Annotated in this window: 107 protein-coding genes and 7 pseudogenes (1 of these 114 running past the window's edge); 56 read left to right on the top strand and 58 right to left on the bottom strand. The window is 61.5% G+C overall.

Annotated features, from left to right (window positions below; genetic code table 11):
• From M1L53_RS33670 to M1L53_RS33660, 3 genes are all read left to right on the top strand, one after another.
• Window positions 1-498: the 3' portion of an SOS response-associated peptidase gene (locus M1L53_RS33670; RefSeq protein WP_003944653.1), read on the top strand. The gene continues 225 nt to the left of window position 1, outside the view; only the last 498 of its 723 coding nucleotides appear in the window; the start codon falls outside the window, past its left edge; the stop codon is at window positions 496-498.
• 94 nt (window positions 499-592) lie between these two features.
• Window positions 593-1396 carry a hypothetical protein gene (locus M1L53_RS33665; RefSeq protein ID WP_003944658.1) on the top strand — a complete coding sequence of 268 codons (804 nt, stop codon included), beginning with the start codon at window positions 593-595 and terminating at the stop codon, window positions 1394-1396.
• On the top strand, window positions 1393-1653 hold the full coding sequence (locus M1L53_RS33660; RefSeq protein WP_003944643.1) for a hypothetical protein: 261 nt from the start codon (window positions 1393-1395) through the stop codon (window positions 1651-1653). Before M1L53_RS33665 ends, M1L53_RS33660 begins: the two co-directional genes overlap by 4 nt.
• Before the next feature lie 81 nt (window positions 1654-1734).
• On the opposite strand, the gene M1L53_RS33655 is transcribed toward M1L53_RS33660, so the two are convergent.
• Genes M1L53_RS33655 through M1L53_RS33645 form a run of 3 tightly spaced genes read right to left on the bottom strand, consistent with a single transcriptional unit; the run spans window position 1735 to window position 5390 of the window.
• Window positions 1735-2775, bottom strand: a complete 1041-nt coding sequence (locus M1L53_RS33655; RefSeq protein WP_003944645.1) for an NAD(P)/FAD-dependent oxidoreductase — start codon at window positions 2773-2775, stop codon at window positions 1735-1737.
• 16 nt (window positions 2776-2791) lie between these two features.
• Window positions 2792-4027 (bottom strand): MFS transporter, encoded by a 1236-nt coding sequence (locus M1L53_RS33650; RefSeq protein ID WP_011331649.1) that lies wholly within the window; start codon window positions 4025-4027, stop codon window positions 2792-2794.
• Window positions 4028-4037: 10 nt separating this feature from the next.
• The gene (locus M1L53_RS33645; protein ID WP_003944612.1) at window positions 4038-5390 is read right to left on the bottom strand and encodes an NAD(P)-binding domain-containing protein; all 1353 of its coding nucleotides are present in this window, start codon (window positions 5388-5390) and stop codon (window positions 4038-4040) included.
• Between the two features lie 99 nt (window positions 5391-5489).
• On the opposite strand from M1L53_RS33645, the gene M1L53_RS33640 reads away from it, so the two are divergent.
• Entirely contained in the window at window positions 5490-6371 is an 882-nt protein-coding gene (locus M1L53_RS33640) for a metalloregulator ArsR/SmtB family transcription factor (RefSeq protein ID WP_037131630.1), read from the top strand.
• 443 nt (window positions 6372-6814) lie between these two features.
• Here the strand turns inward: M1L53_RS33640 and M1L53_RS33635 are convergent, their stop codons facing one another.
• From M1L53_RS33635 to M1L53_RS33610, 6 genes are all read right to left on the bottom strand, one after another.
• Window positions 6815-7531 carry a TIGR02206 family membrane protein gene (locus tag M1L53_RS33635; RefSeq protein WP_003944610.1) on the bottom strand — a complete coding sequence of 239 codons (717 nt, stop codon included), beginning with the start codon at window positions 7529-7531 and terminating at the stop codon, window positions 6815-6817.
• Window positions 7532-7620: 89 nt separating this feature from the next.
• On the bottom strand, window positions 7621-8040 hold the full coding sequence (locus M1L53_RS33630; protein WP_011331647.1) for a ubiquinol-cytochrome c reductase iron-sulfur subunit: 420 nt from the start codon (window positions 8038-8040) through the stop codon (window positions 7621-7623).
• Window positions 8037-9299 (bottom strand): ZIP family metal transporter, encoded by a 1263-nt coding sequence (locus tag M1L53_RS33625; RefSeq protein WP_011331646.1) that lies wholly within the window; start codon window positions 9297-9299, stop codon window positions 8037-8039. Before M1L53_RS33625 ends, M1L53_RS33630 begins: the two co-directional genes overlap by 4 nt.
• Entirely contained in the window at window positions 9296-10357 is a 1062-nt protein-coding gene (locus M1L53_RS33620) for a multicopper oxidase domain-containing protein (protein WP_011331645.1), read from the bottom strand. Before M1L53_RS33620 ends, M1L53_RS33625 begins: the two co-directional genes overlap by 4 nt.
• Before the next feature lie 244 nt (window positions 10358-10601).
• Window positions 10602-11129 carry a signal peptidase II gene (gene lspA / locus M1L53_RS33615; protein WP_011331644.1) on the bottom strand — a complete coding sequence of 176 codons (528 nt, stop codon included), beginning with the start codon at window positions 11127-11129 and terminating at the stop codon, window positions 10602-10604.
• Window positions 11126-12046 (bottom strand): cation diffusion facilitator family transporter, encoded by a 921-nt coding sequence (locus M1L53_RS33610; protein ID WP_003944635.1) that lies wholly within the window; start codon window positions 12044-12046, stop codon window positions 11126-11128. The genes lspA (M1L53_RS33615) and M1L53_RS33610 overlap by 4 nt, the downstream gene beginning before the upstream one ends.
• A 179-nt stretch (window positions 12047-12225) precedes the next feature.
• Between M1L53_RS33610 and M1L53_RS33605 the strand changes: the two genes are divergently transcribed.
• The 6 genes from M1L53_RS33605 to M1L53_RS33580 all read left to right on the top strand — a co-directional run bounded on the left by M1L53_RS33605 (window position 12226) and on the right by M1L53_RS33580 (window position 18958).
• On the top strand, window positions 12226-14157 hold the full coding sequence (locus M1L53_RS33605; RefSeq protein ID WP_047270589.1) for a bifunctional copper resistance protein CopD/cytochrome c oxidase assembly protein: 1932 nt from the start codon (window positions 12226-12228) through the stop codon (window positions 14155-14157).
• 139 nt (window positions 14158-14296) lie between these two features.
• A complete protein-coding gene (locus tag M1L53_RS33600; protein WP_230691701.1) occupies window positions 14297-15175 on the top strand; it encodes a M23 family metallopeptidase in 879 nt (292 codons plus the stop codon).
• Window positions 15176-15207: 32 nt separating this feature from the next.
• The gene (locus tag M1L53_RS33595) at window positions 15208-15567 is read left to right on the top strand and encodes a BlaI/MecI/CopY family transcriptional regulator (RefSeq protein ID WP_003944627.1); all 360 of its coding nucleotides are present in this window, start codon (window positions 15208-15210) and stop codon (window positions 15565-15567) included.
• Window positions 15568-16518, top strand: a complete 951-nt coding sequence (locus tag M1L53_RS33590; RefSeq protein ID WP_047270591.1) for a M56 family metallopeptidase — start codon at window positions 15568-15570, stop codon at window positions 16516-16518.
• Between the two features lie 117 nt (window positions 16519-16635).
• Window positions 16636-18393 carry a cytochrome c oxidase subunit I gene (gene ctaD / locus M1L53_RS33585; RefSeq protein ID WP_047270592.1) on the top strand — a complete coding sequence of 586 codons (1758 nt, stop codon included), beginning with the start codon at window positions 16636-16638 and terminating at the stop codon, window positions 18391-18393.
• A 28-nt stretch (window positions 18394-18421) separates the two neighbouring features.
• Window positions 18422-18958, top strand: coding sequence for a hypothetical protein (locus M1L53_RS33580; RefSeq protein WP_223304456.1), 537 nt, complete (start codon window positions 18422-18424; stop codon window positions 18956-18958).
• Between the two features lie 131 nt (window positions 18959-19089).
• On the opposite strand, the gene M1L53_RS33575 is transcribed toward M1L53_RS33580, so the two are convergent.
• From M1L53_RS33575 to M1L53_RS33565, 3 genes are all read right to left on the bottom strand, one after another.
• Window positions 19090-19281 carry an antitoxin gene (locus M1L53_RS33575; protein WP_047270593.1) on the bottom strand — a complete coding sequence of 64 codons (192 nt, stop codon included), beginning with the start codon at window positions 19279-19281 and terminating at the stop codon, window positions 19090-19092.
• A gap of 148 nt (window positions 19282-19429) precedes the next feature.
• Window positions 19430-20080 (bottom strand): vitamin K epoxide reductase family protein, encoded by a 651-nt coding sequence (locus M1L53_RS33570; RefSeq protein WP_052959927.1) that lies wholly within the window; start codon window positions 20078-20080, stop codon window positions 19430-19432.
• Window positions 20077-20733: a DsbA family protein gene (locus M1L53_RS33565; RefSeq protein WP_047270652.1), complete on the bottom strand. Its 657-nt coding sequence runs from the start codon at window positions 20731-20733 to the stop codon at window positions 20077-20079. The genes M1L53_RS33570 and M1L53_RS33565 overlap by 4 nt, the downstream gene beginning before the upstream one ends.
• Window positions 20734-20916: 183 nt before the next feature.
• Here M1L53_RS33565 and M1L53_RS33560 point away from each other — a divergent pair, with 183 nt between their 5' ends.
• Complete coding sequence (locus M1L53_RS33560) at window positions 20917-21459, top strand: copper resistance CopC family protein (RefSeq protein ID WP_223304457.1); 543 nt, start codon at window positions 20917-20919, stop codon at window positions 21457-21459.
• Window positions 21460-21501: 42 nt separating this feature from the next.
• The gene (locus M1L53_RS33555; protein WP_054827426.1) at window positions 21502-22437 is read left to right on the top strand and encodes a cytochrome c oxidase assembly protein; all 936 of its coding nucleotides are present in this window, start codon (window positions 21502-21504) and stop codon (window positions 22435-22437) included.
• A 59-nt stretch (window positions 22438-22496) separates the two neighbouring features.
• On the opposite strand, the gene M1L53_RS33550 is transcribed toward M1L53_RS33555, so the two are convergent.
• Genes M1L53_RS33550 through M1L53_RS33520 form a run of 7 tightly spaced genes read right to left on the bottom strand, consistent with a single transcriptional unit; the run spans window position 22497 to window position 29408 of the window.
• The gene (locus tag M1L53_RS33550) at window positions 22497-23240 is read right to left on the bottom strand and encodes a DUF305 domain-containing protein (protein WP_047270597.1); all 744 of its coding nucleotides are present in this window, start codon (window positions 23238-23240) and stop codon (window positions 22497-22499) included.
• Window positions 23233-24033, bottom strand: coding sequence for a DUF3105 domain-containing protein (locus tag M1L53_RS33545; protein ID WP_047270598.1), 801 nt, complete (start codon window positions 24031-24033; stop codon window positions 23233-23235). The genes M1L53_RS33550 and M1L53_RS33545 overlap by 8 nt, the downstream gene beginning before the upstream one ends.
• Window positions 24034-24093: 60 nt before the next feature.
• Window positions 24094-25695, bottom strand: coding sequence for an apolipoprotein N-acyltransferase (lnt, locus tag M1L53_RS33540; RefSeq protein WP_054827437.1), 1602 nt, complete (start codon window positions 25693-25695; stop codon window positions 24094-24096).
• Window positions 25692-27323, bottom strand: coding sequence for a cytochrome c biogenesis protein ResB (locus M1L53_RS33535; RefSeq protein WP_054827427.1), 1632 nt, complete (start codon window positions 27321-27323; stop codon window positions 25692-25694). Before M1L53_RS33535 ends, lnt (M1L53_RS33540) begins: the two co-directional genes overlap by 4 nt.
• Complete coding sequence (locus M1L53_RS33530) at window positions 27320-28129, bottom strand: cytochrome c biogenesis CcdA family protein (RefSeq protein ID WP_058228108.1); 810 nt, start codon at window positions 28127-28129, stop codon at window positions 27320-27322. The genes M1L53_RS33535 and M1L53_RS33530 overlap by 4 nt, the downstream gene beginning before the upstream one ends.
• Window positions 28126-28740: a TlpA disulfide reductase family protein gene (locus tag M1L53_RS33525; protein ID WP_047270604.1), complete on the bottom strand. Its 615-nt coding sequence runs from the start codon at window positions 28738-28740 to the stop codon at window positions 28126-28128. Before M1L53_RS33525 ends, M1L53_RS33530 begins: the two co-directional genes overlap by 4 nt.
• Window positions 28741-28766: 26 nt before the next feature.
• Window positions 28767-29408, bottom strand: a complete 642-nt coding sequence (locus M1L53_RS33520) for a TlpA disulfide reductase family protein (protein WP_047270605.1) — start codon at window positions 29406-29408, stop codon at window positions 28767-28769.
• Between the two features lie 230 nt (window positions 29409-29638).
• Here M1L53_RS33520 and M1L53_RS33515 point away from each other — a divergent pair, with 230 nt between their 5' ends.
• Window positions 29639-29902 carry a DUF4229 domain-containing protein gene (locus M1L53_RS33515; RefSeq protein WP_080961187.1) on the top strand — a complete coding sequence of 88 codons (264 nt, stop codon included), beginning with the start codon at window positions 29639-29641 and terminating at the stop codon, window positions 29900-29902.
• Between the two features lie 136 nt (window positions 29903-30038).
• On the opposite strand, the gene M1L53_RS33510 is transcribed toward M1L53_RS33515, so the two are convergent.
• The 3 genes from M1L53_RS33510 to M1L53_RS34825 all read right to left on the bottom strand — a co-directional run bounded on the left by M1L53_RS33510 (window position 30039) and on the right by M1L53_RS34825 (window position 30755).
• Window positions 30039-30347 carry a hypothetical protein gene (locus M1L53_RS33510; RefSeq protein ID WP_047270607.1) on the bottom strand — a complete coding sequence of 103 codons (309 nt, stop codon included), beginning with the start codon at window positions 30345-30347 and terminating at the stop codon, window positions 30039-30041.
• Window positions 30344-30562: a MerR family DNA-binding protein gene (locus M1L53_RS34830; RefSeq protein WP_261949286.1), complete on the bottom strand. Its 219-nt coding sequence runs from the start codon at window positions 30560-30562 to the stop codon at window positions 30344-30346. The genes M1L53_RS33510 and M1L53_RS34830 overlap by 4 nt, the downstream gene beginning before the upstream one ends.
• 61 nt (window positions 30563-30623) lie before the next feature.
• Window positions 30624-30755 carry a MerR family DNA-binding transcriptional regulator gene (locus tag M1L53_RS34825; RefSeq protein WP_223304459.1) on the bottom strand — a complete coding sequence of 44 codons (132 nt, stop codon included), beginning with the start codon at window positions 30753-30755 and terminating at the stop codon, window positions 30624-30626.
• Window positions 30756-30956: 201 nt separating this feature from the next.
• Here M1L53_RS34825 and M1L53_RS33500 point away from each other — a divergent pair.
• Window positions 30957-31220 (top strand): annotated as a pseudogene (locus M1L53_RS33500) (cytochrome b); the annotation flags it as partial.
• A 63-nt stretch (window positions 31221-31283) separates the two neighbouring features.
• On the opposite strand, the gene M1L53_RS33495 reads toward M1L53_RS33500, so the two are convergent.
• Together M1L53_RS33495 and M1L53_RS33490 are read right to left on the bottom strand one after the other, a co-directional pair.
• Window positions 31284-32906 carry an Nramp family divalent metal transporter gene (locus M1L53_RS33495; protein WP_047270656.1) on the bottom strand — a complete coding sequence of 541 codons (1623 nt, stop codon included), beginning with the start codon at window positions 32904-32906 and terminating at the stop codon, window positions 31284-31286.
• A 43-nt stretch (window positions 32907-32949) separates the two neighbouring features.
• Window positions 32950-34293, bottom strand: coding sequence for a magnesium transporter MgtE N-terminal domain-containing protein (locus M1L53_RS33490; protein ID WP_047270613.1), 1344 nt, complete (start codon window positions 34291-34293; stop codon window positions 32950-32952).
• Window positions 34294-35224: 931 nt separating this feature from the next.
• Between M1L53_RS33490 and ccsB the strand changes: the two genes are divergently transcribed.
• The 5 genes from ccsB to phoU all read left to right on the top strand — a co-directional run bounded on the left by ccsB (window position 35225) and on the right by phoU (window position 39659).
• Window positions 35225-36211, top strand: a complete 987-nt coding sequence (gene ccsB, locus M1L53_RS33485) for a c-type cytochrome biogenesis protein CcsB (protein WP_047270614.1) — start codon at window positions 35225-35227, stop codon at window positions 36209-36211.
• A 270-nt stretch (window positions 36212-36481) separates the two neighbouring features.
• Window positions 36482-36751: a WhiB family transcriptional regulator gene (locus M1L53_RS34975; protein WP_052959928.1), complete on the top strand. Its 270-nt coding sequence runs from the start codon at window positions 36482-36484 to the stop codon at window positions 36749-36751.
• Window positions 36748-37077 (top strand): hypothetical protein, encoded by a 330-nt coding sequence (locus M1L53_RS33480; protein ID WP_054827429.1) that lies wholly within the window; start codon window positions 36748-36750, stop codon window positions 37075-37077. Before M1L53_RS34975 ends, M1L53_RS33480 begins: the two co-directional genes overlap by 4 nt.
• Window positions 37078-38583: 1506 nt before the next feature.
• Window positions 38584-38760 (top strand): ANTAR domain-containing protein, encoded by a 177-nt coding sequence (locus tag M1L53_RS33475; protein WP_232354283.1) that lies wholly within the window; start codon window positions 38584-38586, stop codon window positions 38758-38760.
• Between the two features lie 233 nt (window positions 38761-38993).
• Window positions 38994-39659, top strand: coding sequence for a phosphate signaling complex protein PhoU (phoU, locus tag M1L53_RS33470; protein WP_047270619.1), 666 nt, complete (start codon window positions 38994-38996; stop codon window positions 39657-39659).
• Window positions 39660-39931: 272 nt separating this feature from the next.
• On the opposite strand, the gene M1L53_RS33465 is transcribed toward phoU, so the two are convergent.
• Both M1L53_RS33465 and M1L53_RS33460 read right to left on the bottom strand, forming a co-directional pair.
• Entirely contained in the window at window positions 39932-40099 is a 168-nt protein-coding gene (locus M1L53_RS33465; RefSeq protein WP_155419211.1) for a hypothetical protein, read from the bottom strand.
• A 195-nt stretch (window positions 40100-40294) separates the two neighbouring features.
• Window positions 40295-42310, bottom strand: coding sequence for a heavy metal translocating P-type ATPase (locus M1L53_RS33460; RefSeq protein WP_047270622.1), 2016 nt, complete (start codon window positions 42308-42310; stop codon window positions 40295-40297).
• Between the two features lie 101 nt (window positions 42311-42411).
• On the opposite strand from M1L53_RS33460, the gene M1L53_RS33455 reads away from it, so the two are divergent.
• From M1L53_RS33455 to ccsA, 7 genes and pseudogenes are all read left to right on the top strand, one after another.
• Window positions 42412-42774, top strand: a complete 363-nt coding sequence (locus M1L53_RS33455) for a helix-turn-helix transcriptional regulator (protein ID WP_047270658.1) — start codon at window positions 42412-42414, stop codon at window positions 42772-42774.
• A gap of 250 nt (window positions 42775-43024) precedes the next feature.
• A complete protein-coding gene (locus M1L53_RS33450; RefSeq protein WP_052959930.1) occupies window positions 43025-43876 on the top strand; it encodes a hypothetical protein in 852 nt (283 codons plus the stop codon).
• 255 nt (window positions 43877-44131) lie between these two features.
• Window positions 44132-45754: an NlpC/P60 family protein gene (locus M1L53_RS33445; RefSeq protein WP_081377629.1), complete on the top strand. Its 1623-nt coding sequence runs from the start codon at window positions 44132-44134 to the stop codon at window positions 45752-45754.
• Window positions 45755-45886: 132 nt separating this feature from the next.
• Window positions 45887-46575 (top strand): annotated as a pseudogene (locus M1L53_RS33440) (cbb3-type cytochrome c oxidase subunit I); the annotation flags it as partial.
• Window positions 46576-46780: 205 nt separating this feature from the next.
• Window positions 46781-47957: pseudogene (locus tag M1L53_RS33435) on the top strand (IS3 family transposase).
• 314 nt (window positions 47958-48271) lie between these two features.
• Window positions 48272-48748, top strand: coding sequence for a hypothetical protein (locus tag M1L53_RS33430; protein ID WP_047270626.1), 477 nt, complete (start codon window positions 48272-48274; stop codon window positions 48746-48748).
• Window positions 48749-48863: 115 nt separating this feature from the next.
• Window positions 48864-49040 (top strand): annotated as a pseudogene (gene ccsA, locus M1L53_RS33425) (cytochrome c biogenesis protein CcsA); the annotation flags it as partial.
• Between the two features lie 755 nt (window positions 49041-49795).
• Here the strand turns inward: ccsA and M1L53_RS33420 are convergent.
• From M1L53_RS33420 to M1L53_RS33395, 6 genes are all read right to left on the bottom strand, one after another.
• Complete coding sequence (locus M1L53_RS33420) at window positions 49796-50482, bottom strand: DUF305 domain-containing protein (protein ID WP_047270628.1); 687 nt, start codon at window positions 50480-50482, stop codon at window positions 49796-49798.
• A 38-nt stretch (window positions 50483-50520) separates the two neighbouring features.
• The gene (locus M1L53_RS33415; RefSeq protein WP_058228111.1) at window positions 50521-52983 is read right to left on the bottom strand and encodes a cation-translocating P-type ATPase; all 2463 of its coding nucleotides are present in this window, start codon (window positions 52981-52983) and stop codon (window positions 50521-50523) included.
• Window positions 52984-53346: 363 nt separating this feature from the next.
• The gene (locus tag M1L53_RS33410; protein WP_047270630.1) at window positions 53347-55650 is read right to left on the bottom strand and encodes a cation-translocating P-type ATPase; all 2304 of its coding nucleotides are present in this window, start codon (window positions 55648-55650) and stop codon (window positions 53347-53349) included.
• A gap of 48 nt (window positions 55651-55698) precedes the next feature.
• On the bottom strand, window positions 55699-55926 hold the full coding sequence (locus M1L53_RS33405) for a heavy-metal-associated domain-containing protein (protein WP_030537788.1): 228 nt from the start codon (window positions 55924-55926) through the stop codon (window positions 55699-55701).
• 514 nt (window positions 55927-56440) lie between these two features.
• Window positions 56441-58024 (bottom strand): multicopper oxidase family protein, encoded by a 1584-nt coding sequence (locus M1L53_RS33400; RefSeq protein WP_030537787.1) that lies wholly within the window; start codon window positions 58022-58024, stop codon window positions 56441-56443.
• Between the two features lie 81 nt (window positions 58025-58105).
• A complete protein-coding gene (locus tag M1L53_RS33395; RefSeq protein ID WP_030537786.1) occupies window positions 58106-58375 on the bottom strand; it encodes an SHOCT domain-containing protein in 270 nt (89 codons plus the stop codon).
• A 140-nt stretch (window positions 58376-58515) separates the two neighbouring features.
• On the opposite strand from M1L53_RS33395, the gene M1L53_RS33390 reads away from it, so the two are divergent.
• Together M1L53_RS33390 and M1L53_RS33385 are read left to right on the top strand one after the other, a co-directional pair.
• On the top strand, window positions 58516-59274 hold the full coding sequence (locus M1L53_RS33390; RefSeq protein WP_030537785.1) for a response regulator transcription factor: 759 nt from the start codon (window positions 58516-58518) through the stop codon (window positions 59272-59274).
• Window positions 59271-60452: an ATP-binding protein gene (locus M1L53_RS33385; protein ID WP_030537784.1), complete on the top strand. Its 1182-nt coding sequence runs from the start codon at window positions 59271-59273 to the stop codon at window positions 60450-60452. The genes M1L53_RS33390 and M1L53_RS33385 overlap by 4 nt, the downstream gene beginning before the upstream one ends.
• Window positions 60453-60601: 149 nt before the next feature.
• Here M1L53_RS33385 and M1L53_RS33380 read toward each other — a convergent pair whose 3' ends face one another.
• Window positions 60602-61366: an acyl-[acyl-carrier-protein] thioesterase gene (locus M1L53_RS33380; protein ID WP_030537783.1), complete on the bottom strand. Its 765-nt coding sequence runs from the start codon at window positions 61364-61366 to the stop codon at window positions 60602-60604.
• Between the two features lie 586 nt (window positions 61367-61952).
• Here M1L53_RS33380 and M1L53_RS33375 point away from each other — a divergent pair.
• Window positions 61953-63182: a prolipoprotein diacylglyceryl transferase family protein gene (locus M1L53_RS33375; protein WP_051720982.1), complete on the top strand. Its 1230-nt coding sequence runs from the start codon at window positions 61953-61955 to the stop codon at window positions 63180-63182.
• A gap of 239 nt (window positions 63183-63421) precedes the next feature.
• Here the strand turns inward: M1L53_RS33375 and M1L53_RS33370 are convergent, their stop codons facing one another.
• The 6 genes from M1L53_RS33370 to M1L53_RS33345 form a co-directional block, all read right to left on the bottom strand.
• Entirely contained in the window at window positions 63422-64369 is a 948-nt protein-coding gene (locus M1L53_RS33370; protein WP_019747376.1) for a M56 family metallopeptidase, read from the bottom strand.
• Entirely contained in the window at window positions 64366-64725 is a 360-nt protein-coding gene (locus M1L53_RS33365; RefSeq protein ID WP_019747377.1) for a BlaI/MecI/CopY family transcriptional regulator, read from the bottom strand. The genes M1L53_RS33370 and M1L53_RS33365 overlap by 4 nt, the downstream gene beginning before the upstream one ends.
• 399 nt (window positions 64726-65124) lie before the next feature.
• Window positions 65125-66351: an Ig-like domain-containing protein gene (locus M1L53_RS33360; RefSeq protein WP_037127158.1), complete on the bottom strand. Its 1227-nt coding sequence runs from the start codon at window positions 66349-66351 to the stop codon at window positions 65125-65127.
• Between the two features lie 143 nt (window positions 66352-66494).
• Complete coding sequence (locus tag M1L53_RS33355) at window positions 66495-67166, bottom strand: DUF305 domain-containing protein (RefSeq protein ID WP_223304577.1); 672 nt, start codon at window positions 67164-67166, stop codon at window positions 66495-66497.
• A gap of 519 nt (window positions 67167-67685) precedes the next feature.
• Complete coding sequence (locus M1L53_RS33350; RefSeq protein ID WP_030537779.1) at window positions 67686-69611, bottom strand: copper resistance protein CopC; 1926 nt, start codon at window positions 69609-69611, stop codon at window positions 67686-67688.
• A gap of 7 nt (window positions 69612-69618) precedes the next feature.
• Window positions 69619-70461 (bottom strand): F510_1955 family glycosylhydrolase, encoded by an 843-nt coding sequence (locus M1L53_RS33345; protein WP_030537778.1) that lies wholly within the window; start codon window positions 70459-70461, stop codon window positions 69619-69621.
• 521 nt (window positions 70462-70982) lie between these two features.
• Here M1L53_RS33345 and M1L53_RS33340 point away from each other — a divergent pair.
• Window positions 70983-71309, top strand: a complete 327-nt coding sequence (locus M1L53_RS33340; protein ID WP_051720984.1) for a metal-sensitive transcriptional regulator — start codon at window positions 70983-70985, stop codon at window positions 71307-71309.
• A gap of 294 nt (window positions 71310-71603) precedes the next feature.
• Here the strand turns inward: M1L53_RS33340 and M1L53_RS33335 are convergent, their stop codons facing one another.
• The 6 genes from M1L53_RS33335 to M1L53_RS33310 form a co-directional block, all read right to left on the bottom strand.
• Window positions 71604-71825, bottom strand: coding sequence for a PASTA domain-containing protein (locus M1L53_RS33335; protein WP_261949285.1), 222 nt, complete (start codon window positions 71823-71825; stop codon window positions 71604-71606).
• Window positions 71826-72038: 213 nt separating this feature from the next.
• Window positions 72039-73547: an apolipoprotein N-acyltransferase gene (gene lnt / locus M1L53_RS33330; RefSeq protein ID WP_231917504.1), complete on the bottom strand. Its 1509-nt coding sequence runs from the start codon at window positions 73545-73547 to the stop codon at window positions 72039-72041.
• An 89-nt stretch (window positions 73548-73636) separates the two neighbouring features.
• Window positions 73637-75268, bottom strand: coding sequence for a cytochrome c biogenesis protein ResB (locus M1L53_RS33325; protein WP_058228113.1), 1632 nt, complete (start codon window positions 75266-75268; stop codon window positions 73637-73639).
• Entirely contained in the window at window positions 75265-76071 is an 807-nt protein-coding gene (locus M1L53_RS33320; protein ID WP_261949283.1) for a cytochrome c biogenesis CcdA family protein, read from the bottom strand. The genes M1L53_RS33325 and M1L53_RS33320 overlap by 4 nt, the downstream gene beginning before the upstream one ends.
• Entirely contained in the window at window positions 76068-76712 is a 645-nt protein-coding gene (locus M1L53_RS33315) for a TlpA disulfide reductase family protein (protein WP_261949282.1), read from the bottom strand. Before M1L53_RS33315 ends, M1L53_RS33320 begins: the two co-directional genes overlap by 4 nt.
• Entirely contained in the window at window positions 76709-77347 is a 639-nt protein-coding gene (locus tag M1L53_RS33310) for a TlpA disulfide reductase family protein (RefSeq protein ID WP_003944602.1), read from the bottom strand. Before M1L53_RS33310 ends, M1L53_RS33315 begins: the two co-directional genes overlap by 4 nt.
• A gap of 128 nt (window positions 77348-77475) precedes the next feature.
• Here M1L53_RS33310 and M1L53_RS33305 point away from each other — a divergent pair, with 128 nt between their 5' ends.
• Complete coding sequence (locus M1L53_RS33305) at window positions 77476-77841, top strand: DUF4229 domain-containing protein (RefSeq protein ID WP_019747393.1); 366 nt, start codon at window positions 77476-77478, stop codon at window positions 77839-77841.
• 364 nt (window positions 77842-78205) lie between these two features.
• On the opposite strand, the gene M1L53_RS33300 is transcribed toward M1L53_RS33305, so the two are convergent.
• The 3 genes and pseudogenes from M1L53_RS33300 to M1L53_RS33290 form a co-directional block, all read right to left on the bottom strand.
• Entirely contained in the window at window positions 78206-78544 is a 339-nt protein-coding gene (locus M1L53_RS33300) for a hypothetical protein (protein ID WP_003944633.1), read from the bottom strand.
• A 91-nt stretch (window positions 78545-78635) separates the two neighbouring features.
• Window positions 78636-78956, bottom strand: a pseudogene (locus M1L53_RS33295) (DUF3703 domain-containing protein); the annotation flags it as partial.
• Between the two features lie 56 nt (window positions 78957-79012).
• Window positions 79013-79399, bottom strand: a pseudogene (locus tag M1L53_RS33290) (HAD-IC family P-type ATPase); the annotation flags it as partial.
• A 544-nt stretch (window positions 79400-79943) separates the two neighbouring features.
• On the opposite strand from M1L53_RS33290, the gene M1L53_RS33285 reads away from it, so the two are divergent.
• The 6 genes from M1L53_RS33285 to M1L53_RS33260 all read left to right on the top strand — a co-directional run bounded on the left by M1L53_RS33285 (window position 79944) and on the right by M1L53_RS33260 (window position 85381).
• Entirely contained in the window at window positions 79944-82100 is a 2157-nt protein-coding gene (locus M1L53_RS33285; protein WP_019747395.1) for an MMPL family transporter, read from the top strand.
• Window positions 82101-82126: 26 nt separating this feature from the next.
• Window positions 82127-82378, top strand: coding sequence for a YgaP-like transmembrane domain (locus tag M1L53_RS33280; RefSeq protein WP_003944652.1), 252 nt, complete (start codon window positions 82127-82129; stop codon window positions 82376-82378).
• A 44-nt stretch (window positions 82379-82422) separates the two neighbouring features.
• Window positions 82423-82839 carry a DUF302 domain-containing protein gene (locus M1L53_RS33275; protein ID WP_011133463.1) on the top strand — a complete coding sequence of 139 codons (417 nt, stop codon included), beginning with the start codon at window positions 82423-82425 and terminating at the stop codon, window positions 82837-82839.
• Window positions 82839-83612 (top strand): sulfite exporter TauE/SafE family protein, encoded by a 774-nt coding sequence (locus M1L53_RS33270; RefSeq protein ID WP_003944622.1) that lies wholly within the window; start codon window positions 82839-82841, stop codon window positions 83610-83612. Before M1L53_RS33275 ends, M1L53_RS33270 begins: the two co-directional genes overlap by 1 nt.
• 78 nt (window positions 83613-83690) lie before the next feature.
• On the top strand, window positions 83691-83960 hold the full coding sequence (locus tag M1L53_RS33265; RefSeq protein WP_003944639.1) for a metal-sensitive transcriptional regulator: 270 nt from the start codon (window positions 83691-83693) through the stop codon (window positions 83958-83960).
• Window positions 83961-84013: 53 nt separating this feature from the next.
• A complete protein-coding gene (locus M1L53_RS33260) occupies window positions 84014-85381 on the top strand; it encodes a rhodanese-like domain-containing protein (RefSeq protein WP_003944677.1) in 1368 nt (455 codons plus the stop codon).
• 362 nt (window positions 85382-85743) lie between these two features.
• On the opposite strand, the gene M1L53_RS33255 is transcribed toward M1L53_RS33260, so the two are convergent.
• From M1L53_RS33255 to M1L53_RS33240, 4 genes are read right to left on the bottom strand one after another with little or no spacing between them, the layout of a single operon-like run.
• Window positions 85744-86346, bottom strand: a complete 603-nt coding sequence (locus M1L53_RS33255) for a cadmium resistance transporter (protein WP_020971550.1) — start codon at window positions 86344-86346, stop codon at window positions 85744-85746.
• Between the two features lie 49 nt (window positions 86347-86395).
• On the bottom strand, window positions 86396-86920 hold the full coding sequence (gene lspA / locus M1L53_RS33250; protein WP_011133466.1) for a signal peptidase II: 525 nt from the start codon (window positions 86918-86920) through the stop codon (window positions 86396-86398).
• On the bottom strand, window positions 86917-88869 hold the full coding sequence (locus M1L53_RS33245) for a cation-translocating P-type ATPase (protein WP_020971549.1): 1953 nt from the start codon (window positions 88867-88869) through the stop codon (window positions 86917-86919). Before M1L53_RS33245 ends, lspA (M1L53_RS33250) begins: the two co-directional genes overlap by 4 nt.
• Window positions 88862-89242 (bottom strand): helix-turn-helix transcriptional regulator, encoded by a 381-nt coding sequence (locus M1L53_RS33240; RefSeq protein ID WP_011133468.1) that lies wholly within the window; start codon window positions 89240-89242, stop codon window positions 88862-88864. The genes M1L53_RS33245 and M1L53_RS33240 overlap by 8 nt, the downstream gene beginning before the upstream one ends.
• 305 nt (window positions 89243-89547) lie before the next feature.
• On the opposite strand from M1L53_RS33240, the gene M1L53_RS33235 reads away from it, so the two are divergent.
• Entirely contained in the window at window positions 89548-90006 is a 459-nt protein-coding gene (locus M1L53_RS33235; RefSeq protein WP_011133469.1) for a heavy metal-responsive transcriptional regulator, read from the top strand.
• A gap of 102 nt (window positions 90007-90108) precedes the next feature.
• Here the strand turns inward: M1L53_RS33235 and M1L53_RS33230 are convergent, their stop codons facing one another.
• Window positions 90109-90447 (bottom strand): hypothetical protein, encoded by a 339-nt coding sequence (locus tag M1L53_RS33230; RefSeq protein WP_020971548.1) that lies wholly within the window; start codon window positions 90445-90447, stop codon window positions 90109-90111.
• Window positions 90444-90848, bottom strand: a complete 405-nt coding sequence (locus M1L53_RS33225) for a MerR family transcriptional regulator (protein ID WP_011133470.1) — start codon at window positions 90846-90848, stop codon at window positions 90444-90446. The genes M1L53_RS33230 and M1L53_RS33225 overlap by 4 nt, the downstream gene beginning before the upstream one ends.
• A gap of 109 nt (window positions 90849-90957) precedes the next feature.
• On the opposite strand from M1L53_RS33225, the gene M1L53_RS33220 reads away from it, so the two are divergent.
• The 12 genes and pseudogenes from M1L53_RS33220 (at window position 90958) to M1L53_RS33165 (ending at window position 99830) form a co-directional block, all read left to right on the top strand.
• Window positions 90958-91344, top strand: a complete 387-nt coding sequence (locus tag M1L53_RS33220; protein ID WP_020971547.1) for a helix-turn-helix transcriptional regulator — start codon at window positions 90958-90960, stop codon at window positions 91342-91344.
• Window positions 91341-92438 (top strand): ACR3 family arsenite efflux transporter, encoded by a 1098-nt coding sequence (arsB, locus tag M1L53_RS33215; protein ID WP_011133472.1) that lies wholly within the window; start codon window positions 91341-91343, stop codon window positions 92436-92438. Before M1L53_RS33220 ends, arsB begins: the two co-directional genes overlap by 4 nt.
• A gap of 24 nt (window positions 92439-92462) precedes the next feature.
• Window positions 92463-93119 carry an arsenate reductase ArsC gene (locus tag M1L53_RS33210; protein WP_371335444.1) on the top strand — a complete coding sequence of 219 codons (657 nt, stop codon included), beginning with the start codon at window positions 92463-92465 and terminating at the stop codon, window positions 93117-93119.
• Between the two features lie 41 nt (window positions 93120-93160).
• Window positions 93161-93577: an arsenate reductase ArsC gene (locus tag M1L53_RS33205; protein WP_058038023.1), complete on the top strand. Its 417-nt coding sequence runs from the start codon at window positions 93161-93163 to the stop codon at window positions 93575-93577.
• 41 nt (window positions 93578-93618) lie between these two features.
• Window positions 93619-94614: a thioredoxin-disulfide reductase gene (trxB, locus tag M1L53_RS33200; RefSeq protein WP_058038022.1), complete on the top strand. Its 996-nt coding sequence runs from the start codon at window positions 93619-93621 to the stop codon at window positions 94612-94614.
• Between the two features lie 28 nt (window positions 94615-94642).
• A complete protein-coding gene (locus M1L53_RS33195; RefSeq protein ID WP_054802002.1) occupies window positions 94643-95053 on the top strand; it encodes a low molecular weight phosphatase family protein in 411 nt (136 codons plus the stop codon).
• 66 nt (window positions 95054-95119) lie between these two features.
• On the top strand, window positions 95120-96187 hold the full coding sequence (locus M1L53_RS33190) for an ArsO family NAD(P)H-dependent flavin-containing monooxygenase (RefSeq protein ID WP_058038028.1): 1068 nt from the start codon (window positions 95120-95122) through the stop codon (window positions 96185-96187).
• Between the two features lie 34 nt (window positions 96188-96221).
• Window positions 96222-96629, top strand: a complete 408-nt coding sequence (gene arsD / locus M1L53_RS33185) for an arsenite efflux transporter metallochaperone ArsD (protein WP_058038021.1) — start codon at window positions 96222-96224, stop codon at window positions 96627-96629.
• A gap of 17 nt (window positions 96630-96646) precedes the next feature.
• Complete coding sequence (gene arsA, locus M1L53_RS33180; protein ID WP_064075214.1) at window positions 96647-98401, top strand: arsenical pump-driving ATPase; 1755 nt, start codon at window positions 96647-96649, stop codon at window positions 98399-98401.
• A 48-nt stretch (window positions 98402-98449) separates the two neighbouring features.
• Window positions 98450-98566 (top strand): annotated as a pseudogene (locus M1L53_RS33175) (SOS response-associated peptidase); the annotation flags it as partial.
• A 392-nt stretch (window positions 98567-98958) separates the two neighbouring features.
• Window positions 98959-99660 carry a hypothetical protein gene (locus tag M1L53_RS33170; protein ID WP_058038019.1) on the top strand — a complete coding sequence of 234 codons (702 nt, stop codon included), beginning with the start codon at window positions 98959-98961 and terminating at the stop codon, window positions 99658-99660.
• Window positions 99661-99686: 26 nt separating this feature from the next.
• The gene (locus M1L53_RS33165; RefSeq protein WP_172827053.1) at window positions 99687-99830 is read left to right on the top strand and encodes a hypothetical protein; all 144 of its coding nucleotides are present in this window, start codon (window positions 99687-99689) and stop codon (window positions 99828-99830) included.
• 365 nt (window positions 99831-100195) lie between these two features.
• Here the strand turns inward: M1L53_RS33165 and M1L53_RS33160 are convergent, their stop codons facing one another.
• Window positions 100196-100771 (bottom strand): hypothetical protein, encoded by a 576-nt coding sequence (locus M1L53_RS33160; protein ID WP_054801997.1) that lies wholly within the window; start codon window positions 100769-100771, stop codon window positions 100196-100198.
• Window positions 100772-100956: 185 nt separating this feature from the next.
• Here M1L53_RS33160 and M1L53_RS33155 point away from each other — a divergent pair, with 185 nt between their 5' ends.
• The 4 genes from M1L53_RS33155 (at window position 100957) to M1L53_RS33140 (ending at window position 109110) form a co-directional block, all read left to right on the top strand.
• The gene (locus tag M1L53_RS33155) at window positions 100957-101127 is read left to right on the top strand and encodes an XRE family transcriptional regulator (protein ID WP_397517566.1); all 171 of its coding nucleotides are present in this window, start codon (window positions 100957-100959) and stop codon (window positions 101125-101127) included.
• Window positions 101128-101223: 96 nt separating this feature from the next.
• The gene (locus M1L53_RS33150; protein ID WP_058038017.1) at window positions 101224-106224 is read left to right on the top strand and encodes a DEAD/DEAH box helicase; all 5001 of its coding nucleotides are present in this window, start codon (window positions 101224-101226) and stop codon (window positions 106222-106224) included.
• 100 nt (window positions 106225-106324) lie between these two features.
• Entirely contained in the window at window positions 106325-107734 is a 1410-nt protein-coding gene (locus tag M1L53_RS33145; RefSeq protein ID WP_058038016.1) for a hypothetical protein, read from the top strand.
• Between the two features lie 200 nt (window positions 107735-107934).
• Window positions 107935-109110 carry a hypothetical protein gene (locus tag M1L53_RS33140; protein WP_058038015.1) on the top strand — a complete coding sequence of 392 codons (1176 nt, stop codon included), beginning with the start codon at window positions 107935-107937 and terminating at the stop codon, window positions 109108-109110.
• A gap of 149 nt (window positions 109111-109259) precedes the next feature.
• Here M1L53_RS33140 and M1L53_RS33135 read toward each other — a convergent pair whose 3' ends face one another.
• On the bottom strand, window positions 109260-110015 hold the full coding sequence (locus tag M1L53_RS33135; RefSeq protein WP_197486209.1) for a hypothetical protein: 756 nt from the start codon (window positions 110013-110015) through the stop codon (window positions 109260-109262).
• A gap of 164 nt (window positions 110016-110179) precedes the next feature.
• Between M1L53_RS33135 and M1L53_RS33130 the strand changes: the two genes are divergently transcribed.
• Complete coding sequence (locus M1L53_RS33130; protein ID WP_261949281.1) at window positions 110180-111814, top strand: tetratricopeptide repeat protein; 1635 nt, start codon at window positions 110180-110182, stop codon at window positions 111812-111814.
• Between the two features lie 13 nt (window positions 111815-111827).
• Here M1L53_RS33130 and M1L53_RS33125 read toward each other — a convergent pair whose 3' ends face one another.
• Together M1L53_RS33125 and M1L53_RS33120 are read right to left on the bottom strand one after the other, a co-directional pair.
• On the bottom strand, window positions 111828-112451 hold the full coding sequence (locus M1L53_RS33125; protein WP_064074605.1) for a metallophosphoesterase: 624 nt from the start codon (window positions 112449-112451) through the stop codon (window positions 111828-111830).
• Window positions 112448-113287, bottom strand: a complete 840-nt coding sequence (locus M1L53_RS33120) for a nucleotidyltransferase domain-containing protein (protein WP_064074604.1) — start codon at window positions 113285-113287, stop codon at window positions 112448-112450. Before M1L53_RS33120 ends, M1L53_RS33125 begins: the two co-directional genes overlap by 4 nt.
• Before the next feature lie 992 nt (window positions 113288-114279).
• Between M1L53_RS33120 and M1L53_RS33115 the strand changes: the two genes are divergently transcribed.
• The gene (locus M1L53_RS33115; RefSeq protein WP_064074603.1) at window positions 114280-114888 is read left to right on the top strand and encodes a hypothetical protein; all 609 of its coding nucleotides are present in this window, start codon (window positions 114280-114282) and stop codon (window positions 114886-114888) included.
• The last annotated feature ends 455 nt before the right edge of the window (window positions 114889-115343 follow it).

Here is a 115343-nt window from a genome sequence, read left to right as displayed (position 1 = left end):
AAGATGGCGTCCAAGCTGATCAACGCCCGCAGTGAAAGCGTCACGGAGAAGCCCTCATTCAGAAGTAGTGCTTCCAAAAGGCGTGCCATCATCCCGGCCACGGGATACTACGAGTGGATGAAAAGTGAAGCAGGGTCGAAGGTTCCCTATTTTCTTCACGGCGAGGACGACATTCTCGCGATGGCCGGGCTCTACGAGTTGTGGCCCGATCCTGAACTGCCCGAAGATGATCCGAACAAGTGGGTATGGACCTGCACAGTCTTGACTCGGCCAGCCTCAGATTCCTTGGGACACATACACGACAGGTCCCCGCTGATTCTGCCTGAATCGTTCTGGGAACACTGGCTCGATCCGAATCTCACCGACAAAGGTGAAGTCCAGGCCATGATCAACTCCGTTCCGGAGTCGCACCTCGAACCGTACGAAGTCTCGACCGCGGTGAACTCTCCGAGGAATAACGATCCGAGTTTGCTGGAGCCGATCGCTGGACCGGCGTAAAACCCAACCGCTCCCGACTCTGTTTTTATCGAACCTGTGTTCGAGTATCCTGGTGGGCGGGAAGTGCGTGCGGATCCAGGAAAGCGGGGCGACGATGAACCAAAAGCCCCACTCGTCAGCAACAACAGTGCTGACCAAGGCGGAAAAGCTCGAACAGCTACGCCGCAAGATGGCCTCGATCCCTGCCCGCGCGGACGGCACCGAACCAGCTACTCCGTCGGTGATGCTCAAACCCGTAGGCGAGCGTGAGCCAACTCCGATCGTGGCCACCGCGCAATCGACTCTCCGGATGCTTCCCGTTCCGGAGCCGATCGGTGATCTGCTCCCACGCGGGGGGTTGGCACGAGGGACCGTCGTCAGTGTCGACGGCGCAGCCTCGGTCCTGATCGGCCTACTCGCCACCGTCACCGCTGCCGGTGGGCACGTGGCGGTGATCGGAATGCCCGGTCTCGGACTTCTCGCCTTCCACGAGCAAGGGGGCGACTTGGCGAAGGTCGCGCTCGTGCCGCAGCCCAAGGATGCTGGAATCGACTGCGCCGCAATTCTGTTGGAGGGTTTCGACGTGGTTGTCCTGGGCCTCTCTGGTGGCGCTGTAACGCCCTCTCGCGGAAGGGCTGTGGCCGCGCGTGCGAGGAGTAAGGGATCGCTGTTGATTGTCACTGAAGGGCAATGGGACGGTCCGGATCTGCGGATCTCGTCGCGGGTGGCCGGATACACAGGACTCACGGCGGGGAGAGGGCGTGTGACAGGGGTTCGGCTCGACGTCGCGGCCGTCGGCAAAGGATTTCAACAACGCACCGGCAGCCTGGAGATCCGGGACGAGAGCGGACAGCTCCGCTGGGCGACCGTCGACGACACCGCCCTCGCATCGACACCGCCATTGAGGGCTGCACAGTGATCAACACTGACCACTGGACCGAACGCTGGCCCGATCACCCCGTGATCAGGACATTCGACGAGCCGAGGGCAGTGAAAGTCGACATCGGCCGCGCGCTCCCGCTCGGGCGTGGGGGAGCATCACGCGCCGATCACGTGAGCATGCGGGTGAAAACGTCCGCGCTGTACATGTCCGGATACCTGGACGGAATTTTGAGGTACTGGGCGGGAAAATGCACGATGGCCAATGGTTGGCTTGTAGACAGACTTTGCGGTTGACCATTGACCACATCTGCAAATGTGGGTGGGTGAAGCTTTGAGGAGACGAGACTTTCGGTAGACGATGCCATCACGTCGGTTTCAGACTCCGAGAGTCCGGACGACATGGTGTGCATCGCGGCCCACCCCACGTAGGGACGCGGACGAGAGGCTTCGTTGCCATTCCAGTCCCACGTACCCGAGCCCGGGGTGGGTGGTGGACAGACCTTTCTTGTGGCGGGGACGGCCGGTGTCGGTGAGTGCCCCTAGTTCTGTGAGGTAGTCCAGGTTGGGGGTGTATCCGGTGGCGAGGATGACCGCGTCGACGGTTGTTGTGGTGCCGCCGGGCCAGAAGGCTTGGTTTCCTTCGAGTTTGGTGAACATGGCGCGGCGTTGCGGTGCGTCGGCGGTGAGCGCGGCGCGGTAGCGGCCGGTGTCGAACACCGGCGACGTCGGTGGCCGCGAGAGGAGATGCCCGATCGGGAGGGTGTCGATTCCGGTGTACTTGAACCAGAAATGCATGTCGCGACGTAGAGGGCGTTGCGGCGCGAATGTCACGGGTTTTCGGCTGGCCAGGATCACATCGGCTGTTTCGGCGAGCTCGGCAGCGATCTGTACTGCCGAGTTCCCGGCTCCGACGACGATGACGTTCTGCCCCGTGTAGGTGGTGGGTTCGCGGTAGTCGGCGGCGTGCACAACAGTCCCGGTGAAGGCATCGAGCCCCTTCAGTGCGGGAATGTGGGGAGTGCCGAATCCTCCTGTGGCGGCAATGATTCGAGGGGCAGTGAAGATGGATCCGCTGTCGGTCCGGACGGTGAACTGGCCCTCGCTGGTGGTGACCGTGTCGGCTCGCTCGTTGACGTGGAAATCCACATCGAGAGTCTTCGCGTAACGCCGGAGATAGTCGACGACTTCGTCGCGGCCGGGATAGCGGTCACCGTCGCCGCCGAACGGTAAACCGGGGAGGGAGCTGTACTTTGCTGGTGAAAACAAAGTGAGGCTGTCGTAGTACTGCGGCCAGGATCCGACAGGTTCGCTACCAGCTTCGACGATTGCGGTGTCGAGCCGCTGGCGGCGCAGATGATGCGCTGCGGCCAAGCCGGACTGACCGCCCCCGACGACGATCGCGTCGTAGTGCGTCATGAGAGTTCTCTTTCGGTCAGGAAGTGATCGGAATCGTTGTGATGGTGCGGAGGGCGGGGATGGTTGCTGCGCTGATCACCGCGCCGACCAGGGCGATCGCTCCAAGGACGAGGTAGGCGTGGGCGTAAGTACCGGTCCAGGTGGAAAGCACGGCGCCGGCCCACGGCGCCAAGGCCATGACGATGACGATCGGCGCGGACATCAGCCCGTTGAGGCGCCCGTAGTGTTCACCGCCCCAGCGGTCGGTGATGGCGGTGGCCTGTATCAACGTGAAGATGCCGCGGACCAGTCCGGCGCCGACGGCGATGCCGATCAACGCCGCCGCCGAGCTCGCCAGACCTAACCACGCGGTGCTCAGGGCGGCAACGACGATGACCGATACCGTGCGTACGCGGACACTGGTTTTCGCTGCGAGCGGTAGGTAGAAGATGCGGCCGATGACCTGACCGGCGCCGCCCAATCCGAGAGTGAGTGCGGCGAGGCTGGGACTGAAACCGCGTTCGATCAGCAGCGGTACGAGGTTGAAGACGCCGGCGGATGCGGCGAAGGCAGCTGCAGCGAGGGCGACGAGCAGAGCAAGAAATGGGATGCTGCGGGAGGTGCGGTGATAGTCGCCGGGCTGCGCATGGGGTAGCCGGTCGGGGTTGGGCCATCCGCCACGCAAACCCCAGATATGTCCGGGGATGGTGATCACAGCCAGTATGACCGCGAGGATCAGGTAGGTTGTGCGCCAATCGAATCGATCGGCCAGAGCGACAGACAGCGGCGCGAAGACGGTACTGGCCAGACCCGCGGCGAGGGTGAGAATCATCAGTGCTTTGACGTAGTTGTCGCCGTACCAGCGAGTCAGTGCGGCGAATGCCGGTGGATACAGCACCGCGCCCATCGCGATTCCGGCGAACACCCAACCCGCGAAAAACAGTGGGAGGGTGTGAGCTGTCGCGATGACCACCAGTGCGGGTACAGCGAGTACAGATCCTGTGGTCATGACCCAGCGGGGCCCGTGGCGATCGAGGATCCGTCCCACCGGTATGCCGACGGCGGCGGCGGCGAGTTGGCTGACCGAGAACGCCGCCACGATCACAGCGCTCGACCATCCGGTATCGCGGGAAATGGCTACCGACAGAACGGGAAACGCGTAGTACAGAATCCCCCAGCTGGTGATTTCGGTCAGACACAGCGCCACCAGGACCCGCCGCAGCCCCGACGGATCGAGGCTGACGGGGCGAGGCGGATCTTCGATGGTCGTCATCGGCTGTGCCCTATCCGCAGGAGTTGGAACTGCCGGAGGGACTGGACAGCGAGATCAGCTCCGGAGCAGGTGCGGCGCAGCAGCCACCCTCGGATTCCGCGGTATCGGGTTCGTCGAAAACACCAGCGCCGCCGCAGACTCCGGTTTCCGGGAGGATCAACTCCACCCGGGCGGCGGCCTCGTGATCGCCGGCGAGTTCGGCGGCGATGCTGCGTACCTGCTCGTACCCGGTCATCGCCAGGAACGTCGGCGCGCGGCCGTAGCTCTTCATCCCCGCCAGGTACATACCCGGTTCGGGATGGCGAAGTTCTTTCGCGCCGTGCGGATAGACCGTGCCGCAGGAGTGGACGTTCGGGTCGATCAGAGGCGCCAACTGTGTCGGGGCCTGCAGCACGGGGTCGAGGCCGAGTCGGATTTCCGACAGCCACGACAAGTCGGGGCGGAATCCGGTCAAGGTGACGACGTTGTCGACGTTCTCGATCCGGGTGCCGGCATCGGAGACCAGTGCGAGCTGACCATTGTCGGCGGATTCGACGGCGGCGGTGCGGAAACCGGTGACCACGGTGAGAAGTCCGTCGTCGACAGCCTTCTTCGCGCGGAGTCCGAGTGCGCCGCGAGCGGGCAGCTCGTCCGACTCACCGCCGCCGAACGCGGAACCGATAGCCCCGCGGCGAACAGCCCACGTGATGCGCGTACCGGGGGCTTGCTTTTCGAGTCCGGCTAGCGCGACGATGGCAGTCAGTGCGGAATGGCCGCTGCCTGCGATGACGGTGTGTTTCCCGGCGAACTGGGCACGGATCGCCTCGTCGTCGAGGTCGGGCACACGGTAGGTGATCGCGGCAGCGGCAGCCCTCTCGCCGAGGGCGGGCAGTCCTTCCCCGCCGAGCGGGTTCGGGGTGCCCCAGGTGCCGGAAGCATCGACGACGGCCTGGGCGAAGACGCGGTCCTCGCTGCCGTCGGCGCGGCGCAGGTGGATGGAGAGAGGTTCGGTATCGCGGCCGGCGTCGACGACCAGGTCGCGGCCACGTCGGGCGACGCCGATCACCTCGGTGTCGAACTGCACCGCATCACCGAGGGCGGCGGCGAGGGGTTCGAGGTAGAGCTGACGCCACTGCTGTCCGGTCGGGTACGCATCTACGTCGGGAGCGCTCCACCCGTTCTGCTCGAGCAGACACTGCGCGGCGGGATCGACGAGTTCGGACCAGCGGGAGAAGAGCCGGACGTGATTCCATTCGGCGATCGCCGTACCGGCGACGGCGCCTCGCTCAAGCACCAGCGGCGTGAGTCCTCGTTCGCGCAGTTGCGCGGCGGCGGCGAGGCCGATCGGTCCAGCTCCGATCACGACAACGGGTAGTTCGGTCATCACAAATTCCTTTCATCGACAATGATCGATCTTTAATTCGAACTGTATCGATATCAGTCGATGAATGCAACCATCGACGAAGGTCGATATAGTGTGTGCATGACATCGCTGCAGACCCCGACGGTGCGCGTCGGCGATTCGGACCCAGGTGCGGTCGACTCGAATGTGCTCGAGCAAGCTGACGCCGACACCTACGCGCAGTGGTTCGCGTGCCTGGCCGAACCGATGCGGGTGCGGCTGCTGCACCGCGTCGCGAGCGCTGCTGGCGGCATCACGATCGGGGCTCTCGCCGAGGCGTTGGGGATCGGGCAGCCCACGGTCTCCCACCATGTACGTAAGCTCGCCGATGTGGGATTCGTCAGCCTGCGCAAAGAGGGGACCAGCACCGTTGTCGCGATGAATCCGACGTGCTGCGTCGCGTTGCCGCAGGCCGCCGACATCGTGATGGGAGTTCTCGCGCCGCGGCCGTGCTGCCCGAGCGATCTTCCTGACGATGTCGCCGTCCGGGTCATGTCCGATGACGACTGGGACGCCGTTCTGCGGATCTACGGCGAAGGGATCGCCACGCGCAACGCCACTTTCACCACCGAAGTCCCCAGCCGGGAGTATCTCGATGCGCAGTGGCTGCCGAATCATCGCTGGGTCGCCACCATCGACGATGTCGTCGTCGGCTGGGCTGCCCTGAGTTCGACCTCCGGGCGGGACTGCTACCGCGGAGTCGCCGAAAATTCCGTCTATGTCGCCGACGGGATGCGCGGGCGAGGTGTCGGAAAAGCGTTGCTACGCAAGCAAGTCATGGCAGCGGACGCGGATGGGCTCTGGACCCTGCAGACGTCGATCTTCCCTGAAAATCGCGCCTCCGTCTCCCTGCATCACTCGGCAGGGTTCCGCACCATCGGGATCCGCGAGAAGATCGCCCAACTCGACGGGATCTGGCGCGACACAGTCCTGCTCGAACGCCGAACGGCAGCGGATTCCTGATTTTCTGAACCGCCAATCGAAGCATTTTTCGGCAATCGATCCGCCATATGTGATCAGCAACTCGAAGCAACCCCTTAGCTCGAGTGCAGAGTGAATCTGCTGAGACGTGATTCCCGCTGTAACTGGCAAATTATTCGTGGGCTGGTGTCACGTCCTCCTGCAGTGAGTTCTTGAGGGCTCGGGATCAGCGGCTTCACAGCAGAGCGGTCACCGTCGGGGATGTACGTGCAGACGAACTGGAGCGGGTGAAACTGAAAGTCTTCGCGAGTCGCCGATCGGAGTGTGCAACGCCGCCTGCATCTACATGCCGGTTGAGTATCACATCTGCTGCTCTCGCTTGCCTGTCACTCGGCTGCCCGGTAGCTCGATTGGGCAGGACTGTGCAGATTGTTGCTGAAAAGCGGTCGGTCCATGCCAGGGGTGCGGAGGTCGAGCGAGGACGGCTAGACCACGGGTTGCGCGGCGTCCTTGTCGAGAATTCCGTCTCTCTCCCACGGCCACGTCATCAGAGCCCAGATGATGAATACGATTGTCATCCCAGAAAACAGATACACCGGCCACGGACCCATCAGGTCCAGCAGCGATGCGGTGGAAGGTTTGGCGTTGAGAAAGCCGTAATTGGTATCGGCGATGCGATTGAAGATGAAAGTGACTATCGCCCATGTCAGCGTGACCAGTACCGCGAAGCGGTAGCTGCGCCATGTAGGTCGCATTCTCCGGCCCCACGTGAGATAGATCGCGGCCCAGACGACAAACAGGTGAATCGCCCAGAAGGCAAGAAACTCGTAACCGGGGAAGTCGGGCCCGGCCAGAGCCGGTGAAATCAACGCCTGCGTACTCAATACAAGCCCCCAGTAGTAGGTGAGGGCGAACGGCCAATGTCGGTGCGACCACAATGCGTAGATCGCGGACACTGTCGCGAGATCGGTGAGTTGTAAGGGTACGGATCCTCCTAGCGTGGGTGAGGACAGCGAGTAGAGCACCGCCGAGCCGTATATCACCGCCAGTATTCCGCCGAGGGCGCGGCTGAGGTGGCGAGCTTGCGCTTCGGTCTGTCTACGTCCCGCCCAGATCAGAAACACCGAACCCGCGACAAACAGAGCGATGGCTGCCCAATGCGATGGGCCGTACGCCGAGAACTCGGGTTGTGCAGAATACACATCTCTCACTTCCTCAGCGCCGCCGAACGCACTGTTCCATAACAACCTTCGCAGATAGCTGTCCCAGTTCGGAAGTGCCGTTCTCCGGCTTAGTTGACGATGATCGTGTCCGCGGTGCGAGAAAGGGCGTAGCTGTGCAGTGGCTTCTGAGCAGGTCGTTGCACGACCGAGCCATCGACGATGGAGTATCGGCTGCCATGACATGGGCAGTTGATCGTTCCATCGCTGACCTCGGAGACTACGCATCCCTGGTGGGTACATACCGCAGAGAAGGCTTGGAACACGCCTTCCTGCGGCTGGGTGATCACGACTTGCTCGTCCGCCAGAATGACTCCGCCGCCGACAGGAACCGCTGATATCGGAACCTCGGCACTGCCCAGGGTTACGCCGGGTGCATTGCTGTTGTTCTGGGTGCTACATCCGGCAACGGCGAGACAAGTTGTCGCGCAGGCTGTGAGGAGGACCGTTCTGCGCCCGACCTTGATGTCGGATGGATCGATCGTGCTCATGCGGGGACCACCAAACCAGTGAGAAACATCAGGAGTATTCCGACACCGACGCCGACGAGAACCATCGGATCCAGATCCGAGCGGCCTTGTGTGCGCAAGGACGGTGCAATTTGGATGACGACCTGGATGATTGCGCCGACCCCGACTCCGAGCAGCAACGCAGATACTTCACGGTTGTCGACGCCCGCCCCGATAACAGCACCGAGAATTGCCGGCGCACCCGCGATCAATCCCAACCCCAACAAGGTCAACAGGGGGGTACGTCGCCGAGCCAACGGTGCGATGATCGCGAGTCCCTCTGTTGTGTTGTGCAGGGTGAATCCGATAACGAGGAACGCGCCGAGCGCAAGCTCACCTACCGCATACGCGGATCCGATCGCGAGGCCTTCTCCGAGATTGTGCAATCCGATGCCGATGGAAATCATCAGTGCCAGTCTGAGTTCGGATGCACCTGTCGTACCGGCTGGGCGTCTTCCGCGTAGGTAGCGGTCGATGCACGTGAGCGTCAGGAAGGCGATCGCCGCGCCGAGAACGACGAGAGTGCCGCCGCCGAAGGCTCCGCTCGAGGCTGCTGCCAGCTTGAACCCCTCGCTCGTGCCGTCGAAGATCAAAAAGGCGAGCAGACCGACCGTGACGGCCAGCACGAATCTGACTGCCCTGACGCCGGCGCCCCGCATCACAGGTAGCAAGAGCATCCCGAGCAGGACCGGGATGACTCCGACGTATGTGCCCAATAGAGCCATCAAGCCGAAGAACGCCACTCCCGGGACGGGAGTTGCTACGGCAGCGGGAATTTCGTGTTCGATGACCAACCCTGTGGAGGTGAGCATCGAGACGAGGTACGGCTGTCCGGTGATCCACGGGTAGTCGAGGGTGATCGTCTGGGACTCGAGTCTGCCGATGGGATCTGCAGCGCCTACCAAATCGACGAATGTGTCGTTCACGGCAACTTGCGCGACGGTCACCGCGTCGGGGCCGGTGTTGCGTAGCGTCAACGTGATTCGGCCTGGTTCGAGGGCCGTTCGTTCGACGGAGATGTTCTCGATCGGTGGGCCGGTGCGTTCGGGGAGGCTTTGTCCGGCGAGCATTGCCAGCGCAGTCAGGGCGATGACGATGATCGCGAGTACTGCGGCGCCTCGGAGCCAAAGGCCGGTGCGAGATGCGCCTGTTTGATCGGACTCTGTATGCGCGGAACCCGCAGTGTCAAAGGAATTCTCATGAGTGCTCGTAGGAGAGGGAGGATCTGGGGTGCCGGTCATTCGGTCACCTCGAAGAATCCCATCCAGCCCAGATCGGCGAATTCGGTCTTGTGGGCGTGGAACATGTACTTGCCCAGGTAGGGAAAGCGCAGTTCGCATATTCCGCGCTGACCTTGGGCCTGGATGATCGTGTCCGTGAATTCGCTGGACTCGAGCCGAGTCCCGGTCGGGTAGTAGTCGAAGAAGTTCCCGTGCACGTGGAAGCTGTTGATCGGATCGTATTCGAGGACGTTGACCAGGTAGATGCGAACCAGCTCGCCTCGTTTCACCTGTACCGGTTCGTGCATGTGATGGAACGGGATGCCGTTGACCGCGTAGAGCTGGTTTCCTTGCCCGTCGAATGTGGTGTTGTAGCCGTGCATCACCATCACCATTTCGTCAGCCGCCGGGCGCCCCTGAGCTGGATCGACGATGAATGTGCCGTACATGCCGCGGGCAATGTGCTCTGCAAGTGGATTGACGTGGCAGTGATAGAGATGCAATCCGAAAGGGGTTGCATCGAATTCGTAAGTGAATGATTCGCCCGGCTCGATGATGCCCCGACCTACCCCGGGAATTCCGTCCATGTCAGCGGGATGGATTCCGTGAAAGTGCATCGTGTGAGGGTGCGCGGAACCGTTGACGAACCGCACCCGGAGCCGGTCTCCCTCACTGCATCTCAAGGCGGGACCTGGAATGCGGGAGTTGAAGGTCCACGCGGGAAAATAGACTCCGGGTGCTACCTCGATCTCCTCGTCGGCTGCGAAGATCTCCCACTCGCGTAGCGTTCGACCGTCAGGCAATTCGGAAGTCGTCCCGTAGTCGAAGTCACGCAGCATTGCCGTGGGATGAAACCCGTTGGCAGTGTGGTTCACCTGCTGACCGGCCCGAAAGGTCGCACCGCTCGTGCCGCCGTGACGGACTCCGCCGTCTCCGTCAGGTGCGGCGGTACCCGGGTTGGTGTTTCCGGGATGCTCGGTAGGCGATGCGCCCGCAACTCTTCCTGCGTTCATCATGAGTCCGGCTGATCCGGCGAGCGCCCCACCGATCAACAATTGTCGCCGCGACGGTGCGCTCATGGCCACCCGACCGAAGCATCGACATTCCTGGCAGTCAAAAGAGTCACACCTCAAAGTTTGTCATGCCGAACTTTATTTTCATAGCCCCCAAACTATCCGAACGCATTCGACCGAAAACAGGCGGACCGCGGAAATTTTCGACGAGTGGGGCGTCGTGGTTTCGCCACCTCGAACCGCAGAAGTTCGCAGAGATGGACTGCTTCCCTGTCGACAGCGCTCCGGCTCCCTCCTCGCTCGAATCAGGTCACACGGATTGCGGACGCTGAATCTCACGTTCGGACCCGCGCGCGGATTCGAACAGCAGCGACACGGCGACCAGGATGAATCCACAGGTGAGGTAGGTATCGGCAAGATTGAAGGTGGGCCACCAGCCGGTGTGGAAGTAGTCGGTGACCTTCCCGTCGAGGGCTCGGTCGACCACGTTGGAGGCAGCTCCGGCGACAATCAGAGCGAAACCGATCACGGCCACCCCGCGACTTTGCGGGACACTCCGCCAGGCGTATACGGCGATTCCCATGGTGGCGAGGCCGGTAAAGGCGATGATGACGGCACTCGGCAGCTGATTGCCCAGGCTGAAGGCGACACCACTGTTGTAAGCCAGCCTCAAACTGACGACGCCCAGATCCATCTCGTTGGCCCCGGACAGGTGCTTCCGCGCAACGGGCTCAATCGTCAGGGCGACGACGACCGAAACGAGCACCGTCGTAGCGAAGAGAATTCGTTTCTTGCGATGGGGGGATTTGTCGTTCGTGGTCACCTCGTTGGTACTCACCACGGAAGCTCCTGGCAACGCCCGTCACCCGCGGCGGGTTCTACCTGCAGGGTCGCGTGAACGAGATTGAACTGGGTGGCCAACAGATCCTGGGCAGCAGCGAGAACCTTGGTCGGATCGGACTCCTCGTCGATCGTCAGATGCGCCGACGCAACTTCCATGCCCGATGTGAGCGTCCAGATGTGAAGGTCGTGGGCGTCCTTGACCCCGGGGATCCCCTGCAAGGCTTGCGTCACCTCGGTGATGCTCACGCCGGCGGGGGCGTGCTGGAGCAGGATCCGCAGGGCATGGCGGCCGAGATTGTAGGCACGCGGTAGGACGAACAAGCCGATCGCAACACCGATCACCGGATCCGCGTACCGCCATCCGAAGATCAGTGTGACCAATCCGCTGATCAGGACTCCAACGGACCCGAGCATGTCAGCCATGACCTCGAGATAGGCGCCCCGGACGTTGATGCTTTCCTTCGCCCCGCTGCGAAGGAGCAAGAATGCCGCGATGTTCATCACGAGGCCGACGACAGCGACAATGCTCACCGGGAGTCCAGGGACCTCAGGCGGATCGGAAAGTCGACCGAGAGCTTCGTAGAGAACCCATCCGGCGACACCGAACAGGAGTAGGGCATTGAACAAGGCAGCGAACACCTCCGCCCGGTACATACCGAACGTGCGATCCGGGCGCGATCGCGCTCTTTGCGCAAGCAAGATAGCGGTCAATGCCATGAGGATGCCGAACACATCGGTGAAGACGTGTGCGGAGTCGGAGAGCAGGGCGAGCGATGACGTGGACAACCCCACGATGACTTGCGTGACGAACGTGACCAGACCGAGCCCGACGGCTATCCATAATTTGCGGACATGTTTACCCGATGCACTCGCAGCTTGTTCCGCAACGCCGTGCCCATGGCCGTGACCCATCTCGATATGCCCTTCTCGCCTATGACTGGAGCGTCGTATTCTCATATGCGCATATTTGCCAACGAGAGAGTTTCAGTAAACCCTGGCTGAAGCACCCATGCAACTATCCGTCATAGTATTTTGGTCCGGAGCGCCGATCGCGCGGGCGAGATCCACAATGCTGAGAGGTCCACCCGCAAATGATCGAAACCGAACCGTCCGGCGCCGATACCCTCGTCGTCGGACGACCCATACGGAAAGTATTGGGATGGGGTGTCATAGCTGCAATCACTGCGGCGGCATTGGCGCGCGCATCAACTTCCGAGGCGCTGCGATTGCTCGGACTTCCAGATCCGGGGCCCTTGACGATTTACGGACTCCCGGCGGTGATGGCGTTCGGCGAGGTTGCCGCCGTGATGACCGTAGGCAGTCTACTTTTGGCTGCCGTTCTCGTTCCGCCTCAAGCCTCAGGTGTACTCGATGTCGACGGATATCTGGCGCTACGAACCGCAAGCGTCGCCGCCGCTATCTGGGCGGTATGCGCGGCGCTGCTCGTTCCACTCACCCTCTCGGACAGTTCAGGCCAACCTCTCTCCGTCGTGTTCGCCGATCCAGGGCTGTTCGCTCGCGCGATTTCGGACATCGATGTCACAACTGCATGGGCATGGACCGCAGGGCTCGCACTCGTGCTCGCGATTGCGTGTCGTCTGACCCTGCGATATTCGTGGACACCGTTACTTCTCGCATTCGCTTTGTTCAGCCTGCTCCCCAGGGCATTGTCGGGTCACTCCTCTTCGGGTGGATCCCACGACATCGCCACGAACAGTTTGGTTCTGCATATCCTCGCGGCGTCGATTTGGATGGGAGGAATAGCGGCTCTCGTGTTGCATGCCCGCAGAAAGGGGAGCTATCTCGACTTCGCCGCGCGCCGCTTCTCGGCCGTGGCACTCATGGCGTTCGTCGTCATAGCGATCAGCGGTGTGGTCAACGCTGCCGTGCGGGTGCCGCTCACCGCGGTGTGGAGTAGCACCTACGGTGTCTTGATTCTTGCCAAAGTCGCCGCCTTGGTCCTCACCGGACTGGCAGGTTGGCGCCAACGGAAAATCGCGATCGCCGAACTGACGAAGGATCCTAGCGACGGTCGCACCTTCATTCGTCTGGCAGTGGTGGAGTCGGTGGTTCTCGCAGTAACCGTCGGTATCGCCGTCGCCCTGGGCCGCACGCCGCCCCCGGCGCCCACGGAGCGACAGGATCCGAGCAGAGTCGAGGAGGTGCTCGGGTATGCGCTCGATGGCGTACCGACTGCGGGCCGCTTGCTCGTCGACTGGCGATTCGATCTCATTTTCGGAACTCTCGCCGTGGTGTTGGCTGCGTGCTACGTCGTCGGCGTTTTTCGCCTCCGACAGCAGGGCGTGCAGTGGTCGACGTTCCGATCGGTCAGCTGGGCTCTGGGGTGCCTGGTGTTGCTTGTCGCAACATCATCGGGAGTGGGTAGGTATGCACCTGCAGTGATGAGTATGCATATGGCGGCAACGTCCGCCGTGGCGGTCCTTGCTCCACTCTGTCTGGTCCTGGGCGCCCCGTTCACGCTGTTCAGGCTCTCCGTTCGGCGATCGTCCGGAGATGCGCCGGGGCTGAGGGAATGGGCGCAAAGCGTGTACAGAGGCTCCTGGTTCCGATTCATGTCCCAGCCCTATGTGATTGCTGTGATTTTCGCCGGAGCCCTGCCTCTCCTTTACCTGGGAGGGATGTACAGCGCTGTCGCCGGCTCGCACGTCCCCCACCTGGTGATCAACGGAATCCTGCTGATCTGCGGTTTCATGTTCTTCTGGGTCATGGTCGGCGTCGATCCCTTGCCGAGACGAGCGAGCGCCGCGATCAGGACGGCCCTGCTCCTTGCGGCGTTCTTGGCCTACGGGGGCCTCGCAGCAGCACTGATCACCACTGACGCGGTGATTGCCGATCAGTACTTCACATCGTTGCAGCGCGGCTGGCTCGACGACCTCGCACGAGATCAACGGTTCGGTGCCGGACTGATACTCGCGATCGGAGCAATACCCCTGGCAATCGCGACAGGGCTTCTCCTCAACGCGTGCTGCTCGCCGAGATGTCATCGCGCGGCAGATGAGTAGGAGAAGGTGCATTTGCAGCGGGGCGTCTCGTCGAGATTCTGAATTTTGTCAACGCTCGCCCAAAAACTATGCGAAATAGTAGTACGCTGTCTGGGACCGTCACCATTCTGTGACCTTCCGCGACGCAAGGAATGCGATCTTGGCCCGACACCGCAAGCCCGACACCGACGATCTCGACTGCCCACTTCGGGAAAGTAGCTTTTTCGACACGCCACGCAGCGATCGCGACCTGCCAGTCGACACGATGTACATCTCCACCGCATCTGCAGTCGACCGTGAATCCGTCGCTGCAAGCGTTCAGGCGCGACGCGGCGGCGCTCATCGCCGACAGTCCCGCAATCGTCCTGGTGGACGGGCTTTGGTTCTCTCTGTCGCCACCGGCGCTTTGCTTGCCGCCGGCACATCCGCCTCACATGCATCGACAGGGAGCGTCAGTGTTCCCGTCGAGCTCGACCAGCAACCGTTGGCACCTCTCGAGCAGGCGCTGGCATCGGCTCCGGAAATTCTCCAGGTTCCCAAACTGGCCGAGCTGGGGAGGCTGGCCGAACAGTTGGCTCGAGGCACCGAACGCGACACCGATCGCGCTTCGAGAGAGGCAGCTGCACGCCAACCGCTGACGATGGCTCCTGTCAGCGGAACATTGACGTCGAACTACGGACCGCGTTGGGGGTCGACTCATTACGGGTTGGACATTGCCAATGAGATCGGTACACCTATCGTGTCCGTCACCGACGGCACGGTACTCGAGTCCGGACCTGCGTCCGGTTTCGGACTGTGGGTCCGTATCCTGCAGGATGACGGGACAATCGGGGTCTTCGGACACATCAACGAGACTCTGGTAACCGCGGGTCAAAAGGTGCGTGCCGGAGAATTGATTGCGACGGTAGGAAACAGGGGACAATCAACAGGGCCACATCTGCATTACGAGGTGTGGCAGGCAGACGGCCAGAAGGTCGATCCCATGGCATGGTTGGACGCGCGTGGGGTACAGATCCAGCCTCCGGCCGTCAGTGACTGACGCAATCGACGATTTCCGAAGGGGGAAGGAAGATGAAGAGACTCGGCGGGCTCGAATCCGAAGTGATGGATCTCCTGTGGGATGCAGAAGAGCCGCAGTCTGTGCGGGATCTGGTCGACCGCTTCGAGGGCGGCGCCCCGAAGGCATACACCACGATCTTGACCGTCGTGACGCACCTTCACGAAAAAGGGTGGGTGCAGAGGGAAAAACGAAGCCGCGCATACATCTATTCGCCATCGCGTAGCCGCGATGAAGCGACCTCACTGGCCATGCGCGAATTACTCGACAACAGCAATGACTCTGTTTCAGCGCTTCTGCACTTCGCGCAAAACGTCTCCGATGACGAATACGAGGCACTGCGGCGAGCACTGGATCACGGCAAGGTTCGGTAGATGACTCTCGCCGCAGTCCTCCTTCTCGGGGCCGTGCTCATCGGAGCGTTCATGCCCAAGGTTTTGCGGCGTTTCGAATCGACCACTCTGGCTCCTGCAGCGATTCTCGCGGCATGGATCGGCAGCATCGTGGGTCTGGGATTCCTTGCCGTATCGGCAGTAGTGATCCTTCTGTGGCCGAGCCATGCACCAGCGGAAGGGCTCTCCGAGGCCCTTGTGCGATGCTTCACTGCCTTCCAACACGCGATGGCCCCCTGGATCGGGGAAGCGCTCGCTGTCGGCGGAGTTGCGGTTACCGCGCTCATCGCCGTTCGCAGCTTGTTCTTGGCTCATCGGCAACATAAGGGCCGAGCCAAGGTCCGCGACTACCACCGTGATGTCGTATCGATCATCGCCCGCGCAGATCCGGCATCGGATGACGTTCTCTGGCTTGATCATCCGATGCCGATGGCCTACAGCGTCGCTGGACGGCCGGGATTCGTCGTAGCGACCAAAGGTCTCTCCGATTGCTTGACTGCATCCGAGCGTGAAGCGGTGATCGCCCACGAGCGGGCACACTTGCGAGGTCACCATCACCGAATCATCAATGTGTGTGAAGTCTTCGCGAAGGCGCTGCCGGTGATCCCGCTGTTCAAAGCGGCTCCCGCTGCGGTGCGGCGGCTGGTCGAGCTCGCTGCCGATGATCGGGCCGCACAGGCCACCAGCCCCGATGCCGTCAGGTCGGCGTTGCGCGTGGTGGCGACGTCGCCGCTACCTCAGCCGGTGTGGACTCTCGGGCTCGGTGACGACGAGATCTCGGTGCGCTTGGTCAGGCTGCAGACGGATTCCCGGATTCGCGGCACCAAACTGGTCTGCATCTCTGCTGCGATGCTCCCGATGATCGTTCCCGTCATCGCCGCGTTGACCACCATGGTCGTCTTCTCTGCGTCCGCTCATGCCCTCGTGACCTGACGGCAGTCGGAAAGGGTGGCCGAGGCGCCACCCGGACCCAAAAACTATGCAACGTAGTATTTGGGTTATGCTTCTGTCGCACACTCTATTTGCGTCTCGACAGGAAGCGGGCTGACTATGACCGCAATTGCATCACCCCCGATCCCCGCCCGGCCGTACCCCGCGCGACGGGCGCCGAAGGGATCGGTGCTGCGGAACCTTGTGACGACGACCGATCACAAGACGCTCGGCTTGATGTATTTGGTGACTTCGTTCGCGTTCTTCCTCATCGGCGGGCTCATGGCGCTGATCATGCGCAGCGAACTGGCGATTCCGGGCATGCAATTCCTGTCGAACGAGCAGTACAACCAACTCTTCACCATGCACGGCACGATCATGCTGCTGCTGTACGCGACGCCGGTGGTGTTCGGATTCGCCAATTTCGTTCTCCCCCTGCAGATCGGTGCGCCGGATGTCGCCTTCCCGCGACTGAACGCGTTCAGCTACTGGCTCTACCTTTTCGGTGCTCTCATCGCTACGGGCGGGTTCGTCACTCCCGGAGGTGCCGCAGATTTCGGCTGGACGGCCTACACGCCTCTGAGTTCGGCAGTCAGCTCACCTGGGGTCGGTGCGGATCTGTGGATTGTGGGGCTTCTCGTCTCCGGTCTCGGCACGATTCTCGGCGCGGTCAACATGATCACCACCATTGTCTGCTTACGCGCTCCCGGTATGACGATGTTCCGCATGCCGATCTTCACGTGGAACATCTTCATCACCTCTGTCTTGATTCTGTTGGCCTTCCCGCTGTTGACCGCCGCACTCTTCGCACTGCTTTACGACCGTCGCCTCGGTGGCAACATCTTCGACCCCGCGAATGGCGGAGTCCTGCTGTGGCAGCACCTGTTCTGGTTCTTCGGCCACCCCGAGGTCTACATCATCGCGCTGCCCTTCTTCGGTATCGTCTCGGAGATATTTCCGGTCTTCAGCCGCAAACCGATCTTCGGCTACAGCGGCCTGGTCTACGCGACGCTCGGTATCGCGGCGCTGTCGATCGCAGTGTGGGCGCATCACATGTACGCGACGGGCGCGGTTCTCCTGCCGTACTTCTCGTTCATGACGTTCCTGATCGCCGTGCCGACGGGTGTGAAGATCTTCAACTGGATCGGCACGATGTGGAAGGGACACCTGACGTTCGAGTCACCGATGCTGTTCTCTCTCGGATTCTTGATCACCTTCCTCTTCGGTGGTCTGTCCGGTGTGCTGCTGGCGAGCCCTCCGCTGGATTTTCAGGTCACGGATACTTACTTCGTGGTCGCCCACTTCCACTACGTGGTTTTCGGTACGGTCGTGTTCGCGACGTACGCCGGTATCTACTTCTGGTTCCCGAAGATGACCGGTCGCATGATGGACGAGCGCCTTGGCAAGTGGCACTTTTGGACCACGTTCGTCGGCTTTCACATGACGTTCCTCGTTCAGCACTGGCTCGGTGCCGAGGGTATGCCGCGTCGTTACGCCGACTACCTACCCGCGGACGGGTTCACCACACTCAATACAGTCTCGACCATCGGTTCCTTCATTCTCGGAGCCTCCACTCTCCCGTTCATCTGGAACGTCTTCAAGAGCTACCGATTCGGCGAAGTGGTCACTGTCGACGATCCGTGGGGCTACGGAAACTCGCTGGAGTGGGCAACGACCTGCCCGCCGCCGCGTCACAACTTCACCGAGTTGCCGCGCATCCGCAGCGAGCGTCCGGCCTTCGAGTTGCATTACCCGCACATGGTTGCTCGGATGCGAGCAGAAGCACACGTCGGGGCCGGTCACCGGCCGGAGACGAGTTCATCAGAATCGGAGAAGGTACTTACCGCATCCACGTCCGATGATGACGAGAAGAATTAGCTCGGCGGCCATACCGATGGGAAAGTCAATGTCAACACGAACAATGCCGGTGGTCATCGTCCCGGCAACAGATACCGCTGCCGCCCTACTCACGGACTGGTTGATTCGAGACGTACTGCCGACCGCTCTCGACGGCGGCGTGGCGAACCATGCTGGTGCCCGGTTGCGGACTTTGCCACCGGTATCTCGTCGCCACATCCGGCACCCCCGCAAACTTCGGGTTCACACCCGTCGAGTCAGCGAAGTAATCGCCGCAATCGAGAATCATCTCCAGACCGGAGCGGATTTCGTTGACGCAGAGCGGACCTTCATGCGTTCCACCACTGTCCTTCCAGACCCCGTGCTGAACGCCGCGGCCAGTATCAGTGGCGCAGTGATGGATATCGGGAGTTCCGCGGCGGCATTGGCGAATCGTGCCCTCCTTCTCGTTCCGACGACAATCGAGTCGTCGGAAGCGGCGCTCTCGACGCAATCGAGGGTAACCGAATCCTATTACGCCCTCCTTGCGCGGCTGTGGCACAGAGATTTTCACGCGAGTATCGTGATTCCGCAGACCGAACCCTGAGCGCTCCTCGCTTCGGTGTGCTGTCACGAGGGGGGCACACCGAAGCGAGATTATTCGCGCTCTCGACGCCGATTCTCAGTCGTACGGCGTGGAGACCAACGAGCAATCAGGCGGCAAGGCAAAGAGAGTCGCTACTTCTTCGGAGGAATCGCTCTCTTTGCCGCAAGCGCAGCCCTCCGGATCTGGCTGGTCAGTTTTCCACCGGTCTTGGCTTCGGCAGACGCGGCGGTTTTGTCGATCGCGTTTTCGATCTTGTCTGCGTTCTTCGAGGCAGCCTCCTTGCCCTTGTCGACTAGCGCTTTCGCTGCACCCATGAATTTCATATTCGTCTCCTTCTCCTGGCCTCATCGCCCTCTACTCGGGAGGGTTGCGGATCTAAAAACTAAGATCCATAGTAGTTGAGTTGAAGGTTGACTGATCGTGCAACAGTTGGCCGAGTGCGACGGCGTTGGCAGATTTTCGTGGGACTCGTCAGACCAGTGTCGACCAGTAGTCCCAGAATGCGCTGAGAATCATGCTCGCGACGGACACGATCCAGATAGTAAGCACGAGAGTGTGTTTCTCGGTGCCGACGGTCACGATTCGCGAGGAGGTCGACGCGCTACGAGCACCTAGATGCAAAATGGCATACCAGAGGGCTGTCATCGTCACCACCCACACGACCATGCAGTATGGGCACAGTGCCTGGATTCTGTACAGGCTTTGGAAAATCAGCCAGTGAACCAGCACCGCTCCGGTGAGCAAGCCGATGACGATACAGCGCCAATACCACTGAGGTAGTGCCTTTGCGGCGGTGAGGGTCACGATTCCCGTGGTCAGTAGGACGGTGAACCCGACTATACCGAGGATCGAATTCGGGAAACCGAAGATCGAGGCTTGTGGAGAACTCATCACCGATCCACAACTGAGGACGGGGTTGATGCTGCAGGACGGGCGATATGAGGGATCCGCGAGAAGCTGAAACTTCTCGATAGTCAGTATCAGAGACGCCGCCAAGCCGAGAGCGCCTGCTGCAGTGAGAATCCATCCGACGACATAGGGGGAGCACACTTTCGGGGCCGAGTCGACAGTCGGAGGTATACCAGTGTCGACGTGGGCACCGCGTGCTCCCGTTGATGTCATTGGGCCAGCGCTGCGTCGATGCGAGCGGTGAGATCGTCATATGTCGGCATGGACGGCAACTGGACGCCGTTGAGGAACAGCGTCGGTGTGCCCTGCACGCCCAGGTCGATACCTTCGTTGAAGTCCCCTTCGACACGCTCTGCGACTGCGGGATCATTCATATCTGCTTCGAAGGTCGCCATGTCGAGTCCCAGATCCTGGGCGAACGTACGGAAGAGGGCTACTTGAGATTCGGACGACTCGCCCCACTGGGTCTGCGTGTCGTACATTCGCTGGTACATCTCCACGAACTTCCCTTGCCTGGACGACGCTTCGACGACTCGCGCCGCGAGTCGACTGTTCGTGTGACTGGGAATGGGGAAGTACCGTACACCGAACGTGATGCGGTCAGCGTACTCAGCACGTATCCGCTCCATCGTCGGATACATCGCCAGGCATGCCTCGCACTCGAAGTCGAGGAATTCGACCAGAACGACATCGTTGTCCGGCGCAGAGGAAAGTAGATGCGTGTCGTCGCGAAGAACCGATGCGTCCGAAGCGCTGGCGCTGTTTGTCTCCCTCCCGCTGCGGTTGCCGAGCAACAGCGCGCCGAGGACGACAGCGAAGACAGCTATCAGGGCTATCGAGAATTTCGCGTTGGTGGTCAACTTCATGGATCCGCCTACCTGGTCGGTGTTCGTCGATGCGTGCAACCTTCCGGCCACCACACAGCCCTGAATACTATGCAACATAGTAGTCGGAGGTATTGTCTCAGCGAAGTGCGGTGTGCATCGATCGCCGGACTCCGCACCTCGATGGTGTGAGCCGAGTAGGAGGAACAGATTTTGAGGCGTGCAATGGTTGTGCTGCTGGTGGCTGCGGGGTGTGCGCTCATAAGCGCAGGCACCGCGCAAGCACACAGTGCACTGGTCGGATCGACTCCATCCGCCGACGCAGTTCTCGACACTGCGCCGAGTTCGGTGGAATTGGTTTTCAATCAGGAGATTCAGACGAGTTTCGCGAACGTGACCGTCAGTGCGGCCGACGGGACGCAGGTCGGAGCCGGGGAGCCGTCGGTGCAGGGAGAGCGCGTTTCTCTCGTGACGACCGGTCAGATGTCGTCTGGCACTTACACCGTTGGTTACCGGGTGATCTCTGAGGACGGACACCCGATCACGGGGTCGTACTCCTTCACCTTGAACGCGGCGAAGAACAATGCGGCGCCGCTTCCCGGAGGTGCAACACCTCCGGCAACTGTTGCGCCGTCGGCGGCGACCGCCGATGCCGACTCCGACGACGGATCCCCACTGTTGTTGCCGATTCTCGGTGGCGCAGTGGCAATCCTGTTCGTGATCGGGATGGTCATCGTTCTCCGCGGAGACAAGCGCTCGAAGCGCTGAGATGTTACAACACAGTACGAGCGGGGAGGGACCACGTAGGTGATGGACTGGATACGTTTACCCGAGGCCGTGCCTTCGTTCGGAGCAATGGTGGGGTGGGCGCCGCAGCCGCTCCCGGTCCTACCACTGATCGGAGTCCTACTGGCAGCGTGGTATGGCTGGGGTGTCTACCGGGTGACGTCTTCCGGTCGGGTGTGGCCGTGGACGAGGACGGCCAGCTTCCTCTTCGGCTGTATATTGCTGATCCTGGTCACGGGGCTCGCCGTCGAGGGCTACGGGTACGAACTCTTCAGTATCTGGATGTTCCAGCATTTGACCTTGTCGATGGCGATTCCACCACTGCTCGTTCTCGGCAGCCCAGGTCTTCTCCTGCTGCGCTCCACCCCTCACACAGGGTGGGGAATTCCGATCCTCAAGCTGGCATTGACGGCACTCAGAAGCCGGACGGCGAAGATTCTGCTACACCCCGGCGTCACGATTCCACTGTTCCTGTTCAGCTACTACGGCATCTACCTCTCGCCGGTATTCGACCTGGTGGCGTCGTCCTGGGTCGGTCACACAGGCCTGGAGCTCTTCTTCCTGGCCACTGGAGTGTTGTTCATCGTTCCGGTGCTCTCATCTGGGCCGTTGCCCGTCAAGCAAAGCAACCTGGGTCGATGTTTCGACCTCTTCGTCGAAATGCCTCTCCATGTTTTCATCGGCGTGATCCTGATGATGGCAACCTCGCCACTCCTGAGTACCTTCACCAATCCGCCGGCGTCCTGGAACGTCGATCTGATGGCCGATCAACAAATGGCGGGGGCTTTGGCATGGTCGTACGGAGAACCCGTCGCGTTGATCATCATGGTGGTTTTCGCGATGAGGTGGAATCGCGACGAGACCCGCACCAACGCCGCCGTCGACAAAAAGGCCGCCAGGGACGGTGACGTCGACCTCGAGGCCTACAACGAATTCCTCAAAACCCTTCCCCGTCGATGACTGCTCTCGGCATCTCGATGATCGGGTTCGGCGGATGCGACGGTGTGTGAGATGAGTGGTCAGTTCATCGGGATCGGTTGGGCACCTCTCACTGCGAGCAGTTCTCGCAATGCGGTCGATTCGGCCTGCTGTGTAGCGGCGATCTGTCGAGCAAGATTTGTCACGACGGGGAGATCGGCATTGTCAGCGGCGTATTGGGCCATCGGAATTCCCCCTTGATGGTGGCGCAACAGTAATTGCAAATAGCGAATCTCAAATGCCGGTCCGGTCAGGGTGCGTAGTTCCGCGAGTTCGGCGGGAGAAGCCATTCCCGGCATCGCGACTGATTCAGTTACGCCGGAATCACTTTGTCCGGTGCTCATGCCGGGCATCGAGTGATTCATCGCCGAGGAAGTTGAGGGCATCCACTCCATATACTCGCCCGTGCTCCGGGCGGGTCGATCCCAGATGGACAGCCACCCCTGCATCATTCCTATCTGACTTTGCTGAGTAGTGACGACGTCGTACGCGAGCGTACGGATAGCGGGGTCGGCAGTGTTCACCAATGCGAGGGACGACATCTCGACCGCTTGCCCGTGGTGAACCGACATGTCCTGCGCGAAGCCGACCTCCACTGCGCCGACGGCTGGGACCCCCTGCGAGGTGTTCTCGATCCGCCCCTTTGCCCACAGGCCGATGATGATTCCGATCAACAGAGCGATGACAATACCGACCACCAACACTGCGGCCGGCGTGGCATGGCGTTTGCCCGATGAATCGGATACCGACTCGGATTGAATCGATACCGCCTCGTGTTCAACCATTTTCGCGACTCCTCGTGATCGCCGGCGCAGGTGGGGTCGTTGCTGCGGGAAGACCAGTGGCTGACTGCTCCGACGCTGCGGGAATCGCGTCAGGGCCTGGCGGAGATGCGTCGAAGGGGAAAGGAGCGTTCGGGTCGAATCCTCCCGGGACCGTTGCACAGCTGGCACCGGCCTCTGGATGGGTGTTCGGGTTCTGTTTGAGGGCGGTGATGAATTTTGCGATACGGGGGTCGTCGACGCTGTCGACTTTGAGTTGGTGCCCCCACGACTGAATCGAAACGGGGGAATCGATGCCAGGGAACGGTGACATCAGGGAATACGGCTTACCGTTGACTTGGGAGGTAAGGGCGTCGACGTCGGACGGATTCAACGAGTCGGGGTTGTAGGCAATCCAGACCGCACCGTGCTCGAGTGAATGCACCGCATTCTCAGTGCGTATCGGCTCCGGGTAGACGATGCCTGTGCATGTCGCCCAGTACTGATCGTGCGCTCCTCCCAAGGGGGGAGTTTGATCGTATGCAACGCGCTGAGGCGCTTGAATATGATTGCCGGCCGCGTATTCGATTTCGGTTACCCCTTCGATGGACAGCGAGGGGTCCGGGTTGTCCGCGCTCGGAGCGTATTTTTGTGCTTCGGTCCTCTCGATGGCCTTGGGCACCATGTTGTAGGCGATGACCGAGACCAGGCCGGCGATAATCAGGACTGCGATCGATATCGACCACGGAAAACTTCGGCCACCGGGCACCCCACCGCCGCGGGGGCGGGGTGTGTTCTTCTTGCGGTTCTTCGACATTGGTGGACTCGTTCCCTTGCGCGCTGGCACCGACACTGAATTACTATCAATCATAGTAATTCATGGTTTCGTTCTTCTGCCGAGACAGAAGCGGTACGCGCCCCCGAAGAGAGATGCGGCAGCGAGAGAAAGGACGATCACCGCCAGGGCGATCTCGGGAACCGCGCCCAGACGTGTTGCCGGTGTGAGATCGGAACGCAGGGCGATCTCGTCGGTCAATGCCTGTGCTGTGAAGATCTCGCTCTGTTGGCGTACCTCTCCCGTCGGCGTGATGATCGCACTGACACCGCTGGTCGCGGCGATCAACACAGTGCGACCGTGCTCGACTGCCCGCACCCGCGACATGGCCAATTGCTGAAAGGTCATCTCCGTCCGGCCGAAGGTCGCATTGTTGGTGGGAACCGCGATGACGGTGGCTCCCGCCTGGACCGACTCGGTCACCAGATCGTCGAAGGCCACCTCGTAACACGTGGCAACAGCTACCTGAACTCCGTTGAGGTCGACGACACCGTTCCCATTCCCGGCAACGAAATTGCCCGCAGAATCGGCGTACGACGACACTGCACGAATGATCGGTCGGAGCGGCAGGTACTCCCCGAACGGCACGAGTTGTCGTTTGATGTGTTGCTGGCCAGGGCCATCCGTGGGATCCCACACCATGACACTGTTGATCGATGTGCTCGCTTCACCTACGAGAACCGTACCGACCAGGATTGGTGCCCCGATCGAACGGGCTGCTCGGTCCAGTCGCTCTGCCGCATCCCGATTCACCAAAGGATCTATATCCGAAGCATTTTCGGGCCAGATAACAAGCCGTGGCCGGGCTGCGCGACCCGCCGCGACATCGGCAGCGAGCTGCTCGGTGCGGGCAACATGATTATCGAGCACCGCTCGGCGTTGGGCGTTGAAATCGAGGCCGAGTCGCGGCACGTTGCCCTGAACGACGGCAGCAGTGACGACCTCGTCAGGGGCGGCACCGGGAGAACTTGTCACCAATGCACTCACAAAGATGAGGACGACGGCAACGCCACCCTTCGCCAATGCTTGCCATCGAACACGGGAGGGTCCGGCCAGTGACCAGGCGATGAGAGTTCCGGTCAGTGCAGTCACGAAGGAAAGACCTGGCGCCCCTGCGATCGAAGCCAACGGCAGCAGCGGACTGTCCGCCTGCCCGAAGGCCAAACGCCCCCACGGGAAACCGCCGAACGGAATTCGGCTACGAAGTGCTTCGGCGGTGACCCATGCACCCGCAATCCACACCGGGGAAAGGGGAGCGCGACCGACGGCCACTGCCAGTACGCCGAACACGCCGAACGCGAGCGCTTCAATCGCCGCCAACGCCAACCAAGGCGTTGCACCGACATACGCTCCGACCCACGGCAGCAAGGGAACGAAGAATCCCAGTCCCGCGGCATAGCCGAATCCGAAACCCGCACGGAGACTGCGACCCTGGAGAACGGCGGTCAGCAGGGCGATGGCGACAGGGGCCAGAAACCACAGCGTGCGCGGCGGAAAACTGAGAAATAGCAGCCACCCAGCGCCCACCGAAAGCGCGAGACGCAAAGCGTTCCCACCGTAAAGCCGTTTGGGGCGACCACTCTTCAGGCATGCATCGAGTTCACCGTCGGCAGTGAGTGCACGTTCGGACGAAGGGACCCTCACAGGCCCGCTCCCGTAGAAGGAGAACTGTGCTGGTCCGTCCACAATTTCTCACAAAGATCGTCGAATTCGCCGCCCCACCCTGCATGATCGGTCCTCGCGAGGCCTCCGAGTTCGAGATCGACCTGCTCCGGTGCTGCCCCCGGGCGTAAACGGATCCACACGCGCCGCCTCCTGATCACGAGCGAGGTCAGAAGTCCGAGCATCATCGTGATCGCAAAGACGAGAACCCACTGTTGCGCAGGGTCGTACGACACCTGTAGATTGGCGAATTCCTTGGCCCCGTCGAACCGAACCTGTGTTCCGTCAGAGAGAGTCCGCGTCTCTCCCGGTCGAAGGTTCACACGATCTTGTTTGACCAGCCTTCCTTGGTTGATCATCTCCGTATTCAACGAGAAGATCGATTGCGGAATGCCGGTATCCAGACCCGTATCGCCCTTGTAGATGTCGATCGCGACCGCAGGATCACGTGCGTCGGGAAACGACGAAGTCAGGAGCGTCCCACTGAAGGCCGCGGTCGGCGCGAAGAGTCCCTCGATGGCAATCTGATTCTTCCGGCGCTCGTTCGGATCGGGGAACGAACCGCCGGGTGGATCGAAACGCAACGCCCCACTGCTGAGAAACGTCACCGCGTCGTCCGGTTGAAACTGCATTGTCTCGGTACGGGACTGGCCATCGGGGAAAGTGACGGTGAACTGCGGCGCGTACCCGTGGCCGGTCAGATAGACGCGGGCGCCATCGGTACGCAACGGTTCGTTGACTCGAAGACGGTAGTCCTTCCACGTATTGGTCGCGATGTCCTGCCCGCTCTGGTATGAGATGTTGGAGGTGAACATTTCGGCCTGACCAGTATCGAGATAGTCCGCGGAAAAATCGTTGACCTTGATGCAGAACGGTGCGAGACCAGTTCCGTCAGTTGCACTTCCAGCGCGAAATGAGTCGTACACAGCGGGTGAGGTGTTGCAGAATCCAGGACCACCGTCGGCAATGACGATGACCGAACCCTCGTACCCCACCAGCTTGCCGATGGCGACGGTGACGAGCAACCCGATCAACGAGAAGTGGAAAACCAGATTCCCGGCCTCGCGCAGATATCCCTTCTCCGCCGAAACCGATACTCCGGAATCATTTTCGGGATTGACTGCGATGCGCCAACCCTTGAGAGACCGGCGCACTCTCGTCAAGGCCTCGTCGTGAGAGATATCTACCTCGCCGCGGAAATGGTGCGGCAACCGGGACAGATTCCGAGGTGCCCGCACAGGCTGGCTCCTGAGTGCGCCGAGATGCGCCCGCAAGCGTGGAAACAGGCAGCCGATGAGAGAGAGAAACAGGAGAACGTAGATTGCGGTGAACCAGAAACTGGAAAAGACGTCGAACAACTCCAGCTTGTCGAACAGTGGGCCAAGGGTTGGTTGGGCCGCAATGTACTGGGACACTTTCTGCACGTTGAGATTTCGCTGAGGCAGCATTGCTCCGGGGAGTGCTGCCAGCGCCAAGAGGAACAGGAGCACGAGCGCGGTACTCATCGACGTCAATCTGCGCCAGTACTGGCGCAGCATTCGAATGCTTTCTCGGATAATCAGTCTCGGGAGGCGACGGATGCGAGCTCCCGTGGGGACACTCTCTGTCATATCGGCAACACGACCGAACTGACAAACTCGTTGCGCAACCAGCCGATGAACACGCCCCACACACCGGTGACCAGTGCCAGACCGACAGCGACGAGCATTATTCCGCCGACGATCTGAATCGTTCGTGAATGGCGTTTGAGCCATCCGACGCCTCGGAGCGCTTTCACCGACCCGAACGCCAGCACGATAAACGGTAATCCAAGTCCTAGACAGTAGGCGACGATCAGCAGCACCCCGCGCGCTGCCGTCGTGCCTTGAGTTCCGGCCGCCACCGAAAGAACCCCTGCGAGAGTGGGGCCGAGACATGGTGTCCAGCCCAACGCGAACACGCCCCCCAACAAAGGTGCGCCGGCAAGGGAGGAGATTCGTCGCGGCGCGAATCGTGCGTCTTTCTGCAGGGCAGGAATAAGGCCGATGAAGGTCAACCCCATCACGATGGTGATCACCCCGCCCACCCGTTGGAGCAGGTCTTCGTTGATGCGCAGGGTGCTGATCACGCCGAATACCGATGCGGTGGCGAAAACGAACACCACCGTGAATCCCGCGACGAACATCGTTGCCGCGCCTGTCACCCGCCATCTGCCTGCTGCGGGTCTCGTGGTCGCGTCTTCAGGGGTCACCGCCGGAGAATCAGCTCCGGAAATGCCGGCTAGATACGACAGGTATCCGGGAACCAGTGGCACCACGCACGGTGAGGCGAAAGAGACCAGACCGGCCAAAACGCACGCCGCTACGGCGAGCAGCAACGGACCGCTCGAGGCGGCGGTCTGGAAGCTGGACCCGATGCCTTGGGCAAAGTCGTTCACCGTTCGGCCGCCACACGCTCGATGACAGGCTGTAGATCCTCAGTGAGAAGTGCACGAAGGAACACTGCGGCGACGCGATGCTGACGATCCAACACCAACGTGGAGGGAATCACGCTCGTCGGATAGTTTCCGCCGAGCGCTATCAAGGTCCTCATCGACGGGTCGTAGATCGAGGGGTAGCTCACGTTGTTGTCGACGACGAAGTCCTGAGCTTTGTCACGTTGAGGATCTCGAACATTGATCCCGAGAAACTGAACGCCGAGGTCTTTGGTTGCTTCGTAGGCGCGTTCGAGATCGTCGGCCTCGGAGCGGCATGGGGCGCACCATTGTCCCCACAGATTGATCACGACGATCTGATCTGCGTAGTCAGTCAGTGAGATATCGTTACCGTCGGTCATAAGGTCAGGCCCGGCCAATGCGCCGATTCTATTTCGCGACTCGGGTGGGTCGTACAAGATATCGGTTTGCCCCCCAGGCGAGACGAAATCGAAGTTCGCACCCGAAGCGACCGCGTCGGTACCGCTCGCGCACCCACTTGCGGCGACGACCACCGCGGTGAGGATAGCAATGAGTGAGAGGGGATGGGCATGCGCTCGGGGGGTGCGGTGCATCCGTTGTCGCGTGGGTGTGGGGACTGTCATTTCATCAACTCACTTACGGCGGAGCGTATTTGGTCCGTGTTTTCGAAAACCATGGGGGCTGTGACCTGGTCGACGGACCCGTCACGTTGGACGAGGAAGCTCAGCGGCAGAACTGGCGGCGCCGACAGTGCAATTCCGACGTCGTCGATGGCGGCGAACGAGGGATAGCGCACGCCGGCGTCCGTGAGAAGTGCTAGTGCTGCTGACATGTCGTCCTGGACATTGACGCCGACCACACGGATGGCGCCGGGGCTGCCTGCGTAATCGTTCAGAACCGGGATCTCCGATCGACACGGCCCACACCACGAAGCCCAGAGATTGATCAAGGTGGGTTCCCCGGACAGCGCTGCGCCGAGGTCGACTTCAGTGCTCTCGCCAAGACACGTCGCTTTGATTCCCCGGAGTTTTCCGTTCACGGGCGGTGCCGCCGGGGCCGCAGGGCAGGAAACCTTCGCTGCTGCGGTCGCAGATGTGAAGCTCGGGTCGAGAGCTTCGCCGTCGTCTTGGGATGCGGCCGGGGGCATTTGCGGTCGGGTTGGGGAGTGGGATTCGGTTGGTTCGGATCGAGGCCAGATTGCCACGACAAGGAGGGCGATCACGGCCAAGAAGAACATGAGCCATCGCGACCGTGCCTGCATACACTTCCTCCAAGTATGGTGCGGCGAATCGGGGAACAACACTGAACTACTATTGTGCATAGTAGCTATATTGGTTCTTCCACCGGCCCTCGCTCAGCAGCGGCAGGGGCCCGAGTCCAACTATTGAATCGAGCACTGTGAAACGTCAATCCGCCCCGGAGGGTCGTCCCAGCTCGTCGGCCCGCCCCGAAATTCCAGCACTGGATTCACATCAAGGGCCGCCGACGCGAATGACACGAATCGCACGGTCGAAGCTTGTGCGATTGATGGTGTACTACACCGCAGCTCGACTCGCCCTGATCGCTGGGCTCGCAGTGATCGTCATGGGAATCAACGCCGTATTCGACCTCGAAATCCCCGGCGCTTTGTCACTGTTCGGGGCCTTGCTGCTCGGATTCGCCATCTCTGCGATCGCATTCCGATCGTTGCGACGCCGGATCAACGACGAGGTGATGGTCGTAGATGAGAGGCGTCGCGCGTCGCGCACCGCGTGAAGAAGTTTCCCGCGGCCACGCCGGCATAGATGAAGCCTCCTTCATCCCCCGGTGTCACCCGGGAAGGGGCTAGGTCGCGGCGATCGCTGCTGCCGAAGCCGAATTCGGAGCAGCAGTCAACGACTGTCCACGTTGGTCAATCCATTCCGAATGCTCTCCTCAGCGCCGACACAGTAGGAGCGCCGTCGACAGCGCCCGCGGCATCGCGATAGAGCCTGCAGGACACGCTCGGGATCTGATTTGACTCGGCTAAGGGATCGTGGCCGTCGACGAGCAACGTCGGAGACCCGGCCATACCCGCGAGTGCTGCTGATTGGGAATCCTCGATGACCAGGTGGCGCAGTTCCCATTCGATCGATACACCCGCGAGAGCTTGCTCGATTCGTTGTTCGAGGAGCGGCACGTTGGGGCAGTCCAGGACTTGCAAAATTTCGAGTTGAATCATGGTGTTCCTTCGTCGGTGTGCAATGTCTGGAGCATGGGGCAGTGCCGGTCAGCTCGCGGTAGTACACAGGTGGAAGCGAATTCGGTCAATGAGGCCCGCATGCATTGCAGATCTCGGATCTTTTCGTCGAGCTCGGCGATCTTCTTCTGGGCGAGTCTCCGCGCTGCGTCGCAATCGTCCGGTCCGCCACCGTAGAGGTGGAGAAGTTCGTTGATCTCCTCGAGGCTGAAGCCGTGTTCCTGGGTGCGTTTGACGAACCGGATAATCTCGACCGCCTCATCCCGGATATGAGCGGTATCCCGAGGCGGATCGTGGAGGCTGCTGCAGGAGTCCGCGCCGTTCGTAGTACCGCAACGTCTGCACATTCACCCGTGAGGGTGGCCAGTTCACTGCTACGCATGTTGCCATTGTGAACCCTGTACCCGGCTACGGAGTCAAGTTGTTCTGCCCGGCGGCAGGACATCGTCGACGGTGACCACGCCGACGACTGGGATTGTCGCGAGTTTATAGTCGGCCATCAGTACCACGACCACGACGAGGAAGCGCAGCATCCGAACCCGCGAGCCCTGCGATCGGTGCTGAATCTCCGACTACCACCGCACGCAGGCAAACCTGCTGCAGCGTCCGCGGGACGTTCCGGTCCGCACCGCGATCGGCGCGATGGTCATCGCGTTCTACCTGGTCTGACGATCCCCTGCGTCAACGACATCATTGCGTACAAGTTCAACATCTCGCTGAACGCGATGATGTGGATCGGCCGAATCGGCATGGTGCTGCTGCCCCCCGATCGCGTTCTTCGTCACCTACCGGTTCTGCCTGGGTCTGCGGCGCAGCGACCGTGAGGTTCTCGAGCACGGCATCGAGACCGGCATCCCGCGTGGTGGTGACTCCCGAGCTGCTGGTACTCGCACTCTCATTTGGCTGCGGCTCGGCATCCTATCGGCTGCCGAGTTGAATAGCCTTGACCACGAGAAGTATCGCGCCGATGACGAGGTAGCCCCGCAAGGCCAGCATGCCCAGTTTCGTTCCGGAGGACCACACGACCGGTTCGAGCAGCGTCAGCGGCGGCATCCGCCACTGCATCTTTGCCTCTCGCCCGACGTCAGGGGGCAGAGCGGTGACTACGCCGCGGCGCCGGTCGAGCCACCGCACGCCAACTGTTGCGACGATGCCAGCGACGACCAACGCTATCCCTAGGTATATTGAGGCGGTCACCACGTTGAGGTCGGGAAAAACGGTGGTGGCCATGAGGATTCCCGAGAGCATCAGCAGGACCGCGACGATCAGCCCGGCGACGAGGTTGAGCCAGCGCGGATTAATCCAGGGTCCGAGTACTTGCCGGTCGTTGCACAGCAGCAACAGGAACACGCTCGCGCTGGGCAGGAGCAGTCCGGCAAGAGCCTGCACGGCGGTAGTGATCAGTCCAAGCGGTGCGCCGGGGATCAGCACGATCCCCGCGGCAAGGAGGACCATGGCACCGTATGAGAGGTAGAAGGGTTTGGCCTCCTTGAACCCTCGGTGTAGCGAGTGGCTGATCCCGAACACGTCACCGAAGGCGTAGCTGGTCGACAGAGTGACCGCAGCGGCACCGATGATCGAGGCGTCGAGAAGCACGATCGCGAAGATCGGGCCGAGGACGGAACCATTCGCGCTGAGTAGGCGCGCGATGTCGCCGGCGTCCACGAATTCTCCGACACTGCCAGTTGAGCGGGCGGCGTAGTCGGCGGTCATCATCAATGCCGCTGCGCCGGCGACGACGACCAGCGCCCCGAGGACGGTGTCGGCTCGTTCGTAGCTGATGAACCGCGGGGTGATCCGTTTGTCGATGATGTTGGACTGTTGGAAGAACAGTTGCCACGGCGCGACAGTGGTGCCGACGATTGCGATAATCAACAACACCGCGTCCGAGGTGATCCCGCCTCGGACGCCCGGAATCGCGAAGTCTCGGGCAGCGCGACCCCAGTCTGGGTGTGAGAGCAGCAGCATCGGGATCTGTACCGCCGTGACGGCGATGAAGACGAACATCGCACGTTCCCAGCGGCGGAAGCTGCCGGTGGCCATGATCGCGATCAACGCGACCGCAGCGGTCGGCACGACGATGTACCGTGAGACGCCGAAGTAGCTGGCGGCCAGTGAAACTCCGATGAACTCGGCGACGATGGTCAGGAAGTTCAATACGAACAGATCGCCGACCGAGAACCAGCCCCACCCGCGGCCGAAGCGCTCGTTTATCAGCCGGGCATGCCCCACCCCGGTCACCGCCCCGAGTCGGACAACCATCTCCTGGTTGACGATCAGCACTGGAATCAACAATAGCAACACCCAAAGCAGCGAGTACCCGTAGTTCTGGCCGGCCTGCGCGTAGGTGGCAACACCGCCGGCGTCGTTGTCACCGACCATGACGATGAGGCCAGGCCCGACGATCGCCAACATGGTCAGCATCCGAGCCTTGAAAGTGCGGCGAGATTCCTTGTCGGACAAACTGATTCTTCCGAGCGCCCCCTCGATGTCGCCGAGGTGCGCGGAATCGAGGACTGCGGACGGTCGCGGTTCAGGCATACCGACAGGCGTATGTGCCGGGGTGGCGTCGGTGATCTCGGGTTCAGCCACGGTCATCACCGCCTGGATCTGTGGAGGTGGTGTTGGTCGTAGGGTGGTCGGTGGCGCGCTCGACGATGGGCCTCGGTGCAGGTTCTCGCCGTCGCCAGTCGTCGGGGATGGAGGCCTCGAGGACATCGTCGACGGTGACCACGCCGACGACGTGGTCGGCATCGTCGACGACTGGGATCGTCGCGAGGTTATAGTCGGCCATCAGCACCGCCACCTCGGTTAGGTCCGCCACGGGGGTCACGCGCACAGGGTCGGTGTCCATGATGTCGACGATCGGGGTCACCGACTCCGATTGCAGCAGCCGGATGACCGACGCCACCCCGATCAGCCGGCCGGCGTCGGTGAGCACGTGCACCTTCAGCAGAGCCTCGGGCTGCATGGACCGTGCTGCTGAGATTGCCGACAGGGCCTGCGCCGCAGTGGCGGTGGCGGCGCAGGAGATGACGTCGACGCTCATCAGGCCGCCGGCGCTGGACGAATTGAACCCCATTAGTGTGATCACCTTCGTGCGTTGGCCGGCCGGCATCAGATCGAGCACTCGTCGACGGCGGGACTGTCGTAACTCTGCGACTGCGTCGGCGGCGTCGTCTGCGCGCATGAGACCAAGCACACCGGCCACCTCGACGTCGCTCATGTCGGCGAGCAGCTTGTTGGCCTTGCCCGGGTCGAGCTCTTCGAAAACGTCCGCCTCAAGCTCGGGGTCGGTGTGGACGCGGTCAAGGATTTCCCCACCCTCGCGCTTGTCTGCGCCCTCGAGCAGATCTGCAATCTGCGCCGGTTTAAGGGTGCCGACTCGCCCGCCGACCCGCCGCACTACCATGCTGTGTTTGTGGCCGATCAAGGGTTCGAACGCTTTCCAATCCCGACTGGCGTGTCCTCCATGGGATTTGATTAAGCCGAAGAACCGGGCCGGGCGGCGAGTGTCGAGCCGTGCGAGTACCCACCCGTGACCGGGGTTCTCGAGTTCGATGTCGTAGGCGTGCACCAGCTCCGCGGCCGGGACGTCGATCAGCCGATGGCCAAGGACGTCGGAACGCAGCAGTACCTCGCCCTCGCGGCGCTCGAACCCGCGCAGGTCCACCTTGTTCTGCGCCAGCATCACCCGGTCCCCGTCGAGGTGCTCGATCCGTTCGACAGAAACGTACACTCGCCGACCACCGACATTGACTACCAGCCCGGATACCGTCGGGTAGGTGTCCACGCCGAGCAATCGCACGATCAGATCGTCTAGGGCGCCGACGATGTCCCCATTCCGTGCGATCACTGGTCGCTTCAGTAGCTGTGAGAGATGGATCACCGGATGCGTGGGGGCTCCGTCGGTCGCTGACTCGGTCATCGGCACTCCTCGCGTCGGTGGGTGGTGGGACGAGCCACGCAGGATGCGCACACTCGCGCGACGGCTATTGATGTCCGATTGAAAGGTCGGTGGACGGACAAGCGTGGCCTAAGTTCGGCGCGGCTCGGTCAGTTGCGACTCAGTTCGCCGGTGACGACGCATCTGCATGGTTGAAACTCGCGACCAAAACTTCAAGCACGCCACCTTCTCGCTTCGCGGACAAGCCTTCCCGCTCCGGTATTGTTACATGCGCACCTATGCATGTAAAGTCCGGTTTGGGAGCCGTTTGGGGCGACTCTCAAGCTCGGCGACTTCTGGCGTAGCGGTTCGGGTTGTGAGGTTGTCGGAGCAGAGGCTCAATGCGGATGCACGGTCGACCCCGCCTTTGGTGAGCGTATTCATACATCCGCCCATCTATCGCGCACGTGGTCCAGTGCACCTAGAAGCGTTGCCGTGAGCGCGAAGTCGCGTCCCCGGAGGGTCGGTCAGCAGATCAATGCGTCAACGTGTTCGCTCGGTGACATGGCAATGTTCGTTGCGTCAGCGAGCCCTTGCGCCCTGAGGGGTTTGGCATATCACTCAGCGCCGCGGAACGCGGTATCCGACGGCAGCCTCATTTTCCGGGTGACTCCCCGTTGAGCCACACAACATTGACTACTATCGGGCATAGTAGTCAATATGTGCCCTCGCCGACCTCTACGGGCATGCTGATCTGAACGGACGACTGATCGAAACCGCAGTGCGCCGAGGTCGGGCAATGACGCGTACGGCGGGTCCGGCGCATCCCAGACGGAATTGTAGGTTGTGCGATTCTGCCAAGTCTGCGGCACGGATTAATGGACCACGAATGACGTACGAGTAGTAGAAACTCGCTGGACGGGTGCGGCCGCATCTGATCTGAGAACCCGGATGGCTCAGGAGAGGACCCACCGTGCCCATCAACCAAACCATTGCCAGGCTGAGTGACCTGTCGTTCCAGTCGGCCTTCGCCGTGTATCTGTTAGCCCTCGTGTTGCTGATCTGGCACTACGCCGCGACACGCACCGACCACGTCCACCGGTTCGAGTTGGGGAGCAGGAAGCTTGTGGCGGCAGGGGGAGTCTCGGCGCCGTCGCCGGAAGTGCCCGGACGGATCGTTTCGGCTCCGCCGAAGCCAGTGCCCGAGCGTCTCGGCAACATGGGTGCCGCGGTTCTCGTCGTGGGCTTGGGACTGCACCTTGTGTCGATCGTGTTGCGTGGCTTCGCAACCGGACGTTTCCCGTTGGGCAACATGTACGAGTTCGTCACCATGGCCACCGCGGCCGCAACGGCGACTGGCATCGTGTTTCTGCGTGGGCAGACATACCGCGCGATGTGGGTTTTTCTTCTGGCGCCGGTCCTAATCCTGATGTTCGTTGCGGCAACCCTGCTCTACGCCGACGCAGCGCCTGTCGTTCCGGCTCTGCAGTCCTACTGGCTTCCGATCCATGTCACAATCGTCAGCATCGGCAGCGGCGTCTTCCTGGTTTCCGGCGTGGCCAGCCTCGCGTTCCTACTACGGATCCGACAGCCCGCCGGCGCGGAGCGCCGCGGGCCTGTAGGTTCGATGGCTCGTCGTTTGCCCGACGCCCAGACACTCGACCGGTTGGCCTACAGAACCGTCATCGTCGGCTTCCCTCTCTTTGGTATCGGAGTCATCCTCGGCGCGATCTGGGCGGAGGCAGCCTGGGGTCGGTTCTGGGGGTGGGATCCCAAAGAGACGATGTCGTTTATCGCCTGGGTGATTTACGCCGCCTACCTCCACGCCCGAGCGACCGCAGGTTGGCGCGAGACCAAAGCCGCTTGGATAAACATCGCAGGATTCGTCTCGATGCTGTTCAATCTGTTCATCATCAACATGGTCGTGTCCGGATTGCACTCCTACGCCGGTCTGAGCTGAGCGATTCGTGATCGAATTGAAGCTCGACGGGCACGTCCACGGTGGCGTTCGAAGCGAAGACAACGTATGAGTGCCCAAAGAATGATCTTCGTAGGCTACGTCGCGGGGCGCGACTGGTGCGTTCGAGGCGGCGGGGGGTTCCTTCGTGTCTTGCCTTCCTGCTGCTTGTTTGAATGCAGTCACGGGTTTGGTTATAGGTTATTCGGGTGAGGGCGTGACGGAAGGCGAGGTTCGAGTGCCGGTGGAGGGTGGTCTTACTGCTGGAAGCCGGTGGGATTCGCCGACTCGGCGGATTTGTCAGAACTGCCCCTGCTCGGTAGTTGTCGCGAGTATGCCCTGGGTGCTGGTGAGCCGTACGGAACCTGGGGTGGCATGACCGAAGCCGATCGAAAGCTGGGATCATCCTTTGACCCCGTCGGAGACAGGTGTGTAATTGTCCCGTGGGTCAACCGCAAATCCACGTTGCGAAGTCCGCTCGGCCGGGGAATGGTCTTCGAGATTCTCTTGCGGCGCCGCTGTATCAAGGAGGCGATTCGATGACGAATGACGAGGCGCCTCTGTCGGTTTACCGAATGACGGGCGATGACCTGGTCGCGGAGTACCAATACTTGTACGACAGGTTTGATCGCCACACCCCGAATCAAAAGGCGCGGTTCTACTATGTGAACGGGGAAATGAAAGCTCGTGGGCTCGAACATGGCATGCCAACTCCCGCTGCGCGCGATCACGACGATGCCTGGGATGGAGAGATCCGAGATTCGCGTGTTACGCGAATAACTGCACTGCATGGCTTCCCGGTCGATTTTACGGTGTCGAATCGGTGCGCAATACACACTCATCAAGGGCCTGGGATCAACGAGCACTGAGGCGGTCGCTGAAACCACTCACGCCCGCGGACTCAGGCGTTTGACGGATCACGGTGATGCTCCCTCTTCGGGTGTGGTGTCATCAGGTTCTCCTGACTGTATTGCGTAGAGGTTCGGCTTGCACTGGACTGCTTTTCGGCGGCTAGCGCACAGATAATCGAAGTTACAGATTGGAAAACTTGCGCTGCAGGCGTAGCACCGACCGTCTTGACTTTGCGACACGGCGAAAAATGCTGTGGTGGCATGGAGTTCGCTTTCGGACTGATCTCGTGAGGTCCTCCGTGCCGTTCGTGGTTCTCTGGCCGAGATCGACGAGTGAGAGCGAGCTTTCGGTGCAACTGCGAGATTGGGCCGTGCATCATTGCAGGACCATATGTGCTCTACCCAACCGATGGGGCGCTGACGCCGGGAGGGCAGTCTCGACGACCATACAAGGCAGAGGACCGATGAGACCGGTAGATGCCGGCGCCCGCTCCCGGACGTGTACGACTAGGCCGTACGCTTCGCGGGCGGTCGAGGTGAGGTTTGTCCTGTTTGCCGTGGTGCTTTGCCCCACTCTCCTCATTTCGGAAAATGCTGCCATGCACTCGCGAGTGAAACGCGACGCGATCGCACGGGTACGTGCTGAGCACACGTCGACACCATCAATCCATGTCTGCCACCATGGGGGTCGCGTAGACGAGTGTGTGTTCTAGGCGTTGCCCCCGGCCAGGCGTTGCGGCAAGATCGAAGGTTCCTAGGCGCTGTCCGGGGTGAAATTCTTCTGTACCCATGTTTTCGGCGGCCGAGCGAGGGTATGTGTTTTCGCCAGTTGGGGGGACACAGTTCCACCGTGGTTCACCAGGTCAGGGTGAGACGTCCGACCTGATGGGCCGTGCGGCCCGGTGTCAGGGTCGACGGGCGCGCAGTCAGAGGCGGCCCACCGAATTTTCGGCCTGCGCGACATCGCGTTCGGTGGGCCGAGTGCAACGCCACGTCGGGATGGTGCTGCATTGATCGACTGTAGCGAAAGCATTGTCTGCGTTCGACTCCTGACGTTTCCGCTCGGACAGATCCGCCCTGTGAAGATGCAGTCCGCGAAGGTGGGTGTGGTGGCGTAGCGGAGAGTATTGGGGGAGGGGTGATGTCGGAGGTGCTGGGCGTATTCGGGTGATGCGCCGGGTCCGCTTTCTTGCTGTTGAAGTTCGGTGTTGATGCGGCGGGCTTCCGCGAGTTGGTCTTCGAGGAAGATAATGCCTCACGCCTCGTAGAGGGCGGTGCCGGCGGCGACCAGTTTGGGCCGTTCAGTAGTAGACATCGCATCGTCGACACAAATGGTGTGACGAGATCGGTGAATCGTGGTGGGCGACAGCATCCTCGGCGGCAACGACGAAGTAATCGGTAGTGCCGGTCTTTACATAGACGTCACCGAAACGCTCGACCGCATGGGTCAGGGAGTCGGTCGACGAGTTGGTCGATGAGATCAGTAGCTCCCGTGGAGCGATCGAGCAGGCCAAAGTGATGCTGATGATCGTGTACGGAATTTCCGCGGAGCGGGCCTTCGACATTCTCATCTGGCGCTTGGAGCAGAAGAACGTCAAACTCCGCCAGGTGTCCGAGCAGTTGAGCGCCCGTGTTCGCGCAGACTTCGCTCTACTCGGTGGGTTGCGTTCGCAATTCGATCAGCTGCTGCTCGGTTTGTGACCGATGACAGACTGAATCGCGTTGTGGTCGGCACCTGCGGCTGACTGCTTAACCACAGGCACCTCGCCGACAGCACCCATTACGGCTGTCGGCTTCAATCCATTTCTACCCGTCACCGGCGGGCACAGAAACGGTATTGCCCGGACGGAGGCCGAGAAGAGGCGCAATGGACCCGATGCCCCGGATCGAACTGAAGACGAAACAACCGCTGGGTACACATCTAGGGTGATGAGATGCGCACACATTTCGCCGACAGCCTCGACGACCTCTCGTGTGGCCTGGCGTCGATGTGCGGGCTCACCGTGACAGCGATGTCGGAGGCAACGGCAGCCCTCCTCGATGCCGACCTTCGCACCGCCGAGCGAGTACTCGACGCGAACACCGACCTCGAGCGGGCCGCCTCCGACTGGGAACACAAGTCATTCTCACTTCTCGCCTTACAAGCCCCTGTGGCACATGACCTCCGATTTACCGTTGGCGGTTTGCACATCGCCGCAAGTCTGCAACGTATGGGCGCACTGGCCGTCCACATCGCCAAGATCGCGCGCCTGCGCCACCCGACGTCGGCCGTACCGCCCGAAGCGCGGGCAGTCGTAGCGGACATGGGAAGGACAGCAGTGGCTCGGGCGACCGAAACCCAGGTAATACTGCGGCACGTCGATTCTGCTCACGCGCAAGAGCTTGTGGCCGCCGACACGGTCATGGACGAACTGCACCGGCGCCTGTTCACCGTCACCCAAGCCCAACAATGGCCGCACGGAGTGCAAGCTGCTGTCGACATCACCCTGCTCGGACGGTTCTACGAACGATTCTGCGACCACACTGTGGAAATCGGACGACGCATCATCTTCCTCGAAACCGGTCGACTCCCCGCCCGACCCGACGCGCTCCTTCCGTAGGTTGAAGCTTGCCGGGATGTCAGGAGGGGAGATGACGCATTCCGGCCCCGATGTGGAAGCCGGCTGTCTGGTCAGTCGGAAGACGTGGACAGTGTGATGAGATCCGATTTGGTGTTGCGTTGGGAGTTCGATTCTCGCGCCCGACCTTGGCTGCACGACGTCGCCTCTCCCGAGGAAGGATCTTGACCCCACGTCCGTGGTCCCGCTCGTGGTTGCGAGATGAGATGCAGCACGAGTGTATCGGCGGTGAGCATGGTTGATGCCGTGCCGGGCTACTGTGCGGCGTTCTCCGAATTGAGTCGACTGATCTCCGCGCGCATGCGTCGCATCGGTCGGTCAACTCGGCTCTTTCTCTCGTTGCCCGCGGTCATCAGTCCAATTATGGCGGCCATTCCTGCTGGAATTCCGAGAACTACGACGAGGAACGGCGCCAAGCTCATGGAGTTCTCCTATGCTCGGATCGAGCGGTCTGGGACAGTGTCGATCAACAACCTACTATCGTCAATAGTAGATTGCTCATGGCGGGTGGTCCATTGACGGCGTCCCGCGGCAAAACTCGCGGGTTCCCTTCGCCACTACGTAGCGCGCAGGCAATCGAAGGCGGACGACCTTTGCTTGGGAGATGTACCTCTTCTCTAGATGGATCGAGCCCGGCGCCACCCGAGGTTGCCTGTCTCGTAGCGCCACGCGCGTTGGGAAAGTAGTCGCATTCCGTTGAGTCCGACGATGACGGTGGAGCCTTCGTGTCCGGCGACGCCGAGGGGTAACGGTAAGTGCCCGAACAGGTCCCACAGGACGAGGGTGGTGATGAAGGTGGCGGCGATCGCGAGGTTGGCGATCACGATGCGCCGGGCACGGCGTGAGAGGGCGATCACGCGCGCGATGGTGGCGAGTTCGTCACGGACGATGACGGCGTCGGCGGTGTCGAGTGCGAGGTCGGATCCGGCGCGGCCCATGGCGATGCCGGTGTGCGCGGCGGCGAGTGCGGGGGCGTCGTTGACACCGTCACCGACCAGTAGCACTTTCGCGCCGCTGCGTTCGAGGTCGGCGACGGCGGTGACCTTGTCCTCGGGGAGGAGTCCGGCTCGCATGTCGGTGATCCCGACCTGTGCGGCGAGCGCAGCGGCGGCGCGGGGATTGTCGCCGGTCAGTAGAACCGGAGTGTGTCCGGTGAGGGTGGTCAGTTCGTCGACGACGTCGCGGGCGCCGTCGCGGAGTTGATCGGCCAGTCCGAGTACTCCGATCGGTGCGGCGTCGACAATCACCACGATCGCGGTCTTTCCGCCGGCTTCCATTTCGGCGGCCGCAGACATCGCTTGCGCCGTGGCACGGTCCGCGATCGCGGCCGACGCCGCTGGAAGCAGGTGTGCGGGGCTGCCGACCTGAATCCGGCGACCGTTCAGGCGTGCTCGCACTCCCCGGCCGGGGGCGGAGTCGAACTCTTCGACAGGGGGCACCTGCAACCCGCGTTGGCGGGCAGCGGCGACGACCGCGTCAGCGAGCGGGTGCTCACTGGGATGCTCGGCCGCGGCGGCGAACGTGAGCAGCTCGTCGGCGGCGAGGTTCGCCCCGCTCATCGGCCGGATGTCCGTCAGGGCCGGGGACCCCTTGGTGAGGGTTCCGGTTTTGTCGAATGCGACGGTGGTGACCGAACCGAGCTGCTCCATCACGACGGCGGATTTGACCAACACGCCGTTGCGGCCGGCGTTGGCCATCGCCGCCAGTAGCGGCGGCATCGTGGCCAGCACGACTGCGCACGGGGAGGCGACGATCATGAACGTCATCGCTCGCAGCAGCGACGGTTGCAGGGCGCCGCCGAGCGCGAACGGGATGAAGAACACTGCGAGGGTCGCGGCCACGACTCCGACCGAGTAGTACTGCTCGACCTTCTCGATGAACAGCTGCGACTTCGCTTTGGTGGCGGACGCTTCTTCGACCATCGCCACGATCCGCGCGACGACCGTCTCCGATGCCGCGTGATCGATCCGGATTCGCAGAGTGCCGGTCCCGTTGAGGGTTCCGGCGAACACCTCGTCATCGCGATGTTTTGCCACTGGTAGGGGTTCTCCTGTGATCGAGGCCTGATCGACATCGCTGCTTCCGGAGATGATCCGGCCGTCGCCGCCGATCCGCTCGCCCGGCCGGACGACGATCACATCACCTGCCGTCAACGACGCCGCATCCACCATGGTTTCGTGCCCGTCAGGGCCGATGACGGTGGCACGTTCGGGAGCAAGATCGAGCAGGCTGCGCACCGAGTCGGCGGTGCGCTGGGTCAGGAATGCTTCCAACGCGCCGGAGGTGGCGAAGATGACGATCAGCAGGCCGCCGTCGAGGACCTGGCCGATCGCCGCGGCGCCGATCGCGGCGACGATCATGAGCAGGTCGACGTCGAGGGTTTTCTCTCGAAGCGCCTGCAAGCCCGCCAGTGCGGGCTCCCACCCGCCGGTGACGTAGCAGCCCAGATACAGCGTCCACCACAGCCAGGTCGGGGCACCGCCGAACTGAGCGGCAAGCCCGAGGACGAACAGCCCGGTCGCGATGGCTGCCCACCGCACTTCCGGGAGTGCGAACGGCCGGGTGCGGACGGCGGTTGCGGCCCGGGGCGCCGCGGGCTCGGTGTGTGGATCGCTGCGTACAGGGGTGGTCATGGCACGGCTTCCGGCTGGGGGCAGGGGGGTAGGAACGAACGCCACGATACAGGAAAACATGAAGACCTCTTCATGTAATCATGATGGGTAAGATGCTTCACATGGGTCACGGAGTCGAAGGCACGTCCACACCGCCCGCGCAGCTCGATGCGGAGTCGGCCGCGACGGTGGCTGCCACGTTGCAGGCGTTGGCGACGCCGAGTCGACTGCGGATGTTGACTCGGCTGCGGCACGGGGCGTGTTCTGTGGGTGACCTGGTGGAGGCGGTGGGGATGGAGCAGTCCGCTGTCTCGCATCAACTGCGACTGCTGCGTGCGATGGGGTTGGTGACGGGGACGCGGCAGGGCCGCAACGTCGTGTACAGCCTGTACGACAATCATGTGGCGATGCTTCTCGACGAAGCGGTCTATCACATCGAACATCTCGGGCTCGGAATCGCCGACGACCCGATCCCTGCCCTGTAAAGAGCTCACCCCATATGTGGCCAATCGACGCCGGAGTCCCTCGGCGGCGCGTCCGACGACCAGGTGATCAGTGCGTGCGGCGACACACTCGCTGAAGCTCATGCTGCAGTGGTGTTACCAACCTCGATCTACTCGCTGGGGCGAGATGAATGTGTTGATCAATCGGCAATCTCCTGATCGGGCTACCCTTCATTTCGACCCCTGACATCTCCTCCCTTGGTCGGTGGAACAAAGAAAGCGATCCAACCCGATGGATATTCGCAGTCTGCCTCGGTACATGACGGTGGCGGCTGTGGTCGCCGCCGCCGTGACATCACTCACGGCCTGCACGAACAGCGGTACCGATAGTGCGGAGCCTTCCCTTCAGTCATCGTCGAGCAAGGCCGGCGAACCCTCGGCAGTGATGAATGGGCTCGAGTCCAGCACCTCCGATATGGCGCTGATTACTGATGATTCGATGATTCCCGCCGGTCAAGCCACGACGTGGAGATTCCGAATCGACGATTCAGGGGGTGGCGCGGTAACCGAGTACGAGGCAGAGCAAGGCCAGCTCATGCATCTGTATTTCATTCGGGATGACTCGACGAGATTCGCGCATCTGCATCCGATCATGGCTGGCGACGGCACGTGGAGCGCCCCGATCTCAGGCCTCGTACCCGGGAGATACCGCGTATACGCCCAGTTTAGGGCTCTTAGCGGGAAAACCTCTGAAACGCAGGTGCTTTCGCAGCTGGTCACAGTTCCTGGGGAGGGGACTCCGGAAAGGCTTCCACACGCCATGCCGTCGACCTCGGTCGACGGCTACACGCTCACGGTCGCGGGGAAACTCACACCCGGCCAGTCGGGAGAGCTCACGGTGGACATTGCCGGAGGCGACGAGCAGGGATCCGACGTGCAGCGCTACGAGGGCGCCTATGTCCATGTCACTGCAATCCATGCACAGACTCTCGCCTTTGCTGATCTGACGCCACTGGACAGCGATCAGCGAGGTCCGGAATTCGATGTACCTGCGAAACTCTCGAAATCCGGCGACTGGCGACTGTTCATCGAGTTCCAGACAGGAGGCCAGTTGCACACCGCGGCGATCACCATCGCTCTGTAACGAACCTTCAGCAGGCGCAATGACAATCGGGATGTGCCCGCCGGCGCCTCGTGCGTGCACCCGACATTCCTGAGCAAGGCGGGGTGGCGATTCCACGCAGCGGGTGCGAACGGTCCCGAGGTCAGGAGCATTGCCGTTCTGGTCCAATCCGGTACGACAGCACGGTTAGCCGATCTGTGGTGCGCGAGGGAAACATGTGACGCTTTTTGTCATATGGGGCAGTTGATGATGTTTATCTACTATTGTCCTTAGTACATGGGTGTCGAGCGCAGTTTGAGTCGTCGAGGACGAGGGGTGTTTGTGAGGCAACGGAATCGACTCACGCATGCTCGCACGAGAGTCGCTCACGCCGTCCTTGGTCTGGCTCTCGCCGGATCGATCGTCGCAACCACTCCCGGTATCGCGATGGCGGTTCCGCCGCCGCCACCGAATCCGAGCGATACCGAGTTGCAACAGGCAGACTCACGCGTGGATCAAACTCTGGGCCGTATCGGCGATCTGATCAACGACGTTGCGTCGGCGAATGCGCAACTCGCTGAGATCGCCGCCCAGGTTGCGATCAAGCGGGAGGACGTGAACAAGGCGTTGGTGGACCTTCAGTCATCCCGTGATGTCGCGGTGGCCGCCACTGCTGCTGGGGCAGCTGCACGCACCGACATGGGAGTGGCTGGGCAGGCAATCGAGGTGGCGCAACAGCAGTTCGACGATTTCGTTGCCGCCAGCTACAGACAAGGCAGCACCGCCGGCTCGCTGACCGTCTTCCTCGGAAGCGACAGCCCCGACGATCTCTTGGCCAAAGCTGACCTGGTGCGGATGATTACGAAGAAGCACAACGCGGTCATGGACGAGCTTCAGCGCGCACGAACGGCGCGATCGAACACGGAGTCTGTGGCACGGGCGGCCCAGGCGACCGCCGACGCTGCTGCAGCCAGAGCAGAAGACAACAAAGCCCTCGCAATGGAAGCAATCCAGCGCGTGACGGATGCGCAGAAGTCGGCAACAGAGCAACAGGCAGTGGTCATGAAGGAGCGCGATTCCGCGCAAATCGAGTTGGAGGCAGCGAGAAACAGCGCGACGGGATTGCAGAACCAGCGTCAGGTCTACGACCAGTGGGATACTCAGCGCAGAGCAGAGGAAGCAGCTACCGCTGCGGCGATCGCCGCAGCGCAGCAAGCAGCATCGGAAGCTGCGACCCGGGTTGCTGCGGATCAAATTGCACGTGATCGCGCCGCGGACATTGCCAGCAGACAGCGTCCGCATACCCAGATCAGCGATGATTCCTCGGAGACGAAGGTGCCGTCGGTGACGACTACGCCGTCACCGTCTGCTGCTTCTACAAGGGCTCCCACGTCGGTGACGGCTACGCCGTCACCGCCTGCTTCTCCAACCAAGGCTCCGTCGGTTACGACGGAGCCCGGAGGTGGCGTGAGTGACGACGGTCAGAATTCGGTCACCGGTGACGGTGCCATCGAAACTGTCATCGACCGGGCAATGTCGCAACTCGGTGTCCGCTATTCGTGGGGAGGCGGAGACGCAAACGGGCCGACCGTCGGAATTCGTGACGGCGGAGTCGCGGACACTTTCGGTGATTTCGAAAATGCAGGCTTCGACTGTTCCGGAATCATGATCTATGCGTTTGCTGGTGTGGGAATCTCACTTCCGCACTACTCCGGGTACCAGTACACCGCGGGAAGGCAGGTTCCAGCCTCTCAGATGAAGCGAGGGGATCTGATCTTCTACGGGCCCAACGCAAGTCAGCACGAGGCGCTCTACCTTGGCAACAATCAGATGCTTGAATCCCCGCAGTCCGGCGATGTGGTCAAGGTTTCCCCGGTGCGTTGGGACGGCATGGTGCCCAATGTGACCAGGCTTCTCTAGCTCTTCTCCGTCGGCGGTACGGTTGGCTTCAGAGGTCGGCGAAAATCGTTGCGTACGTCTGTCTCCATAAGAGTTTCGCCGGGCGTGCGCGCGGACATGTGGGGATCGTGGGGTTGGCGTTATCGGGATTGGTGGAAGGGGCAATTGACTTTCGAGTCGCCGATGCTGTTCTCGATCAGTTTCTTGATCACCTTCTTAGTCGATGGTCTTTCGGAGGTGCTTCTGGCCAGACCACCGTTCGATTTTCAGGTCACCGACAGTTACTTCGGCGTGGCACATTTTCACTACGTGGTCTTCGGTACGGTTGTGTTCACCACGTACGCGCGGATCTACTTCTGGTTCCCTAAGATGACTGGCCGAGTGATGGATGAGTGGCTGGGCAAATGGCATTTCTAAGCGGCGTTCGCGGATTCCACATGACCTTCCTCGTGCAGCACTGGCTCGGCGTCGAGGGGATGCCGCGCCGCTAAGCGGATTACCTACCTTTGGACGACTTTGCGGTACTGAACTCCATCTCGACCGTAGAGTCCTTCGTCTTGGGTGCATTCACCATTCACCTTGCCGTTCATCTGGAACGTCTTCAGGAGCTACAGATTTGGTGAAGTCGTCACGGTCGACGATCCGTGGGGCAATGGCAATTCTCTCGAGTGGGCGACCAGCTGTCCGCCGCCACGCCACAACTTCACCGAGCCCCTATCCGCTCCGAGTGTCCGGCGTTCGAGATGCACCACCCACACATGGTGGAACGGATTCGGGCTGAAGCTCACACCGGAAGGTTCCATCCCACAACGAGCACACTGGCGGGAAACGGATCCGAGTGAGCCGTGTCGTCCGCAAACTACGTGTACGCAATATATGTCGCACGTATGACGGGAAGAAGTGAGGACACGAAGTCGCCATGAGTTCGTTCCCAATTTCGGTGATGACTGTGCCGGCGACGGATGAGACTGGCATGACCCCCATCAAGTGACCCGCAAGCTATGAGAATCCTTCCGCCCTGATCAAGGGCATGAAAGGCTGCAACTCATGGCTGGACGCAAACGGCACACGCCCGAACAGATCATCCGAAAACTGCGCCACGGCGACGAACTTGCCGCCACAGGCGCCGACGACGAGGAAATCGCCCGACAACTCGACGTCTCGGTGCCGACGCTCTACAACTGGCGCAAGCAGTATGGCGGCATGAAAGCCGACGACGCCAAAGAGTTCAAAGAACTCAAGAACGAGAACGCCCTGCTCAAGAAGCTCCTCGCCGAAGCCGAACTCGAAAAGGCTGCACTCAAGGAGATTGCTCGGAAAATTCTGGGTCAGGCCGTTCCGTCAACGGGTTGATTCCATTATCACTGGAAAATTCTGAGCCTGACCGCCAAACGAAACGCTGTCGTCATGCTCCAGGAAACGATGGGGCTCTCACAGCGTTTCGCCTGCAAAATCGTCGGGCAACCGCGATCCACCCAACGAAAAGCGCTTGCGAGAGACACCCCGGACGATCCGGACGCCGATCTGCGGAAGTGGTTGCGAGACTGGGCCAAAGCGAATGCCCGCAAGGGGTTTCGTCGGGCGTGGGCGGACTTGCGTGCCATGGGCTGGGTGATTAACAAAGAAGAAGGTTCAGCGTCTCTGGCGCGAGGAAGGGTTGCGGGTGAAGGTCCGCAAAATCCGCAAACGAGCCGACGCTTCGACCACCCCGATTGCCGAGGCACATGCACCGAAGGTGGTGTGGGCGATCGACTTCCAGTTCGACTTCACCACCGACGAACGGAAGTTCAAGATCGCGTCAATGGTGGACGAGCATTCGCGCCAGTCGGTGCTCAACATGGTCGAGGGATCCATCCCGGCAGAGGATCTCGTCGCCGCCCTGGAGAAAGTGTTCGCGCTCTGGGGCGGCCCGCCACAGGTGTTGCGGTGCGACAACGGACCCGAATTCATCTCCGAGGCGTTGCGGACGTTCTGCGAGGACCGACTGGGAATCGGATATGTTCCCCCTGGTCAGCCGTGGAAGAACGGCTACATCGAATCCTTCAACAACCGAGTCCGTGACGAATGCCTGAACATGAACGAGTTCCACAGCCTCCTCGAAGCCCGGGTGGTCATCGAGGACGGGAAGGAGGACTACAACACCCGACATCGGCATTCATCGCTGGCTTACCGCACTCCGAATGAGTACAGCTGCCAGCTGTATTCACACGCATTGATTCTCTGATAGCGAGTGGCTCACCAAACGGGGTCCTACCAAGACGACAGCCGCACTGACCGATTCGTTGTTACGCGAACTCTTACCGCGCTCACGTTTGTCGGTGCGGGCCTCGGTTGCCCTGCCTCGACGCTGCGCAAACTCCCGCTGTCCCGCGCATCGTATTCGATCGCCGTGGAGACTTCGCTTTCACACACGTGCACCTCGGTGATACCCCTGTCGGGTGGGATGCAAGTCGTTGAAGGATTGCCGTTTCCGGTCGTCTCATACAGTGAACTACTATCTCTTTTAGTAGTTCACTGTATGAGGGAGGGACATCGGCGATGACGAATTGGTCGCTCTGGCGTTGGATTACTGCGTCGGCAGGTGCGGTGGCAGCAGCGCTCATCGTCGGCGTCCCCACCGGGATAGTGCCGACTTCGTTCTACCAGCGGATGACTCCGGTGCTGTGGTGGAACTATCCGGTGTGGATCGCGAACGCGATATTGAGTGGATTGATACTCGCGACGTATGTGCGAACGCAATCCAGTTCTGCAGCACCCTCGCGCGTGGGCATTGGCAGCAATGCGCTGGCTCTGTTGGCCGTCGGCTGTCCGGTGTGCAACAAATTGGTGATCATGACTGTCGGTGTGACGGGTGCGTTGAATCTGTGGGCACCGATACAACCGGTCCTGGGGCTGATTTCACTGGCTTTGATGGCGGGCGCGTTTCGGCAGCGGTTGAAAGGTGAGCGGGCGTGCGGAGTGCGTACTTGTGTGTCGAAGGACTCGATCGGTACTGCGGTCCCCGAACGCTCCTAGTGCGCGATTGGATGTTGTCAAGAAGGATGGGACCCCAAGGAAACGGTCTCCTGTTGACGACGGTTGAAAACTAGTCCAGAAACGACGGGTGGTCTAGTTTTCAACCGTCGTTCACATCTCCTTCATCGCTTGGGTGATCTACGCCGCCTCTCTGCACGCGCGTGCTACTTCTGGTTGGCGCGATACCCGTGCCGCCTGGATAATCATTGCCGGTTTCGTCGCAATGCTGTTCAATCTCTTCATCATCAAGATGGATGTCTCCGGCCTCCATTCGTACGCGGGACTCAACTGAGAGCGAGCGGGTGAGAGTGGCGCGGGGGCATATGGATCAGGGGAGCCCCGCGCCTGCATGCCGGGGGAGTGGCGCAGCCATTCTGATGTGAGTGTGTGAACGTGGTGATCAAACTTGTCAATCATGCGCACTTCCTGCCCTTGCAAGGCGGAAGCCGTTGTGGCGCCGCGTCAGGGAGTTTCTTTTCCCGACATCCTGCGCGACACTCGAGTTCATCGTGTATCAGTGTCAACCTGATGTGGTCGCACCTGCTCAATACCGGCTGGCTTTCGAGTCGGTACGCCTCCGCGATCAACTCGGAGTCGGTCATCCCCCGCCGAACGTCCTGCATCATGACCTCCATGTCGTCTGTTCTCGTTTGCGTACCCGGCCTGTCCCTCGTTAATCGATGGGCTCGGTTTGCGCCTGGACCTGATTGATGCAAATAGATCGGTTCGGTTCAGGCGTGGGTTTTTGTGCACCCGTTCCTACCTCGTGCTGGTGGGTATCCCACGGAGCCTGACCAGAATGTTGAGCCCGACGAATGTGACCGCGCACGCAGGACGGCGCGTGCGGATCTCGGGATATCTTCGGGTGTAATTACCAAACCCTCCAACAAATGAGGTTGCCTCGATAGTGTTCGGTGTCCTCCGGGGTATTGACCTGTCGCCTAGAAGGCTCGGTGCCTCTGCCGAGGTCAATTGTCAAGCAGAGACACCGAGCCGCGTGCGCTCACATCCGACTGAAATCTGAGCAATGAACGCCGGAAGTCGTGATCACAGCGTGGCGAGAATGCCTTCCATCGTGGTGATTTCCTGGTTTTGCGCGCTGATGATGGTCTGCGCCATGGAGATAGCTTCGGGATACTGTCCGGAATCAACTTCAGTTTGCGCCATTGCGACAGCTCCGCGGTGATGGTCGATCATCTGAGCGAGGAACAGTTTCGCGGCATCGGTTCCCTGTGCATTCTGCAGCGCGGTCATGTCATCGGCGGACATCATCCCCTCCATCATTCCCGGCGTCATCCCCATGCTCTCTGAGGGCATCGGCATGTTCATGCTGGTAGAGGGTGTCATGCCTTCCATGCTGTGGGAGGTGGTCGGCATATTCATGCCAGAGGAGGACGAACTCTGTCCCCAGCTGGTCAACCAGGCCTGCAGCTGCTCGATTTCTGGGGCTTGCGCTGCCTTGATCTGTTCTGCCAACGTCGTCACTCGGGGGTCGATACCGTCTTTGGAGAGGAGCATGTCGCTCATCTGGACGGCCTGACTGTGATGCGGGATCATCTGCTCGGCGAATGTCACATCTGCCTGATTGTGAGTGCTCGCGTTCGCCGATGAACTGGATTCGGCACTCATTGACGTTGGCGTGGAGGTAGTTTCATCGGTATTGGAGCTGTTACATGCGGTGAGGACGAATAGTGCTGCAGTTGCTGCAGCACTGATTGCGAGGACCTTCTTCATATCGGGGAATCCCTTTCGCTGGGAGATCGGTTGTCGGGTCATGAGACGTTCTGTGAGGTGGACTTCGTAGTGCTGGGTGAAGGCCGGTGTTGATCTGGGGGAGAAGGGAGGCGTAGCCGCTTCAGCAGTAGTGCATTGACTGCGACGATGAAGCTGGACCCGGACATCGACAGCGCCGCGATCTCGGGGCGAAGTACAAGTCCGAGGGAGGGTTCGAAGACTCCAGCGGCGATGGGGAGGGCGATGACGTTGTACCCGACTGCCCATCCGAGGTTCTGTCTCATCTTGCGGAGGGTGCCTCGCCCGATTTGTAGAGCGACCGGTACGTCGAGTGGGTCCGACCGCATCAGCACGAGGTCCGCTGTTTCGATTGCGACGTCGGTACCTGCGCCGATGGCGATACCGAGGTCCGCTTGTGCGAGCGCGGGAGCATCGTTGACTCCGTCCCCGACCATCGCAACCTTTTTGCCGGCATTTTGCAGCTCGACGATCTTGGCGGCTTTGTCGCCGGGGAGCACTTCCGCGATGACGGTATCGATACCGAGCTGGCCCGCGATGCGCTGTGCGGTGGCTTCGTTGTCGCCGCTGAGCATGACGACTTCGACGCCCAAGTCGTGCAGCGCCGCCACTGCGGCGGCGGAAGTCTCTCGGACAGCGTCGGCGAGTGCGATCACCCCGACGCCCTGTCCGTCGACGGCAACGAGTACTGCTGTGCGCCCGCTGGCCGCGAGGTCGTCGCGTGTACCCATCAATGTGCCGAAGTCGACGTTTTCGGCGATCATCAGTTTGCGGTTGCCCACCGCCACTCGACGACCGTCCACCTCCGCAGCCGCACCATGACCTGGCACATTACGGAAATTTGTGAGGGGAAACTCCGGGGCGCCGCGTTCGGTCGCGTAGCGGACGATCGCGCCGGCGAGGGGGTGTTCGGACTCGCGTTCGACCGCCGCGACGAGGGAAAGGAGTTCATCGGTGCCGATACCGTCGACGACGACGTCGGTGACTTCGGGTTCACCCTTGGTGAGGGTGCCGGTCTTGTCCATCACTACCGTCTCGATGCGCGCCGAGGATTCCAGCGCGGTGGCATTTTTGAACAACACTCCTCGTTGAGCTCCGAGTCCGGTGCCGACCATGATGGCGGTGGGCGTGGCCAAACCGAGAGCGTCGGGGCAGGTGATGACAACGACGGTGATCGCGAACAGAAGCGCGGTCTGCACTCCTGCACCCGCCGCCCACCAGACGAGGAAGGTGCCGGTGCCGCCGATCAAAGCAACAAGGACGAGCCAGAACGCGGCCCGATCAGCGAACCGTTGCCCCGGCGCTTTCGAGTTCTGCGCTTCCTGGACCAACGCCACTATTTGGGACAGGGCGGTGTCGGCACCGACTTTGGTTGCTCGGACGCGAAGTGTGCCCGTCGTGTTGATGGAAGCCCCGATGACTGCGGATCCCGGTTCTTTGGATACGGGAAGGCTTTCCCCGGTCACCATTGACTCGTCGACTTCGGAAGTTCCGCTCTCGACCGTTCCATCGACAGGGACTTTGCCGCCTGGTCGGATCAGTAACAGGTCTCCGACGACAACGTCGGCGGTGGGAACTTCGACGGGTTCGCCGTCTCTCAACACGATTGCCAATGGCGGGGTCAGTTCGAGCAGTGTGCGAATCGCGTCGTTGGCTCCACCTCTGGCTCGCATCTCGAACCAATGTCCGAGCAGGACGAAAGCCGTCAGCACCGACGCGGCCTCGTAGAAGACCTCGCCGCCGCCGGTGAAGGTGACGGCGACGCTGTAGAGCCAACCCGCCCCGACGGCGACGGCAACGAGGACCATCATGTCGAGGGTGCGGGCCTTCAGAGCCCGATAAGCGCCGTCGAAAAAGATCCAGGCCGAGTAGAACACCACTGGCAAGCTCAGTATCAGGGTGAATACGTCGTCGCGGAGTCCGAACGGGGCGGGAACTGTGAATCCGAACATGTCGCGCCCCATCGGGGACCACAGCATGATCGGAATGGACAGAACGAGAGCGACGAGAAAGCGATTTCGCATGTCCCGGACCATGTCGTCCATCGACATTCCGGCGTGGGCGCCTCCGTGCCCCATCATGTCCTGTGCAGAGTGTTGAGCATGTGGTTCGTGCGCTGTGTGTTCGCCGTGAGGAGATTCGCCGGGGTGTTCGACCGGTGCGTCGGTTGATGTGTCGGCGTGGTCTGAATGAACGTGGTATTCAGAGGGCGTGGCGCTGGTGCTGTCGTTTGGTTCGGAGAGGGGGTCGCAGCTGTGGGAGGGCACTGATCGCCCTGCGCAGTGATAGCCGCAGTCCCGGATCCATTGGGACAGTTCGGGTATCGAGGTTGCAGCCGGGTCGTAGGTGACCGTGGCAGTTTGGTTGAGGACGTTGGCCTCAGCAGAGACGACGCCACGTCGGCGAAGGAGAGTTGATTCGACTGCGGCTTTCGATGTCGCCCACTGCAATCCTTGTACTTCGAGAACGGTGGTTCGATTCATCTCTGCGCCCTCTCGTTGTGACCGCCATTCTTGCGGCAGCGACTGTGCGGATACCTCGGTGGCATGTTCCCGTGTTGTGGCAGATCGTCGGCACCTCTGGGGCGTGATGTTGTGGGGTCCACGTGTGTCTCAATACTGAGCCTGCCGGTGGCGGATATGCCTTGGTTAGATGTTTGGTGAAGATTCGATGAAGGACCATGGTGTCCCAAGCAGTCGACGACTGCCCTCGTCCGTGATGGTGGTCGTCGTGAAGTGAAACCTTTGGATTCGTTGCGGGTGGACAGTGGGACCTCTCCCGCACATCGCGTCCGAAGAGTTCAGGGCAGACGGAAGGTCATCGGGGCAGTCGAATTCGGGATCAAATCAGTGATCGGAGCTTGTGGCATGACTGGTGAATCGTCGTAGGCGCAAACTGTTCGTGACGACGAAGATGGAGCTGAAAGCCATGGCAGCGCCGGCGATCAGCGGGTTCAACAACCCCAGCGCCGCCAGAGGCAACGCCGCCACGTTGTAGGCGAAGGCCCAGAAAAGGTTCCCTTTGATGGTTTTCAACGTCGAGCGCGACAGACGGATCGCATCTGCGGCGGAGCGCAGGTCGCCTCGGACAAGGGTGAGATCGGAGGCTTCGATGGCGACATCGCTGCCGGTGCCCATGGCCAGACCTAAGTCTGCTTGTGCCAGAGCAGCGGCGTCGTTGACACCGTCACCGACCATAGCGACTGTATACCCACGGCTTTGGAGGTCTTTGACGGCGCTTACTTTGTCCGCGGGCAAGACTTCGGCGATGACATCGGCGGCTTCGATCCCCACTTGTTTTGCGACGGCGACGGCGGCGCGAGCATTATCGCCGGTCAACAGGATGGGACGTAGTCCCAAGGTTCGGAATGCAGTGATGGCCTCTTTCGAGGTGTCCTTGACAGTGTCCGACACGACCACGATTCCGCGGATCGAACCGTCCCACGCAACCCACACCGGGGACTTTCCGTCGGCTTCCGCGTCGTGTGCGGCCACTTCCAGATTCTTGGGTGCGACGAGAGACCAGTCCTGCTCCAACCAGGTTCGCCGACCTATAGCAACGGCTCGGCCGTCTACGACACCGGAGACGCCTCGGCCGTCGTGGTTGGAGAAACCTTCGATTCTCGGCAACGGCCGGCCGTCAGCCCGAGCTGCAAGAGTGATGGCCTGCGCGATCGGGTGTTCGGAGCCGTCCTCCAACGCTCCTGCGACAAAAAGTAATTCGTCGATATTCTCGCCATCTGCGCCGACTGTCGAATCGACACTCATGCGCCCGGTGGTGACGGTCCCGGTCTTGTCGAGCACGATGGTGTCGACCTGACGGGTGGATTCGAGAACCTGGGGGCCTTTGATGAGAATCCCCAACTGGGCGCCGCGGCCCGTTCCGACCATCAGCGCCGTCGGTGTTGCCAACCCCAATGCACAGGGGCACGCGATGATCAGCACGGCAACGGCGGCGGTGAACGCCGTCACCATCGAGTGACCGGTCAAAAGCCACGCACCCAACGTCATCAGTGAGAGAACGATGACGACCGGGACGAAGATTCCGGAGATGCGGTCGGCGAGACGTTGGACCTGAGCCTTGCCGTTCTGTGCATCTTCGACCAGTCGTGCCATCTGAGCGAGCTGAGTGTCGGCGCCGATACGAGTTGCTCGAACGAGGAGTCGCCCTCCAGCGTTGACGGTGGCGCCGACAACGGCGTCGCCAGGGCGCACTTCGACTGGCACGGATTCGCCGGTCAGCATGGAGGCGTCCACCGCAGATGTGCCGTCGGTGACGATGCCGTCGGTCGCGATCTTTTCGCCGGGGCGTACGACGAAGATGTCACCGACCACCAATTGTTCGGTGGGAATTCGGATCTCGGTGTGTTCCCTCAACACCGCTACGTCTTTGGCTCCCATGTCCATCAGTGCGCGTAGGGCTGCACCCGACTGCTTCTTGGCGCGGGCTTCGAAATATCGCCCCGCCAGTATGAAGACGGTGACCGCAGCAGCGACTTCCAGATAGATGTGGTCCGCTCCGCCCTCCTGCTGTGGGAACAGGCTGAACTCCATCTTCATGCCGGCCATTCCGGCATGACCGAAGAACAACGCCCACAGTGACCACAGGTAGGCCGCCGACACCCCCACCGAGATCAGAGTGTCCATTGTTGCCGCGCCGTGTCGGGCATTCGTCAGTGCAGCGCGGTGGAAGGGGAGTGCGCCCCAGACGACGACGGGAGATGCGAGCGTCAAGGCCAGCCACTGCCAGTTCGTGAACTGCAATGGCGGGATCATCGACAATGCGACCACAGGCACAGTCAATGCGAGCGAGACGAGCAGTCGGGTCCGCAGTTGCGAAGCCTCGTCCTGGATTCGGGCGTCCACCCCGTCGGTAGTGCCGACCTCCCCGGACGAGCCCTTGGGGGCAGGCAAGGTGGCGGTGTATCCCGTTGCCTCGACGGTGGAGATCAAGTCTTCAGGTGCTACCGCACCCGTGAAATCGACCTTCGCCTTTTCGGTCGCGTAGTTCACTGTCGCGGTGACGCCGTCGATCTTGTTGAGCTTCTTTTCGATTCGCGCGGCGCAGGAGGCGCAGGTCATGCCGCCGATGACCAGTTCGACACTGTGTGCGGACTCGGCAGCGACGGTCGTGTTGTCCAGGGTGCTCATCAGATGTACCTCTCCTGACCTGCCTACGCTGGCGGTGTGGGCGCCCGGTCAGATGTTCGCGAGATGATAGTTGCCGGCTTCGTCGAGCGCGGCAGTTACTTGTTCCTCGGTCAGTGGCGCTGAAGCTGTGACGGTCACGGTGGAGACTCCTCCGGCGACGAGATCGATCTCGACCTCGCTCACTCCGGGGAGGGCGCGCAGCTCGTCCGTGACGGCGCCGACGCAATGCCCGCAGGTGAGGCCGGTGACCGCGAACGTGTTGTTGGTTGCAGACATGATGTCCTCCGTAGGGGTGGGCGCGGATGTCGTGGGTGATTTCTTCGTCGAGTTGCATCCACAGCCGCGTTGCGTCTTATCGAGTAGATTCGGCTGCGAGTTAGTCTGACCGCTCATGATTCCCTTCCCGTCTGGTACCCCAGGGGGGTACCTGTTTCTACTATACTCGCGTTAGGAGAAGGTGAGTCAAGGCTGCGCCTCGACTACTTCCGTCGGACATTTGGTCGGATTCTCCCTCGTGTATTCGCCCGCGCAGAGAACGTCGAATTTCGAGCGCCCGTGGAGTGTCGCCAGGTGTACACCGGAGCCATGGGCAGTTGCGCCGTTCGCGGGATTTCGATCCCAGTCCAGCGGCAGGGCAGAGGCCGGGGATTCCGGGACGCTGACCCGATGCCGGGGCGGCCACAATCTCACCTCGCCGAACGGGGTAGGAAGAGGCATCGAATGAGATGCCGGCCCAATCAGGTCGCGCCTCCCGTGCTGGTGTGATCGTGTGTTCGGACGTCTCCACGTGTCAGACGATGTAGCCCAAGCGGGTCATCATACCCGACTCCTGGTGATATCCGTTGTGGCAGTGGAGCATCCAGTCGCCCGGGTTGTCGGCGATGAGATCGACAGCGACAGATTCCATCGGACGAACGATGACTGTGTCCTTACGAGGGCCGACACCGCCGTCACCTTTGACCACTTGGAACGTATGCCCGTGCAGATGCATGGGATGCCACATCATCGTCATGTTGGTGAACGTGAGCCGGGCTCGGTCCCCTTCTTTGACGGTCAGAGGTTCGGTTTGGTCGTAGTTCCGACCGTTGATCGTCCATTGGTAGCTCATCATGTCCCCCCCGAGGTCTGCCACGAGATCGACACCGGTGCCATCGCTTCGCGGCAGAACGACACTTTCGGCTGCAGTGAACGACTCGACCGTGCCCACTCGACCTGCCAATTCCCGAGGGAGGAACGACGCGTCGGGCGCAGCGCCCGAGCCTGTACGCAGCAGCGTCCGAGCCTGAGCGTTCTTACCCTCGGCCGCGGCGACGAGCGGGAATACACCGTCCTTGACCGTGACGATCACGTCGTAGCGCTCACCCATGCCGAGGAGAAGCGCATCGACTTCTGTCGGTACGACCGGAAAACCGTCCGTATGGGTCACGGACATCACGTGATCGGCAAGGGCGACTCGAAAAGCGGTATCCGCACCCGCGTTGATGATGCGAATACGCACACGCTGACCGGGAGCGGCCGAGAAAGTTGTCGGTGCAGAAGCTATCCGCCCGTTGATCAGATAGTACGGATAGCTGACGTCACCCGCGTCCCCACCGAGCAGAGCGCTTGATTCTACCGAGTTAGGGCCACCCGAGGTGGCGGGCAGCGTGGTTTCGGCCGACCCGTGGTTCATTCCACCCATGCCAGGCATGTTGCCCATCCCGGATCCGCCCATCGAACCCATGCCGTTTCCGGACTGAAGGTCGGAGAGGATCTGTTGCGGACTCGTGCCGACTCCATCCGTCCAGTCGTCGAGAACCACGATCCATTCGGCGTCGTAGTCGACGGGCTCGCGGGGGTCGTCGACGACGATGGGGAGATACAGGCCGTAGTCGGTGTCGAGACCGACATGCGGGTGAGCCCAATACGTTCCCGAATGAGGTACTGAGAACCGGTATGTGAAGTTCTGCCCCGATTCGATGTTCGGGCTTGCCGGCATGGCGCCGTCCATGTCGTTGCGAAGCGCGATGCCGTGCCAATGCACCGATGTCTGATGATCGAGTCCGTTGTTGACGGTGATCGCCAACTCGTCACCGACATTCGCGCGAATCAACGGACCGGGAACACTGTCGCCGTATGCCAGAGTGCGCACCGTGATGCCGCCGAGATCGATATCGGCACCCTGCGGATTGAGCGTGTAGTCCACGGTGCGACCGGTATGCGGGCGCGCTGCCTCAGCGGACGTGATGGCATTCTTGTCGAACGGCGGGGGGTTCGGGTTGGACGATCCGCTGGTGGTGCATGCGGTCAACGCCAGGCCACCCGCCCCCGCCGCCGTGGCGGCGAGAAACGTACGTCGACTGAAAGCCGATCCTGTGAACGGCGCAATAGCCATGATTGTGATTGTCCTTGTCTAGTCGTTGTGGAGAAACGGAACTGATACGCCACCGAGCCCGGGGCGCGCGTGCGGCAGAGGTCAACGACTCTCGTGTCGACGAGAGGATCGATCCAAAGCTTCACTGCGGGAGCGATACTCGTCATCGTCGATCTCGCCGCGGGCGTAGCGCTCATCCAACAGATGCTGCGCATTCGTACCACGGAGTTCGCTGCGGGTACTGCGCCTGGGACGAAACAAAGCAAGTAGGGCCGCAATGACCAACCCCCAAAATGCGATCATCGCCAGCGCCATCAGAATCCAGCTGACCCAACCCATTCCATAACCCGAATTCTCGCTCCACCACATCATGTCCGTTCACTCTCCTCACCTTCGACAGTGCTCGCCGAACCCTCTGGGATCGGTGTGCTTTCTATGAAGATTCGCTGAAGAGGTGACCGCATACCGTGTATCGCGTGCGCAGCGGCGACTGAGCAGTCCACGATGGTGGCATGGACAGTACGTCAACACGGTCAACCGACGGGTACGCAGGTTTTCGGGCACTGGTCGTCGACGACGAACGCCCACTGGCCTCGATCATCTCGAGTTACCTCGAACGAGAGTCATTCGAGGTGAGTGTGGCCTACAACGGTTTCGACGCTCTCGCCCTGGCACGTGAGGTCGATCCTGATGTGGTGGTCCTCGATCTCGGGTTGCCCGGTATCGACGGCATCGAGGTATGCCGGGAACTTCGTACATTTTCGGATGCATACGTGGTGATGCTGACTGCTCGCAGTGAGGAAGTGGACACCATCGTCGGGCTTTCTGTCGGTGCCGATGATTACATGAGCAAGCCGTTCAGCCCCCGAGAGTTGGTAGCGAGGATCCGCGCGATGATGCGCAGACCCCGCAGCGGAGTCGCGCACGGTACAACTGCGAGAGCGGTAACCCGAGACGAGGAGAGTCCGCCAATGACGTTCGGGGTGCTCAGGATCGACGTTGCCGGGCGAGAGGTCTCGGTCGCCGAGAAACCGGTTCTGCTGACTCGGACGGAATTCGACGTGTTGGCGGCATTGGCCGCTCGGCCGGGGATGGCGTTCAGCCGTCGGCAACTGATCGAAGCAGTGTGGGGTCCTGCGTGGACGGGGAACGAACATCTTGTCGATGTTCATATCGGTCATCTGCGCCGCAAACTCGGCGATGATCCCGCCGCGCCTTTGTATGTCAATACCGTGCGCGGCATCGGGTACCGAATGGGTTCCGGAAAATGACTACCCTGGAAGAACTTTCGTCTCATCAGGGGCGTACCCGCCGAGGACTCGGTGTCGGCGTGCGTTTGTTGATGGCCCAAACGCTGGTCTTGGTGGCAGGAGCGGCCACCTCATGGGTCGTTGCAGTCACTGTCGGTCCGAGTTTGTTCCGCGAGCATCTGCGCCGCGCGGGCGTGCCTCCGATGTCTGAGGAGCAAATGCATGCCGAGCAGGCATATCGCTCGGCAACTGCGGTCTCGTTGTCCGTGGCGATCGGCGCAGCTGCGTTGTGCGCGCTGGCTGTGACCTGGTATCTCAGTCGTCGGCTGCAGCGGTCGGTGACTGCGGTGTCAACTGCCGCCACGGCAGTCTCGGCGGGAAACTACGCGGCCAGAGTCCCGCCGCCGCAGCTCGGTGACGACTTCGACGCACTTGCGACGGCCTTCAACGAAATGGCGGTCCGTCTCGAGTCTGCCGAGTCGATGCGTCGACGGTTGCTGGCAGATCTCGCGCACGAGATCCGGACGCCGGTAGCTGTTCTCGAAGCATTCATGGAAGCGCTCGAAGACGGAGTGGAAGCTCTCGATGATCACACCATTGCGATGCTCAGAGATCAGACCCGACGTCTGGCACGGTTTTCCGGCGACGTCTCGGCGCTGTCCGATGCCGAGACGAATCGAGCTGCAATCGAACCGACATGGACCAGACCTGAGGTACTGGTGAGCTCAGCGGTAGCGGCGCACGAAGAACGATACGACACGAAAGCAGTCATTCTGAGCGTGGACGTCCCCGGAAATCTGCCGTCGGTGTGGCTGGACCCGGAGCGCATAGGGCAAGTGTTGAGCAATCTGCTCGACAACGCACTGCGCCACAGTCGATCACAGAGCACAGTGAAGGTGCGGGGACGGGTGAAAGGGGATCGGTTCATCCTCACACTCACCGACGAAGGCGATGGAGTCGCCGCCGAGCACCTCCCCTATCTGTTCGAGCGTTTCTATCGCGCCGACGCAGCACGCGATCGTGCTCACGGAGGGGCAGGGATCGGACTGTCCATCGCGAAAGCACTCGTCGAAGCACACGGTGGACAGATCACCGCCGCGAGTGACGGAGCCGGGCAAGGCACCACCTTCGTTATCGCGTTGCCAGTACATCGTCCGAAAGGGCGGCACATCGACTGCCGGGGAACTGTCGATGCGTGACATTCGACGCGACATTCGAGGTAATGGAAACGCTCCGGGAACACCCACTCACCCCGCCGCTACCGGCACACCTGGTCAAGAACTCGTGAGGTGAACCGATCAATGACGATTCAAGAGACCAGAGCGCAGAGGTGACCCGGCCCGGGGACTTACACTTCGATCGCTGTGACGTAGGCACTCGCGCACACCGAACCCGAGACCAGGAACCAACTACTCAGGCTCTCCCCTGAACTGTGATACCGCACGGTCACGTCGTTTCCCGCGGTGATGGGAGAGCGATATTCGAGAATCGCTCGGTAGGGGAGTGGATTTCGGGGTCCGGCCCAATCTCTGATCAGGTCTTCGACAGGCTGCCAATACGTGGCGTTGTTGACGTGGTTGAACGGATCGATATCGCTCGATCGTAAGACGAATGTCGTTTCCTCCCCATCGCCCGGATGAGCGGTGTGCCAGGGTTTCCACTTCAATCGGTGATCGTTGGCGGTCGAACCGAGTCCGGCCATGAAACTCTCTTCGATCCTGGAAGGCATCCCGTTGACCGGATTGAGATTTATCCAGAATCCTTCGGTCTCGATCAAGCCGCCGCCGTCGGATTCGATGCGGACACGCATCGTGCACCACCTGCTCGACAACCCCGAGCACCATCTGCGCATGCGCACACGAGCCGGCCAGCTGACCGGACGAATGACATCGATGACTGTGCGGCGCACGACCCACACCGGGTGGGCAGCCGCTGCGCCGCTCGCATCGAGATCGTCGAAACCGATGTCCTGCAGATAACGTGCAACGCCATCGAGTCGCACCGTCCCGGAGACGTCGATATCTCCCGTCCGTACCGGCCGAGAGGTTTCGAACACCGCGCCATTGGTCGGCAAATCCACCAGGCGGTGGTTGCGCATCGCGTCAGCTTCCATTTTGCAGATCCCTTAGATGTGATTGTTCGCTTCGATACTTTGCACACCCTTGCTGCAACGTAGTGCGATCCCTACGCCCAGTCCCGCATCAGCCGCCGGGTCTGCCGCAGTCGTACCCAGTAGTCCGTGCCCGGTCTCCGAACATGGTGAACAAGGAGCCTATCCAGTCTCGCAAACTACTACACTGTCCGCGCGATTGCCGGTTGACGTTCGATGTCCTTTCCAGGTCCTTCTTGAGTGTGCCCAAGATCGTTGCGGCACCATGGAATTCCCATATTCCTCGGCTCGGCCTCGAAGCGCCTCGTCTCGCCGCAGTGCCCACCCGCGCGTTCGCGCTCGACCTCTACCTACTATCCAGGTTCGTAGTTCAGCTACTATCGACCTTAGTAGTTCGGTGGGCATCCGCGCCAACCGAGAGATTGGGGCGACGGTGAGCAAAAAATCAACCAAAACCCGCGCGAAACAGCGGTCTACGACGCAGAGTCGAGCCCGACGCGCCACGTCACCGAAGCGGAACCCCACTTCACGACCGCACGACGAAGTCGGCACAACACCCCGTGCTAGGCCCAGTCCGGCCGGTAGTGCCGTGGAAGAACTGGCCGCAGCGGCCGCAGCGGCGTATCTGAGTAAAGCAGCGCCGACGCCAGCCTCGGCCTTGGCTCAAGCACCGCCGGCGCCGGCCATCGCCGAAAAGGCGATGCCCACCAAGCCATCGGGCACTGAACGCGTTGCCCGGCCATTGGGTGACGACGAGTCGACCGCTGCAACGGAACTCGCTGCGCCCGGCGGTGGGTGCGCTGAAGCGTTCACGCAGATAGAACCACAGGGGCTCGCAGCAACGTACTGGGGAGAATCGCCCGAGGTTACTTCCGATCTGTCGATTCTGTTCCGAGGAGCCCGCAACAGCCCGGGCAGCGAACCGGAACGTTTCGAGAGGGTCACCCACGTCAACGGTGTTCCAGCGGGGGAACGCTTCGCGGTGACTGCGAGAATCCGCGGAATCGCCACTGGTAGTTGGACTGTCAGTGCCGAGCGCATCGAAACTCCGGACGACACCACCGGGCAGTTCGACATCGCAGCTCCGCAGACCGCCACGGCCTGGACTACCGCAGCGCCATTGGTGCACGGGCCCGGCGTGCGACTCTGGACGTGGCCGCTGTTGGTCGGTTTGGGTGCAGTGTTCGCCATCGTCATGCAGGCACTGCTCTTGACCCGTATGAGCGAGAACGCCACTGCGGCAGTTCTCATTTCGATCCTCGGCTGCCTTCTCGGCTACGTGGGTGCGAAGCTCTGGTACTTGGCACTTCACCGCCAGAGCCTTCGAAAATTCGTCTCTGCCGGCGCATGCATACAAGGATTTTTGGTGGTGTCGCTCGCGGTATTGGTGCTCGGCGGAGCAGCCTTCGGTCTGGGCGTCGGTGTGTTACTGGACATGACAACGCCCGGGTTGTTTCTCGGGATTGCGATCGGGCGCCCGGGATGCTTTTTGACAGGATGCTGTTCGGGTCGACCTACCAGGTCGAGATGGGGAATGTGGGCTTCGGACCGGACTCTCGCGGTGCGCCGAATCCCCGTGCAACTGATCGAAGCGTTCGCAGGCTTGATCATCGGCCTCGCGACACTGATTTTCGTCCTCTACGGCACCGAAACGCCCTATGACGGAGCAGTATTCGTTGTCGCCGCGGCTATCTACACGTGGGTCCGTCAAGGGTTGTTCCCCTATCGTGCGGACCCTCATACACGGCGCGGGCGGCTTCTGACCAGCGCGGCATGCGGAATTGTCATCGTCGCGACGATTCTGCTGGGCGTGGTGTGATCGTGACCCAGAGTAGTAGCCTTTTGCGCTTTTCTGCCGATGCCACGTGCGCAGAAGGTGAGTCTCACGAAAATTGGGATGGCCACGAATCAAGTTTCGCGCGGGATCTGGCCAATTCGATTGGCGCCGCGTTCGGTGCATGAGGCCGGTTCAGTTCGAGGAGGGGGTGAACCGGCCTTGAGCACTGGCCCCCTGCGGGCCGGACTCCTTGTTCGTCCACGACCCGGTTTCGCACTGTTTCAAGCACCTGCTGCGCATGAAGCCATCGCCATCGCACCCAGTAGCGCCAGAAGAGGCGCCGCAGGTAGGACGATCGCCGTTCCGCAGGCAGCAAGGGTGCGGAGGTAGCGAATGGGCGCCGGGTGGTGGGTGCGGTGGGAGGACAGACGATCAAGTCGCAACGCCAGGCAATCCTGCGCTATTCCCAGAGCCGCCACGGGCACCTCGTGAGGTGTCATACTGCAGAGTGCGCGGTGCACGGATTCGCGCCCATGCTGACGAACGGCTCGGGAGTCGGCTTCGATTTCCACCAACGCACGGACCAATGGGGGCGAAGATCGCATGATCGGAAGCCACGGAAACGCGTAGGCGAGCGTTTGAGCTGCGCTGACGAGCAGATGGTGCCGCCCCGTGATGTGTGCTCGTTCATGTGCGAGTACTGCAGCAAGAGCCTCGGTGTCGAGTTGATCTCTCAATCCGTCGCTCGCAACTACAAGCGCGGGGCGCCCAGCGATACTGTAGGCGAAGGGCACAGAAACCGGGAGCCAGAGCAGTGACGAGGACCGTGCACCCCCCAGAATGCGCAGCAACCCGAGGTGCTGCTGGTGTAGCTCGCGGCGAGTGCGGGAGAAGCTGAACAGATGGACGGTGCCTCGCACCGCCCCGATGACCAGGGCTGACCCACCGAGTACACCCACCGCCGTCTCGAGCCTGGCCGGCGCGTCGTCGTGAAGGGCGAGCCAACAGCTGTGGGCGAATTCGATCAGCGACGAGACACCACCGTGACTGGGTAAAAGGCTCAAGATCACCGGGACACTGATACTCACTACAGTTCCGAGTGCCAGAGCGCCCCACAAGACGAGGACGACATGCGGATCAACGCCGCGACGCATCATCGATCCGAGGAACAGCGGGGAGAGTGCGGCAACGAGAAGGCCACCGACCGCCCACGCGAGGACGGCTGTCACTTCTTGCCTCGTTCACGCAATCCACGCGCCAGGATCTTCGATTCGACGTCGGATGTCCCGCGAACAAAATGCAACAGGACCCCGGTCGGGTCTCCGGTGGATTCGAGAAGTGCGCGCAACCCGTCAGCTGCCGCTTCCTCGCGGCTTCGCGTGGCTTCGTACCAGTACGCGCGCCCGTTTCGCTGACGATGCACCCAACCTTTGCGATGAAGATTGTCCATGACGGTCATCACCGTCGTGTACGCCGGTTCACGGTCGTCATCGAGGCCGTCGATGACGTCGCGCACACGGACCGGTTCGGTGGAGCGCCACAGCACATCCATCACCAGCGCCTCGAGCTCTCCCAGACCTTGCATTTTTCCTCCTCGTAGAGCTGCATTCGTCACCGCACCGTGCGAGTGCCCAACCTGCAACCTCCGTCGCTTTCGTACGGGGCCCAACCAGCGCTGTCGGTGATTCGTCGGTCACAGTGATGTGGGACCGCTCGATGAGGGTGTCGTGTCGACTCTGCACGCTGGAGGTTGCCGAGACGGCGAACCGAAGCCCTGTAGAAATACTATCTGTTCTGCTTCCCGTCGCCGCCCCGATACGGCGGCGGTGTCTGGCGACCTCCTCCCGTGACGATCTGCCGAACCCCTGTCAGCTCTGACAGTGTCAAAAGGTTTATCCAGCACTTTCGCGTCGACTACGGGAGAACGTCTCGCGCGGAGCTTCTGTTTGCGATTCAGCATCGTTTGCCGGCAGGGCGACAGGTCTTACAGCGCGCTGCCTTCCGACCATCGGTCCCACGGCACACTCCAGTCGCCGTTCTGCCACAATTCGAGAGGGGCGCCGCCGGTATTGCGTATCTCCACGACATCTCCGGGAAGCGAAAAATCATAGAACCATTGAGCATTGGCGCGACTGAGGTTCAAGCAGCCGTGTGAAACATTGGTATTGCCTTGCGCCCAGACTGTGTCTTCGAGTTCGTGAAGGTAAATTCCGTCGGTGCTTATTCGGGTGGCGTAGTTGATTTTTTCCTTGTACCCCAGCCGGGAATTGACGGGAAGTCCGTAGGTCGACGAGTCCATGATCACGGGGTTGGCCTGATCGAGGACGGTGTAAATGCCTGGTTGGGTCCAGAAGGAGATCGTTTGGCCGTTGACGAGCTCGGTTCCTCCCATGCCCATCGATGTCGGCATAGTGCGCACAGTTTTGCCGTTGCTCGTGACCGTCACTTGCTTGGTCGTATCGTCGGCGACGGCGATATGCGAGTCGCCGATGGTGAATGCAGTCGTGGCGTCTTCCTGTCCGAACAGTCCGCCACCGAGCGGGACGCCGAAGACCGCAGCCCGGACCGTGACCTCGGTGCCGGGGGGATAGTACGCACGAGGTCGCCAGTGAACATTCTGGTCATCCACCCAGTACCACGAGCCTTCGAGCGGCACCGACGTTTGCACAGTCAGGCTTTTCTCCGCCGCTGCACGATCGAGGATCGGCTCGTCGAAATGCGTGACAATAACGATCCCTACCCCGAAAGTGCCACCATCTGTGAGGAGGTTACCCCCGGCCGTCACGAAGGATGGTTTGGTCAGGTTCCGCGGCTTGACTGTGGAGAAGGTGCTGGACTGATCGAGACGTGAGCCATCGTTTTGGGTGGCTGACGCTGTCATCGTGTAGGTCTTCCCGTAGTCCAAGGACGCGCCGGGTTTCCACACCTGCCGGTCAGGGGTGAAGATGCCATCGACCACAGCCCCGCCCACTTCGGTGAGCACTACCGAGTCGAGCCTCCCGCCAACAGATTCCACCGTGACCGGATCAAGGGGGTTGACGGTATCTGTCCCCCCGGAAGGAGTCATCACCAGCGCGGAGACAGGAGAGTCGTTCTCGGCGGGCGCACCCGTGTCACTCGGTGCGGACTGCGGTGCTGTGGAGGTGCATCCTGTCAGCGTTGCGACCATAAGGACAAGGACGACTAACCCTGTATGCCGTGTTGAGGCCATAATTGTTCCTTCACGTCAGTGGGTGGGGAGCGCCGACGAAGACAGTGATTCGCAAGGGACGCAAGTAATCAGATGGAAGATCAGAGCGGACAACGAGAAGAGAGGCTTCGACGGACAGGCCTAGCCACTCGCCAGTTTCCGGATCAGTTCTGTTGCAAAAGTGCTTGCATCGCGGTGATCTCGGACTGCTGTGCGGCGATGATATCGGTAGCCAATTGCTTGGCGTCGGCGTTGTCGCCATCGGATAGTTCCGATTGGGCCGTCGCGATCGCGCCGGAGTGATGTTCGATCATCATCTTCAGCCACGCGGTGTCGAAGTCCCCATCGCGCAGCCCCTCCAATTGAGCGATCTGCTGCTGGGACATCATTCCTGAATCAACCCCGCCGTGGTCCATTCCATCCATGGAGTCCACAGGGGAGGTGGCGTCGGACGTAGGTTGACCCCATTGTTCGATGAGCGCTGCAATCTGATCCATTTCGGGCCCGCGAGCGGTTTGGATCGAAGCGGCGAGTTCGAGTATTCGAGGATTGGTGGTGCGACTGTCAACCATCTTTGCAATCTCGACGGCCTGTGCGTGATGTGGATACATCATCGCGACGAACTGCATATCCGCGCTGTTGGCGCCGTTGGGCTGCGAGGCCGCGGAGGAGTTGGACATGTTTCCGCTGTCGTTGCTCGACATTTGGCTCATGTCATGGCCGCCGCAGCCGGCGATCAGCATCAGACCGGCGGCAGACCCCGCTGAGACTGCGATACGTGTGGAAACAGCACGTGTAAGCATCATATTTTTCTCCTGGAATGTGTTGTTGTGCAAAAAATTCTTCTGGGGAGGGGCCGTCGACTCGGATGGTCAGTAGTTCCGCTATGAGCGTCTGTCGTATCCGCAGCGCCGACAGTTGGTTGTGTAGGGGCAAGGTGTCGTGCACGATGCACGTCTGCGGCAACAGGGGAACGTGCAACCCTCCACTCACGCGTGCCGGTATGATCCTTGTCTTCGCGCTCGATGACGACTGTCGCGGTGATCAGCGTGGTGTCGTGCGCGCCGGGCAGGACCAGCGAGGTGACGGTGGAACCTGCAATCAGAAGGTTGCGGTGATCAAGACAAGCGACAGCAGGGGATGAGTGGTTGAACAGACTGCAGGCCAGAGCCACCGCTACCGGTTCGTCACCCTGCGTATGCCGTAGGAATTTCGAAGGCCTGGGCGCGGCCAGTGCGCGGGTGCGACAGAACTGGCAGGGGTGAATGAACGAGTAAGGGGAGATCATCGCAGCTTCCGTTCCTATTGCACGGTGACAGTTCACTGGACGTGAATATCTCGTCAGTTCTCCCCCATCAGTTCACTTCGGGGTAGACGAAGGTGCGGGTGATGAGATGTTTTGCATCGCTTAGTGTTTCGGAAACTATTCGTCCAGTTTGGTCGAGGTCGAGCAGTACGTTCATACCCGCAGCCGGATAGCCCAATGCCAGACGGAGTTGCCGTCCGGCGCTGGGTAAGCGCACCGCGATGGGCGCAGTCCCGTCCGCATACGGCTCCTGGGCGAGGAAGAACTCGCTGGACAGACTTAGTTGCTGAGGTTCGGGTCCGACGTTTGCGGCATCACTGGTCACCGATTCGTAAAAGGTCAGATTCTTCTGAGTGCGGGTGATATCTACGGCTCGAGCGAGATCGGTGTCCCCGGACTGAACAGGCCATGGAATTAACATGCTGACCGTCCCGCCCAGCCACCCTGTCGCCGCGGCCTCGAGCGTGAGCATGCTTTCACCCAGTGGCCAATCGGCTTGCGCCACGAAGCATCCGGATCCGCACCCGCGCAAGGGAAGGGAAGTGTTCTGCCCGCTCGCCCGCAGTGCGCCGATCAAGGTGTATTCCTGGTCCGGTTCCTGAGCGTAGTAGTCGACGCGGCGCGGAGTCGACAGTCGAACCACCAGCTGCCCTTCGCTGGCGGCGACGCTCACCCCAATCTGTCCAGCCAATGTTCCCAGCGGCAGAACCGGACCGATGGCTGCAGGTGGTCCCGGCTGGGCGGGTGAATTGGCAGGCGCCGTCGAGACTAATGCAGCACTGATGGCGAGCACGGAGATCAGGAGGATGCTCTCGATACGAATCTGATTGCGCAGTTTGCCCACTTGTTCAGTTCTGCGCATCGTCCGCCGTGCAGATATCGCCACACCCGAGGCGGCGATGACGAAGAGTAGTTTGACCGTCAGAAGTTGCCCGTACGGGGTGGAAAACATTGCGGCAACGGGGATCAGCAACAATGCCGAGATCGTACCGGTGGTCACGACGACGATGAAGGTCCACAGCGCAAGTCGTGTGTAACCGGCCACGACCCACCGAACCGGGGCATGCTGACCCCGCCACGCGAATGCAGTGCGAACCGTGTGGAGCAAAGCGCCGACCCAGATTGCCGCTGCCGCGAGATGAACGGCGGTGAGAAACGCGCCCCATCCGGGAGCGACGACGTTTGCGTGCGAGCGCAGCCCTTCGGCGGCAATGACCAGCAGAAGGGCTGCGCTCGCAAGTCTGGGGCTCCCCGCGGCTTTCAGCGCCAAGGCCAACATGAGCCCACACGTCTCTACGAGCAAGATGATGCCCGCACGTTCTTGCCATAGCGCAGCAACGCTGGACGAAGCGGCGAGCGAAACCATAAGGCCTGCAACACCTACCAAAGCAATACAAGCGCCGGCCGGAAACCAGGTGCGCAACTTCTTCAACGAAGGGTTCTCGGCGTGCGGTACAGACGACAATCTCTCCGCGACAAGTGTCCCGAGCGCGAGGGCGAACCCGACGAACAGCAGCCACCGGAGCACGGTTTCCGTCCACGAGGTCGAGGCGCTGTCGTCGCCACCGCCACCGCCGCTGTCGGTCAAAGCGAGGCCGACGGCAAACCGAAAGTCTTCCTCGACGAGGTCACCATCTGCGCCGATCACTTGCCACCGGACGGTGTAGGTGCCCGGCGACGGAGCATCCGAGAGCCGGGAAGTGATTGCACGGCCACCTTTGGACGACTCTGCTGCCTCCATCGGGCTCTCACGGCCTGCGCCGTCCAGGACTTTGATCGCATCGGTCCCGGCGGTGACTTGTTCGTTGAAGATCAGGGTGATGGCTTGCGGAGGCTCGGAAACGGCAGTCTCCGAGCCAGGTTCGGTAAAGAGCAGCGTGGGGTGAGCGTTGGCGATGCCGGCGCCCAGAACCACAAGGACTCCCGCAACGAGCACAAGTGTGATGCTCTGGAACATTCGAACGAACAACGACATGTTCAGGTCAGTTCAAGGCATACAGAGACTGAGAAGTCGCCGCGTACGCGCTGTCGTAACTCGCCGCAGTCAACGCTTCGACTGCTCCGACATTAGCGCGCTTCTCCCAGCCTTTTCCCTCCCTGCTCCGCCAGGCGAATCCATCTTGATCGACCCCCCACAGTGCATCCGAGGAGCCCGCGATCAGCACCATGGACGGCGCTCCAGCGAACTTTGTGAAGGTGCGCCCGTCGTCGCTGCTGTACTGCAGCCCTGACGAGGTGACAGCCCATGTCCCACTCTCGGTGAGAGCGAGGGACGCCACACCCAGGGCACCGCCGGATTCCCACGACTTTCCCTGATCCTTCGACACCGTGACACCTCTGGCCCCGTCGAAGCCGACGAGTGTCGTGCCATCTGTAACCAGAGAATGAAAGTCGACCTGTCCCGCGAGCGAGCTATCCGTCCAGGTTCGGCCGCCGTCGTTGCTGGTGCGTAGGCCAAGTGGGTTGGCTGCGGTACTGGACGGTCCCGGGTGCCCTGAGGAAAAGAGCGTGTCACTGCCCGCCACGCCCGCCAACCCCATCAAATCGTCGTCGGAATCACCCACTCGCACTGTGTCGCCCGAATCTCCGATCGCGAACAGTCCGCGATGCGTACCCGCCAAGATGGTGCCATCGGCGTTGATATGCAACCCGTGCAGATGGTCAAGTTCGGGTGTGAGCTCCACCCCTGGTATGGGCGGGACGATGGACTGGCCGGCCTTGTCGTCGTTTCCCTGCGTCGAACAAGCCGCAAGAGAAACGGCGATGAGAGCGGCGCCGACGAGCCCCACGATTGGGGACGTTCGCGCACGACGACTATTGGGCATCTGGGTGTCTCGTCCTGTATTCGAAGGGATGGCAACATTTCCGGGCGACTGGTACCTTATCTACTAAGATGCATAGTAGATGAGGGTGTTGGCTGGCTGCGAATTCACCCCCTGCAATGGTCTAGTGCAAGGGAAATGCTCGCCGTCGAAGCCCCTGATCTGATACGGCAGGGAGGTGCAATTGGTCTGGTCCCACGCACGGGTCGACGGGATGACGGCGCATCGCGTCATTGGTGGCGCAACCGGCGGTGGGCAGGAAGTTTGAACACAGGGCGGGTGCAGCGGTACTGCCTAGCCCTGGTGGCAGGAATGATTGAGAGTTCTTCTCGTGTGGTCACTTACCCGGAGATCTTGCAGTTGGCGAAGCGCCCATACAGACGGGATGCTGCTCAACGTGCCTTCGTGTGTGCCACTGCTGCACTACACCGTAGCCAGGGCAGGTCCAATCGATTGTCGCCCACCATGGAGACGACGTGATTTCGCGTCTGGCCCACTACGGGCGACGAGACCAGGGGAATCTCGTGGGCACAACTAATCCGGTTGGTCCAGGCCGTCGTGACTATGCGACCCACGGATACATCAGCGCAAAGGACTTGTACCTCAAACGCCTCAAGCGTATTGAGGGTCAGTCGCGAGGGCTGCAGCGAATGGTTGAAGAAGAAAGGTGCTGCATTGACATCCTTACCCAAATATCGGCGATGAAAAAAGCGCTGCATGCAGTAGCTATGGAATTGCTCGAAGACCATCTCAGTCATTGTGTCGTCGATGCCGCCGCAAGAGGGGGCGCCGAATCCGACGCCAAGATCAGGGAGGCCGCCGAGGCGATCAGACGGCTCGTGAATTCGTGAGGACCCTCCCATCTGATGTCCGAAACGATCTACTAGTCGGTGGGGCGGAATTTCGATGCCGTTTTATCGAAAGTCATTTACTTAGAATGTAGTTACGATCGAATCATGTTTTTTGAATGCGGGAGCGGGCGGCACATAGGGAAGCACTCCGCATGTTCCGTATTCCGGAGCGATTTCTGCTCGCCACAACCGGGATCCGAGGTCCTCGACGGGAATCGAGTTCATGATGAGCGCGTGCGGTGGCAGTCCCCACCGGGTGGGGATCGCCGAAGCATCATGGTGGCGCACCCGGGCTTATCGTGGGCCTGGGGTATCTGACGGTGATGGGCTCGTCGTGGTGGTGCTCGGTGTCGAGGATCCGTCACTTATGTACAGGGTGATGGTGGAGCCCGGAAGTGCCGCTCCCGACCGAGCTGTCGCGGTTGCTGTCCCTCTCGCGCTCGGACTTGACGTGAGGGAGACCGTCACTTTGAACCCGGCGTTCTGCAACAGAGATGTTGCGGCGGACTCGGTCATCCCGACCACGTCGGGTACCTGATCCCCGGCCGAACCGCGAACATATTTCTGGTCCAGCGGGGGTAGCGTGATGGGTCCGAAGTTGCTCGCGATCGGTCCCATCGCGTTGTACCACGTTCGGGCAGGTTCATTGCCGCCGTACAAATCGTCATTGGTGAACTCGTTTCGCTTGTGCACTGGCACCGACACTGAATTACTATCATGCATAGTAATTCATGTTCTCGTTCTTTCACCCCGCCGAACCCGGTACATGCCTCTGAAGAGTGCCGAAGCGGCGAGAGAAAGCACGATCGCAGACAACGCGAGTTCCGGAATCGAACCCACACGTGTTGCCAACGTGAGATCGGAGCGAACGGCGATCTCGTCGGTCAATGCTTGTGCTGTGAAGATCTCGCTCTGTTGACGCACCACACCCGCTGGCGTGATGATTGCGCTGACACCGCTGGTTGCTGCGATCAGCACACTGCGGCCGTGTTCGACCGCCCGCACCCGCGACATGGCCAGCTGCTGAAAGGTCATCTCGGTCCGGCCGAAGGTCGCGTTGTTGGTGGGAACCGCGATGACGGTGGCTCCTGCCTTGACGGACTCGGTCACCAGATCGTCGAAGGCCACCTCGTAACACGTGGCAACAGCTACCTGAATTCCGTTGAGGTCGACGACGCCGTTCCCGTTCCCGGCAACGAAATTGCCCGCAGAATCGGCATATGACGACACCGCACTAACGATCGATCGGAGCGGCAGGTACTCCCCGAAGGGCACAAGCTGCCGCTTGATGTGTTGCTGCCCAGGGCCGTCCGTCGGATCCCAGACCATGGCACTGTTGATCGATGTTCCTGGCTCGCCCTGCAGGACCGTACCGACCAGGATCGGGGCGCCGATAGAACGGGCTGCTCGGTCCAGTCGATCCGCCGCATCCCGATTCGTCAAAGGATCTATATCCGAAGCGTTTTCGGGCCAGATGACAAGTCGTGGCCGGGCTGCTCGGCCCGCTGTGACCTCAGCTGCGAGTTGTTCGGTGCGGGCAACATGATTGTCGAGCACAGCTCGGCGTTGGGCGTTGAAATCGAGGCCGAGTCGCGGCACGTTGCCCTGAACGACGGTCGCAGTGACGACCTCGTCAGGGGCGGCACCGGGAGAACCGGTCACCAATGCACTCACAAAGATGAGGACGATGCAAGCGCCACCTTTCGCCAATGCTTGCCATCGAACATTCAAGGGCCCAGCCAGTGACCAGGCGATGAGTGTTCCGATCAGTGCAGTCACGAAGGAAAGACCTGGCGCCCCCGCGATCGAAGCCAACGGCAGCAGCGGGCCGTCTGCCTGCCCGAAGGCCAAACGCCCCCACGGGAAACCGCCGAACGGAACTCGGCTACGAAGTGCTTCTGCGGTGACCCATGCACCCGCAATCCACACCGGGGAAAGCGGAGCGTGGCCGACGGCCACCGCCAGTACGCCGAACACTCCGAACGCGAGCGCTTCAATCGCCGCCAACGCCAACCAAGGCGTTGCACCCACGTACGCTCCGACCCATGGCAGCAAGGGAACGAAGAATCCCAGTCCCGCGGCATAGCCGAATCCGAAACCCGCACGGAGACTGCGCCCCTGGAGAACGACGGTCAGCAGGGCGATGGCTACAGGGGCGAGAAACCACAGCGTGCGCGGCGGAAAGCTGAGAAACAGCAGCCACCCAGCGCCCACCGAAAGAGCGAGACGCAAAGCGATCCCACCGTGGTGCCGTTTGGGGCGACCACTCTTCAGGCATGCATCTAATTCACTGTCGGCAGTGATCGCACGGTCGACCGAAAGGACCCTCACAGGCCCGCTCTCGTAGAAGGAGAACTGCGCTGGTCAGTCAACAATTTCTCACAGAGATCGTCGAATTCGCCGCCCCAGCCGGCATGATCGGTCCGCGCGAGTCCACCGAGTTCGAGATCAGCCTGCTCCGGTCCCGTCCCCGGGCGTAGGCGGATCCACACTCGCCGCCTCCTGATCACGAGCGAGATCAGAAGTCCGAGCATCATCGTGATCGCAAAGACGAGAACCCACTGTTGCGCAGGGTCGTACGACACCTGCAGATTGGCGAATTCCTTGGCGCCGTCGAACCGAACCTGTGTTCCATCGGTGAGAGTCCGCGTCTCTCCAGGGCGGAGGTTCACACGATCTTGTTTGACCAGCCTTCCTTGGTTGATCATTTCCTTGTTCAACGAGAAGATCGATTGCGGGATGCCGGTGTCCAGACCCGTATCGCCCTTGTAGATGTCGATCGCGACCGCAGGGTCACGCGCATCGGGAAACGACGAAGTCAGAAGCGTCCCGCTGAAGGAAGCGGTCGGCGCGAAGAGTCCCTCGATGGCGATCTGATTCTTCCGGCGCTCGTCCGGATTCGGAAACGATCCACCTGGCGGATCGAACCGCAACGCCCCACTGCTCAGGAACGTGACCGCATCGTCCGGTTGAAACTGCATCGTCTCGGTACGGGACTGTCCGTCGGGAAAAGTGACGGTGAACTGCGGCGCGTACCCATGGCCGGTCAGATAAACACGGGCACCGTCGGTACGCAGCGGTTCGTTGACCCGAAGACGATAGTCTTTCCAGGTATTGGTCGCGATATCCTGCCCGCTCTGATACGAAATGTTGGAGGTGAACATTTCGGCCTGACCAGTATCGAGATAATCTGCGGAAAAGTCGTTGACCTTGATGCAAAAGGGCGCGAGACCCGTGCCGTCAGTAGCACTTCCCGCGCGGAACGAGTCGTACACGGCAGGTGACGTATTACAGAAACCGGGGCCGCCGTCGGCAATGACGATCACCGAACCCTCGTACCCCACCAACTTGCCGATCGCGACGGTGACGAGCAACCCGATCAGCGAGAAGTGGAACACCAGATTCCCGGCCTCACGCAGATACCCCTTTTCCGCGGAAACCGATACCTCGGAATCCTTTTCGGACCTGACGGCTACCCGCCAGCCCTTGAGCGACTGCCGCACTCTGGTGAGGGCCTCGTCATGCGAGATGTCAACTACGCCGTGGAAATGGTGCGGCAACCTGGACAGATTCCGAGGTGCTCGTACAGGTTGGCTCCGAAGCGCGCCGAGATGCGCCTGCAGGCGTGGAACAAGACAGCCGATGAGAGAGAGAAACAGCAGGACGTAGATCGCAGTGAACCAGAAGCTGGAAAAGACGTCGAACAACTCCAGCTTGTCGAATAGCGGGCCGAGGGTTGGCTGCGCCGCGATGTACTGGGAAACTTTCTGTACGTTGAGATTTCGCTGAGGCAACATAGCACCGGGAAGTGCTGCGAGTGCCAAGAGGAACAGGAGCACGAGCGCGGTGCTCATCGACGTCAACCGGCGCCAATTGTGGCGCAGTAGTCGAACGCTTTCTCGGATAATCAGTCTCGGTAGGCGGCGGATGCGACCTCCCGCGGTGGCGTTATCTGTCATATCGGCAGCACGACCGAACTGACGAATTCGTTGCGTAACCAGCCGACGAACATGCCCCACACACCGGTGACCAGTGCCAGACCGACAGCGACGAGCATTATTCCGCCGACGATCTGAATCGTTCGTGAATGGCGTTTGAGCCATCCGACGCCTCGGAGCGCTTTCACCGACCCGAACGCCAGCACGATAAACGGTAATCCAAGTCCTAGACAGTAGGCGACGATCAGCAGCACCCCGCGCGCTGCCGTCGTGCCTTCAGTTCCGGCCGCCACCGAAAGAACCCCTGCGAGAGTGGGGCCGAGACATGGTGTCCAACCCAACGCGAACACGCCCCCCAACAAAGGTGCGCCGGCAAGGGAGGAGATACGTCGCGGCGCGAATCGTGCGTCTTTCTGCAGGGCAGGAATAAGGCCGATGAATGTCAACCCCATCACGATGGTGATCACACCACCCACACGTTGGAGCAGCGCTTCGTTGATGCGCAGGGTGCTGATCACGCCGAATACCGATGCGGTGGCGAGAACGAACACCACGGTGAATCCGGCAACGAACATCGTTGCCGCGCCTGTCACCCGCCATCTGCCTGCAGGTTCCGAGGTCTCGTCGCCACGGGTCACCGCTGGAGAATCAGCTCCGGAAATGCCGGCTAGATACGACAGATATCCGGGAACGAGCGGCACCACGCACGGCGATGCGAACGACACCAGACCGGCCAGAATGCACGCTGCTACGGCGAGCAGTAACGGGCCGCTCGAGGCGGCGGTCTGGAAGCTGGAGCCGACACCTTGGGCGAGTTCGTTCACCGCTCGGCCGCCACGCGCTCGATGACCGGTTGCAGATCCTCGGTGAGAAGTGCGCGAAGAAACACAGCGGCGACGCGCTGTCTGCGATCCAACACCAAGGTGGAGGGAATCACGCTTGTCGGATAGTTTCCGCCGAGCGCTGTCAAAGTTCTCATCGACGGGTCGTAGATCGAGGGGTAGCTGACGTTGTTGTCGACGACGAAGTCCTGGGCCTTGTCTCGTTGAGGATCTCGAACGTTGATCCCGAGAAACTGAACACCGAGACTTTCGGTTGCTTCGTACGCGCGCTCGAGATCGTCGGCCTCGGACCGGCACGGGGCGCACCATTGCCCCCACAGATTGATCACGACGACCTGACCGGCGTAATCAGTGAGTGAAATATCGCTACCGTCGGCCATGAGGTCAGGTCCGGCCAATACACCGATCATGTTTCGCGATTCGGGCGGGTCGTACAAAATATCGGTTTGTCCTCCCGGTGACACGAAATCGAAATTCGCACCCGAAGCGACTGCATCGGTGCCGGTTGCACATCCACTCGCGGCGACGACGATCGCAGTGAGAATAGCGACCAGTGGGAGGATGCGGGTCGGTGTTCCGAGTACGCGTTGTCTCGATTTGCGAGGGAGTGCGGGGGCATTCATTTCATCAACTCACTTACAGCGGAGCGTATTTGGTCAGTGTTTTCGAAAACCATGGGGGTTGTAATCTGTTCGACGGACCCGTCTTGTTGGACGAGAAAGCTCAGCGGCAGAACTGGCGGCGCCGATAGCGCAATTCCGATGTCGTCGACCGCAGCGAACGAGGGATAGTGCACGCCTGCAGCGGTGAGAAGCGCTAGTGCTGTGGACATGTCGTCCTGGACGTTGATCCCGACTACTCGGATGGAGCCCGGAGTACCTGCATAGTCATTCAGGACCGGGATTTCCGATCGGCACGGCCCGCACCACGAGGCCCAGAGGTTGATCAGGGTCGGCTCCCCGGACAGCGCTGCACCGAGGTCGACCACAGTATTCTCGCCAAGACACGTCGCTTTGATTCCCAGGAGTTCTCCTCCAGCGGGCGGTACTGCCGGGGCCACAGGACAGGGAACCGCTGCTGCCGCGGACTTCGAGGAAAACCCCGAGTCGACGCGATCTTCATCTGCCTGGGCGGCCGGAGGCACTTGAGGCCGGGTCGAGGAATGGGTCTCGGTTGACGTTGATCGAGGCCAGATCGCCACGACGAGAAGACCGATCACAACCAGGAAGAGCAGGAACCACCGAGACTGTGCCTGCATGCACTTCCTCCAAGCGTGGTGCGGTGAACCGGGACAACACTGAACTACTATTGTGCATAGTAGACATATGGTTCGTTCTGTCGCCCCCGCCAACCAGAGGCGGGATCCGAACCCGAGAATCGAGCATCGTGAAACGCCAGTCCGCTCCGAAGGGCCGTATCAATCCACCAGTCAGCCCAGAAATTGCGGCACTGGGTGCCCATCAAGCACCGCAGACGCGCGTGGCGCGGATCAACCGTGTAGCACGGTCAAAGCTCGTGCGTCTGGTGATGTACTACACCGCGGTTCGACTCGCCCTGATCGCCGGCCTCGCAGTGATCATCATGGGAATCAACGCCATACTCGAACTCGAAATCCCCGGTGTGTTAGCACTGTTCGGGGCGGTGCTGCTCGGATTCGCCATCTCTGCGATCGCGTTCCGGTCATTGCGCCGCCGGATCAATGAAGAAGTGATGGTCGTAGATGAAAAACGGCGTGCAATGCGCACCCGGTGAAGGGTTCCCTCCGGTTAGGTGCGCGTGAAAGCTCCAGTAACGAAAATGCCCAGCATCGGTGCCACAACCTGTCTTTTTTGGACGTATGACCGCTCAAAGCTGCCTTCCTGGGTGATGCCGAGGGCGCGCGATCATGCATTGATTGGCATTGGGATGAAGATGTCAGGTGACGGGATCAGGTGCGGAGTCGGCGGTATCCGTGGTGGTCTCGAGTTTCGGAATCGGTACAAGCTGCGGGATCAGGCGGACGAGACTCGAGCAGGCGCAGTACGGAGGACCGTTGAGTCAGCTCGCCCTTGTGAGGAACCCCGGGGCTGCTGCTGGAGACGACCCTGTTGGGACCACCGGTGGGTGGCCGATACTTTCACTCATCGCCCTCTACATCAGCTGTGGGCGCAGCCATACCGAACGCACCCCTCAGTGCAGCAACGGTAGGAGCGCCACCGACCTCGCCCGTGGAATCTCGATAGAGCCTGCATGACACGTTGGGGACCTGGTCCGGTTCGGCAAACGGATCGCGGCCGTCGACGAGCAACGTCGGCGATCCGGTCATGCCCGCAAGCCTTGCGGATCGAGGATCGTCGACGATTACGTGGCGCAGTTCCCAATCGATGGACTCCTCCGCGAGAACGTGCTCGATCCGTTGTTCGAGGAGCTGCACGTTCGGGCAGTCCGGGACTTGCAAAATTTCAAGGTGCATCATGGTGTTCCTCCGTCGGCGTGTGGTTTCGAGTATGCGGCAGTGCAGGACAGCTCGCGGTAAACGAAACCCAGGACTGGTAGGTCTGCATTTTCTCGGCAAGATCGTCAGGTATCGGCATCGGTGTCATAAGACCGGCACGAGTTCGTTCGGTGTTGCCCTCCGGATAGCGGCCCAGTGCGGATCCCGGGGCGGCGACGACGATGATGCGAAGAACCTGCCCGACGGCTTCGCGGCAGTCACGCTGATGTAAGGCCAGGGGAGCATGGCGAGGTGGTTTGTGTGGCCATGGACAGGGCTGGGAGAGGACATGTGTGCGTTCGAGGTGATGCCAACGCTGGGTGTCATCGCTGGTGCGGCCGGCTGCGGTCCTCTTTGCGGGCCCAAACGCGACGGCGCTGTGTCGGTCGTGCAAGCGATGCGCTTCGTGTAGACACTGCGCAATTGTGCGAGCATTCGGTTCATCGGATGCAGAGCCGGCGGCAGGTGCTGCAGGTCTTCGCCCATCAGAGCAACATCGGCGGTCTCGATGGCCACGTCGGAACCCATCGCGCCCATGGCAATGCCCAAGTCGGCGGTGGCCAGGGCGGGGGCGTCGTTGACACCGTCCCCGACCATTGCCGTCGGGCGGTTCGCACGCAAGGTTTCCACGATCCGTGCCTTGTCCTCCGGGCGCAGGTCGGCGTGCACGTCGTCGATCCCGACGTCGGCGGCCAGCGCCTGGGCGGTGCGTTCGTTGTCGCCGGTGAGCATCGCGACGGTGTACCCGCCGCGTCGTAGCCCGGCGATCACCTCATGTGCTTCCGGTCGGAGCTCGTCTCGTACGGCGACTGCCCCGATGACGGTTCCGGCGCGCTCGATCCACGCCACGAGTTCCCGAGACCTCTCACCGATGGCGTGGCCGCCGCACCCGGACTGAGTCGTCTCGACGGATGCGCCGACGTGTGCGTCGGCTACCCAGAAAGCGGTACCTCGCCTGGGCACTCGACGACCCGGACGGCCCACCCCCTCGGGTGGGCGCCCGAGAGGAGCGAACGGCCTACCCGAGCGTATACCCCCAGGGGTACTTGCATACCCCCCTGGGTATATGCAACAGTGGGTAGACGCTCGTCAGAAAGGACTGTCTATGTGTTACCCCGTCCCGTGCCCGATATGCGACAAGATCGCGTGGGCAGGTTGCGATCGACATGTCGACGACGTCACGAAGGATGTTTCACGGCCTCGGCAGTGCACCTGCTCTGCTGAGACCGTTGGTCCTATCGATCGGCGCCAGCGCCTCGCGATCGCTGTTTCGCCGCCAATCCCGGTCGCGAGTGCAAGGGCCTAACCTTCCAATTGGGTCAGGTTTACCGAGGTCTAGCTCGCTCATTTGAATACCCCAGCCCGTATTTTAGGAGAAGTTATGTCTGTGCCCGACACCGTGACGGCCACCGGTCGTGACGATCGTGATCGCGTATCTACACCCGGCATACTCGGACGCCTGGGAAGCGCGATGGTCGCACGCCGCCGATGGGTGTTCGGTGTCTGGCTGATCGCGCTTGTCGCGCTCGGATCTGCAGCGCCGTCGGTTTTTTCGTCACTGGCGGGTGCTGGGTGGCAAGCCAACGGATCCGAATCGGTCCAGGTCCGTGAACTCGCGCAACAGCATTTCGGCGGGAACTCCTCGGCCGCGGTTCAGGTGGTGGTCCATTCGGACACCGCGTCGATCGACGATCCCACCGTGCAGCAGAGACTCATCGACGTCACAGCTGTGTTCGACGGTGACACCCGGTTCGGTGCCGTCATCGCCCCACAGCCTGGTATGACCATCAGCCCCGACGGCCACACCGGCATCCTCATCGCCGGCGCCAACGCAAACGCGGACGACATGGTCAAAGCCGTCGACGATGTCAAAGACGAGCTGACCGCACTCTCCGGCGACGGTATCGAGGTCTATCCCACCGGATCCTCCGCGTTGTGGTCCGACTTCAACAAAGCCAACCACGATGCGATGATTCAGGCTGAACTATTCTCTTGGCCAGTCACTTTGGCGATCATGGTGCTCGCATTCGGCTCCCTCGTCGCTGCCGGGCTGCCGCTGTTGCTCACAGTGGCCGGACTCGTCGCCTCCGCCGGCGGTTTGGTGCTGCTCAACGAGGTCACACCGATCTCGGTATGGGCGATGAATTTCGCGATGATGTTCGCCCTCGCTCTCGGCATCGACTACGCCTTGTTCATCGTCGCCCGCTTCCGCGACGCCCTCCGTACGGCCGATCCACGAGCAGCCGTTGCCGAAACCATGGACACCGCAGGCAAAGCGGTGATCCTGTCCGGACTTACCGTCCTGGTCAGCCTCTCGGCAGTGCTGCTCGTTCCCGCACCGGCCGTGCGCACCATGGCCGTAGGCATCATGCTGGCCGTCACGTTCGTTCTGATCGCCACCATGACACTTCTTCCGGCCACGCTGGGCGCACTCGGCCCCAAGGTCAACGCAGCATCCCTGCCTTACGCGAAACGCCAACAGCACCGATCCCCGAAGTTCGCTGCGTGGGGCGAATTGCTTCACAAGTACCCATGGCCGTTCGCGCTGGTCTCCGTCGGCATCCTCGTCGCCCTGGCCTTACCTGTCCTGGGACTGAAGGTGGCAATGCCGTCCATCGCTGTCGTTCCCGACGATGCGCCCGTTCGGCAAGGTTACGAGTTGGTTCAGGCCCAGTTCGGTGACGGGGCACCCGGCGCGCTGCAGATAGTTGTCCCGTCTTCCGATGCGGCTGCTACCGCCGCGGCAGCGAGCAGCGTCGACGGGATCTCGATGGTCACCCCGCCCACACCATCAACAGACGATTCGAACTACACACTGCTGCAAGCGTTTCCTGCCGTGGACCCTTCCGCAGAGGCCATGGGCACGATCCTCGGTGACCTACGCGCACAACTACCGGAGTCCGCGCTCGTCGGCGGCGCGCCAGCGGAGAACCTCGACCTGCAGCAAGCCCTGAACGACTACCTACCGTTGGTTATCGGGATCATCCTCGCCCTCGGCTTCATCCTGCTGCTCGTCGCTCTGCAGGCACCACTGATCGCGATCCTCGGCACCGCCGTCAGTTTGCTGTCGACCGCCGCAGCGTTCGGGGTTGCGAAGCTGATCTTCCAAGACGGACACGGATCGTCGCTGCTCGGCTTCACCCCTCAAGGTTTCCTCGACGGCTGGGGGCCGGTGTTCTTCTTCGCGATGATCTTTGCCATCGCCATGGACTACACCGTGTTCCTGCTCGCCACCGCGAAAGAACACTACGAGAAGACCGGGGACCCGAAGGCTGCTCAGGTTGACGGCCTCGCGCACTCCGGACGCGTCATCTTCGCCGCTGCGGCGGTCATGGTCGCCGTGTTCTTCACCTTCGCGCTCTCCGATCCGCTCCCACCCAAGGAAATGGGCATCATCCTCGGCGTCGCGGTGTTGCTCGACGCCTTCCTGATCAGGCTGATCCTGCTCCCGGTCCTGCTCCGGCTGAGCGGTCACGCTGCATGGTGGGCACCGGGCTGGCTGCGCAGAATGTTGCCGTCGATCCGCTTCTCGCACTGACCATTACAACACCTCACGGAGGAATCATGACCGATCCGAACATCACGCATTCGAGCACGTCTGCCGGGTGGCCGATCGAACGTATCGTCCCCGCACTGGCCGCCGGCGTCACCGCCACGGGCCTGACCCTCGGCGAACTCCACGCACCACGGTGGAGGCTGCTCAGCGCCTTCGCCGCCGCGAACCTCGCCCTCTACGCCGCGGTCGGCTGGTGCCCGGCAAGTGCGCTTCTCACCAGAGCGGGCGTACCAAGTCTTCGCCACCCCCGAAGCGGATAGGCACACAATTGCCGCAGTTCGACGAACGGAAGGAATTCTCCACCATGACCATCGCACTCTCGACCACCTTGACCGACACCGACTTCGAGACGGCGGTCACCGCCACCAAAGCAGCACTGTCCGAGCAAGGCTTCGGTGTGCTGACCGAAATTGACATGCAGGCCACCCTGAAAGCCAAACTTGGCACAGACATGGAGAAGTATCTGATCCTAGGCGCGTGCAATCCCACGCTTGCACACCGCGCCGTAGGAATCGTGCGTGAGATCGGCCTGCTACTGCCCTGCAACGTCGTCGTCCGTGCCGACACCACCGCCGGATCGGTCATCGTCGAGGCGATGAACCCGGACCTCATGGTCCAAGTGACGGGCGAACCAGCACTGTCAGATGTCGCGGCCGAGGCCACCACCAAACTCCAAGCCGCCCTGGACACGCTCGGCAGTCGGGATGCAGTGCGCAGTTGATGACGTTGACCCTGGCGCTGGCGCTCGGCCTCACCGTCGGAATCCTGCTCGGTCTCCTCGGAGGCGGTGGATCGATCCTCGCTGTCCCGATCCTCGTGTACGCCCTCGGGTTCCCCCTGCCGGAGGCGATACCGACTTCGCTGTTGGTGATCGGTGTCGCCTCCGCGGTCGGGGTCATCTCCAAGGTGCGGGCGCGGCTCATCGAATGGCGACTCGCGGCAATCTTCGCCGCCACCGGAGTCCTCGGCACCCTGGCCGGCACTGCCCTTGGCAAGCATCTACCTGAAACTGCCGTGATGATCGGCTTTGCGATCGTCATGATCCTCGCGGGGGCACGCATGCTGCGCAGCCCCGACAATCCCGGAACCGCCTGCAGGACGAGCAATTCCGGGATCAACTGGCGCCGATGCGCACCTCGGTCCATACCGACCGGATTCGGCGTCGGTGTCCTTACCGGACTGTTCGGCGTCGGCGGGGGCTTCTTGATCATCCCCGCATTGGTTCTGCTGCTGGGAATCGAGATGAGTGTCGCCGTCGGAACCTCTTTGGTGGTCATCGTCGCCAACTCCGCCGCCGGACTCATCGCTCAGGCCGACGGCCTCGGTGGAAACTGGCCCTTGACGGCAGCGTTCGCAGGTTCAGCCATTGCGGGTTCGTTGGTGGCCGGACGATTCGGTACACGCATCGCCACGGACTCACTTCGGCAGTGGTTCGCCTACCTGGTGTTTGTCGTGGCAGGTTACGTCCTCATCGACACTCTCGTTCTCGGATGATCTACCGTGCACCCCGTTGGATGCCCCCGGGGGTAATCTGGCAATTTCTGGCATCATCATGCATCTGAAGGAGACCCCATGATCGGCGACGAAGACAGCATCGCATTGGTCCTCAACCGCCTCCGCCGCGCACACGGCCAACTCTCGGGAGTGATCGGCATGATCGAGAACGGACGCGATTGCAAAGACGTTGTCACCCAGCTCGCCGCTGTTTCCAGGGCCCTCGACAAAGCGGGCTTCAAGATCGTCGCTACCGGTCTCCGAGAGTGTATGACAGGCGAAGCGGCAGACAACAAAGAACCCATGACCGAAGCAGAACTGGAAAAGCTCTTCCTGGCGCTGGCCTGAACGCCCGCTTCACATCAGGAACGAGGCCGACCGACAACATGTAGGAGCTCCCCATGAGCACGACCGACCCGGACATCGCCATCATTGAAACTTCCAGCCTCGGCGACCGCAGCTATCTGATCAGCCACGACGGTATCGCCGTGGTGATCGATCCACAACGCGACATCGACCGCGTCCGGGCGCTGGCAGCAGAAAAGAACGCTGTCATCACCCACGTGCTGGAAACTCACATCCACAACGACTACGTCACTGGCGGCCTGGAACTTGCGCGCGCCACGGGTGCCGAATACGTCGTCCCGGACGGCGATCCGGTCGAATACGAGCGCCGAGCAGTCGTCGACGGCGATGTCGTCGACGCGGGATCGACGACGTTCGAGGTCATGCACACCCCAGGGCATACTCATCACCACGTCAGTTACGTTCTGCACCGGCGCGGCGAGCCGATCGCAATCTTCACCGGCGGCTCCATGCTCTACGGGTCCACCGGGCGTACTGACCTGCTCGGCTCCGAGCACACTGATGAACTGACCCACGCGCAGTACCATTCGGTCCGCCGCATCGCGGCCGAACTGGCCGCTGAGGTGGAGGTCTACCCCACACATGGGTTCGGTAGCTTCTGTGCCGCAACTCCGACCAGCGGGGACTCATCCACCATCGGTGAACAGCAGCAGTCCAACCCCGCACTGACTCAGGACGAACACACCTATGTCGACGAGCTGATCGCGGGCCTGTCTGCATATCCCGCGTACTACGCCCATATGGGCGTCATCAACACCAAAGGGCCGGCCCCGATCGACCTGTCCATGCCCGAGCCCGTCGATCCAGACGAACTACGTCGCCGCATCGACGCCGGGCAATGGGTCGTTGACCTACGAGCACGCACCGCTTTCGCCGCCGGCCACGTCGATGGCTCTCTCGGGTTCGAACTGTCGACCAGCTTCGTCACCTATCTCGGATGGCTTTATCAGTGGGGCGTGCCGTTGACGCTGATCGGTGAAACAACCGACCAGATCGCCGAGGCGACCCGCGAGCTGGCTCGGATCGGCATCGACAGTCCCTCCGGATCCGCCGTCGGTGAGATTCACTCGCTCGTCGGCGACGGAAAGGTCCGCTCCTACGATGTATCCGACTTCGCCGGACTCGCGGCGGCCACCGGCGAACGTGAGATAAGCGTCCTCGATGCGCGTCAACAGTCCGAGTACGCGGACAGCCACCTTCCTGGTGCCGTGAACATCCCCCTCCACGAGCTACCACACCGACTCGAGGAAGTTTCCGCGGCCGAAGTGTGGGTGCACTGCGCATCCGGTTACCGCGCATCGATCGCCGCTTCACTTCTCGACCGCGAACACCGCACAGTGGTCCTCATCGACGATGACTACGAGCATGCCGTGCAGCTCGGTCTCCACACATCGCCCGCCTGACGAATGCGCCGCCGCTGCGCAAGCCGCACGATGCGAGTGGTTCACGGGGCTGATCTCCCCGATTTCAGCAAACGGCCATCGGATAATTCCGACAGAGGGCAGGAAGCCCAACCCCTGCCCGTGCCGACGTCCGAGAAGGCGGCCACCGCTGGTCCAACGATCATTCGGGCGCCGTCCGAGTTTGTCGTTCTGCCAATTCGCACTGGATCTTCCGCTCGCCTTTGCTTCGGTGGCCGGACCGTTGTGACGCGCCATGCACGGCTCCGGCCGGGATGCGGTGCGCGGAGTCGCAGACATCCGAGTGCCCCGGCGACCGCGAGGAGCCGGGACGGATCAAGGTGCCACCGTGCCAGCAGTGTCGGTCATGCCGCGGCGGCGATCAGGCGGCCGATCACACCGGATTCGAGCAGGATGATGACGCCCAGCCCGATGAAGACTGTGGGCACGAGCCAGTGCTCGACGCGCTCGAGGGTGTCGATGACCTTCTTGTGGGTGCCGAGCATTCTGCCGGCGGCGCACCAGAGTCCGACACAGATCAGGAACACGGCGATGGTAACGATGGTCTGGGGCGCACCGAGAGTGCGGAAGACCGGGGTGTAGACGGCGATGTTGTCGGCGCCGTTGGCGATGGTGATGGCGGCGACGCTGATCGTCCCGGCCGCGAGGACTACGGGTTCACCGTCTCCGTCGCTGCGTAAGCCCTGGATCAGTCCCCAGATTCCTAGCGACAGGGGAAGTAACCCGAGTAGTCCAACCCAGTCCTCGGGCACGATCACCAACCCGAGGGCGGCGACCACACTGATCGCGACGAGGGTGATCAGGCCGAGGTACTGGCCGGCAACGATCTGCCATGCCCGCGGCCGTCCTTGACTGGCGGAGGCGACGAACAGGACGGTCAGTACGACGATGTCGTCGATGTTGGTGCCGGCGAACATCGCTACCGCCGCGGCGATGGTGCCGATCATCCTCGCATCCGGCGGCTGCCGCGGCGCGGCCTGATCTCGGGTATTGCTGTCATTTCGAACTCTCCTGTGCGGGCGGGGGATCGGCCGGGTCGTGGGTGGACTCAAAGATCAGTGATGCGACGAGCAGCACGACGCCGCAGGTGATGTAGGTGTCGGCGAGGTTGAAGGTGGGCCACCAGCCGGTGTGGAAATAGTCGGTGACCTTTCCGTCGACGGCACGATCGATCACGTTGGCGGCAGCTCCGGCGAGGATCGCCGACCAACCCACCGTCCCCACCAGTGAAGCGGTGGGGACGGTGCGCCAGGCGTAAATTCCGACGCCGAGAGTGATGGCGGCGGTGACCGCGAGGATGATCCAGGCCGGAAGCTGTTGGCCGATGCTGAACGCGACACCGCTGTTGTACGCCAACTTCAGTTGCAGCAATCCCATATCGACGGTGCGTGCACCGGAAAGGGTACGGCGCGCAACGGGTTCGGCCGACAGTGCGATCGCGATGAGAGCGAGACCGACGACCACGAGAATCACCCGCCGCGTGCTACCTGTGCGGATTGATCGAGCCGCTAATTCGCTCACGTGCGGGCCTCGACCTTCCCCGCCGGTGCGGGTACCGATCCGGTGGGGAAGGCTTGCGCGCGGCCGGCCCGGACACCGTTGGCGATGACCACGATCTCAGCGACCTCGTGCACCAGGACCACGGCGGCCAGGCCGAGAACCCCGAACAAGGCCAACGGCATCAGAACGGTGATGATCGCCAGCGACAGTCCGACGTTCTGCAACATGATGGTCCGGGAGCGGCGCGCGTGCGCCAACGCCTGCGGCAGGTGCCGCAGGTCCTCACCCATCAGAGCAACATCGGCGGTCTCGATGGCCACGTCGGAACCCATCGCGCCCATGGCAATGCCCAAGTCGGCGGTGGCCAGGGCGGGGGCGTCGTTGACACCGTCCCCGACCATTGCCGTCGGGCGGCTCGCACGCAAGGTTTCCACGATCCGTGCCTTGTCCTCCGGGCGCAGGTCGGCGTGCACGTCGTCGATCCCGACGTCGGCGGCCAGCGCCTGGGCGGTGCGTTCGTTGTCGCCGGTGAGCATCGCGACGGTGTACCCGCCGCGTCGTAGCCCGGCAACCACCTCACGTGCTTCCGGTCGGAGCTCGTCACGGACGGCGACCGCCCCGATGACCGTTCCGGCGCGCTCGATCAGCACCGCAGTGGCGCCGGCATGCTGCATCCGCTCGATATCCCCTGCCAGCGGACCCGGGTCGATCCAGCCCGGTCGACCGAGGCGCACAGGTATGCCGTCGATGGCCCCGGTCAGGCCCGCCCCTGTGACCGCGTCCACGTCGTCGGCGGGTGCGTAGTCGTCGACGGCGGCGAGAATCGCGCGAGCGAGAGGGTGCTCGCTGCGCGCCTCCAACGCTGCGGCCACCGCGAGAACGTCCTCGCGGCTGGCGCCGTCCGCCGTGGCCACATCGATCACGGCAGGCTGGTTGCGGGTGAGGGTGCCGGTCTTGTCCAACGCAACGGTGCGGATCCGGCCGAGGGCCTCGAGTGCACCGCCGCCCTTGACCAGGACACCGAGCTTGGACGCCGCACCGATCGCGGCGACAACGGTGACAGGGATCGCGATGGCCAGCGCACACGGGGAGGCGGCGACCAGCACCACCAGGGCGCGTTCGATCCACACCAGCGGATCGCCGAGCACACTGCCGACCGCGGCGATAACTGCGGCGACGATCATCACACCTGGAACCAGCGGTTTGGCGATCTTGTCGGCGAGGCGTTGCGCCTCGCCCTTGCGGGACTGCTCGGCCTCGACGATCCGCACGATTTTGGCCAGCGAATTGTCCTGCGCATCTGCGGTGACCTCGACTTCGAGGACGCCGGTGCCGTTGATCGATCCTGCGAACACCTCGTTGCCGGGACCGGCTTCGACGGGCACCGATTCACCGGTAATCGCGGAGGTGTCCAGAGCGGTGCGTCCGGTGCGGATGACCCCGTCGGTGGCGATCCGTTCCCCAGGCTTGACGACCATGAGCTCGCCGAGCTGGAGTTCGGAGGGCGGAACGGTTTCCTCGCGGCCGCCGCGGAGAACTGTCGCGGTGGCCGGCACCAGAGACAGCAAGGCCCGCAGGCCCCGGCGAGTGCGGGTGACCGCATACTCTTCGAGTCCCTCGCTGATCGCGAACAAGAACGCGAGCATGGCCGCTTCGCCCACCTCACCGAGCAGTACCGCGCCGACAGCCGCGATCGTCATCAGGGTGCCGACCCCGATCTTGCCCTTGACCAGGCGTGCGAGAGTGGACGGGACGAACGTGTAACCGGAAATGAGCAGGGCGCCCACCTCGAGACCGAGCCCGAGAGCATCCGGCCCACCGGCCAGGCCCACTATCAGCGCCGCGATCAGCAGCACGCCCGCAGCTGCAGCCGCCCGGATCTCGGTAACCTGCCACCACTTTTCGGGCCCGTGTTCTTCCTCGCCTTCGACGCGGGGTTCGTCGTGACCGCAACCGCATGCGTCACTCACGGCTATCTCCGATGGCGGTGCCGTAATTCGGGCACAAGGCAACCGCGTTCCCCGTCGCGGCAAGCAGCGTCTCCGCCGAGGCGAGTAGGTCCATCAATTCCGGCCGGGCCAGCGAGTAGAACACCTGCCGACCTTCCGGTCTGCCGTCGACCAAACCGCAATCACGTAGGCATGCAACATGTGCGGACACCGTCGACTGGGCGAGGCCGAGTTCACCGATCAAATCCGCAACCCGCGCCTCTCCTTCGGCGAGACGGCGCACGATCGACAACCGGGTGCCGTCCGAGAGACTGTGGAACAGTGCCACTGCCGCATCCAGGCTCGACCCGCTGCCGGTTGCGGCGAGGCATCCAGGCTCGTTATTCATCGTCATACGACGATGATAGCAATATTGGACGATTCCAGGAAGGGTGGACGCACTGGACTTGAAGTAGATGCGGTACGTCAGCCGAACGGTGGCCGGCCGACGTACCTCACCAGGAATGGCGAAGTGACATCTGTAGTTTGCGAGTTGCTCGCCACGGCATCACATGGGGGGACAGCAAGGACCCATCGCTCGACACAGCCAGTCGCACAACATCTCCAGTGGATTCATTTCATTCACCTCCTTCTGAGTGTTCATCGCCAGCGCGGCGACGAACGGTCCGAGTCACCTGCGGTTCCCGAACGTCATCCATAATGGACATTCCAGTGCGATGGAAGGTCAAGGATCTCGTGAAAATTGGTGAACTGGCCGCTCGAAGTGGCGTTGCCCCGAAAACGCTGCGTTTCTACGAGGACAGTGGGGTGATTCCCGTCCCGGTCCGAAAGTCCAACGGCTACCGGGACTACGGTCCGGAATCTCTTGCGCGTTTGCGGTTCGTCCGCAGCGCCCAGTCTGCAGGTTTCACCTTGCGAGAGATCCGCGAGATCCTCACCACCCATGACCGCGGGGCGGCTCCTTGTGAACAGGTCGTGGAGATGCTCTCGGAGCATCTTTCCCAGGTTCGTGGCAAGATCCGCGAACTTGCCACGCTCGAAACAAACCTTGTTGCTTTGCTGAGTCGAGCGGAAGGTGAGATTCCGTCGGAAGCCGACGATGTCGGTGTGTGCTGGATCCTGGAATCCGAGTCTCAGGAAGGTGTTGCCGAATCGTGAAATTGATTGCGGCCATGCATCCCTTCCTATTTCAGCAGGTTCGGCGCTCTGCAACGTGATGAGGTGCGCGAAGCGGTTGTAGTGGTGTTGTCGGTGTATTGATCAGTCAGGTACGGAAGTAGCGGCAGTGGGTGAATCCCGTTCGAATGCATTCCTCAGGGCAGTCACAGTGGGAGCGCCACCGACCGCGCCCACGGCGTCGCGGTAGAGCCTGCAGGACACGCTTGGCACCTGATCCGGTTCGGCAAAGGGGTCGTGGCCGTCAACGAGCAACGTCGGAGATCCCGCCATGCCCGCAAGTTCCGCTGATCGAGGATCTTCGATGATCACGTGGCGCAGTTCCCATTCGATCGGCACGCCTGAAAGAGCGTGCTCGATTCGTTGTTCGAGGAGCGGCACGTTAGGGCAGTCCGGGACCTGCAGAATTTCGAGATGCATCATGGTCGTCCTTTGTCGGTGTGCAGTGTCTGGAGCATGGGGCAGTGCCGGTCCGCTCGCGGTCGCGCGCAGGTGGACGCGAACTCGGTCAGCGAGGCCCGCATGCGTTGCAGATCTCGGATCTTTTCGCCGAACTCGGTGATCTTCGTCTGCGCCAGTCGCCGAGCGGTGTCGCAATCGTCCGGTCCGCCGCCGGCGAGATGGAGAAGTTCGTTGATTTCGTCGAGGCTGAAGCCGTGTTCTTGGGCGCGTTTGACGAACCGGACAATTTCGACAGTTTCGTCCGGATATGAGCGGTATCCCGAGGTGGATCGCGGCGGGTGCTGCAGGAGTCCGCGCCGTTCGTAGTACCGCAACGTCTGTACGTTCACCCCGGCGAGGGTGGCCAGTTCACTGCTACGCATGTCGCCATTGTGAACCCGGTACCCGGCTACGGAGTCAAGTCGTCTCTCGTCGGCGGAAATTCATCTGAGGTTGGTTGCGCGTTATTTCGATATCTGTCAATATCGAAGCATGTCGAATCAAGATGGGGCGGAGGCCGGCGCTTGCTGCTCGCCGCTCGTCCGTGAACCGTTGACCGAGGATTGGGCCGGCGACCTGGCGCGGATGTTCAAAGCCCTCGGCGATCCCGTCCGCTTGCGCCTGCTGAGCTTGGTGGCAAGTCACGAGGGTGGTGAAGCCTGCGTCTGCGACATCTCGGATACGTTCGACCTGTCTCAGCCGACTATCTCGCATCACCTCAAGGTGCTGCGACAGGCCGGGCTGCTCGACTGTGAACGCCGCGGGACCTGGGTGTACTACTGGGTTATTCCGGCTGCGCTGCAACAGCTTTCCGCCGTGCTCCTGGTCGAAGGTACGAGCGTGAGTGTCGCGGACGCGTGCGCAGAGGTCACCGCATGAGCAACACCGCTGCCACCACCGAACACCCCGAAGTCGTCGGAAAACTCTCCACCCTCGACCGCTATCTTGCGGTCTGGATCGGCGTGGCCATGGTCGTCGGCCTGTTGGTTGGACGCTGGATCCCCGGTGTGAACACTGCCCTGGAGAAGGTGCAGATCGACGGCATCTCCCTGCCGATCGCCCTCGGCCTGCTGATCATGATGTACCCGGTGTTGGCGAAGGTCCGCTACGACCGCCTCGACACAGTCACCGGGGACAAGAAACTCCTCGCCGGCTCCCTGTTCCTGAACTGGGTTCTCGGCCCGGCGCTGATGTTCGCCCTCGCCTGGCTGTTTCTGCCCGACCTGCCGGAATACCGAACCGGTTTGATCATCGTCGGTATCGCTCGCTGCATCGCGATGGTGATCATCTGGAACGACCTGGCGTGCGGAGACCGCGAAGCCGCCGCGGTGCTGGTCGCCATCAACTCGGTGTTCCAGGTGATCATGTTCGCCGTGCTCGGTTGGTTCTACCTCTCGGTCCTGCCCGGGTGGCTCGGCCTCGAACAGACCACCATCGACACCTCGCCCTGGCAGATTGCGAAATCGGTCCTGATCTTTCTCGGTATCCCGCTGCTGGCAGGTTTTCTGTCCCGCTTCTTCGGTGAACGCGCCAAAGGCCGCGACTGGTATGACACCAAGTTCATCCCCAAGATCAGCCCCTGGGCGCTCTACGGTCTGCTGTTCACCATCGTCGTGCTCTTCTCGATGCAGGGCGAACAGATCACCTCCCAGCCCTGGGATGTCGTCCGGATCGCGTTGCCGCTGCTGGCGTACTTCGCGCTCATGTGGGGCGGAGGCTACATCCTCGGCGCCGCAATCGGATTGGGCTATGAACGCACGACGACCCTGGCGTTCACCGCAGCGGGCAACAACTTCGAACTCGCGATCGCCGTAGCCATCGCCACCTACGGCGCCACCTCGGGGCAAGCTCTTGCCGGTGTTGTCGGCCCGCTGATCGAGGTACCGGTGCTCGTCGGGCTGGTCTATGTCTCCCTTGCTCTACGCAAACGCTTTGCCGTCAAAGAGGTTTCACCCGCACCCACCGCTACGTAAGTCACCTACAACTCTTCGGGAGTCATGATGAACGAGCACCGCGCCCAGCCCGATCTCCTCTCACCGCAGGCCGTTCTCTCGCGCACCGCGCACGACTTGGCGGCGAAGTACGTCGGAGTGTTCTCCGCGCAAACCGTCGAACGCTATGTCTTCGAGTCCTACACGGCGCTGCGCCGGACCGCGAAGATCCACACTCATCTCACCTCGCTCGCGGCGCGGTTCGCCGCCGACCGCCTCACCGCTTTGGCCCAGTCCAGCGGAGCACTCGCCAAGGACGTGCCCGAAGTTCTGTTCGTGTGTGTGCACAACGCGGGGCGGTCGCAGATGGCGGCGGCACTACTCGATTACCACGCCCGTGGCCGCGTTCATGTGCGCTCAGCCGGATCCGCGCCGGTCCACGAGATCAACCCCGCCGTCACCGCGGCGATGGCCGAGATCGGGATCGATCTGGCCGACGGGTTCCCGAAACCGCTCACCGATGATGTGGTCGCCGCGGCGGACTGTGTCGTCTCGATGGGCTGCGGTGATGCGTGCGTCGTCTACCCGGGGAAGAGGTACCTCGACTGGGCTCTCGACGATCCGGACGGGCAACCCCTCGAGGTGGTGCGGGCAATCCGCGACGACCTCGATGCACGGGTGATCGCGCTGCTCACCGAACTGACCACACCCGTCGCCGTCTGACCGACCTCTTACTTCCGTCTTCGAAGGGAACCTTCATCCTCATGACCAGCAAGCCCAGCGTCCTGTTCGTCTGTGTCCACAACGCCGGCCGATCGCAGATGGCCGCCGGATTCCTCAGCCACCTCGCCGGCGACGCCATCGAGGTCCGCTCCGCCGGATCCGCCCCCGCGAACACCATCAACTCCGCCGCAGTCGAAGCGATGGCCGAACTCGGAATCGACATCTCCGCCCAGACCCCGAAGATCCTCACCACCGACGCCGTGCAGGACTCCGATGTCGTGATCACGATGGGCTGCGGCGACACCTGCCCGATTTTCCCCGGCAAGAGCTACCGCGACTGGGTCCTCGACGATCCGGCCGGCAAAGGCATCGATGCGGTTCGCCCGATCCGCGACGAGATCAAGACTCGCGTACAAGCCCTGATCAGCGAACTCACCGCCCCGTCGGTATCGCGCTGACCGCCCACGCTTCCCGTATTCGATCCCGTGAAAGAGACACTATGACCATCCCGTCCGCGGTCCATGACGTCATCATTGTCGGTTCCGGACCGGCCGGCTACACCGCTGGTGTCTACACCGCGCGTGCTGAGCTCGCGCCCCTCCTCTTCGAGGGAACCCAGTTCGGTGGCGCCCTCATGACCACCACCGAAGTCGAAAACTTCCCCGGATTCCGCGAAGGAATCATGGGCCCCGATCTGATGGAACAGATGCGCGAGCAGGCACTGCGCTTCGACACCGACATCCGCACCGAGGACGTCGAGGAGATCGATCTGAGCAAGCCGATCAAGACCGTCGTCGCGAACGGCGAAACCTACGCCGCGCACGCGATCATCCTCGCCATGGGCGCGGCAGCCCGCTACCTGGGCATTCCCGGTGAAGAACGCCTCCTCGGCCGCGGCGTCAGCGCCTGCGCCACCTGCGACGGTTTCTTCTTCCGCGACCAGGACATCGTCGTGGTCGGCGGCGGTGACTCCGCCATGGAAGAAGCAACCTTCCTCACCCGCTTCGCCCGCAGCGTTACCCTCGTGCACCGCCGCGAAGAGTTCCGGGCCTCGCGCATCATGCTCGAGCGCGCCAAGGCGAACGAGAAGATCCGATTCCTCGTCAACACCGAACCCCTCGAAGTCCTGGGCGAGAACAGCGTCACCGGACTGAAGGTCCGTGACACCGTTACGGGCGAGACGTCCACCCTCGACATCACGGGCATGTTCGTCGCCATCGGCCACGATCCGCGCAGTGAACTCGTCAAGGGCCAGGTCGATCTCGACGACGCCGGCTACGTCCGCGTCGCCCCGGGCTCCACCGCCACCTCCGTCGACGGTGTTTTCGCGGCCGGCGACCTGGTCGATCACACGTACCGTCAGGCGATCACCGCTGCCGGCACCGGATGCTCCGCTGCGATCGACGCCGAACGCTGGCTTGCCGATCGTGGCGACATCACCGCCAACACCCTCGACGCAGCGGGCCATGCCGTCGATGTCGTCGGCGCCCCCTGACAATCGAACCCAGAGACAGGAATTTTCGATGAGTACACCGTCAGTGCTGTTCGTGTGCGTCAAGAACGGCGGAAAATCCCAGATGGCCGCCGGCCTCATGCGCAAAGCCGCCGGCGACCAGGTGGACGTGTACTCCGCCGGCACCAAACCCGGCGACGCGGTCAACGCCCTGTCCGCCGAAACCCTCCTCGAAGTCGGGGTGGACATCACCGGACAAACTCCGACGCTGATCGATCCGCAACTCGTGCGCGATGTCGACCTCGTCGTCACCCTGGGCAACGAAGCGAAGGTCGACTCCGTCGCCGGCACCGACTTCGAGAACTGGGACACCGACGAGCCGTCCGAACGCGGCATCGACGGAATCGAACGAATGCGCCTGGTCCGCGACGACATCGCCGCCCGCGTCGACGCACTCGCCGATCGTCTGACCACGCCCTGACACCTCGATCAGCGCAGCCGCACAATCGAAATCCTGGATGAGGAAAGGACACTCGTGAGTTCACAGATGCCGATCTCCACCGACGTGGTCGTGATCGGAGGTGGTCAAGCCGGAATGGCAGCCGGGTACTACCTGCGCCGCACCGGGCGCGACTTCGTGATCCTCGACGCCGAAACATCGCCCGGTGGATCGTGGCAGCACTACTGGGACTCACTGCACCTGTTCTCACCCGCCGGGTACTCCTCACTGCCCGGTTGGCCGATGCCGGCATGGAGCCCGGGTTTCCCGCCCGCCTCACATGTCGCGGAGTACCTCACCGCCTACGAGACCCGATACGACCTGCCGGTGCAGCGCCCGGTCCGAGTCACCTCGGTAACCCGGTCCGGCGGTGGGTATCTCGTCGAATCCGATCGCGGCAGCTGGTTCGCGCGGGCTGTCGTTAACACCACCGGTACGTGGCGCCAACCGTTCTGGCCGATCTACCCCGGTATCCGCGAGTTCACCGGCACCCAAATCCATACCACCAGCTACAAATCGCCGGCACCGTTCGCCGGTAGCAAGGTTGCTGTCGTCGGCGGCGGAAACTCTGCTGCGCAGATCGTCGCCGAAGTCTCCACCGTCGCCGAGACACTCTGGTTGACGACGCGGGAACCACGATTCCTGCCCGACGACGTCGACGGCCGGGTCCTTTTCGACGTCGCGCGTGAACATGCCCGTGAAATCGCAGCTGGCGAAACCGATTCCGGTGGCATCGCCGGACTCGGCGACATCGTGATGGTGCCGCCGGTCAAAGCCGCCCGCGACCGCGGCGTGATGGTGGCGCACCCGATGTTCGACCGACTCACCGCCACCGGACTGGTCTTCGGCGATCACGTCGAACCGGTGGACGTGATCATCTGGTGCACCGGATTCCGTCCGGTACTGCGGCATCTGCAGTCCCTCGGATTACGGGATGCCGAGACCGGGCGCATCGACATGGACGGAGCGCACGTCGCCGGCGAACCCGGATTGATTTTCCTCGGGTACGGCGACTGGACCGGACCCGCATCGGCCACCATCATCGGTGTCGGCCGCACTGCCCGCGACGCCATCGCAGCACTCGACGACGAAGTCTTTGCTCTCCCCGTCAACTGAGCTAGACCACACCCAACAACTAGAGGACATCGCCATGAGCACCATCGAAGTATTCGAACCCGCCCTGTGCTGCAACACCGGAGTCTGCGGCGACGACGTCGACCAGGCACTGATCACCTTCACCGCCGACCTCGACTGGGTCGCGGGCAACGGCGGCACCATCACGCGCCACAACCTCGCCAATGACCCCCTCGCTTTCGCCGGAAACGACACCGTCGCCGCATTTCTCAAGCTGTCCGGCTCGGAAGGGCTCCCGTTGGCGCTCGTCGACGGAGTCACCGCGCTGACCGGCAAATATCCCACCCGCAGCCAACTTGCGAAATGGGCCGGCCTCACCGAACCCGCCGCCGCAGAGGCGCCGGCCGGGATCATGATGCTCGGACTCTCCGACACCTCGGCATGCTGCGCCACCGACGACGCCGACTCCACCACCTGCTGCTGAAAGCACCCACGAACGCTATGAAGTTCCTCAACGACGCGCCCCGATTCCTGTTCTTCACCGGCAAGGGAGGTGTCGGCAAAACGTCCATCGCCTGCGCGAGTGCAATAACCCTCGCCCGTGCGGGGAAGAAAGTGCTGCTCGTGAGCACCGATCCCGCCTCGAACGTCGGGCAGGTGTTCGGGGTGAGCATCGGCAACACCATCACCGACATCCCCGCAGCGCCCGGACTGTCGGCACTCGAGATCGACCCGGAACAAGCCGCCGCCGCCTATCGTGAGCGCATCATCGGCCCCGTGCGCGGGCTGCTCCCGGACAAGGACATCGCTGCGATCGCCGAGCAGCTCTCCGGGTCCTGCACCACCGAAATCGCGTCGTTCAACGAGTTCACCGGACTGCTCTCCGGCCAAGACGACATCACCGCCGCCTTCGACCACGTCCTCTTCGACACCGCCCCGACCGGGCACACCATCCGGCTGCTTCAACTCCCCGGATCGTGGACCGAGTTCCTCGACGACGGCAAAGGCGACGCATCATGCCTGGGGCCGCTGTCCGGGCTCGACAAGCAGCGCGCCATCTACGCCGACGCCGTCGCTGCGCTCGCCGATCCGCAGCGGACCCGCCTCGTCCTGGTCTCACGTGCCCAGCGCTCGACGCTCGCCGAAATCACCCGCACCCACCGCGAACTCGCCGACATCGGACTGACCCACCAACACGTCGTCATCAACGGAGTTCTCCCCGAACCCGCCGACGACACCGATCCACTCGAGACCGCGATCCACCGACGCGAGCAAGCTGCGATCGCCGCCCTGCCAGACGAATTGGCGCAACTGCCCACCGATCAGGTCCCACTCAAAGCGGCCAACATCGTCGGTATCGACGCACTCGAGGGCCTCTTCATCCCCGACACCGGCGCGGTAGCTGCACCGCCGGCTGCAGCCCCGCAGCCGCTCAGCGCTCCGCTCTCGGCCCTGATCGACGAACTCGACACAGACGATCACGGCCTCATCATGTGCATGGGCAAAGGCGGAGTGGGAAAGACCACCATCGCCGCCGCGATCGCTGTCGCCCTCGCCGGCCGTGGACATCAGGTGCATCTGACCACCACCGACCCCGCCGCGCACCTCACGGACACTCTCGGCGGAGAACTCGACAACCTCCAGGTCTCCCGTATCGACCCCGCGGAAGCCACCGAGCAGTACCGCAACCGCGTCCTGACCACCAAGGGCAAGAACCTCGACGAACGAGGCCGCGCCAACCTCGCCGAAGACCTCCGATCGCCGTGCACGGAGGAAGTGGCGGTCTTCCAAGCATTTTCGCGAGTCATCCACGAATCGAGCCGCAAATTTGTCGTCGTGGACACGGCCCCGACCGGTCACACGCTGTTGCTGCTCGATGCGACCGGCTCGTATCACCGCGAGATCGCCCGCCAGATGGGGGAGAACACGAACTTCACGACACCGTTGATGCGACTTCAGGACCCACAGGCCACGAAGGTCCTGCTCGTGACCCTCGCGGAAACCACACCGGTGCTCGAAGCTGCTGGTTTGCAAGCGGATCTGCAGCGTGCGGGAATTGAGCCTTGGGCGTGGGTGGTCAACAATTCCCTCGCTGCTGCCGAACCGACCTCGCCGCTTCTGCAGCAGCGTGCGGCGGGTGAGATCACCGAGATCGACAGCATTACACGCCGATACAGTCAGCGAACGGCGATCGTTCCGATGCTTGCCGAAGAACCCGTCGGCACAACCGCATTGACGGCTTTGTGTAAGGCCTAGCCATCCCGCGACAGAGACGAATCGGCTCGGTGAGCAATGACCAGTCTCGAAGACGTTGACGCGCTGCTGAATTCGGTCCCTGAATCGCACCTCGAACCTTACGAAGTCGGAACCGCGGTCAACTCGCCCCGCAACAACACCCCGGAGCTTCTCAATCCAGTCTGACCGCAGCTTCTCGCTTGGCGCCGAAGACCCGGCACAGTGATAGGGGAGGGGACATGTCGTTTCCTATGGTCAATGCACATTTCTTGGCGGTATCGGGCAGTAGTCGGACTATCGCCAGCGGTGACGACACCGCCCCCTGTGCTTTCAGGTTTCGGACCCGAGTTTGCTCGGGTCGGCCGATGCGGAGTTCATGGCTCGGTCGCGGGTAGAGAAGCTGTCGGCTGTGCTGCCTGGTGGTCCTGGGCGGCCGTTCGGCGCATCGTTTGGCGTTCTGACCTGGGGTGATGACATGTCCCCATTCTTTGTGGTGGATGGGTGCCGGCGTCTGCCGAGGGTGGGTTGTGGTGTCTAGTCGCAGGGGAGTGTCTGCCAGGTCGGTTACGGTACGGCGCATGCACAGTGACGAGGAGATGGCGCGGCTGGTGGCCGCGGTTCGCGAGCTGGACCCCAAGCCCCGGGAGCGGCGGTGGGTGAGCGTGAGCTTCTGCGTGCTCGACGCCGTCTACAGCATCGGTGCTCACTACGACAATCATGTTGTGCCGGTGGTCGAGCGGGTCGCAGCGGACTTCGAGGTGCAGTCGCCGTCAGTGCAGATGTCGGTGCCGGAGACAGCAGATCCGGTCCCGCTCGACGTGTTCCTCGACCGCTACACGTCGGTGGAAGCATTGTTGGACACGACGAAGAACCGACAGAACACCTCGACCCGCGGCGGAATACGCAAAGCCGACGCGGCACTCCGGTATGCGACGGTGCTGCACGAGCACGGCGTGCTCACCCTCAACGATGCCCGCCGACTACTGACCGACACAGTCCGGCTCGACGCGGTCGAAGCCGCGCTGCGACAGGTACCCGGTGAGGGCAGTGCGGGTGTGCGCCGCGGCTATCTGTGGATGCTGATCGGGGACCAGGACACAGTCAAACCCGATCGGATGGTGTTGCGGTGGCTTGCTCGCCACGGCGCGGAGACGACACCGGATTCTGCGCGTCTGCTTCTACGGAACATCGCTCGGGCACTGACCACGGAGACGGGTCGCGTGGTGACTGCGTGGGAAATCGACCACGCCATCTGGCGGGCCGCACGCTCCGGACACTGACGGCGTCGGGGCTGCATACTGCCCGTATGAGTGATCGTGTCGACGAAGAATTGGCGATGCTGTCTGATGTCTGCCGATACCTACGCTCGGTGGAAGGGCAGGACTTTTCGGTCTCGACGGCGGTTGTGGATCGGGTCCTCGACGAACGCAACGAAACCCGGATCCGTTAGACCGGAGTGAGAGCGGGGCAGCGGGTCCGCCCGATCTTGCGACTGCTCGATGGCGATCTGACTGAGGGTCAAGTGTGCGTGCGGCCGGCGATGAGGGGGACGTGTCATCGTCCCTGTTCAAGGTAGCTATTTGAGGGTTCCCGCCGCATACCCCCAGAAGGTGATTAACCCGTTGAAGAAGTCCGGGTTCAGGATGTTCTGGCCGCGCCGAGCGTTTCGTTGTCTGTCAGCCCGTGCCGATGTTGGCGACGAGTCGTATGGCGACGTCCTCGGAGTTGGTTCCGCGGCGCGTTTCGGCGACGCCACCGGCGTTCGGCCGGGTCGTTGAACATCAGGAAGCGAGCATATGACGCCTCGTGAGGTGGCTATGTGCGGAAGCCGTGTGGTTGGTCGCGTGCGAGTTCCGGTTCGAACGGTGTGAACCAGTCTGCGGGGTCGAGGTTGACTCCGTCCGAGATGGGTTCCGGCCAGAACAGTGTCAGCACGTCGTGGTCCTGGAAGAGGTAGTCGAGTGGGCCGTCCCAGTCGTCGTCGTCCTTGTATGGAGGAAGATCCGCGATGTCGTCGATGAACCGGTCTGCTGGCATGGCTGTGCGGGCAGCTCCGATGATCAGATGGAGCGCCATTTCCTCACCGGTACAGCGAGGTTCGGGATCGAGCTCCGCAGCTGCATCGGCGGAAAGATCGTCGAACGCCCTGGCCATTGTTTGTCGCCACGTCGCATCCTGGGTCCAGGTGCATTCCGGAAGCTCCGCGAGCACCATGCATCCGGAACCTGGTTGGACCGCGAGATCGCCGAGCATGTGAACGTCGGCGAGCACTGCATCCGCCAACTCCGACGCTACCCGCGAAACGATGTGACACTGGCGTGGTGTCAACGTCGGAGCATCCGGATCGAAGGTGTCGTCGTAGTCGTCGTCAGGGGTCGGGACCAGGTGCATGCCTCGCAGACTAGACCGCGTCCTGTTGTTTCGTTGGGCCACACAGCATTTATCTCTTACGGGGTAGAAGCGTTCGCGAGAGCGTCGCCGAGTTGGTCGGATGCTCGATGCCGAACGCCGGAAGATTCGCGTGGCCCCCTGAGCTACGGATCAGAAGGCGCAGCACTGACGCGGTCTGAGGGTAGATCGACCGGTTCGGGTGGTCGCAGGTTGTTGCTGCCCAGAATCTCGGTGTCACCCAGCGGCTGTCGGATCTTTATCGCGGCAAGTTGAGTAAGTTCTCGCTCGATGCCTTGGTCAATCTGGGTAGCAAGGTCGGTGTGCACGTCGGAGTGCATGTCGACACCGATGCCTAACCGATCACTGACGTGCGCCCGGTGCATGAACGGGTCCCGCGTGCAGGCAAGATTGTGGGCTGAGCACGGTAGTTGTCGCGAGAGGTCGGATTTGTCATGGGTTCAGTGCACGAGGTCATCGAGGCGTTCCGTGAGGCTCCGTCGAATTCGGAGCGGGGCACGAAGTTCGAGCAGTTGATGGTCCGGTACTTCGAGCTCGATCCGCTGCTTTCGCAACAGTACGAGAAGGTGTGGCGCTGGATCGACTGGCCTGGCCGTAAGGGTAAGCCGGACACCGGCATCGACCTCGTAGCCCGCGAACGCGACACCGGCGAGTACACCGCTATCCAGTGCAAGTTCTACGAACCCACCAGAACCCTCTCCAAGGGCGATATCGACTCTTTCTTCACCGCATCGGGTAAGGCTCCGTTTTCCAATCGGGTGATCATCTCGACGACCGATCGGTGGGGGAAGAACGCCGAAGAGGCTCTGGAGGGACAGTCGATCCCGGTGCAGCGGATCGGGATGGCCGAGATCGCCGAATCCCCGATCGACTGGGACATCGCCTGGCCCCAAGGGGAGCTGCAGGTCAACCTGTCGGAGGCGAAACGTCACGAGCCGAAGCTGCATCAGCAGACCGCGATCGACGATGTCTTCGCCGGGTTCGAGAAGGGGAGCGACCGCGGCAAGCTGATCATGGCGTGCGGTACCGGAAAGACTTTTACAGCGCTCAAGATCGCGGAACGTGCAGCATTGGAGAACGGCGGCAACGCCCGCATCCTGTTCGCGGTGCCGTCGATCTCCCTGCTCTCACAAACCCTGCGGGAGTGGACCGCGCAAACACAGTTGGATCTGCGGGCGTTCGCGGTCTGCTCGGACACCAAGGTCTCCCGCTCCGCCGAAGACTTCAACATCCACGACGTCGCGATCCCGGTCACCACCGATCCGGCGAAGCTGGCGGCGGAGATGGCGCACCGTAAACGCGCCAAAGGTTTGACGGTGGTGTTCACCACCTACCAATCCCTGCCCGCCGTCGCGAAAGCGCAAGAGCTGGGGGTGGATCCGTTCGACCTGGTGATCTGCGACGAAGCGCACCGCACCACCGGCGTCACCTTGTTCGGGGAGGACGATTCGAACTTCGTCCGCGTCCACGATGCCGAGTTCCTCAAGGCCACCCGCCGGCTGTACATGACGGCGACGCCGCGGATCTTCGACGAGACGGTCAAGGACAAGGCCGAAGAGCATTCGGCCGAGTTGACGTCGATGGACGACGAAACCGTCTACGGTCCGGAGTTTCACCGGCTTTCGTTCGGTGCGGCTGTCGAGCGGGGTCTGCTCACCGATTACAAGGTGATCGTGTTGACCGTCGACGAATCGTTGATGGCCGCGCCACTGCAAGATCAGCTTGCCGGCGTGCACAGCGAACTGCGTCTCGATGATGCGTCGAAGATCATCGGCTGCTGGAACGCGCTGGCCAAGCGCGCCGGTGAAACCCCCGAAGGAACAGGCTTCGCACCGGGGGAGGCGCCGATGCGCCGCGCGGTCGCGTTCGCCAAGGACATCGCCGCCTCCAAGCAGGTCGCCGAAGTATTCCCGACGGTCGTCGATGCCTACCGTGACCTGCTCGAGAACAGCGAAAACGACGGCGGCACGGTCGATTCCACCAACCTGGACTTGACGTGTTCGGTGCGCCATGTGGACGGCACGTTCAACGCGCTGCAGCGCAACGAACAACTCTCCTGGCTCAAGGCACCGATCCCTGAGGGGGAAGCCCGGATCCTGACCAACGCCCGCTGCCTCTCCGAAGGCGTGGATGTTCCGGCGTTGGATGCGGTGATGTTCCTCAACCCCCGCAACTCGGTGGTCGACGTGGTGCAATCCGTGGGCCGGGTGATGCGCAAATCCGACGGCAAGGACTACGGCTACATCATTCTGCCGGTCGCGGTGCCGGCCGGAGTCAGCCCGTCGGAGGCGTTGTCGAACAACACCCGGTTCAAAGTGGTGTGGCAGGTCCTCAACGCGCTTCGCGCCCATGATGATCGGTTCAACGCGATGGTCAACTCCATCGCCCTCAACGCCACCACCAACAAGAAGGACGGCAAGGGCAACGACCGCCTCCTCGGTGGGCACATCGGACCACTCGTCGAGGTGGGCGAGAGCTTCGACAACAACGGCAACAGCAGTAGCGGTAGCAGCGGTAATGGTGTCGATGGAACGGGTTCCGGCAACGATTCTGCGCAGGGTGTCGCCGACGGCACCAACACCGGCGACGGTGGTGGGATGGCGACGCAGATGGCGTTGTTCTCCCTCTCCGAATGGCAGGAAGCGATCTACGCGAAGATCGTCGACAAGGTCGGCACCCGCGCCTACTGGGAAGACTGGGCCGGTGACGTCTCCGACATCGCCGCCGCGCAGATCACCCGCATCAACGCCCTCCTCGCCGGCGCCAACACCGCAGTGGCGGAAGAGTTCGAGCGGTTCCTCACCGGTTTGCGCGACAACCTCAACGATTCGATCAGCCGCGACGACGCGATCAGCATGCTTTCGCAGCATCTGATCACCAAGCCCGTGTTCGACGCCTTGTTTGCCGAGCACGACTTCGCATCCCACAATCCGGTTTCGCGGGTGATGCAGTCGATGGTCGACACCCTCGACGACAGCGGTCTGGAAGCGGAAACCGCCAGCCTCGACGCCTTCTACGCCTCCGTGCGAGTCCGGGCTACCGAGGTGACGAGCGCCGAAGGCAAACAGAAAGTCATCGCGGAACTGTATGAACGGTTCTTCAAGATCGGCTTCAAGAAGCAGTCCGACGCCCTCGGTATCGTCTACACCCCGGTGGAGATCGTCGACTTCATCCTCCGCGCCGCCGATGCGGCACTGCGGGATTCGTTCGGACGTGGCCTCACCGACGAAGACGTGCATGTTCTCGATCCATTTACCGGAACTGGAACGTTCATGACCAGGCTGCTGCAATCCGGGCTCATCAACCCGACCGATTTGGCCCGCAAGTATGCGAATGAGTTGCACGCCAACGAGATCACGCTGCTCGCCTACTACGTCGCCGCGGTGAATATCGAAACCACCTATCACGCACTGGTGGATCAGGGCGGAGACGCGGCGTACGTTCCGTTCGAGGGCATCGTCCTCGCTGATACCTTTCAGATCACCGAAAGCGGTGACAGCCTCGACGCGGAGATGTTCCCGCAGAACAATGCTCGGATCATCCGCCAGAACGACACCCGCATCAACGTCGTCATCGGCAACCCGCCGTATTCGGTGGGGCAGACCAGCGCGAACGATCTGAATGCGAACGTCGGTTACCCGACGTTGGACGGCCGCATCGCCGACACCTACGCGAAGCTCTCGACCGCGACGAACAAGAACAGCCTCTACGACTCCTACCTGCGCGCGTTCCGTTGGGCGACGGACCGCATCGGTGACTCCGGTGTGGTCGCATTCGTTTCCAACGGCGGTTGGGTGGACGGCAACACCGCCGACGGAATCCGACTGAGCATGGCCGAGGAATACGCACACATTTACGTCTACAACCTGCGCGGAAACCAGCGCACCGCCGGTGAACTGTCTCGCAAGGAAGGCGGAAAAGTTTTCGGCTCCGGTAGCCGCAACACCGTCGCCATCTTCATCGGCATCAAAAACCCGGCGCATCACGGTCTGTGCGAGATCCACTACCGCGACATCGGCGACTACCTCACCCGCGAAGACAAACTCTGGATTGTCTCCGAAGGGCACCTCAATACCGTCGAGTGGCAGGCGATCACCCCAAACAGTCACGGAGACTGGGCAAATCAGCGTGACGACACGTTCACGACCTGGCCGGCCATCGGAGACAAGAAGGGGACCGCGAGTACGGCAGTGTTCGCTCAGTTCTCAATGGGACTCAACTCCGCGAAAGACGCCTGGTGCTATAACTTCGCAGGTGATGCGCTGACCTCCAACATCGACCGACTTCTCGAGAACGTCAATCTTGCCGCGACGACTTTCGAAACGCTCGTAAGTAAGGGGGAAATGGCACGAACCGGTGTCGCGATGAGCAAGTTCCTTGATCAGAGACCAGACCTGGCTGACGGCACGAAGCTGAAATGGAGCCGGAACCTGATCAATAGCGCGGCACGATACGCCCCGCTGACCGCCGACGAGGATGGGATGCGTATCGGCAGCTATCGGCCGTTCTGTAAGCAGCGTGCCTACCTTGACCGCAAGGTCAACGACATCATCTACCAAATCCCGTCGATGTTCCCCACACCGCACCACACAAACATCGGCTTCTACGTGGTCGGTACAGGCTCGGACAAACTGTTCTCAGCGTTGATGACCGACGAGATTCCCGATTTGTCCTTCTGGGGCTCGGGAAGTGGTCAGTTCTTCTCCCGATGGACCTACGTCAAGCCCGAATCGGCTGATGGTGAGCTAGATTTCGCTTCCACCGACACCACCGAGGTCGACGAGCACGGCTACCGCCGGGTCGACAACATCACCGACGGCGTCCTAGCCCTCTATGTCGGCGCGGTCGGCGATCAGGTGACCAAGGACGACATCTTCTACTACGTCTACGGACTGCTGCACGATCCCGCCTACCGCGAGACCTACTCGGCGGACTTGAAGAAGATGCTCCCGCACATCCCGACCCCGGACAGCCGGGAACGTTTCGAGCAGTTCGCCGCGGCCGGTCGCCGGCTGTCCGAACTGCACGTCAACTACGAGTCCGTCGCGCCGTACGACCTCGACGTGCAGCTCAAGACCGGCGCGAACCTGGACGACCGTGAGACGCTGCGGATTTCGAAGATGAAGTGGGGCAAGCGGAAAGACCCGGATACGGGTAAGAACGTCGACGACCGCACTACCATCGTCTACAACCCGAAGGTCACCATCACAGGTATTCCGGAGGAAGCTGAACGCTTCATGCTCGGCTCGCGTTCGGCGTTGGCGTGGATCATCGAGCGCTACCAAGTCAAGACCGACAAGGCATCCGGGATCGTCAGCGATCCCAACGGCTGGTGCGACGAGCATGACGACCCGACCTACATTGTCGAGTTGATCAAGCGTGTCACCACTGTCGCAGTCGAAACCATGAAAACTGTTGATGGACTTCGCGCATGAAGACAACGGATCGCAGCGCGTGGCGCGAATCGCGACCCCGTAGACAATCGCCGAGGTGTAGGGCGTGCCATGCCGTCGCAGTTCCGGGCGGCGGTAACCGTTGAGTGCGACGTCCAGAAGTCAGGAGCGCGACAACGATTTAGCGGTCTTACGTGACCAACTCGAACCCGTGATCGCGAGCCTTCGTGACCTTCATAACGGCGATAAACTTGCGGCGGGGTGCGAGCATCTCGGCCTGCCGACGCCGCCCGGCGAAGGCACGAAGGCCGAGCGCATCGGTGCGAGCTTCACTGCATTACCCGACAGTGACCTTCCTCAGGTCGCCGTGGCGGTCCTACGTGAGCTGAGGATGGCTGCAGCAACGCGCAATGCAGTTCAGGATGCGCTCTGGGCCTTGGCAGATTCACCACAGATCGAGCGCCGAACTCGGCGGGACATCGCACGAAGCCTCGACATCGAGGACGTGGCCATAGGTGGAGAGCGGCTCGTCTCGATGCTGGACGCACTGTGGATCCTCGACGACAGACTGTTCGGCGACCTCTTCAATGACCGGGGAAACCTGCGAGACCGCGTCCACCGGCACGTCATCCACAATCCTGGGGACTGGTCCACCGAAGAGTTGTTCGAGCAACTCGGAGCGTTCGAGGCGAGTGACCGGCGGTTCGCGATGTTCCTCGAACGACTGATGTCAGCTGACGTCGTCCTCGACGAGGCGGTCCAGCGACGTCTCGTCGACACAGTGAATCCGCACCTACATGCGGTGGGGCTCGCACTGATCGAGACCGGTGCAGATGGCGGCTACCCGGTGTTCGAAGTTGTTGCCACATCGGTAGCGCGCAACAGGCGGCCGAAGAACCTCGTCTTCGCCTCACCGGTGCGGCCGGACATCCGTTTCGTCGACGCTGTCGACAACGACATCGAGATCGTCGATCACGAGGATGCCGACACCAGAGCCCTTGTCTACGACCGCTCCATTGGCCCGGACGGTATCTGTTGGCGTGATTTGCAGGCCTGGTGGAAAGAAACGGAAGGTTTGGATGACGACGAACTAGCGAAATCGACGCTGTACAAACGTCTTCGGTCCAGTCTCCCCAAGACTTCCCCGCCACAGGCCTTTCTGTTCGACCAGTACCACCACATCTTCAAAGACTTCGTCCAAGACCTTCCCGCGCTCCTGCCCGAAGTATGGCTGCACTGGGACCCCAAAACGATCCGGCACCGCGGCGTGAATGCTCTGCCGAGACTCCGTATGGACTTTCTGTTGCTCATGCCGGGGAGCACGCGGATCGTCCTCGAAGTCGATGGGCAGCATCACTATGCAACCGATGGGAAACCCGACCCGCGGCAGTACGCGAAGAACGTGTGCGCCGATCGCGAGCTGAAGCTGCGTGGGTACGAGGTCTTCCGGTTCGGTGCCACTGAGCTGCGAAACGACGCGCAGTCGCGAAAGTTGGTCCAGGACTTCTTCGAAGCACTCTTTCGGCGGTACGACGTTCCGGGCCTCACGTAGTGCGCGGTGACCTGGAAAACGGAACTCCGCTAGCGACTTAGGACCACTGACAGTTCCGTGCACGCTGTGGTGGAATCGCCCCGATGGAGACCCCGCGCAAACCGATGACAAGTTGCAAACAGTGGAGACGATCGCGTCGGTGAATAAGGATGCTGTTGTTCGTTTTCGAAATCGACCCTCACCCGATAGCGTGTGTACCTGTGCTCGATACCAGTCATCCGGGACCGGACTACACACTTCGATGGCCGAGGGAACTGTTCGTTCTCGAATCCAAAGCGCTGCGCGAACTTGTATTGAGTAACAAAGCGGAGTGGAACAGGGGAGTCGAGTGGTTGCTCACTGAAGCATTCGTCGCAGATGTACCTGCCGACGATTTTCGCGAAGCTAGTCAAGGATTCCTTCGCTCAAGTGACGTGTGGGCATCGACTCCGGCCAAGCTGGGGCGCATAGGTACTAAACCGGAGACCCTGTTTCTGCAAGATCTGATTTCGGCCGCTGAAAGACTTCCTGAAGAACATTCACCGCGACCCTATTACGCCGCCCGAGTATCCAGTCGCTCGTCTGAAGCTGCCCACCGTGACAGTCCTGACCTGGCTGCTGCGCAACGGGATTGGTTAAGAGAAGTGGCACTCATTCAAAATCGTGGATATCTAGATCGAGTTGCCCCCCGCCCGTGCGTCGATGACGATTTTCCTGGATTGCAGGATCAAGACCTCAAGCTAGACGAGGTGATCGCTGAACGATTGGGCGAAGCTGGCTTGTGGTGGCCACGCCCAGAAGTATGGGACGAACAAACGTTCTACAGTCTCATCGAAGTTTTCCATGATCTCGTGGCTAGACCGCGGGATCGCTGGCTCCACAATTTCAACGGTTGCGGATGGCACTACGAACGATTTGCTCCCTATCCGGCGCAAGTGCTGTACCGGTGGACGGTCAACCGAATGCTGAAGCGTCACGGGATCGATCTGATTCTGACCAAGAGCGGGGAAGACACTGGACGACTGGCTCATCGAGTCGACGAGGGACGCCAAGACCTCATCGATTCTGCGTTGGACGCTCCGGATCAGGAACGGAGAGTGTCTGTTTCGCACGCCATCGCACTATTTCGCTCACGAAACGCGGGTCGCGATGAGAAGCGCAGTGCATGCACCGTGCTCGCAAGCTTGCTCGAAGAGCGGCGCGCGCTTCTGAAATCTGAACTCTTCAAGAAAGACGAAGGAGCGCTGTTTCAGATTGCAAACGAGTTCGCCATTCGGCATCGAGATGCCAAACAACACCCCGAGTATGACGATGCGTATCTCGATTGGATCTTTTGGTGGTACTTGTCCACAATCGAGCTCACCGACAAGCTAGTCCGCCGCCAGACCGACGGATAGCCGATCTGAGAGCTGAGGGGACTGCTGTTGCCAGAAATCTTCCCGACTCGTGACTTTTTGTTGCGTTTCAGGGCAAACTCCGTGAACAGCAACGGCTTCCGGAGACTTTAGTGTTCTTCAAGTTTCGTGGAGTTGGGGACTGCCCCCGTTCACAGTGAGGTCTTGTCCCATAAGATCGTTTCCAATAGGTTTTTCAGTCTGGCTTGGGCGGCTGGAGACTGCTGCTGCAACATGTGCGCGATCTCAGCTTCTGCACTATCGATCAGAGGCAATCGCCGGCGGAGCAAATCACTCGATTCCCCGCGGTACGTCTCTGCCTTCTCGTACGCCGCAATGACGTTGTCGAACCATTTCGTCAGTTCGTAGGCATCGTCAGGCCCGCAACCGGGGCCATCGCTCCAGGACGTTTCGAAGTCGTCGAACTGCTTGGACATGTCTTCAATTGCCGAACGAACTTCGGCCTCCAAAGTCACAGTCTTTGCGTAGAAGACCGCACCGGAAGCCGCGGCGATCCGGTCCCGCAGAAGTGAATCTGAGGTCTTTAACTCGTCTTTGTCACCGCGTCTCGCTGCGTCTCTGGAGCGCTCCAGGGCCGGTCGGATTGATCCAATCTGTGCCCACATGTCTGCGATGGCCTTCGTGTTATCTCGGCGATGGTTGAACTCGCGTTCGCGGATTGCGCGTGTCTCCGCAGTTTCCACCGACCTCTCCGCGATCACTGCGGACTGCTGAGCAATCCCAATTGACTTCCGAGACGAGGTGAGGGCAACCACTACGGCGATGAGGGTGACCGATGCTGCCACCCATGCGGAGAGCGGTCCAAATACCTGCGTATTCCAGCCACCCCGAACGGTGATACCGCCGAATATTCCACCCACAAAGCCAGCGATGACCAGGGCAGTCACAGCGCCCAAGCGTCTCAAAAATTTTTGCATCTGCCCAGCCTATGGAGTGGCACCACATAGCACGAAGAGATGACGAAGCTAGGCTTCTTCGGCGGAGCCGGTGCTTTGTATATCGACGACCCCGTACCCGATCCAGATGATAGTGCCACCGCTAGGGTTGCTTTATGCCGATTGAGCTTTCAGGTCGTCCGATCTTCTTGGCGTCGCCGGGGAACCTCGCACACGAACGGGATATTTGTCGAAAGACCGTCTCCGCGTTCAATGAGGAACGAGCCAACCCCGCCCGGGTTCACTTTCTCGTCCGAGGTTGGGAACAGTTCCCCGCGGGTGTCGGAAGGCCGCAAGCGAGGATTAATCCGTATATCGACGACTGCGATTTCATGATCTTGATGTTGGGAGATCACTGGGGCTCTCCTCCAAGCCTCGACGGGCCCTATTCGTCGGGTACGGAGGAGGAGTTCCATCGCTGCCTTGAGCTGTTGGAATCATCGGATGCCTGCATGCGTGATCTCCTCGTTCTGTTCAAGACGATTGACGCCGGCCGTCTCCGTGACCCAGGCCCACAACTTTGCAAGGTGATGGACTTTCGTGACCGCTTGGAGCAGTCGAAGAGCTTGTTGTTTGATACGTTCGATTCGGACGACAGTCTGTCGGGCGTCATCACGCGGAATCTCGTTGAATGGGCGGCTCAACCGCTTGGAGTTCGCGTTCCACAGACGATCACGTTGCCCGCGCAGATGACTCCAGCTGAGCTATCGGCTTCAACACCGATGCATGAGCTTTCGGACTCAACACCGATGCAACTCCTCGCGACTGCCAAGAGGCACGCGGCGGCTGGGCACCTGATGCAGGCCGAAGCGGCCTTCTCTCATGCAATTAAGGACGGGGATCCCGAGGCATTGACGGAGTTCGCCCAGTTCATGAGGCGAACAGGGCGGCTCGAACGGGCTCTCGCGCTCAACAATCAGCTACTCGCAGATCCCGCCTTACTGGCCAGAGGCGACGCCGAAGCGGTCGCTTATAAAACAAATTCTTTAGCCAATATGGGTGTGATTCATCGTAAGCGTGGTGAGTTGACCCAGTCCAGGGACCTGTTGCACGAGGCCGTCGAAACTGCACGGGCAAGCGCGCAACCCATCAATCAGAAACTGTGTTACGCGCTGGACAACTACGGGTTGACCTTGTTGAAGATCACGGAACCTGATGCAGCCATTCAACTTTTCGAAGAGGCACACAGTTTGCGTCAGGATTTTGGGTCCCCGAAAGAACTAGCGCAGTCTGCAATCAATCTCGGTCGGAGCCAAATGCGCCTTGGCGACTACGCGGCAGCGGAAGCGAGGTTCGCCGAAGCAATCGACTTTCTACGAGACGATCACGATGATCACCTGATGGCCAACGCGTTGTCGGGTCTCGCGGAGTCGGGGCTGCGGCAAGGTGCGGCCGACGGGGCCCAGGGCCACATCGAGCAGGCACTCAAAATTAATGAACGAATCCAGAACTCCGATGGGGTCAGCATTGCGCACGCGCTGTTTGCGCAGCTCCTGTTGCTGGAAGGCGCACCGGATGAGGCTGAGAGGCATGCGCTCGTATCGCAGGAGAAGAGCGAGAAGTCGAACAATGCTGCCGGCCTTGGCACAGCAGCCTGGCTGCTCGCGGAGGTGGCATTCGCGAAAGGAGGGACTTCACGCGCGAGGGCGCTACTGAGGGAAGCGACTGTACACGCCAGGAAGGCTCAGAGCCCCTTGCTGGATCGGGACATCGAGCAAACCTCCGTGAAGCTCAGCGCAGCGGGGACCTAGTAGTAAATTCTCGTCATCGAATCGGCTTACAAGGCTTCGACTGAATCCAAGTGAGGCTCGGCCAGAATAGACAGGTCAGCCGGCCGTCGGGCAGCGTGCCGCAACCTGTGTCGATGAAGGCTCGATCGTGTTCGATCCGGGGGAGAAGGCGACGCTGAGGAGAGTGACCATAGATTGCGAATCGCTCGGTGTCCCCTGTCGTGTCGATCTCATGGGCCGGGCGTTCATGCGTTGCAACAACGCCGTCTACCACAACCTGATTGGCGAGCGAGTTCAGAAAGTCAATGTGTGTGGCGGGAACACTTTCCCGAAGCTGGGACAGTACGTCGGCTCGCGGCGCACCGACGTAGGACACAACCGTGGATGCTCCCCCGATCCGCAAGAAGCTGTCAAAACCGTCGCCCACTAGCGAGTCAAGGAAGGCTTGATCGTGATTCCCCATGATGAATGACGTAGAGATTCCCTTGGTCTGCTGCAGTCGGATCAGGAAGTCAATTACCTCACGAGAGTGCGGTCCACGGTTCACGTAGTCACCGAGGAAGACAAGGTGGGAGGTGCGAGAGCGTGCCGCTGTTACGAGTTCGTCCAGTTCTTCAATGCAACCGTGAATATCACCGATGAACCCGATCTCGTTCATAGAATTACTTTCGGAAGCTCGGCGTAAGGAAGGGATTCGTCCACGCCGAGAGCTAAGGTAGCCAGCTTCTCAAGGTCAGGATTGCTTGTCGATGAGCTAACGATGAGCGCGTGTAGGGATCCAAACGGGTTGTCGCCGGGTGCGCCTACTACCTCAATCAGGCGTTGGCGCAAATCGTCGAGGACACCGAGACTAGGAGCAGGATACTGCTCTGGATGCGACGACAGCAAGATAGTCAACTCTGGCTGATTGAACCGCACCGCCAATTCCTCGACTGAGAAGCATGGACGCCCATCGCGTAGAGCCAGGGTGTAGATGGCCGTGCGGAGTAAGTACCGAGCGACCTGGCACAACCCCGGCAGATAGATAGATTGCTCCTCGCGTGGCAGATCGAGAACAATTGCGAACTCGCGAATCCGTTGGAGTAACTCCTGTGGGTCGGGCGGGGTGAACGTGCTCAAGATTTCGGCCATTCGGCCTTCGGTGTCGTGCAAGGCAATCCCGTCCCTCGCCAGATGCATCCCGAAGAGGGTAGCTCGGGCATCGGCCAGTTGGGTGGGGGTGTAGGCGCTCAGGCTTAACTTGCCTTCCATTCCGGAGTCGGCCCGGAACTGTGACATAACGAGAAGGTCTAAGTCAGAAGTGGCTGATGCATCGCCCCGCGCCCAACTGCCGTAAAGCAGTACACCAATCGCGTTTCCCTGAACTCGCGTGCAGACCTGCTCAATGAGCATGTCGTCGACCAGAAGTTCCGCGAGTTTTTTGCGGATGGCCTCAAGATCGACCGGCGATTCAGGTTCGTGCCAATCTAACTCGAATGGATCAGTATTGGTCACACCTATCGTCCTTCCGTACTGATCAGCAATGGACGATGGCCTCGGGTGCACATTGCCCGTGTATGTACCCAAGCGATAGCGCTCTGCAGCGCCATTCAATTATGCACGGCAGCCTCGGGTGGAGCGCTGCCAGTGGGACCTCATCGTGTAATGCCCACATAGACCGTCCACACCCCGCCGCAGTGGCTCTGCTGTCAAAATTCAGGTGCCATTGACAGGTTGTGCGACGGGACGGTCCAGGCGAGCCGCTCAGCGGTGTTCGACAGATCTCGCGGTGAGGCATCGACATCGATGAAGCCAGCCTGCGTCGAGCCGTCTGACGACGCTAACGACTGATGCGCAATTTGCTCTACCGCTGAGGTTTCACCTCACCGATCTACATCGCGCTGCAGTCCGGGAGCTGAAGGGCTTTCAGCTGACCAAGCCCAAGGTTGCTGGCTGATTCCCCGCCGACTTGCAGCGTTAACTTCGGCATGTACTGCTGGCGTGTCAGACGGCGTGGACGAAGCCTTGAATGGGCGCGACCTCCGGCCTGTGTGGGCACCCCTGGCCGCAGACTTCGTGTGGGGTGCCGACGTTCCGTATGTACAACTCCCCGAAGCGAAACCCAAGCGTCGCCCGATCCAGCGTGAGTATCGACCTGCGGTGTACCGGCGGGGCGGGCGGAGAAACTGGGCAGGGAGATGCAGATGCTGTCGACACCGATCATCGATCACCGTGCAGCCGCGGATGGGCAGGTCTCGGCCGACAACGAACCCGCAGGGTGCCGGCACGGGAGGGCTCCCGATTGGCGCGCTACATACCCAACTCCGGAAGCAGAACGCCCACGCGCAGCGTGTGCTGCGGGCCGTCGAAGCAAGGAAACCTGTCGGACCGATAGGCGACGATGGCCCGTAGCGTCACAGAGACCGCCGCGACGGTATGCCGGCGCGGCAGTGAACGGCCCAGCGTCGTCCCCAGCGGCATCACCAAACGAGAAATGGAGACACAAGATGAGCGTCGACGGATTCGTGTTCGTAGATCTCGAAACCACCGGCACCGAAGCCGAAGTCTGCGAGATCCTCGAAATCGGGTTCGCGCTGTACTCTGCCGACCTCATGCCGATCGAGCGTTTCGAGGCCCTCGCAGTCACCACCGGTACATCTGCCCTGATCGACCGACTTCACACCGATCCAGCGTTCGACGTCGTGAAGCGAATGCACACTGACAACGGGCTATTCGCCGATCTACGTACTGAAATCGCAGCAGCCGGCGACAACGCACCGCAGGATCTGTCCGGCTTCGAATCCGATATTGTCGATCTCCTCGCGCGGTGGGGCGTCGACAGCTCGACTCCACTATGCGGCAGCTCCCACCGCATGGACCGCGAGTTCCTGGCGCGGTGGATGCCGAAGACAGACGCGTTGTTCTCCTACCGGATTATCGACGCCTCGTCGTTCCGCGAAGCTGGCTTGCGCCTCGACCGCGAACGGACGAAATCACGTCTCGATCTCGTCGCCAAATATGGGGCACCCGCTCACCGCGTTGTCGAGGACATGCACCACTCTGCGAACGTGCTGCGCGTATTCCATGACAGAGCCCCGATTCCCCTCGGCGCGTGACCTGTCGGACGTCTCGAACGGGCCGGTCACCCGAGAGCTCCGAGCTAGTCCGCGAACGCCGGCGATTGCGCGCATGAATCGCGTCGTGGAGAGTCCAGTCAAGGGTCGGTAGCGAGACTGTCGTCCGAGTTTTGTTGATGGACAACCTGATCGAGTGACGTCGTGGGAGTACAAATGGGCCAAGTTTGGAGCCCTAAGTGGTTCGTGTTGACGACGGTTGAAAACTGGTCCTGGCCCACTTTCCGTGATGGCGCTCGCGGCACCTACCATCGCGGCCTCAACGGACGCGGTGGACCACGCAAAAACCTAACAACCCCTGCACCTGAGTTAGTGTCAGCTATGTCATGACAACGCAGTGTGTCAACGGCATCTGAATCTTGGTTCTGGCCCACTTTCCGTGATCGATTTTGAAAGTATCAGTCACTGAGGAGTATTCGTTTGCGGAGCAAGTCGAA

Source organism: Rhodococcus sp. T9N (assembly GCF_024436645.1).
Taxonomy (GTDB): Bacteria; Actinomycetota; Actinomycetes; order Mycobacteriales; family Mycobacteriaceae; genus Rhodococcus_F; species Rhodococcus_F qingshengii.
The sequence above is the reverse complement of the archived record's forward strand: the minus strand, read 5'-3'. Positions and strand labels throughout refer to the sequence as shown.

Bases quoted from the DNA above. Each gene is read 5' to 3' on its own strand.
- M1L53_RS33190 (WP_058038028.1), top strand. From the start codon at position 95,120: ATGCCGATCTCCACCGACGTGGTCGTGATCGGAGGTGGTCAAGCCGGA.
- M1L53_RS33395 (WP_030537786.1), bottom strand. From the start codon at position 58,375: ATGATGTGGTGGAGCGAGAATTCGGGTTATGGAATGGGTTGGGTCAGC.
- M1L53_RS33385 (WP_030537784.1), top strand. From the start codon at position 59,271: ATGACTACCCTGGAAGAACTTTCGTCTCATCAGGGGCGTACCCGCCGA.
- M1L53_RS33325 (WP_058228113.1), bottom strand. From the start codon at position 75,268: ATGACAGATAACGCCACCGCGGGAGGTCGCATCCGCCGCCTACCGAGA.
- M1L53_RS33510 (WP_047270607.1), bottom strand. From the start codon at position 30,347: ATGATTCAACTCGAAATTTTGCAAGTCCTGGACTGCCCCAACGTGCCG.
- M1L53_RS33630 (WP_011331647.1), bottom strand. From the start codon at position 8,040: ATGAGCACGATCGATCCATCCGACATCAAGGTCGGGCGCAGAACGGTC.
- M1L53_RS33455 (WP_047270658.1), top strand. From the start codon at position 42,412: ATGGGTCACGGAGTCGAAGGCACGTCCACACCGCCCGCGCAGCTCGAT.
- M1L53_RS33345 (WP_030537778.1), bottom strand. From the start codon at position 70,461: ATGCCCAATAGTCGTCGTGCGCGAACGTCCCCAATCGTGGGGCTCGTC.
- phoU (WP_047270619.1), top strand. From the start codon at position 38,994: ATGCGCACACATTTCGCCGACAGCCTCGACGACCTCTCGTGTGGCCTG.
- M1L53_RS33195 (WP_054802002.1), top strand. From the start codon at position 94,643: ATGAGTACACCGTCAGTGCTGTTCGTGTGCGTCAAGAACGGCGGAAAA.
- M1L53_RS33335 (WP_261949285.1), bottom strand. From the start codon at position 71,825: ATGACCGAGTCCGCCGCAACATCTCTGTTGCAGAACGCCGGGTTCAAA.
- ctaD (WP_047270592.1), top strand. From the start codon at position 16,636: ATGACCGCAATTGCATCACCCCCGATCCCCGCCCGGCCGTACCCCGCG.
- M1L53_RS33570 (WP_052959927.1), bottom strand. From the start codon at position 20,080: ATGACATCAACGGGAGCACGCGGTGCCCACGTCGACACTGGTATACCT.
- M1L53_RS33225 (WP_011133470.1), bottom strand. From the start codon at position 90,848: ATGCGTAGCAGTGAACTGGCCACCCTCGCCGGGGTGAACGTACAGACG.
- M1L53_RS33220 (WP_020971547.1), top strand. From the start codon at position 90,958: ATGTCGAATCAAGATGGGGCGGAGGCCGGCGCTTGCTGCTCGCCGCTC.
- arsB (WP_011133472.1), top strand. From the start codon at position 91,341: ATGAGCAACACCGCTGCCACCACCGAACACCCCGAAGTCGTCGGAAAA.
- M1L53_RS33535 (WP_054827427.1), bottom strand. From the start codon at position 27,323: ATGACAGAGAGTGTCCCCACGGGAGCTCGCATCCGTCGCCTCCCGAGA.
- M1L53_RS33645 (WP_003944612.1), bottom strand. From the start codon at position 5,390: ATGACCGAACTACCCGTTGTCGTGATCGGAGCTGGACCGATCGGCCTC.
- M1L53_RS33430 (WP_047270626.1), top strand. From the start codon at position 48,272: ATGACGAATTGGTCGCTCTGGCGTTGGATTACTGCGTCGGCAGGTGCG.
- M1L53_RS33115 (WP_064074603.1), top strand. From the start codon at position 114,280: ATGAGCGTCGACGGATTCGTGTTCGTAGATCTCGAAACCACCGGCACC.
- M1L53_RS33515 (WP_080961187.1), top strand. From the start codon at position 29,639: ATGACACGAATCGCACGGTCGAAGCTTGTGCGATTGATGGTGTACTAC.
- M1L53_RS33310 (WP_003944602.1), bottom strand. From the start codon at position 77,347: ATGCAGGCACAGTCTCGGTGGTTCCTGCTCTTCCTGGTTGTGATCGGT.
- M1L53_RS33490 (WP_047270613.1), bottom strand. From the start codon at position 34,293: ATGACCGAGTCAGCGACCGACGGAGCCCCCACGCATCCGGTGATCCAT.
- M1L53_RS33460 (WP_047270622.1), bottom strand. From the start codon at position 42,310: ATGACCACCCCTGTACGCAGCGATCCACACACCGAGCCCGCGGCGCCC.
- M1L53_RS33170 (WP_058038019.1), top strand. From the start codon at position 98,959: ATGCACAGTGACGAGGAGATGGCGCGGCTGGTGGCCGCGGTTCGCGAG.
- M1L53_RS33280 (WP_003944652.1), top strand. From the start codon at position 82,127: ATGACCGATCCGAACATCACGCATTCGAGCACGTCTGCCGGGTGGCCG.
- M1L53_RS33150 (WP_058038017.1), top strand. From the start codon at position 101,224: ATGGGTTCAGTGCACGAGGTCATCGAGGCGTTCCGTGAGGCTCCGTCG.
- M1L53_RS33555 (WP_054827426.1), top strand. From the start codon at position 21,502: ATGGACTGGATACGTTTACCCGAGGCCGTGCCTTCGTTCGGAGCAATG.
- M1L53_RS33255 (WP_020971550.1), bottom strand. From the start codon at position 86,346: ATGATCGGCACCATCGCCGCGGCGGTAGCGATGTTCGCCGGCACCAAC.
- M1L53_RS33480 (WP_054827429.1), top strand. From the start codon at position 36,748: ATGACGAATGACGAGGCGCCTCTGTCGGTTTACCGAATGACGGGCGAT.
- M1L53_RS33450 (WP_052959930.1), top strand. From the start codon at position 43,025: ATGGATATTCGCAGTCTGCCTCGGTACATGACGGTGGCGGCTGTGGTC.
- M1L53_RS33445 (WP_081377629.1), top strand. From the start codon at position 44,132: ATGGGTGTCGAGCGCAGTTTGAGTCGTCGAGGACGAGGGGTGTTTGTG.
- M1L53_RS33275 (WP_011133463.1), top strand. From the start codon at position 82,423: ATGACCATCGCACTCTCGACCACCTTGACCGACACCGACTTCGAGACG.
- M1L53_RS33550 (WP_047270597.1), bottom strand. From the start codon at position 23,240: ATGGTTGAACACGAGGCGGTATCGATTCAATCCGAGTCGGTATCCGAT.
- M1L53_RS33205 (WP_058038023.1), top strand. From the start codon at position 93,161: ATGACCAGCAAGCCCAGCGTCCTGTTCGTCTGTGTCCACAACGCCGGC.
- M1L53_RS33475 (WP_232354283.1), top strand. From the start codon at position 38,584: ATGATCGTGTACGGAATTTCCGCGGAGCGGGCCTTCGACATTCTCATC.
- M1L53_RS33525 (WP_047270604.1), bottom strand. From the start codon at position 28,740: ATGCACCGCACCCCCCGAGCGCATGCCCATCCCCTCTCACTCATTGCT.
- M1L53_RS33360 (WP_037127158.1), bottom strand. From the start codon at position 66,351: ATGGCCTCAACACGGCATACAGGGTTAGTCGTCCTTGTCCTTATGGTC.
- arsA (WP_064075214.1), top strand. From the start codon at position 96,647: ATGAAGTTCCTCAACGACGCGCCCCGATTCCTGTTCTTCACCGGCAAG.
- M1L53_RS33595 (WP_003944627.1), top strand. From the start codon at position 15,208: ATGAAGAGACTCGGCGGGCTCGAATCCGAAGTGATGGATCTCCTGTGG.
- M1L53_RS33210 (WP_371335444.1), top strand. From the start codon at position 92,463: ATGATGAACGAGCACCGCGCCCAGCCCGATCTCCTCTCACCGCAGGCC.
- M1L53_RS33365 (WP_019747377.1), bottom strand. From the start codon at position 64,725: ATGCAAGGTCTGGGAGAGCTCGAGGCGCTGGTGATGGATGTGCTGTGG.
- M1L53_RS33315 (WP_261949282.1), bottom strand. From the start codon at position 76,712: ATGAATGCCCCCGCACTCCCTCGCAAATCGAGACAACGCGTACTCGGA.
- M1L53_RS33590 (WP_047270591.1), top strand. From the start codon at position 15,568: ATGACTCTCGCCGCAGTCCTCCTTCTCGGGGCCGTGCTCATCGGAGCG.
- M1L53_RS33610 (WP_003944635.1), bottom strand. From the start codon at position 12,046: ATGGGTCACGGCCATGGGCACGGCGTTGCGGAACAAGCTGCGAGTGCA.
- M1L53_RS33125 (WP_064074605.1), bottom strand. From the start codon at position 112,451: ATGAACGAGATCGGGTTCATCGGTGATATTCACGGTTGCATTGAAGAA.
- M1L53_RS33160 (WP_054801997.1), bottom strand. From the start codon at position 100,771: ATGCACCTGGTCCCGACCCCTGACGACGACTACGACGACACCTTCGAT.
- M1L53_RS33265 (WP_003944639.1), top strand. From the start codon at position 83,691: ATGATCGGCGACGAAGACAGCATCGCATTGGTCCTCAACCGCCTCCGC.
- M1L53_RS33240 (WP_011133468.1), bottom strand. From the start codon at position 89,242: ATGACGATGAATAACGAGCCTGGATGCCTCGCCGCAACCGGCAGCGGG.
- M1L53_RS33625 (WP_011331646.1), bottom strand. From the start codon at position 9,299: ATGACCGGCACCCCAGATCCTCCCTCTCCTACGAGCACTCATGAGAAT.
- M1L53_RS33580 (WP_223304456.1), top strand. From the start codon at position 18,422: ATGTCAACACGAACAATGCCGGTGGTCATCGTCCCGGCAACAGATACC.
- M1L53_RS33300 (WP_003944633.1), bottom strand. From the start codon at position 78,544: ATGATGCACCTTGAAATTTTGCAAGTCCCGGACTGCCCGAACGTGCAG.
- M1L53_RS33620 (WP_011331645.1), bottom strand. From the start codon at position 10,357: ATGAGCGCACCGTCGCGGCGACAATTGTTGATCGGTGGGGCGCTCGCC.
- M1L53_RS34825 (WP_223304459.1), bottom strand. From the start codon at position 30,755: ATGGCAACATGCGTAGCAGTGAACTGGCCACCCTCACGGGTGAATGTG.
- M1L53_RS33285 (WP_019747395.1), top strand. From the start codon at position 79,944: ATGTCTGTGCCCGACACCGTGACGGCCACCGGTCGTGACGATCGTGAT.
- M1L53_RS33130 (WP_261949281.1), top strand. From the start codon at position 110,180: ATGCCGATTGAGCTTTCAGGTCGTCCGATCTTCTTGGCGTCGCCGGGG.
- M1L53_RS33410 (WP_047270630.1), bottom strand. From the start codon at position 55,650: ATGAGCACCCTGGACAACACGACCGTCGCTGCCGAGTCCGCACACAGT.
- M1L53_RS33640 (WP_037131630.1), top strand. From the start codon at position 5,490: ATGACATCGCTGCAGACCCCGACGGTGCGCGTCGGCGATTCGGACCCA.
- M1L53_RS33465 (WP_155419211.1), bottom strand. From the start codon at position 40,099: ATGAGCTTGGCGCCGTTCCTCGTCGTAGTTCTCGGAATTCCAGCAGGA.
- M1L53_RS33605 (WP_047270589.1), top strand. From the start codon at position 12,226: ATGATCGAAACCGAACCGTCCGGCGCCGATACCCTCGTCGTCGGACGA.
- M1L53_RS33650 (WP_011331649.1), bottom strand. From the start codon at position 4,027: ATGACGACCATCGAAGATCCGCCTCGCCCCGTCAGCCTCGATCCGTCG.
- M1L53_RS33165 (WP_172827053.1), top strand. From the start codon at position 99,687: ATGAGTGATCGTGTCGACGAAGAATTGGCGATGCTGTCTGATGTCTGC.
- M1L53_RS33380 (WP_030537783.1), bottom strand. From the start codon at position 61,366: ATGGAAGCTGACGCGATGCGCAACCACCGCCTGGTGGATTTGCCGACC.
- M1L53_RS33565 (WP_047270652.1), bottom strand. From the start codon at position 20,733: ATGAAGTTGACCACCAACGCGAAATTCTCGATAGCCCTGATAGCTGTC.
- M1L53_RS33415 (WP_058228111.1), bottom strand. From the start codon at position 52,983: ATGAATCGAACCACCGTTCTCGAAGTACAAGGATTGCAGTGGGCGACA.
- M1L53_RS33270 (WP_003944622.1), top strand. From the start codon at position 82,839: ATGACGTTGACCCTGGCGCTGGCGCTCGGCCTCACCGTCGGAATCCTG.
- M1L53_RS33495 (WP_047270656.1), bottom strand. From the start codon at position 32,906: ATGCCTGAACCGCGACCGTCCGCAGTCCTCGATTCCGCGCACCTCGGC.
- M1L53_RS33400 (WP_030537787.1), bottom strand. From the start codon at position 58,024: ATGGCTATTGCGCCGTTCACAGGATCGGCTTTCAGTCGACGTACGTTT.
- M1L53_RS33545 (WP_047270598.1), bottom strand. From the start codon at position 24,033: ATGTCGAAGAACCGCAAGAAGAACACACCCCGCCCCCGCGGCGGTGGG.
- arsD (WP_058038021.1), top strand. From the start codon at position 96,222: ATGAGCACCATCGAAGTATTCGAACCCGCCCTGTGCTGCAACACCGGA.
- M1L53_RS33260 (WP_003944677.1), top strand. From the start codon at position 84,014: ATGAGCACGACCGACCCGGACATCGCCATCATTGAAACTTCCAGCCTC.
- M1L53_RS33520 (WP_047270605.1), bottom strand. From the start codon at position 29,408: ATGCAGGCACGGTCGCGATGGCTCATGTTCTTCTTGGCCGTGATCGCC.
- M1L53_RS33560 (WP_223304457.1), top strand. From the start codon at position 20,917: ATGGTTGTGCTGCTGGTGGCTGCGGGGTGTGCGCTCATAAGCGCAGGC.
- M1L53_RS33665 (WP_003944658.1), top strand. From the start codon at position 593: ATGAACCAAAAGCCCCACTCGTCAGCAACAACAGTGCTGACCAAGGCG.
- trxB (WP_058038022.1), top strand. From the start codon at position 93,619: ATGACCATCCCGTCCGCGGTCCATGACGTCATCATTGTCGGTTCCGGA.
- M1L53_RS33390 (WP_030537785.1), top strand. From the start codon at position 58,516: ATGGACAGTACGTCAACACGGTCAACCGACGGGTACGCAGGTTTTCGG.
- M1L53_RS33230 (WP_020971548.1), bottom strand. From the start codon at position 90,447: ATGATGCATCTCGAAATTCTGCAGGTCCCGGACTGCCCTAACGTGCCG.
- M1L53_RS33575 (WP_047270593.1), bottom strand. From the start codon at position 19,281: ATGAAATTCATGGGTGCAGCGAAAGCGCTAGTCGACAAGGGCAAGGAG.
- M1L53_RS33655 (WP_003944645.1), bottom strand. From the start codon at position 2,775: ATGACGCACTACGACGCGATCGTCGTCGGGGGCGGTCAGTCCGGCTTG.
- M1L53_RS33235 (WP_011133469.1), top strand. From the start codon at position 89,548: ATGGACATTCCAGTGCGATGGAAGGTCAAGGATCTCGTGAAAATTGGT.
- M1L53_RS33420 (WP_047270628.1), bottom strand. From the start codon at position 50,482: ATGAAGAAGGTCCTCGCAATCAGTGCTGCAGCAACTGCAGCACTATTC.
- M1L53_RS33405 (WP_030537788.1), bottom strand. From the start codon at position 55,926: ATGTCTGCAACCAACAACACGTTCGCGGTCACCGGCCTCACCTGCGGG.
- M1L53_RS33350 (WP_030537779.1), bottom strand. From the start codon at position 69,611: ATGTCGTTGTTCGTTCGAATGTTCCAGAGCATCACACTTGTGCTCGTT.